Genomic DNA, 113,242 nt, shown 5'->3' with positions numbered 1-113,242 from the left:
CGGGCCGCTTCGCCCTGGTTTCCTCCACCGCGGTCGGCAGCCCGACGGCGGCGGCGGCCAGCTACGTGGCCGTCAAGGCCGCGGCCGAGGCATGGACGCTTGCGGTGGCCGACGGTTTCCGCCGCGACCAGTCGGCGACCGGCGCAATCGGGGCGACCGGCGGGCCGGAAGAGCAGCGCAGTGCCGCGGTCATTTTCGTGGTCAAGGCGCTCGTCGACGCCGGGATGCGGGCGAAGTCGCCCGAGCGCAGCTTCCCCGGTTTCACGGATGTCGATGAGCTGGCCGCCGCCGCCGTCGGGCTCTTCGCCACCCCCGCCGCCGAGCTGAACGGCCGGCGGCTGCTGCTGAGCCGCTGAACTTAGCGTTCCGGCCCTACGTCCCTAGACTGAAAGTGTGAGCAAACCGATGACAAGCACAGTTGAAACCGCCCCCGCCAGCACCGCGGCGCGGCTCCACGACCCGTCCGTCCGCGGCTTCGCCTCGGACAACTACTCGGGCGTCCATCCCGAGGTGCTGGCCGCGCTGGCCGCCGCCAACGAGGGCCATCAGGTCTCCTACGGAGAGGACGACTACACCGCCCGACTCCAGCAGCTGATAGAAGAGCATTTCGGTGAGGGAATCGACTGCTTCCCGGTCTTCAACGGCACTGGCGCCAACGTACTGTCCCTACAGTCCCTGCTCCCCCGCTGGGGAGCCGTTATCTGCGCCTCCACTGCACACATCAACATGGATGAGAACGGAGCCCCGGAGCGGATCGGCGGCATCAAGCTGCTCCAGGTCCACACCTCCGACGGCAAACTCACCCCCGAATTGATCGACAAGGAGGCCTGGGGTTGGGGCGACGAGCACCGCGCGCAGCCCCTGGCCGTGTCCATCACCCAGACCACGGAACTGGGCACCTGCTACACGCCGGAGGAGGTCCGGGCCATCGCTGAGCATGTCCATTCCAAGGGGATGAAACTGCACATGGACGGCGCCCGGCTGGCAAATGCCGCCGCTCACCTGAACGTGCCGCTGCGGGCGTTCACCCGCGACGCCGGCGTGGACATCCTCTCCTTCGGCGGCACCAAGAACGGCCTGCTCTTCGGCGAGGTCGTCGTGGCGCTGAACCCGGAGGCCGCCCACGGCCTGGTCTACCTTCGCAAGATGAACATGCAGCTGGCCTCCAAGATGCGCTTCATGTCCGCACAGTTCATCGCGCTGCTCGAGGGAGACCTGTGGCTGCGCTCGGCGTCCCATGCCAACGCCATGGCGGCCCGGCTGCGTGCCGGCGTCGAATCGATCCCCGGAGTCCAGCTGAGCCAGAAGACCGAATCCAACGGCGTCTTCGCGGTGCTGCCCGCCGGCGTCGCGGACCGGCTGCGCACCTCCTTCCGTTTCTACGACTGGAACGAGGCAGCCCGCGAGGTCCGCTGGATGTGTTCCTTTGATACCACCGAGGAAGATGTTGACACCTTCATCGCGGCCATCAAGCGCGAGCTCGCGGCCCTCTGACACCGGCTCCCGCCGGCCCTGCCTCCGCCGGGCACGCCGCTGCCCCGCCGGGCCGTCCCCGGCCGGGCGGCGGCGGGGCCTGCCCGTTCGGGCGGCGAGCCTGCCGGGCTTCCCGTCCCGCGTTGCATAATCTTCCATTGTGAACGCACTCGACCAGGTTCCGGCAGATTTCCTCTTTGCCCTGGGAACCCTTCGACAAGCACGGTGCCGCAGTGAACTGCGCCTGGAGGAGATTCCGGCGCCCTCCAGGCTGGCACCCTTCGCCGTGGCCCTCGGCGCCGAAGTCCTCGTCCCGGGAGACGCGGAAGGTGCCGGAGCCGTCCATGGTCCCGCCGCAGCCGCCCTCGCGCCCGCTGCGGGGAGCGACGACGTCGAACTGGCCACCGGCCGCTTCATCCTGCTGCACGATCCAGACGGTTCCGCCGTCTGGGACGGGCAATTCAGGATCGTCACCTACATCCGGGCCCAGCTGGAGCCCGAGATGGGCAATGACGAGATGCTCGGCTCGGTCGCCTGGACCTGGCTTGTGGAAGCCCTGGACAACCATGCCGCGCCCTACCGTTCGGCCGGCGGCACTGCAACGAGGGTCTTGTCCGAAAGCTTCGGCACTCTCTCCGACCGGCCGAATTCGATCGACATCGAACTGCGCGCCTCCTGGACCCCTGCCAGCGCGGACATCACCTCGCATCTGGAGGCGTGGTCGGACATGGTGTGCACATTCGCGGGGCTTCCGCCGCTGCCCGAGGGCGTCTCCCCGCTTCCCCGCCGCCGGCGCGATCAGCCTTGATCCGGCTCCGGATCGGCCCTGTTTTGCCCGACGCTGAGTCTCCCGCGCCGGGTTGTCGGTAAACTGGAGTCATCATGACCCCTCAAATACCGGAAATCACCACGGCCGGCGCCCTTCAAAATACGACCGCGGCCGCTGAGACCCCAGCCCATATCACCGTGGAGGGCTTCGACAGCCTGGTCCCCGAGGTAATCGACCTCGATGCACCCCGCGACGGCGTGCCGCTGGTGATCGAAACCCAATCCGGCCTGGAACGTTGCGCCGCGGCCCTTGCCGCAGGCCATGGACCCGCCGGAGTGGACGCCGAACGGGCTTCCGGCTTCCGTTACGGCCAGCGCGCCTTCCTGGTCCAGATCCGCCGTGAAGGATCCGGCACTTGGCTGATCGATCCTGAAGCCTTCGGCGACCTGCGGATCGTCAATGAAGCCCTAAGCGGCGTGGAATGGATCCTGCACGCGGCCAGCCAGGACCTGCCCTGCCTGTCCGAGCTCGGCATGTGGCCGGACAAGCTCTTCGACACCGAGCTCGCAGCCCGGCTGGCCGGCCTGCCACGGGTGGGCCTCGCAGCCGTCATCGAACAGCTCCTGGGCTTCGGCCTGGCGAAGGAACACTCTGCCGCCGACTGGTCCACCCGTCCGCTCCCGGAACCCTGGCTGCGCTACGCGGCCCTCGACGTCGAGGTCCTCACCGAGCTGCGCGAGGAACTCATTGAGCTCCTTGTGGCGGACGGCAAGCTCGACTTCGCCGAGCAGGAGTTCGCTGCCATCCTCGAGGCCGGCCAGGCCCCGCCCCGCGTCGACCCCTGGCGCAAGACGTCCGGACTCCACCAGATCCGCGACCGCCGCCAGCTCGCCGCCGTCCGGGAACTCTGGCTGGAACGTGACTCACTGGCCCAGAAGCGCGACGTTGCGCCGGGCCGGCTCATTCCGGACTCGGCCCTCGTGTCCGCGGCCAAGGCCATGCCCAGCACGGTCCCACAGCTGCTGGGGACCAAGGGCTTCCACGGCCGCGCCGCCCAGCGCGAGGCGCCGCGCTGGCTGCGCTGCATCAGCACGGCCCGGACCCTCGAGGAGCTGCCGCCGCTTCACCTGCCCACCAATGCTCCGCCGCCACCGCGCGTCTGGGCGGACCGGGATCCCGAGGCCGCCGCGCGGCTTGCCACCGCCCGGCCCAAGCTGCAGGCCAAGGCGGAGGAACTCAACCTGCCGGTGGAAAACCTGCTGACCCCCGACTACCTGCGACGGGTGGCCTGGCGTCCGCCGGCGGAACTCAGCGAGGACGGCGTGGCCGAGGAACTGCAGAACCTTGGTGCGAGGCAGTGGCAGATAGAACTCGCCGCCCCGCTGATCGCCGAAGCCTTCCTCAGCCCCGGCCCGCTGCCGGAAAAGGCGCCCAAGGCCGCGGCGCCGGCAGCCGCGGGCGCGGCCGCAACCGCGCCCGAGTCCACCGGGTAGCGCCGTCCCCCCGGACCGTCGGTTGTGCCGGTCCAAGGTTTCTCCACCCTCCCCTGCCTAGCCTCGAGTGTGTCTTAGCGGTCAGGACCCGGGGAGGGAGGAACAGGTGGATGTTCGCGGCCCACTGCGCCTCCTCCGGGCGGTCCTCGTGACGGGTGCGGCCACCGCCCTGGCCGCCGCAGGGCACGTCCTCGCCGGCGGAGCACTTCCCGAACCGCAGATCCTTGCTATTGTGGCCGCGCTCCTGCTGGGCCCCGTGGTTTGGCTTGCCCGCCGGCAGCTGTCTTTTCCCACCCTGCTGGGAGTCCTTGGAACCGGACAGCTGATCCTGCATGAAGCGTTTCTGGTGCTTTCCTCCCCGGTCCCGTGCCCGACGTCGGGCGAGCCCATGCCGCACCACGGAGCGGGCCAGGTCCTGGACTGCTCCGCGTCCGTCGCAGACGCCCTGACCGTCCCCACCGGCTCCGGCGCCGATTCACCGACCATGCTGGCCGCCGATCTGCTTGCCCTCCTAGCCACGGCCTGGCTGCTGCGTGGAGGCGAGATAGCCCTGTGGCAACTCCTCGCCTGGCTTCGCCCGCTCGTGCACCTGCCACGATCCTCATGGAGCGTCACCCTGCCGTCGCCACTGATCGGCAGCACCGGAAAGGCCCCGTCATGCATACTTCAACCCCCCGCGCCCTGAAAACCGTTACCGTCCTCGCCACCGCGGCCGGCCTCATGGCCTTGGGCGTCGGCGCCGCCGCTGCCCATGTGAGGGTGGACCCGGCGTCGACATCCGCCGGCGGCTTCTCGCAGTTGACCTTCAGGGTCCCCAATGAGTCCGCAACGGCCAAAACCACCGGACTCACCGTCACCTTGCCCACAGGTACGCCGTTCACCTCCGTTTCGGTCAAACCAATGGACGGCTGGACGGCCACGATTACGGAAGCAAATCTTCCCGCGCCGGTCACCGTCGAAGGAGCCACCATCACCAAGGCTGCGGCCTCCGTCACCTGGACCGCGGACGCCGCCCACCAACTCGGGCCGCATGAATACCAGACGTTCTCGATCTCCGTCGGCCGGCTCCCGGCCTCCGGCACCACCGTGTCGTTGCCGGCAGCACAGACCTACTCCGACGGCAACGTCGTGAACTGGAGCGACCCGGTCACCCAGGGCCAGCCGGAACCCGGCCATCCCGTTCCCTCGTTCGTCACCACCGCAGCCGCCGATGAACGCGCCCAGGCGGCACCGGCCGCCGACACCACCCCGGCGTCCTCGACCACGCCCGCCACGGCGGCTCCGGACAACAGCTTCGGCATCCTCGGGCTCGGTGCGGGAGTACTCGGCCTGGCCGCCGGGTCCGCGGCCCTGGTCCGGACCCGTGCACCCCGCAAAAGCTGACCGCACACGATCCCCTGCCGGCGGCAGCGAAACGGTCGCCGCCGGCGGCGGAGGCCTGCGCCGGCCGCCTGCGGCCGTCGGCCGTCGGCGGGCCCAACGTGGACACCTTGCCAGCTATGTTACTCGCGAGTAACATAAGGAGTGATGTCGCCTGGATCATCCGCCGTTGGCTCCCGCTGCCACCGCCCCGGTCCGGCACCCATGTCTCAATGAGGAGTAACACGTGAGCCAACCCCGCACCGTCCGCGACGTCGTCTTCGTCGACGGCGTCCGCACCCCCTTCGGCCGCGCGGGCGAGAAAGGCATCTACGCAGGAACGCGCGCCGACGACCTTGTGGTCAAATGCATCCGTGAACTGATGCGCCGCAACCCCTCCCTGCCCGCAGACCGCATCGACGAGGTCGCCATCGCGGCCACGACGCAGACCGGCGACCAGGGCCTGACCATCGGACGCACCGCCGCCCTGCTGGCCGGCCTCCCCCGCACGGTCCCCGGCTTCGCGATCGACCGGATGTGCGCCGGCGCGATGACGGCCGTGACCACGACGGCGAGCGGCATTGGCTTCGGCGCCTACGACGTCGTGATCGCCGGCGGCGTGGAGCACATGGGCAACCATCCGATGGGTGCCGGCGCCGAGCCCAACCCGCGCTTTATGTCCGAACGGATCGTGGATCCGGCCGCCCTGAACATGGGCAACACAGCCGAGAACCTGCACGACCGTTTCCCGGCCATCACCAAGAACCGTGCCGACGCCTACGCCGTTGCGTCCCAGGACAAGCTGGCCGCCGCCTACGCCAACGGCCAAATCCAGCCGGACCTTGTGCCCGTCGCCACGATGAAGCCCGGCCAGGGCTGGACCGTGAACACTGTGGACGAGCCGCCGCGGCCGGGAACGACGCTGGATGACCTCGCCGCGCTCAAGACCCCGTTCCGGGCCCATGGCCGGGTCACGGCCGGCAACGCCGCCGGTCTCAATGACGGCGCGACGGCGGCCCTGCTGGCTTCCGCTGAGACCGCAGAGGAGCTGGGCCTTCCGGTCCGCATGCGCCTGGTCAGCTACGCCTTCGCGGGAGTGGAACCCGAAGTCATGGGCATCGGCCCGGTCCCGGCTACCGAGAAGGCGCTCAAGAGCGCCGGTCTGGGCATCGCGGACATCGGCCTTTTCGAAATCAACGAGGCCTTCGCCGTGCAGGTGCTCAGTTTCCTGGACCACTTCGGCATCGCCGACGACGATCCCCGGGTCAACCGCTACGGCGGCGCCATTGCCGTCGGGCACCCGCTGGCGTCCTCGGGCGTGCGGCTGATGAACCAGCTGGCCCGCCAGTTCGAGGAGGATCCCTCAGTGCGCTTCGGCATGACCACGATGTGCATCGGGCTGGGCATGGGAGCCACCGTAATCTGGGAGAACCCGCACCACGCCGGCTACGGCACCGCCGCCGAAGCCACCGCCACCCCCACCACCACCACCGAGACTGGAGCCGCAGCATGAGCGCCGCCGAATTCCGCCAGCTGGGCGAACTCTTCCCGAACGAGACGGTCACCCACTCCTACGTCCAGGACATCGAGCTGCCCCCCGTCAACGGCACAAGCCCTGGCACGTTCGCCCTGGTCACACTGGACAACGGCCTGGACCACTCCAAGCCGACCACGCTGGGCCCGAACACCCTGATCGAGCTCGGCACCGTCCTGACCGGACTGAAGGAGCGTGCCGCCCGCGGCGAGATCGTCGGCGTCGGCGTCACCGGCAAACCCTACTTCCTGGTCGCCGGGGCGGACCTGTCCACGGTGAAGTCCCTCGGAGGCCGCGAACAAGGCCTCTGGATGGCCCAGCTGGGCCACGATGTCTATGCCACCCTGGCCAACCTCGGTGTCCCCAGCTTCGCCTTCATCAACGGGCTCGCCCTCGGCGGCGGCCTGGAAATCGCGCTGCAGTCCACCTACCGCACGGTTTCGACCGGCGCCGGCGCGCTGGCCCTCCCCGAGGCCTTCATCGGCCTGATCCCGGGCTGGGGCGGCGTGTACATCCTGCCGCGGCTGATTGGACCCGAGAACGCCCTCAAGGTGATGATCGAGAACCCGTTGAGCAACAACCGCACCCTCACCGGGCCGCAGGCCTTCGAGCTCGGCATCGCGGACGCAATCTTCGAGCCCGCCGACTTCGTGGAGCAGTCCCTCGCATGGGCCGCGCAGGTCATCGCGGGCACCGCGACGCCGGAACGCGCCAACGCCGTCGATCCCTCCAGTCCGGAGGTTGCCGAACGCTGGGCAGGGGCCATCGCCGCCGGCCGGGCCTTCGTGGAAGCCAAGACCTCCAACGCCCCGCCCGCACCGGGAAAGGTCCTGGACGTGATGGAAGCGAACCGGACACTGACCCAGGCCGAGTCTGCTGCGCTCGAATGCGAAACCCTGGCGGACCTCATGCAGACCGACGAGTTCCGCTCCACCGTCTACGCCTTCCTGGACCTGGTGCAGCGGCGCTCCAAGCGCCCGGCCGGCGCCCCGGACCCCAAGCTCGCGCGCCCGGTGACCAAGATCGGCGTCGTGGGCGCAGGCCTGATGGCCGGCCAGCTCGCACTGCATTTCGCCCGCCAGCTCAAGGTGCCGGTCGTGTTGACGGACATCGACCAGGCCCGGGTGGACAAGGGTGTGGGCTATGTCCACGCCGAAGTGGACAAGCTGCTCGCCAAGAAGCGGATCAGTCCCGACGCCGCCAACCGGACGCGCGCCCTCGTGACCGGGTCGGTGTCCAAGGACGTCTTTGCCGACGCCGACTTCGTGATCGAAGCAGTGTTCGAGGAACTCTCCATCAAGAAGCAGGTCTTCGGGGAACTTGAGGCGATCGTCTCACCGGAGTGCATCCTCGCCACCAACACCTCCTCGTTGTCGGTCACGGCGATGGCCGAGGACCTCCGGCACCCCGAACGGCTGGTGGGCTTCCACTTCTTCAACCCGGTGGCCGTGATGCCGCTGCTGGAAATCGTCCGCGCGCCCCGGACCGACGACGCCGTGCTGGCCACCGCCTTCGACCTCGCCAAGGGACTCAAGAAAACCGCCGTGCGGGTCATGGATGCCCCGGCCTTCGTAGTCAACCGCATCCTGCTGCGCCTGATGGGCGAAGTGACCGCCGCGTTCGACGAGGGCACTCCCGCTGAGGTGGCGGACAACGCCCTGCGCCCGATGGGCCTGCCGATGACGCCGTTCACGCTCGGCGCCATGGTGGGGCTGCCGGTGGCGCAGCATGTCCAGGAATCCCTGCACGCTGCCTTCGGGGACCGCTTCCCGGTCTCGCAGAACCTGCAGAAGCTCATCGACAATGGCGTCAAGTCCATCTGGGCACCGGAGAACGGCCCGGACGGCAGGCCGTTCATTCCGGCCGAGACGCTGGCGCTGATGTCCTTCGGCAGCACGCCGTCGACCGGCGAGGACGTGCTGCACCGGACGCAGGATGCGCTGGCCGAGGAAATCGGCCTGATGCTGGATGAGGGCGTCGTGGCGGGCCCGGAAGACATCGATCTATGCATGATCCTCGGGGCGGGCTGGCCGATGTTCCTCGGCGGGATCACCCCCTACCTGGACCGGGTGGGCGCCTCCGAGCGGGTCACCGGCCGGAAGTTCCAGGCGCCCGGCGTCGCGTCCGAACCGGCCTAAAGCCGGCCAAATTCCGGCGGAGTTCCGGACGGACGCCGGCACCAATCCACTGCAATTTGTGGCGCCGCCACCTGGACTTTGGTCCGGGCGGCGGCGCCGCTCTCCTTGTCGCCCCGGCTCCAATCATTTTCCGGGCGCCAGTGCCGCCTCGAGAAGGACCCGCTGCAGCCAGGCGAGGTAGCGCTGCCCCGTCCACCCGGCCTGCACTACCAGGTGTTCATGCTGGTAAGGGGACGTGAGGAGCCAGAGCGTCAGCGCCACCTCCTCCACCGGAAGGTCGGTCCGCAACCCCCCGCGCTGCTGCAGCAAGCGGGCCACGATCAGGAAGTCCGCACGGATACGCTCCTGCAGACCGGCGTGCGCGGAAGCGATGTCCGGGTCACCCTGCGCAGCCGCCGCCATCGCCTGCCACAACCGCCCGATCCTGCCATTGAGCTCCGCCGCGAAGGAAGCCAGGCCCAGCAGTGCGTCCCTCGCATTCTCCTGGGCCAACACGGCGCGCGCCTCGGGCACCTCGAGGATGGAGCGCCCGCCGTCCACGCCGGCCGACGCCGCTTCCAGGGCGGCCAGCAGCAGCCGCGTCTTCGGACCGTGGGCCTGGACTGTCTCCACGGAGACCCCCGCATCGGCCGCAATGGCGCCGAGGGTCGTGGCCGGGAACCCTTTCGCCGCAAAGCAGCGGCCGGCCGATTCCAGCACGCGCCGTCGTGTGGCCGAGGCCTGCTCGTCCCGCAGGGTGGAACGGTAGCGCCTCGGACGGGAAGTTTCTGTTGCCATATTGACTACTGTGCCACAGTAATGAAAACTGAGCCAACATATCCACTTAAAGGAGACACCATGGCATCGGTCCTCGTCTGTTCCAGCCCCTTGGTCGGCCACGTCACGCCGATGCTTGCGGTCGCCAATGCTCTGGTCGAACACGGACACGATGTCCGCTTCCTGACCGGCCGCCGCTTCGAGGACCAGGTGGCCCGGACCGGCGCCTCCTTCCTCCCGCTGCCGCCGGAGGCCGATTTCGACGACAGCACCCTCGACGAGTCCTTTCCCGGGCGGGTCGGCCTGAAGGGGCCGAAAGGGATCCGCTTCGACATCCAGGAGATTTTCATGCGCCCCGGCAAAGCGCAGTACGAGGCCATCCTCGCCGCCTCCGCGGTGCGCCCGGTAGACGCTGTCCTGGCCGAATCACTTTTCATGGGCGCGGCGTTGCTGCTGGCCGGAGCAGGGCCCGACCGCCCCGCGGTCATCAACTGCGGCATCGTTCCGTTGAGCCTCGCCAGCCGGGACACGGCTCCCTACGGGCCGGGTATTGCCCCGCTGCCGGGATTGCTGGGGCGGGTCCGGAACCGCGCCTTGCAGGCGCTGACCGAGAAGGTGGTCTTCGGCCCGGTGCAGAAGTACGCGGATCAGGTGTCCCGGGACGTCACCGGCGCGCCGTTCCCGACGTTCTTCATGGATTGGCCCCGCGCCGCCGACCGTATCGCCCAGTTCACCGTTCCCGGCTTCGAATACCCTCGGTCCGATCTCCCCGCGACGGTCCACTTCGTCGGTCCGGTGTCCCAGGGCGGCAAGGGTACGTCCGCCGGGACCGGCACCCCCGGGACCGGCGCGGCTCCGTTGCCCCTCTGGTGGGACGAGCTCGACGCCGGCCACCCCGTGGTCCACGTCACCCAGGGAACTGTCGCCAACCGGGCCGGGATTTCGACGATCTGGTCCGTCCCACCATCGAGGGCCTGGCTCAGGACGACCTCCTCGTGGTGGTCAGCACCGGCGGCCGTCCCGTGGACACGCTCACAGGTCCGCTGCCGGACAACGTCCGGGTCGCCTCCTACCTGCCCTACGACGAACTGCTCCCCAAGACCGACGTCCTGGTCACCAACGGAGGCTACGGCGGTGTGCAGTTCGCGTTGCGGCATGGCGTGCCGCTGGTCGTGGCGGGCCAGACCGAGGAAAAGCCCGAAGTATGCGCCCGGGTGGCCTGGTCGGGCACCGGAATCAACCTGCGGACCAACCGCCCCAAGCCCGAAGCGGTCGCTGAAGCCGTCCGCGCCGTCCTGGCCGACAGCTCCTACCGGGAAGCGGGCAGCCGGATCGGCAGCGCGATCCGGGCCTCGCGCGGCGTGGACGGGCTGGCTGATCTGGTGGCAGAGGTCTGCAGCGGCCGCCCGGCGGAACGCCAGTAAGGGACAGGGACCGCCGCGGGAATCAGGCGTCCCTCAGCCTGCCGTCCCTGAGCTCCAGGACCCGGTGTGCTGTCCGCCGCGCGTAAACGAGGTCGTGCGTGACCAGGACGACGGCGGCACCCCGCGCCGCCGCCGCCCCGGCGGCCGCCTGCAGCGCCTCGAGGCCGTGCCGGTCCAGCCCGATGGTGGGTTCGTCCAGCGCCAGCACGGCTGGCTCCCGGGCCAGCACTGTGGCCAGCGCGAGCAGCCGCTGCTGCGAGGAGGGCAGCTCGGCGGGGTGGGCGCCGGCGGCCCCGGTGAGCCCGACGGCGGCCAGCGCTTCGATTGCCTTAACCGCGGCACGCTCGCGGCCCCACAGCTTCCCGAGTCCGAAGCTCACCTCCCGCAGGACGGTCCGTTCAAAGAGCTGGTCACGCGGGTGCTGGAACAGCAGGCCGACCTCCGCGGCGAGGGTTCCGGCCGGGACGCGGGCGATGTTGCCCCCGCGGATCCGTATCTCTCCGGAAGTCGGCCGCAGCAGGCCGTTGAGGGTACGCAACAGGGTCGATTTTCCCGCACCGTTCGGTCCGGTGATGGCCACGGTCTCCCCCGCCCGGACTACCAGGTCAAGCCCGGCCAGGAGCGGCGCGGGGTCCGGGGCACCGGGAGCGGGGTAGCTGAAGGCCAGGTTGCGAATGTCCAGCAGCGGAGCGGGGTCGCCGGCCGCAACCGACGGCAAGGCTGGCCGGGCGGGCAGTGCGCGCCCGGGGGGCGCCGCCACGACGACCCCCGTAGCCGCCAGCCCCGGCGAGGCTGCGACGACGCCGGGCGGTCCGGTGGCCGTTACCGTGCCGGCGTCGAGCACCAGCCAGTGATCGGCCGACCGGGCCAGATCGTCGGCGCTTTGACTGAGGAGCACGACGGCGGTCCCGGCGGCCGTCAGCCCGCGGACCAGCGTCCGGAGCCGCGCCTCGCCGCCGGCGTCCAGGGACGCCATGGGCTCGTCGAGGATCAGCACGCCAGGACGCATGATGAGGGCGCATCCCAGCGCCAGCCGGCGCTGTTCGCCGCCGGAGAGCGTCGCCGGGTCGCGGTCCAACAGCGGGGTGAGGCCCAGGAGTTCAGCGCTTTGGCTGACTTCCCGGAGCATCTCCGGGCGGGGTGTTCCGCGGTTTTCCAGCCCGAAGGCCAGTTCTTCGGCGACGGTGGCGCTTACGCTGGAGAGCATCGATGCCGGGTCCTGCGGTACGTAGGCCACGAGCGGGGACCAGGCGGCGGGGTCGATCCGCGGATCGGCGGATCCGCCCCGGAACTCCAGGAGGCTCCCGGCAAGGGTCAGGCGGCCGCGCAGGTGGCCGGCTTCCCCGGGCCGGAGCCACCCGCCGAGGAGTTTGCCCAGGGTGGATTTGCCGCTTCCGGAACCGCCCAGGACGGCGGTCAGGGTTCCGCGTGCCACGCTGATCCGGAGCCGATGCAGCGCCGGGACGTCGTCGCCGTGGAAGGTAAAGCCGGTGATGTCGGCGCTCAGCAGTTGGTTCATGGTCTTCCCAATCCCGGCCATGCAGCGGCCAAGCGGAGCAGGACCGCCGTTGCGGCAAGGAGCAGGGCGGCAGCACGGAGCCCGCGCTGCGCCGTCGGGTCCGTCAACGTCCGGTAGCTTGTCCGCGGTCCCGGCCGGGCAAAGCCGCGCGCGTCCAGCGCCTGCGAGCGGCTGCCGGCATCCTCGATCAGCCCCAGTACCAGCGGCACCATCTGCAGCCGGACGGCCACGAGCCGGGACAGCAGTCCGCCGCCGAGCACCAGGCCGCGGGCTTGCTGCGCTTGCTGGATGCTGTCGAGCCGGCGGGCAATGGCGGGCATCAGGGTCAGGGTGGAGGCCAGGACATAGCTGAACTGCCGGGGCACCCGGCGTGCGATGAGGGCGGCGATGAGATCCGGGACGTGAACGGTGAAGGAGAACAGCAGCAGCACGAGTACGCAGGCGGCGGTGCGCGTTGCCGCCTCCAGGGCAAAGCCCAGCCCTTCCGCGGTGACCCTCGCCGGTCCCCAGGCGGCGAGGACGGTACGACCCTCCGGGAAGAACAGGCCGTGCAGCATCAGCAGAGACACCCCGAACGGGACCAGGATGACCGCGCCGGCAGCCAGCACCCGGCGTGCCACGCCGGCCCGCCAGGCCAGTAGCCCCGCGCCCAGCGCCACCGCCACCGACAGCGGCCAGCATGCCGCCGCCGTCGTAAGAACCGCGGCGCTGACGGCCAGGGCCAGCGCAGTCAGCGGGTGGAGCCGGGAGCGCGTGCTTCCAGAAGGCACGGCTCAGGCTTCGGGCGTTCCCGGGGCCTTGCCGGCAAGCACCCGGAAGCGCCGGACGAAGGGGAACCGGTAGGTGGTGCGGCGCGGCAGGGCATAGACCAGCAGCGCGGCGATGGCGAAGACAATCGCCTTGTCCATGGGGTCTGAGATCAGGGCCTGCTTGGTGATGGCGGCGAGCAGGGTGTCGCCCATGGCGCGGAAGGCGCCCACGATCGCACCCGTGCCCACGCCGGCCGTGCCGCCGAAGACGAAGGCCGCGATCGGGGCGGAGACGACGCCGGCGAGGATGCCGGTGACGAAGCCGGCGACCGGCGCGAGGTAGAAGCGGCGGAACAGGCCGCCGCGGGCGGCGACGCCGGCCAGGAAGCCGATCAGCGCGGCGCCGGCTGCGAAGGGCAGCACCGTCGGGTTGAAGAAGGACCACACGATGCTGCTGAGCGCGCCCGTGGCGGCTCCCGCGGCAGGGCCGGCCAGGACGGCGACCAGGACGGTGCCGATCGCGTCGAAGTAGAACGGCAGCCCGGTGGCGCCCATGAGCTGGCCCAGGACCACGTTCAACACCAGCGCCACCGGCATCAGGACCAGCGTGGACGTGGGGAGCACGGGGAGCACGGCGGCGATCAGCAGCATGGCGCCGAGCAGGAAGCCGCCCAGCGCCACGAGCGCCGAGAAGCTGGCCGGGCCGTTGGCGATGTCCGCCGGCTGGGTGAGGACGAGGAAGACGTAGGTGGCCGCGATGGCTGCGGCGCCGGCAAGTTCGAGCAGGCGGCGGCGTCGGCCGGCCGCCGTTCCAGATTCGGTGCCGGGGGCAGGAAGGGTCAGGGACGGCTGTGACATGGGGATGGTCCTTCGGCTGGGGTTGCTGCAACATCCGCCTATGTCACCTCGGCGCAGCTACCATCCTAGCGAGCGCCAGGTCCCGCTCCGACCACTGGGACGCGGACCGGGCGCCGCTAGGGGTGCCCGGTCCGGCGGGCCAGCGCGCCCACGGACGTGATCAGCTCATCGAAGCACTGGTCGGGGTCGTTGGAGACAACCACCCTGGCGTTGGGCCGCATCCCCCAGAGCCCGCGGTAGTCGGCCACCGTCGTGCCGATGAGCAGGGGCGATGAGGTTTCGACGTCGACCGTCGCCAGCCGGGCAGCTACGGGCGTGCGGCCGATGGCGGCGCAGGCCGCGAAGGCATCGTGCATGTGTGCGATGTAACCCTGGTCATACTGCCTGTGGAACTCCAGATAGAACCGGACCGCGTCGGACAGGCAGGCGACAAGCCGGTTCGGGGAGGTGCTGCGCTGGCCGGCAGGCTGCTCCGGCAGGACCAGTTCCGGCGGGGCGCCGGCTGATTCGGCGAGGCGTTGCAGGTGCTCCGGCCGGAGTTCGATCAGCTCGGTGGTTTCCAGCGCGCACACCAGCGGCAGTTTGTCCTCGGGCAGTCCACGGTAGGCCGCGAAGACCTCCTTGGCGGCGTGCGGGTCAACGGAGACGTTCCACTCCGCCGTGGGGGTGGTGTTGCCCTGGTAGTTGAAGCTCCCGCCCATGATCACGAGGCCCTTGAGCAGGAGCGGCAGCTCCGGTTCCCGGCGCAGGGCGAGGGCGAAGTTGGTCAGCGGGCCGGTGATGAGGCCGGTCAGCTCCCCCGGGTGCGCACGGGCCTCCTCCACCCAGACGTCGACGGCGTGCCGCGCCGAGATCCCCTGCGCCGGGGCAGGCAGTTCGGCGTAGCCGATCCCCTGCGGCCCGTGCGTTTCCTCGGTGGTGATCAGCGGAATTTCCAGCGGCACTTCGGCCCCGATGGCAACCTCGATTCCCGGCCTGCCGCAGAGCTCCAGCAGGGCCAGGTTGTTCAGGGCAACCTGCCGGGCGCCAACGTTTCCGGCGGTGCAGGTGATCGCCTGGATCCGCACTTCGGGCCGGGAGAGCAGGTACACGAGGGCCAGGGCGTCGTCGATTCCGGTATCGACATCCATCAGCACGTAGTGCGTGGGCGCAGTGTGCGTGGGCGCAGAGTGCGTGGGCTCAGTGTGCGTGGGCGCAGAGTGCGTGCGCGCAGAGTGCGTGGGCACGGTTTTCCCTGGACTCGGCACGGCGTCCCCTAGAACAGCGCCACCTTGGGCGTGCGCGGGAAGAGGTCGTCCAGTTCGGCGAGTTCCGCGGCGCTGGGGATCCAGGCCACGGCGGCGGCGTTCTGCCGGACCTGTTCGGGCCGGGTGGCGCCGGCAATGACACTGCTCACGGACGGCTGCGCCGCCAGCCAGGAGAAGGCGACCTGGATCTCGTTCAGGCCCCGGGCGGCGGCGAAGGCGCTGAACGCCTCCAGCTGCTCCCAGTCGGCGTCGTTCACCAGGTTGGTCCGGGTGTGGCTGAGCCGGGAACCCTCGGGAGCGCTGCCCTTGGCATATTTGCCGGTCAGCAGCCCATTGGCGAGCGGGAAGTAGGGCAGCACGCCCAGCCCGAAGGCTTCGGCGGCGGGGGTCACCTCAAGCTCGGCACGGCGGTCCAGCAGGTTGTAGTGGTTCTGGCTGGAGATAAAGCGCGATCCGCCCCGGGCCCGTGCCACGTATTCGGCTTCGGCGATCTGCCAGCCGGCCCGGTTCGAGTGGCCGATGTAGCGGACCTTCCCGCTCGTCACGAGCTCGTCGAGGGCCGCGAGGGTCTCCTCGATGGGCGTCAGCGGGTCGGGGGTGTGGAACTGGTAGAGGTCGATCCAGTCGGTACCCAGCCGGCGCAGCGAGGCCTCGGCGGCCCGGATGATATAGCGGCGGGATCCGCGCGCACCGAAATCGTTGCCGTTGGCGCCCCGGACGTCCATGCCGAACTTGGTGCCGATCACCGCGTCGTCCCGCCGGCCGGCGAGGGCCTTGCCCAGCATCGTTTCACTGAGGCCCGGTTGCCGGCCGTAGTTGTCCGCGACGTCGAAGAAGGTGATGCCGGCGTCGAGGGCCGCGTGCACGACGGCGTCGGTCCCCTCCTGCGACTCGGTCGCCGTATTAGACCGGCCAAGGTTGTTACAGCCCAGGCCCACGACGGAGACGGTCAGTCCGGAATTTCCCACACGGCGGTATTCAGTCATGGGGTTCAGCCTATAACGGCCCCGGCGAGGCCCTCGCGTCAGCCGGCCGAGAGCTCCAGCCCGTGGTCGTCCAGGGCGTCCCGGAGCTGCGCCATGGTGCGCGGGCAAACTCCCGCCATCCCGGCGAGTTTCCGTTCGCCCAGCTGCACCAGCTGTTCCAAAGTTTCCACCCCGGCATGCGCCAGGGACCTCCGGGCCGGAGCGGCAATCCCCCGCGGAAGCGGTGTGCGGCCTGGTTCAAGGGATTTCGGCGTCATTGCGGTGTGCCTTCCAGTTTGATTGCCCCCAAAGCTGATGTGAACTAGCAGTACGGACTACGGAGGGAACTACAGACTGAAGCTGTTGGCCGGCTTCGGTGAATGCTTGAGCTTGAATTCGGTGTCGCCGAACGGTGCCGCGCCGATGCTGAGCTTGGTGAAGTCGAGGTCCTCGCCGCGGATGCAAACCTTGATCGCGTTCACGGTCTTGTTGACGTCCGGGGTGAGGCAGAAGATGTTCAGTTTTGAGTCGCCGAATTCCGAGCGCTCCACTGTTCCCAGTCCGCGCCAGGCCAGATGGCTGATCAACGCGTCCTTGGCTTTCTCCTCCAGGTAGCGGTCCCGGTTGGTGCCGTCCTTCGTCTTGAGCGCGTACTGGGCCACAACCCAGAACTGGTCCTTTTCGGGGACCTCCGCGTAGCCGTCCTCGGCGCACTGCACGGCGAAGGCATCCATCAGTCCCTCAGCGGCGGCGGCGTCGGCGACGTCGGTCTCCTCGGTTTTGCTCTGGTGCCCGACCACCCCGTGGTTCATCACAAACTGGCTGTAGTCCTCATCAAACCAGGCTTCCCTGAACTCCAGGACCCCTTCTTCGTTCCGTTTGTAAACCCGGATAATTCCGCTCATATGCCAGTTCCTTCCTGGACCGTCGAACGCGGCACCACGCGTTGGCGCCGGACGGTATTGCTTCTTGGATTCGCTGTTCAGACGTGCTGGCTATAGCAGCGGCAGGCTGCCGGTGCTGGGGTGTTCCTGCCCGGGCAGGGGCCGGGCGAACGGCACCTTGGTCCCGAGGACCTGGGCGACGACGTCGTGCGTGATCTTCCTGGCGGTCAATCCGACGCGCTCCAGGACCTGGCTGCGGCTTCCGTGGTCCAGGAATTCGACCGGGAGCCCCACCTCGTTCAGTGCGGTGTCCACTCCGGCGGCCCGCATTTCCTGCCGGATCCGCGAGCCGACACCGCCGGCGCGCACCCCGTCTTCGATGCAGACGACGAGGCGGTGGTGCGAGGCGAGGGCGATGATGGACTTCCGGACGGGCAACAGCCAGCGGGGGTCCACGACGGTGGAACTGATGCCCTGGGCTCCGAGCCGGTTCGAGACGTCCAGCGCGAGTTCGGACATGGCGCCGACGCTGACGATCAGGACGTCGTTTTCGGTCGAGCCGGCGGGGCGCCGCGCGAGCACGTCCACGCCGTCGCTGAGCCGCTCGACGGCGTCCACCTCGGCGCCGACGGTGCCCTTGGAGTAGCGGATCACGCTCGGCGCGTCCTCGATCGCGACGGCCTCGCGGAGTTCCTCGCGCAGCCTGCTGGCGTCGCGCGGGGCGGCCAGGTGCAGTCCCGGAACGATCTGGACCATGGCCATGTCCCACATGCCGTGGTGGCTGGCGCCGTCGGGCCCCGTGACCCCGGCGCGGTCCAGGACCACGGTGACTCCGGCCTTGTGCAGGGCGACGTCCATCAGCAGCTGGTCGAAAGCGCGGTTGAGGAACGTTGCGTAGACGGCGACGACCGGGTGCAGCCCGCCGAAGGCCATGCCGGCCGCGGAGGTGAGCGCGTGCTGTTCGGCGATGCCGACGTCGAACACCCGCTCGGGGTGCCGGGCGGCGAACTTGTGCAGCCCGACCGGGATGAGCATGGCGCCGGTGATGCCGACGATGTCCTTGCGTTCGTCTGCGATGTCGGCAATTTCGTCGGCGAAGACGGACGTCCAGGACTTGGCGCCGCCCGCCTCGGTGGGCTCGCCCGTTTCCGGGTCGATGATGCCGACGGCGTGGAACTGGTCCGCCTCATGGGCGCGGGCCGGCGCGTAGCCGTGGCCCTTCTCCGTCATGGCGTGGACAATGACGGGTCCGGCATAGTTCTTGGCCGTGGAGAGGGCGTGCTCCATGGCCTGCAGGTTGTGGCCGTCCACCGGGCCGATGTACTTCATGCCGAGGTCCTCGAACATGCCCTGCGGCGCCCACCAGTCCTTGATGCCCTTTTTCATGGCGTGGAGGCTGCGGTAGGTCAACTGCCCGAAGGTGCCGCCGTTCTGCAGCTTCCGGCGCCACCAGTCCAGCGTGCCCTCGTAGGCGGGTGCGGCGCGGAAGGAATCGATGGTGGGCCGCAACGAGGCCAGATAGTCGGCGAAGCCGCCGACGGTCGGGGCGTAGGAGCGCCCGTTGTCGTTGACGACGATGACGACGCGGCGCTTCTTGTCCGCGGCGATGTTGTTCAGGGCCTCCCAGGCCATGCCGCCGGTCAGGGCGCCGTCGCCCACGACGGCGATGACGTACCGGTCTCCGTCCCCGGTCAGCTGCCGGGCGCGGGAGATCCCGTCGGCCCAGGACAGCGAGGAGGACGCGTGCGAGCTTTCCACGATGTCGTGGTCTGACTCGGCGCGGTCCGGGTAACCGGAGAGTCCGCCCTGCTGGCGGAGCGTGCTGAAGTCCTGGCGGCCGGTGAGGAGTTTGTGGACGTACGACTGGTGGCCGGTATCGAAGACGATGCTGTCGCGGGGCGAATCGAAGATCCGGTGCACGGCGACGGTGAGTTCCACGACGCCGAGGTTCGGGCCGAGGTGGCCTCCGGTCTGGGAGACGTTGCCGATCAGGAATTCCCTGACCTCGGCTGCCAGCTGATCCAGCTGCGCCTCGGACAACTTGCTCAGGTCCTGCGGATTCCGGACGGTCTCCAAGATTCCCAACGGCCCCTCCTTCGAGTGGTAGACATGCCGTTTAACTCTAACGCCTCCGGAACGGCCCGGGTGCCGGAACGCGAAGGCCCCGGCCGGTCATTGACCGGCCGGGGCCTTCCTGCGTGCAGTTCCTTCCGCGCTGGAAGGGATCCTCCGCTAGCTGGCGGAGATCTGGCGCAGCACGTACTGCAGGATGCCGCCGTTGCGGTAGTAGTCCGCCTCGCCCGGAGTATCGATGCGCAGGACCGCATCGAAGGACGTGGTGGAACCGTCGTCGGCAGTTGCGGTGACCTTGAGGGTCTTCGGCGTGGTGCCTTCGTTGAGCGCGGTGACCCCCTCAACGGCGAAGGTTTCCGTACCGGCCAGGCCCAGGCTGGCAGCGTTCTGGCCGGCCGGGTACTGCAGCGGCAGGACGCCCATGCCGATCAGGTTGGAGCGGTGGATGCGCTCGTAGCTTTCGGCCACGACAGCCTTGACGCCCAGGAGCGCCGTACCCTTGGCCGCCCAGTCACGGGACGAACCGGAGCCGTACTCCTTGCCGGCCAGGACCACCAGCGGGGTGCCGGCTGCCTGGTAGTTCTGCGCTGCGTCGTAGACGTACGCCTGCGGGCCTTCCGGCTGCGTGAAGTCGCGGGTGAAGCCACCCTCGACGCCGTCGAGCAGCTGGTTCTTGATCCGGATGTTCGCGAAGGTGCCGCGGATCATGACCTCGTGGTTGCCACGGCGTGAGCCGTAGGAGTTGAAGTCCTTGCGCTCCACACCGTTGGCCAGCAGGTACTGTCCGGCCGGGGTGTCCGACTTGAACGAACCGGCCGGGGAGATGTGGTCGGTGGTGACCGAATCGCCGAGCTTCAGCAGGACACGGGCACCGGTGATGTCGGTAACCGGCTCCGGCTTCGCCTTCATGCCCTCGAAGTACGGGGGCTTCCGCACGTAGGTGGAGTTCGGATCCCAGGCGAAGGTGTCGCCGGCCGGCGTGTCGAGTGCCTTCCAGCGGGCGTCGCCGTCGAAGACGCCTTCGTAGCCGCGCGCGAACATTTCCTTGTCGATGGAGGAATCGATGACCTGCTGGACCTCCACCGGGTTCGGCCAGATGTCCCTGAGGAAGACGTCGTTGCCGGCGTCGTCCTTGCCAAGGGCGTCTGACTCGAAGTCGAAGTCCATGGTTCCGGCCAGGGCGTAGGCGATGACCAGCGGCGGGGACGCCAGGTAGTTCATCTTCACGTCCGGGTTGATCCGGCCTTCGAAGTTGCGGTTACCGGAGAGCACGGCGGTGACTGACAGGTCGTTGGCCTGGACGGCTTCAGAAATCTCAGGATCCAGCGGGCCGGAGTTGCCGATGCAGGTGGCGCAGCCGTAGCCGACGATGTAGAAGCCAAGCTTCTCCAGGTACGGGGTCAGGCCCGACTTCTCGTAGTAGTCGGTGACCACCTTGGAGCCCGGGGCCACGGAGGTCTTGACCCACGGCTTGGACGTCAGGCCCTTGTCCACGGCGTTGCGGGCCAGCAGAGCGGCGGCCAGCATCACGGACGGGTTGGACGTGTTGGTGCAGGACGTGATCGAGGCGATGGCCACGGCCCCGTGGTCCAGCTCGAACTCGCGGCCGTCTTCCGTGGTCACCTTGACGGCGTTGGAAACCCGGCCGGCCGCACCGTGTGCTGCCGAATAGACCGGCGGCTCGCGGTCCGTGTCCGTCACGTGCGTATCAGACTGGGTGAAGGAGGGCGGGTCCGAGGCCGGGAAGCTCTCCTCCAGGGACTCGTCCAGCGTGCCGGCGTCGGCGTCGTGCTTGACGTAGTTGAGCAGGTCGTGGCGGAACTCGTCCTTGGCCTCGGTGAGAACGATGCGGTCCTGGGGACGCTTCGGGCCGGAGATCGAGGGAACCACCGTGGACAGGTCCAGCTCGAGGTACTCGGAGAACTTGATCTCGTGGGACGGATCGTGCCAGAGGCCCTGTTCCTTGGCGTAGGCCTCCACGAGGGCGACGTTCTCGTCGGACCGGCCGGTGAGGCGCAGGTACTCGATGGTGACATCGTCGATGGGGAACATTGCGGCCGTGGAGCCGAACTCCGGGCTCATGTTGCCGATGGTGGCGCGGTTGGCCAGCGGCACGGCCGCGACGCCCTCGCCGTAGAACTCGACGAACTTGCCCACGACGCCGTGCTTGCGCAGCTGTTCGGTGATGGTGAGGACGACGTCGGTGGCGGTGGCGCCGGCCGGGATGGAACCGGTCAGCTTGAAGCCCACGACGCGCGGGATCAGCATGGAAACGGGCTGGCCGAGCATGGCAGCCTCGGCTTCGATGCCGCCGACGCCCCAGCCCAGCACGCCCAGGCCGTTGACCATGGTGGTGTGCGAGTCGGTGCCGACGCAGGTGTCCGGGTAGGCCCGGACAACGCCGTCGATTTCGCGGGTCATGACGGTGCGGGCCAGGTACTCAATGTTGACCTGGTGCACGATGCCGGTTCCGGGCGGGACAACCTTGAAGTCGTCAAACGCGGTCTGGCCCCAACGCAGGAACTGGTACCGCTCGCCGTTGCGCTGGTATTCGATCTCCATGTTGCGCTCCAGTGCGCCGGAGTTGCCGAAGGCGTCGATCTGCACGGAGTGGTCGATCACCATTTCCGCCGGCGCCAGCGGGTTGACCCGCTTGGGGTCGCCGCCGAGTTCCTTGACGGCCTCACGCATGGTGGCGAGGTCGACGACGCAGGGAACGCCGGTGAAGTCCTGCATGATCACGCGCGCCGGCGTGAACTGGATTTCAGTGTCGGGCTGGGCGCTGGGGTCCCAGCCGGCCAGTGCTCGGACGTGGTCGGCCGTGATATTGGCGCCGTCCTCGGTCCTCAACAGGTTTTCAAGCAATACCTTGAGGCTGAACGGAAGGTTTTCTGCACCTTCAACGGAGTTCAACCGGAAAATTTCGTATTCGGTACCGGCTACATTAAGTTTGCCTTTTGAACCGAAGCTGTCCACAATGCTCATCGCAGGGCTCCTCTCGCAACAGTTTCATCTTTGTCGCGCCGCAGACCCCTTGCTAGTTAGGACTCCCTAACTAGCACCATGCCTCGTCAGGACGAGATTCAGTGGATATTGCATGAGGTCAGCCGTGATTACGGAGCGCGACGTCGGACTACTCCGCCCATCCTAGTAGGATCAGCGCCGCGGAGTCAGTAGCGCCACAGTCTCCATGTGATGGGTGTGCGGATACAGGTCGAAGGCCCGCAACCCAGAGAGTTCCCAGCCGCCCTGCTGGAAGTAGCCCAGATCGCGGGCGAACGACGCCGGATCGCAGGAGACGTAGGCAACGGCCCGCGGGCCCGTGCCGATCAGCTGGTCCACGACAGCTTTGCCCGCTCCTGCCCGGGGCGGGTCCAGGAGGACGGCGTCGAAGTTCCGCGGCTTCTGGCGCAGCACCCGTTCCACCCTGCCCTGGACTATTTCCACCTGCGGCGCCCCGTGCAGGTTCTTGCGGGCATCCCGGCTGGCGCCGGGCGAACCTTCCACGGACAGCACGGATCCGGTCACGCCCACGGCGTCCGCGAGGGGTGCCGTGAAGAGGCCGGCGCCGGCGTACAGGTCCGCCACCACCGCGCCCGAGTCCAGGAATCCGCCGTCGTGCAGGAAACCGGTCAGGGCCCCCACGAGGGCGCCAGGCGCGTCGCGGTGGATTTGCCAGAACCCGTCGCCCGTGACCCGGTACTCATGGCCGGCCGCGGACTCCTGGACATAGGTGCGCCCGCGCAACTGCAGGGCCTCCCCCTTGACCGGATCAAAGCTGGCGACCGAGACGTTGTCCGGCAGCTGCGAGAGGATGGCGCTCAGCCGCTTGGCGCGGGTGCCCGCGGCCGGCACCAGGAGAACGAGCGGGCGGGAGCCGTTGGCCGGGGCCGCGACCTCCACGCGCTCGATGCCCTGCAGGTCGATCTCCCACAGCCGGAGCGCGTTGATGCCGTCCACCGCCAGCGGCATCTCCCGGACCGGCAGGACCGTGTCGGAGCGGTGGGCGTGCATGCCGAGTTTCCCGCCGGGGGTCACGGCGAAGCCGGCCCGGGTCCGCCAGGCCAGGCCATCCCGTGCCGCCTGGTCTCCCACAGCTTCGACCTCGGTGACGCGGTCGACGCCGGCGAGGCGCTGCAGCTGCTCGGCCAGGACCTCCGCCTTGAGGCTGCGCTGGCGTTCCAGCGAGATGTGGCCGAGCTCCGCGCCGCCGAGCGGCGGGTGGCGGTGGGACCAGGACCGTGCGGAATCGGCAAGATCCCAGAAGTGATCCACCCGGTCCGGGGATGCCGCGAGGACCTCCACAACGTCCCCGCGCCAGAACTTCGCGTCCGGGCCGGCGTCAGTGAGGCGGACCCGCACTTTTTCGCCCGGGATGGCGTGGCGGACGAACACCACCCGTCCCTCGTGCCGGGCGACGCAGTGGCCGCCGTGGGCCACCGGCCCGACGTCGACGACGAGGTCGGTAGGGACTTGCGTGGCGGTGTCGGGGCTCATTGGATATCCTGCAGTTTCTTGGCTTCTTCGGACGATTTCAGCTGCCACGGGACGCTGGCAACCATGACTCCCGGCTCGAAATGCAGCCGGGTCTTGATCCGCAGCGCGGTCTGGTTGTGGACCAGCTGCTCCCACCATTTACCCACCACGTACTCGGGGATGTAGACCACGATCAGGTCGCGGGGGGAATCGCGCCGCATGTTCTTGACGTACTCCATGATGGGCGTCACGGTCTCCCGGAACGGGCTGGCGAGCACCGTCAATGGTACCGGGATTTCCAGTTTCTCCCAGTCGGCCACGGTCTGCTCGGTCTCTTCGGAGCTGATGTCCACGGTGATGGCGTCCAGCCGGGAGGGGCGGGAGGCCCGGGCATAGGCCAGGGCGCGCAGTACCGGCTTTCGGACGTGCGAGACCAGCAGCACGGCATGCACCCGGGTGGGGAGGGCCCGCGGCGAGGAGTCCTCATCCACGGCGAGTTCCTTGGCCACGTTGTCGTAATGCGCCCGGATGCTCCACATGATGAGGAACAGGACGAACATGGCAAGCAGCGCGATCCAGGCGCCCTGCTGGAACTTGGTGATCAGCACGATCACCAGGACCGTTGCCGTCATGCCGAAGCCGACCATGTTGATGGTGCGGGACTTGAGCATCCGCCGCTTCGCCGCGGGGTCCTTCGCGACCTTCAGCGCCCGGCCCCAGTGCCGGACCATGCCGAGCTGGCTGATTGTGAACGAAATGAACACGCCCACGATGTAGAGCTGGATGAGCTTGGTGACGTCTGCGTTGAAGGCGATGATCAGCACGAGCGCACCGGCGGCCAGCGCCAGGACGCCGTTGCTGAAGGCCAGCCGGTCCCCGCGGGTGCGCAGCTGCCGCGGCAGGTAGCCATCCTGGGCCAGGATCGAGCCCAGGACCGGGAAACCGTTGAAGGCGGTGTTGGATGCGAACACCAGGATCACGCCGGTCGCGGCGACCACGATGTAGAAGAAGATGGACCCGGTCCCGAAGATGGTCTGGGCGATCTGGCTGATGGCCGGATTCTGGATGTAGCCCTCGGGCAGCGGGTTGCCGTCCAGCAGGAATTCCGTGGCCGGGTCCAGCACGATATGCACCTTGGTGGCGTTCGCCAGGTAGATGATTCCGGCCAGCATGGAAGAAGCGATCACGCCGAGCAGCAGCAGCGTGGTGGCCGCATTCTTGCTCTTGGGTTTCTGGAAGTTCGGCACGCCATTGCTGATGGCCTCGATGCCGGTCAACGCGGCGGCACCCGAGGAAAAGGCCCGGAGGAGCAGGAACGCGCCGGCGAGGCCGACGAGGCCTTCGTCGAAGCCTTCGGCCGGCACGATCGTGAACGCCGCAGACGGTGCCTCGCCGAGCTGGCCGGTGGCCGCCTGGAAGACGCCGACCGCCGTCATGCCCAGGATGGACGCCATGAAGATGTAGGTGGGGACGGCGAAGACGCTGCCGGCTTCCTTGATGCCGCGCAGGTTCACCAGAGCCAGGATGACGACGCCGATGGTCGCGATGGCGGCCTGCTGGCCGTGCAGCGAGGGCACCGCCGTGGTCAGGTAGGTCGCGGCCGAGGACATCGACACCGCGACCGTCAGCACGTAGTCCACCAGCAGCGCGGAGGCGACCGTGAGCCCGGCATACTTGCCGAGGTTCTCGTTGGCGATCTCGTAATCGCCGCCGCCGGAGGGGTAGGCGTGGACGTTCTGGCGGTAGGAGGCAACGACGGTCAGCAGCACCACCATGACGGCCAGCCCCACCCAAGGCGAGAACGCCACGGCGCTGACCCCGGCGAGGGCCAGGGTCAGCAGGATTTCATCCGGTGCGTACGCCACGGAGGACAGCGCATCCGAGGCGAAAATAGGGAGGGCAATCCGCTTCGGCAGCAGGGTGTGGGCCAGCCGGTCGTTACGGAAAGGCCGGCCCACCATCACCCGCTTTACGGCATTGAAAATTGTCAGCACCACACAAAGCTAGTCTCATTCGCAGGCGATGTCATGACGGCTGCGCACGCGGCCGTTGGCGGCCTACCCCCGCTGACTGCGGCGCGCCGCGTGGCCGGTAGAGTTTTACGCAGCAGCAGACAGCGAAGCATCTAGGAGGCACGTGTGGCGCACTTCGTCATCATGGGTTGTGGCCGGGTGGGGGCAACCCTGGCGCACACGCTCGAGGACGCCGGTCATTCGGTGGCCATTATCGACCAGGACGACCGTGCCTTCCGGCGCCTCCGCACTGGCTTCACCGGCCGGAAGGTCACCGGAGTCGGCTTTGACCGGGAAACCATGAAGCAGGCCGGCGTCGAGGATGCCTATGCGTTCGCGGCCGTTTCCAGCGGCGACAATTCCAACATCCTGGCCACCCGCGTGGCCCGCGAGACCTTTCACGTCCCGCACGTCGTGGCCAGGATCTACGATCCGGGCCGCGCGGAGATCTACCAGCGGCTTGGCATCCCCACGGTTGCGGCCGTGCGCTGGAGCGCGGACCAGGTGCTCCGCCGGATCCTCCCGGAGCAGCACCTCGCCGGTGACTTCCGGGACCCCTCCGGCCGGCTGGTGCTCGCCGAAATCGACCTCCACGCCGGCTGGGTGGGGCATCCCGTGACCGCGATCGAGAGAGCCGCAGGCATCCGGGTGGCCTACCTGACCCGGTTCGGCGAGGGCATCCTGCCCGGTACCGGCACCTCCTACCAGGACGGCGATACGGTCCACGCGATGCTCGATGTGAACCGCACCACCGAAGTTGCCCATATTCTTGCCAAGTCCCCCGCCAAGGAGTCCTGAGTGAAAGTCGTCATCGTTGGCGCGGGAAGTGTCGGCTCGTCGATCGCCCGCGAACTCCTGTCCCACAAACATGAAATCCTGCTGATCGACCTCAAGCCCGAGGTGATCGGCCGGAGCGGCCTGCGGGGCGCCCACTGGCTCGTGGGCGACGCCTGCGAACTCAGCACGCTCAAGGACGCAAAACTGGAGGACGCCGACGTCGTGGTGTCCGCCACCGGTGACGACAAAGTCAACCTTGTGGTCTCGCTGCTGGCAAAGACGGAATTCGGGGTGGGCCGGACGGTCGGCCGGGTCAACAACCCCAAGAACGACTGGATGTTCGACGATTCCTGGGGGGTCGACGTCGCGGTCAACACCCCGCAACTCATGACCGCACTCGTTGAGGAGGCGGTGGAGATCGGCGACCTTGTCCGGCTCCTGACCCTTCAGACGGGGGTGTCCTCGCTGGTCGAGTTCACGGTCCCGCACGACTCGCACGTGATCGGCCTGACCGTCGGAGCCATCGACTGGCCTGAGGACTCGACCCTGGTGGCCATCCTGCGGGACCAGGCGCCCATCACCCCGAGCCGTGATGACGTGCTGGACGGCGGCGATGAACTGTTCTTCGTCACCACGATTGCCGCCGAGGACCAACTGCGTGCCCTGCTCGCCCCGGATTCGCTGCTCGAGGACCACTCCCCGGCCGGCCCCGGCCGGCAGGATACCGACAACCAGCAGCCCGAGGACGACGGCTTCGCCGGCTGATCCGCGGTTGCCTCAGCCGTCGGGCTGTTAGCTGCGGTCGGTCCCGTTGTCGGCGGGAGCGGGCGCGGGACGGGTCAGGAGCCAGGCCACCCAGACGCCGAGGATGTAGAGCGGCGCCCCCATCAGGAGCCGCGTCGTGGCCAGGGCGGCCAGGCCCGGCTCGCCCATGAGGTACAGCGGGACCTGGACCACGAGCCGCAGGACCAGCACCGCAATGATGACCCAGGTCCCGATCTGGTAGGCCTTCATCCGGGCGGGGTGCTTGCGCCACTCCAGGCCTTCGTTCCGGATGAACCCGAAGATCAGGCCGGCGAAGGGCCAGCGGAAAACGACTGAGAGGGTCATCGCCAGGATGTAGGCGATGTTGGTGAAGAAGCCCAGGACGTAGAAGTCCTCGGCCTTCCCGGTGGTGTTGGCGATCCACGCCGACAGCGCGACGCCGACGACCCCGGCCAGCGCCTGGGTCAGCGGACGGCGCTGGATGAGCCGGGCGACGGTGAAGGCCGCGGCGGCTGTGAGCGAGCCGATCAGGGCTGTCGGCAGTTCCCGGGTAATGGTGAAGACCACCAGGAAGACCAGCCCGGGCAGGATGCTCTCGGCGATGCCCTGCACGCCGCCCGCGCTTTTCAGCACGTCAATGTTTCCATTGCTGGAACGGTGCAGTCCGGCCTGGCTGGCGTATCCCTCGGCGAGCTGCGCCATGGTGGGCTGCTCTGCCGGGCCTTGTTCGGCTCCGGGCTCGGACTTCTCGGGCAATGTCATTGCTCCTCCAGGCGGGAGAGTATCTCGTAGCGGGGGTTGAACATAGTGGGAAGCCCGGTCCGCACGGTGACCATGCCCTCGAGCTTCAGCTCTGTGCCGGCGGCGATGCCGGGGATGCGCCGCCGCCCGAGCCAGACGACCCGTAAGCGGCCCGCGGCGCCGTTTTCCGCGGGCCTTGCCCTGACCGGCGCGTTTTCGTGATCCACCACGATGGCCGTGAAGGTGGCCACCTGGCTTGCCGGTGCGTAGGTTACCGCCTCGATGTAGCCGCGGCACAGCACCCGGCCGCGCTTCGGCAGTTCCCTGATCGAGAGCGGAACGGCGGATCCCTTGCCGACGGCATCAGCCAATCTGGGTGATCTCCGGTCCACGTTCGGGTTTCTCGAGGTCCGGAGCGGCCTTGGGGGCCGGGGCCGCGGCGTCCTTCGGGAGGCGCAGCTGCAACAGGTCCCGCGGCGGCATCGGGTTCTCTCCCCGGACGACGACGATCTGGCGGAACAGCCCTTCCAGCCCGGCGGCGGCGTCGCGGTCGACGGCGGCCTCGCCGCCGAGGACGCCCCGCAGGAACCAGCGCGGGCCGTCAACGCCGATGAACCGGGCCACCCGGTAACCGTGGCTGCCGTCCGAGCCGCTGGCGGGTAGCTTGGCGAGGAGTTCGGTGCCGAAACTGCCCTGGATCTCCTCGACCTGGCCGCCCTGGCTTCCGACGGACTGTCCGATCTGTTCGCGGATCTCGTCCCAGAGACCTTCGGAACGGGGCGCAGCAAACGCCTGCAGCTGGAGGCTCGAGCCGTTCAGGTCCATGGTCACGGCGACGACGCGTTGCGTTGCCTCCTCCACCTCAAGCCTGAGCTGCAGGCCTTCCTGGGGAGCGATCAGCAACGCGCCGAGGTCCACGTACCCGTCCTGGTTCTCGATCTCCGACAGGTCGAAGGGACCGGTGGAGCCACGGCCCGTACCGTCGGCGGCATCCGCAGCGGAGCCCTCAGCAGCCGCCTCCGGGGTTTCCCCGGAATCGGTCAGCTGTTCCTGCTTGGCTTTCCTGCCACGCCCAAAAACCATCGGGTGTCTCCTTAGTTGTGTTGTGCCGCCGCAGCGCTGTGCGTCCGCGTGGCGGCAGCCCGTCCCGTGGGCAACCGCCGGCTTGAAGTCCCTGCTTAATTCTGACTACCCGCGGCTGCGGCTATCCTGCTCCGGCTCAGGTTGCAGTGGGGCCGAAGCCGCCGGTGGACCCGAAGCCGCCGCCGCCGCGGACCGAGTCGCTGAGTTCCTCGACGGCGAGGAACCTCGCGTACTCGACACGCTGGATAACCATTTGTGCAATTCTATCGCCGCGCTTGAGTTCAATCGCCTCGTGCCGGTCCGTATTCAGCAGAGTCACGGCGATCTCTCCGCGGTAACCCGCGTCAACGGTTCCGGGTGCGTTGACCACCGTCAGTCCGTGCTTGGTGGCCAGGCCGGAGCGCGGATGGATCAAGGCAACGAAGCCGTCCGGCAGGGCAATGGACACCCCTGTCGGTACCAGCCGGCGTTGCCCGGGCTCCAGCAGGACGTCCTCGCGGGCTCGCAGGTCCGCGCCGGCGTCGCCCGGGTGCGCGTACGACGGCGGTTCCAACCCGCCGTCGAGCATCTTCAGCTGCACGGTGAGGGTGGGGGTTCCGTACTCCACGGTGCCGGGTTCGGTCGGCTCGTCGGGGAGGGTGGTCACGCCGGAGTTTTCTTCAGTCACAGTCCCTCACTCTATCGCCAGCCTCCGGTTCGGCCTAGCCACGGCGGCCGGAGCGCGGGCCGGTGTGCGGGTGCACATGGCGCGAGGCGGCCGAGATGAAATAGCCCGGGAAAAGTGAAAAGCTGGGCTCATGCCCGAATCCAGTGCAGCTGTGCCTGCCTCCAACACCCCCAGTGACACCGCCGTGCTCTACTCCGAGAAGCTCTGGCCCAATGTCTGGGTCTGGCTGGTGGCGGCGGGGCTGTCCGGCGCGGGGATCCTCGTCTTCGCCCCGATCAGCACGGCCGCGGGCATTACGGCCGCCGTCGTGCTCTTCACCATCATCGCGGTGCTGCTGGTCCTGTCGACGCCCCCGATTGTCGTAACGGGGTCAACGCTGCGCGTCGGCCGGGCAACGATCGAACGCCGCTTCCTCGGTTCCGCGGTGGCCTTTCGCGGCAAGGAGGCGACGGCGGAGCGCGGCCCCCGGCTCAACGGCCTTGCCTTCATGTGCTTCCGCGGCTGGGTGGATCCGGTGGTCCGCATCGAGATCACGGACCCCTCGGACCGGACCCCGTACTGGTTGACGTCCACCCGGCACCCGGAGCAGCTCCTCGCCGCCCTAAAGTCCCGGAACTGACGGTCATTCACCGTTCTTCTTAGCCCCCCGGCTAGCCCTCGCAGTCCTTGCAGTACTTAAGCCCATCCTTTTCCCGGGCGATCTGTGAACGGTGGCGGACGAGGAAGCAGGAGGCGCAGGTGAATTCATCCGCCTGGGCTGGCATGACCCGTACCAGGAGTTCTTCCCCGGACAGGTCTGCCCCGGGGAGTTCGTAGCCTTCGGCCAGTTCGGTTTCATCTTCATCCACCACCGCGGAAGGCTTTTCCGTACGCCGTGTCTTCAGCTCCTCGATCGAGTCCTCGTTGAGGTCCTCTTCGGACTTGCGTGGCGCATCGTAGTCTGTCGCCATTAGTTGTTGCTCACACTCCGCTGGTTCGATTGGTTCGCCGTGCCCCGAATGGTCCGCCGGGCTGGTGGCCCGCGACCGTCCGGGTCCGGTTCTCCGTTGTCAACACCGGACACGCGGTTTTTGTGCCCGATGTCGGGTCATTTTGGCTTAAGCGTCTGGTGAAAGCCATAGGCGGCCGGTCTGCGGCCCGGCCTATACCCCCTGGGGGCAAGAAATGCGCCGAAATGACGCGGAATTTCGCGGCGCGCCCTCCGTCCTCACCGGAAACTGGCCTTGCGGGTGGCAGAGTTTCGATTGTTAGTAATGCCAGGGTGGAGGATTTGTATGCAGGGTCTACGGCTTGTAGGCGTCCACGACGACGGGGAGCATCTCCTGTTGAGCGGCGCCGGCGGCGAGATGTTCCAGCTGCCAATCGATGAAGCACTTCGGGCGGCAGCCAGCCGGACGTCGGCTAAAGCGGCCACCGCGGCGGCGCCTATTGCGATGTCCCCGCGCGATATCCAGACACGGATCCGCAACGGCTCGACGGCGGCGGAGGTTGCGGAGCTTTCGGGCATTCCGCTGGCCAAAGTCCAACGGTACGAAGGCCCCGTGCTGGCCGAGCGCGAGTACATCGCCCAACAGGCCCGCAAGGTGGAGGTTGCCTCCCCGGCCCCGGGCCAGGACGTGTACCGCTCGGTGTTCGGCGACAACCCGGCATCCCTGAGCGACATGGTGGCGCACCGCCTGTCGGCGCACGGTATTGACACCTCGACGCTTGAGTGGGACTCCTGGCGCCGCCCGGACGGCAGCTGGACCGTGGTGGCCCGCTTTGAACAAAAGCCGGGCCAAGCCGAAATCGGCGAAGAGCCTCCGGCGATGTGGACCTTCAATCCCGCCCGTAAATCGCTGCAGAACGCCAACCGCTGGGCGCAGCAGCTCAGCGAACTGGAGCCACTCGACGGTCCGGTGCCCGCGCGCCGGCTCTCGGCGGTTTCGGACCGCCCCTTCGACTTTGAAACCGACGCCGACGCCGCGGCCCGGACGGCCACGGCGCAGCTCAACGTCATCCAGCAACTCCAGCTGCAGCAGAACCAGGAAGCGGACGGGCTGCTCGACATGCTGCGCTCCCGGCGGGGCCAGCGCCTGGGCCTGGACGAAGATGCCGACGACGCCCTCGCCCTGCTCCTGACCAACGGGGTCCCGGCAGCCCACCCACGGCCGTCCGAGGTGACGGCGGATGCGCCCGCCGAGGAACCGACCGATGCCGCTGCCGAGCCGGAATCGCCTTCAGCCGGGGAACCGGTCGCGGCCCCGGAAGCGGAACGCCCGGAGGCACCGGCGGAAGCGGACGTGCAGCCCGGCTCGGACAGCTGGGGACGCCGCCGCGACGGCCGGCCCTCCATCATGTCCCGGCTCACCCTGGCCCCCGCACATGAGGACACGGAAGACGACGCCCTCAAACTGCACGACGGCGTGAGCACGGAGACCCGGGAGATCATCCTTGCGGCGTCCCAGCTCCGTCCGGCCGGCCAGCAGGGTCCCACCCCGAGCAAAGGCCTGGACGAACTCCTCGGCGGCGGAAGCCCGCGCCGCCAGCAGCGTGACGCCGCTGCCGGGGCCCGCACGGACCGCGAAACAGAGCAGCCGGAGCGTCAGCCCGCCAAACCCAAGCGGTCCAGCATCCCCAGCTGGGACGACATCGTCTTCGGAACCCGCGGGGACTAGCCGAGCCAGCTGCCGGGCCTTCCCCCCGGCGGCCGCGACTCCCTGGCGTTGACGCCGCTGGCTTCCAGCGGACCGAACTCAGCGGCGCGGCGGGGCCTTGGACCCGTCGGCCTGAAAACACAGCAGCGGAACTTCGCGTTCGGCCTTGGTCAGGGAGCCGTGCTGGCCCACCACCTCCATGGCCGTCGACCGCACCCGCCGGGTGTCGTAGAGGGCCAGCGCGTCCCGCGCGGCGATCAAGACGTCGCCGATCCGCGGCCCGACGTCGGCCCGGACCTCGCCAAAGAGCCCGGCGGTGATTGCTTCCTCACGGGTAAACGCCCAAATCCTGTCACCGAAGCGGGCACGCCAGGCTGCCACCAACCCGGCGCGTCCGGCGAGGTCTCCGCTGTCCTCCAGGTAAAGGTGGACCATGCGCGGCTCCCCCGCCGTGTGCCGGACGCCCGCGATGAGTGCGGGATCCGCGGAATAGTCGATCCGCTGGGATTCCGCCACATCAAGCATGCCGTGGTCCGCGGTGAGCAGCACCGTGGTGCCTGCCGGAAGCGTGGCGCCCAGCCTCCGGACCGTGGCGTCCAGTTCCTCCAGCTGGTGCTCCCACTGGGGTGACTGGCAGCCGTGCCGGTGCCCGGCCTTGTCCAGCTCATTGACGTAGAAATACATCAGCGAGCCTCCGGCGCCGGCCATGGCTTCGGCGGCCGCGGCGGTCCTGGCGTGCGAGGTGGTCGCCGTGATGTACCGGCCGCCCCGAAGCGCTGCCTGGGTCATGGGAGAGTTGCTGAACTGCGGCAGGCTCACGGTGGTAACGTCCACGTGCTCCGCGGCGCGCTCGAAGACGGTCGGAAACGGCTGCCATAGCTGGGGATCCACACCGGCGTCCCAGTTGCCGAGCATGTTCACCACCCGGTCCTGGTCCGGATCGAGCACGTCGTAACCCACCATGCCGTGCTGCCCCGGGGCAAGTCCCGTGCCGAAGCTGGCCAGCGAGGCCGCCGTTGTGGAAGGAAACGCGGAATCCAACCACACCGGCACCTGCCCCTGGCCCGCCTGCATCACGGAGCGCAGGAACGGGGTGTGGGCCGACTTCTGCTTCAGCAGGGTCCGGCCCAGCCCGTCGGCCAGCACGACGCAGATGCGTTTGCCGGTGGGCAGGCCCAGCCGGTTTTCAAATCCCGGGACGCCGATGCTCGCCGCGGCGCTGCTCAGCACCTCTGCGACGGAACGGTGGCCGAACGCCGGCGCGGCGGGCAGCAACGCGGGCAAAGTGCCGGGGTCGGCGGGTGCCGACGTCACCGGGAAGGGCTCAGGAGCGCGGACGGTCGCCATCTCAGCGCTGGTGGCCGCGGCTGAGGCGGTTTCCGAAGACGCCCATGCGGGCGCGCGGCGGCAGGCCGGGTCCGGTGTGGGGCGTGGGGGCGGAGGATCCGGTATTGACCGCGCGCAGGGCGCGGGCGAAAAGCTTGGCGTCCTGGACGGCCTGCAGCCCGTCGGCTTCGGCACTGATCCGCAGCACGATGTCCTCCTGGGCAATGGTTCCGCTGTAGCCGTGGTCCGCTTCGCATTGCGGATCGCCGCAGCTGGCCGGACCCATGTCGAGGCGTTGCCCGCCGGACCAGGCGATGGAGAGGGTCAGCTCGCGGACCGGGTCCGAGGACTTGTAGTCCTGCGGCTGGGCGTAGACGTAGCTGAGTACCACAGAACGGATCTGCGTCACCGGGACGGACTCCGTGGAGACCTGGGCAACGGTCTGTTCGCCGGCCTCGTCGAGTTGCTGGTCGTCCACGTGGGTGATGACCAGCATGTCCTCGGTCAGCACCAGCACGCTGATGTGGCGCCGGACCTCGGCCCGGTCGAAGTGTGTTTCGAGGTGGACGAGGTGGGCCACGCAGTCGCGGCCGTCCAGGGCGTCGGCGACCACGTCTGCCACGAGCCGCGGGTAGAAACCGGCCTGCTGGAGGGCGCCCTCCAGGCTTTGACCCTGCGCACTGTGGTCGTGCAGGCCGTGGTGCTGCGGACCCTGACGTCCGGAGACGGGCGCCGGGGAATGGGGTGTCGGAGGCTGGGAGCTCATGGTCTCCATTTTCACAGATCGGCTGGGGACATGCTAACCGCACCCTCCCCGCCGGCGTAAAGGGCGGACCGTCCGGGAGTGGTCAGCTGCGCATCGCCCGGCGCGCACTGTCGGTGCGCTGTGCCGCGTTGGCGATCCGGACGTCGGCGGAGAGGATCGAGGCGCCGTCGGGTCCGGCCAGGACCGGATTGAACTCCACCAGGGCGATCTCCGGATGGTTGTCCTTGAGCCGGGTGAGCCGTGCCGCCAGTTCCTCGAGGGCGGGGACGTCCACGGGCGGCAGCCCCTGGTAGCCGAAGAGTTTCCGCGAGGCACGCGGAGCCCGGATGAAATCGTGGAGGTCGGAGCCTGACAGCGGCGGGACGCGGTGTGCCCAGTCGTCGAGCAAGTTGACGGCATCCCCGGCCAGGCCGAAGGAAACCACCGGGCCGAGCAGCGGGTCCTCAATGGCGCGGAAGGTGCAGGCCTGCCCGACCGGCACCATCGATTGCACTTCCAGAGACGGGGAGCCGTAGCGCTCCAGCGACCTTCGCATCTGCTGCACGTTCAGCCGCAGGGACGCGGCGTCCTGGATGTCCAGGCGCACCCCGCCGAGGTCCAGCCGGTGCCGGAGGGCCGGGTCCGTGGTCTTCAGGGCCACGGGCCAGCCGAGTCTGTCCGCCGCGGCGACTGCCTCCTCCGGTGTATCGAAGCCTTCGGAGGGCACCACGCGGATGCCGTAGTGGCCCAGCAGCCGGGCGGTTGTCGCCTGGTCCAGTGAGCGCAACTGCTCACCGCCCACGCCGCGGAGCAGCTCCTCCAGCTCCGCGCGGGTCCCCTCCGGGTCGCAGCCATCGGGCTCCACGAAGAGTCCCTGGTCACGGTCCAGCCACTGGGCGTAGCGGACGACGGCGCCGAGGGCCGCGACGGCGGCGCCGGGGTTGGAGTAGCAGGGCACGCCGGCCCCGGCCGACACCCCAGCTCCGGCCCCGGCCGGCTCCCCCGCACCGGCACCGACCATGCCCTCCACGTAAACGGAGGGATCAAGGATGCCGCTGAAGGCGGCGACCACCGGCTTCCCCGCGGCCACCGAACATTCAGCCAGGACCCCGGCGATTTTCTCCACGGTCAGGCCGCGCGCCGGCAGCAGCGCCACGACGACGGCATGGACGGTCTGGACCATGAGCGTTTCCTGGAGGCTCTGGCGCAGCGCCGGCAGCGCCACGGACATGCCGGCGTCGAGGTCGACGTCGGTGACGATGCGTTCCACCCCGAGGCCCTGGACGGCCGCACTGTCCGCCACAACCTTCCCCAGGGCGCGGGAGTTACTGAAAACTGCAAGGCCGGACCCTCTGGGCAGCGGCTGGCTCGCGACGATCTGGGCGACATCCAGAAGCTGCTCGATGGTCTCCACGCGGATCACGCCGGCCTGGCGCATCATCGCGTCGACCGCCTCGGAGGGCGCCTGCGTGGTCCGCACGGCATGGCCGGGGGGCAGGTCCAGTCCCACTGCGTCGGACTTGGCCACGATCACCGGCTTGATCCGCGCGAGCCGCCGGGCCAGCCGGGAAAACTTGCGCGGGTTGCCGATTGATTCGAGGTAGAGGCCAACCGCTGTGGTGTCGGCGTCGTCCTCCCAGAACTGCATCATGTCGTTACCGGAGACGTCGGCCCGGTTGCCGGCCGAGAGGAAAGTCGAGATGCCCACCCGGCGGCGGCTGGAGGCGGCGTAGAGCGCGACGCCGATGGCGGCCGACTGGCTGAAGAGCCCCAGGCCGCCGCGGCGGGCCAGCGAGGGGGCCATCGAGGCGTTGAGCGAGACGGCCGGGTTGGTGTTGACGATTCCCAGCGAGGCCGGGCCGATCACGCGCATTCCGTTGGCGCGGGCCTGGCGGACCAGCTCGCGTTGCCGGGCCAGGCCGCGTTCGCCGTCGTCCGCGAAGCCGGCGGTGGCCACCACGATCCCCTTCACCCCGGCGGCGCCGCATTCCTCGACCACCTTGGGCACCTCGTCGTAGGGAACAGCGACGATTGCGAGGTTGACGGGGCCCGGAACTTCGGAAAGCCTGGCGAAGGACAACATCCCGGCGAGTTCCAGGGCCTCGGGATTGATGGCGTAGACCGGGCCGGTGAATCCGCCTTCGACGATGTGTTCGAGCAGCTGGTAGCCCACGGCGCCCCACTTGCGGCTCGCCCCGATCACCGCCACGGAGGACGGAGCGAGCAGTTCCTGGATGCTGCGCGCCTCGGCCCGGTGCTCACGGGATTCCATGACGGCGCGGGACTTGTCGGTGGGGTCGATGTTGAACTCGAGGCTGACCACGCCGTCGTCGAAATGGCGCTTGACGTCGTAGCCGGCGTCCGAGAACACCATCAGCATTTTGCGGTTTTCCGGGAGCACTTCGGCGCTGAACCTGCGGATGCCGTTTTCGCGGGCGGCGGCGGCGAGGTGTTCCAGCAGGATGGACCCGATGCCGCGGCCCTGATGCGCGTCGGCGATGTTGAAGGCCACCTCGGCCTCCGCCGGGTCGTCCAGCCGGTCGTAGCGGCCGATGCCCATGATCTCCCCGCCGATCGTGATCACGAGCGCCACGCGGTCCCGGTAATCCACCTCGGTGAACCGCTTCAGTTCCTTGCTGGACAGCCTGGACTTGAACGCGAAGAAGCGCATGTAGATGGACTTCTGCGATTGGCCCACGTGGAACGCCTGCACGGCATCGGCGTCGGCGGCGTGGATCGGCCGGAGATGGGCGGTTCCGCCGTCGCGCAGGACAACATCGGCTTCCCAATATTCCGGATATACGCCGCCCGCGGGCTGATCCACCATAGGCTTAGCCTAGTCATAAACTTACGCAGCACACGCTCAGTACCCCTCAGAAGGACCCACCAGCCTCATGGCACGCCGCCAAACAACGCCCCCGGCAGGGGAAGCCAGCCCCGATTCCGCAGGAACATTCACCGAGAACATCGTCGACATCGACGTCACTTCCGAGATGGAAGGGTCGTTCCTGGAGTACGCCTATTCGGTCATCTACTCCAGGGCGTTGCCCGATGCCCGCGATGGCCTGAAACCGGTGCAACGGCGCATCCTGTACATGATGAGCGACATGGGCCTGCGCCCGGACCGCGGCCACGTCAAGAGCGCCCGCGTCGTCGGGGAGGTCATGGGCAAACTGCATCCGCACGGCGACACCGCGATCTACGATGCGCTGGTCCGCATGGCGCAGGACTTCTCGCTGCGGTTGCCGCTGATTGACGGACACGGCAACTTCGGTTCGCTCGACGACGGCCCGGCCGCCCCGCGCTACACCGAGGCCCGGCTCGCGGCGGCGGCGCTGACGCTCACGGACCACCTCGATGAAGACGTGGTGGACTTCGTCCCGAACTACGACAACCAGCTCACCCAGCCGGATGTGCTGCCGGCCGCGTTCCCCAACCTGCTGGTCAATGGCGCCACCGGGATCGCCGTCGGCATGGCCACCAACATGGCCCCGCACAACCTGGTGGAGGTCATTGCCGCCGCCCGGCACCTGATCGACAACCCGGATGCCACCCTCGAGGACATCATGAAATTCGTCCCCGGCCCGGACCTGCCCACGGGCGGCCGGATCGTCGGCCTGGACGGCATCCGCGACGCCTACGCCACCGGCCGCGGCTCGTTCAAGACCCGGGCCAAGGTGGAGGTCGAGCAGCTCTCGGCCCGCCGCACCGGCCTCGTGGTGACGGAACTGCCGTACATGGTGGGTCCGGAAAAGGTCATTGAAAAGATCAAGGACGCCGTCAACGGCAAGAAGCTCACCGGCATCAGCGACATAGTTGACCTCACGGACCGCAAGCACGGCCTGCGGCTGGTGATCGAGCTGAAGAACGGCTTCAACCCGAACGCCGTGCTGCAGCAGCTCTACCGCTACACGCCGATGGAGGATTCCTTCGGCATCAACAACGTCACGCTGGTCGATGGCCAGCCGCAGACCCTGGGCTTGCTGCAGCTGCTGTCGGTCTACGTGGACCACCGCATCAATGTAGTGCGCCGCCGGACGGCCTTCCGCCTCGGCAGGAAGAAGGACCGACTCCACCTGGTGGAAGGCCTCCTCATCGCGATCGTGGACATCGACGAGGTCATCCAGATCATCCGGTCCTCGGACGAGGCGGCCGCGGCCAGGACCCGGCTGATGTCCATCTACGACCTCACCGAGATCCAGGCCAACTACATCCTGGAACTGCGGTTGCGCCAGCTGACCAAGTACTCGCGCATCGAGCTGGAAAAAGAGCAGGACGAGCTGCGCCGGGAGATCGCCGAGCTGGAAGCCATCCTGGGCTCCAGTGAGCTGCTCCGCGCCCTGGTGTCCTCCGAGCTGGCCGAGATAGCCACCAAGTACGGCACCCCGCGCCGCACCGTGCTGCTTGAGTCCGAGGCCGTCTCCCCCACCGTCGCGGCGGCGCTGGCCGCGCCCGGCGCAAAGGGCAAGGTTGCCCCGCTGGCGCTGGAAATCGCGGACGACCCCTGCTGGGCCATCCTCACCGCCTCCGGCCAGATTGCCCGCACCGCCAACCAGGACAGCCTGGCCGAGGCCGGTCCGCGGACCCGGCACGATGTCTTCACGTCCGTGGTCAAGACCTCCGCGCGCGGCGAAATCGCGGCCGTCACCTCCCAGGGCCGCATGCTGCGGCTCCAGGTGATGGACATGCCCGCGCTGCCGCCGACCTCGGGCACGCCCAACCTGGCCGGCGGCGTCCCGGCCAAGGACTTCATCACCCTGCTTAAGGGCGAATCGCTCGTGGCATTTGCGCCGCTGGACGAAGTGCTCGCCATCGGCACCGCGCAGGGCGTGATTAAGCGGGTCCAGCCCGACTACCCCCTGAACCGCGAGGACTGGGAAGTCATCGCCCTCAAGGACAAGGACACCGTGGTGGGCGTTGCGCCCGCCGGGTCCGACGACGTCGACCTCGTCTTCCTGACGCAGCAGGCGCAGCTGCTGCGCTTCGGCGCCGCCGCCGTCCGTCCGCAGGGACGGACCGCCGGCGGCATGGCCGGGATCAAGCTGGCCGCCGGGGATAAGGTGCTGTTCTTCGGCGCCGCCGCGCCGGAGGACTCCGCCGCCGTCGTCGTGACCATCGCCGGAACCAACGGCGCCCTGCCGGGCACGGCACCGGGCGCCGCCAAGGTCACCGCGCTGGCCGAGTATCCGGCCAAGGGCCGCGCGACCGCCGGGGTCCGGGCGCACCGTTTCCTGAAGGGCGAGGACACCTTGCTGCTTGCCTGGGCCGGGCACGGCCCGGCGAAGGCGTCGTCGCTGGCCGGCGTGGCGCGTTCCCTGCCCGGCGAGCACGGCCGCCGGGACGGTTCCGGCATCCCGCTTTCGCAGGCTGTCGACGCAATCGGTCCGAGCATGGCCTGGGCCGATGTAGACGCTATCGAGGCTGCGGGCTAGGGGCGCGCCCGGGCCGAGGCTGCCGGCGCCGGCGCCTGCCGGGTTATAGGGCTTCAGGGCGGCACGGGTCGCGGGCTGCATCGCGGGCTTCAGGCCACCCGTTTGCCGCAAAAGGCCGCACCTTGCGCCCGCCATTGGACACAAATGGCCGCAAAGAGGACCGCCATTGCGGCCATTTGTGGCGAATGGCGGTCGCAGCTCCCCCGGAGGCCCGCTGTTACCCGCCATCACGACGGCGGACCCACGGCGGGACTTGTGACTTCGACTTCGACTTCGAGGTGAGGTGCCATTGTCGGCATGGGCTGCAAAAGTGGGCCTGAGTGGGCGACTTTCGTCCCCGCGTCGAGAGCGCTCTTTGCACTGCCTGAAGGGCGATTTTGGCAGACCCGAGTGTTTGTTAGGGGATTTTCGAGCAAACGGACATTTTTTGGTCCTGAATTGCAGCGACCTCGGCGCGCCCTATGTCACGCCCAACTCGAGGGTGCACACCTCTATCGATGCTTGGCCCATGGTTGGAATCGAAGGCTCATACCCTTCGGGCGCCACTTGCCGGAAGCCTAACCGGGCGGCAGGTTATGCGCCAGGCACGTGCGTGGACTGGACCTGGGGCGACGCCGCCCGGGCCGCCAGCCTCAGGTCACGGTCGCCAGCCTCGGGTCACGGGCCGCCCATTTGTCACAAACGGCCGCAACGAGGCCAGCCATTCGCCACAAACGGCCGCACCCGGGCCGCCAATCCGGCCATCTGTGGCAATAGGTGGGCGCCTGCTCCCCGGAACGTCCGACACTTGGCCGGCGCCTAGGGCATGTAGTTGAGGCTCAAGATGTTGCCCTCAGTGTCCAGGAACCACGCGGCCGCGGAGCCGTCCGGCATCGTGGCTATGCCGTCTTCCGTCTTCAGACCCGGGAAATCGTAGTCCTCGAAGACGACGTCCCTGGCCCGGAGCTCGGCGATGGCCGCCGGGAGGTCATCGACCAGCCAGCCGATCTGCGTATTCTTGGCTGTCCCGGCGTTGGGCGTCTGGTACACGAAGAAACTCGTGCCCGAGCCGCATCGGTACACCAGGTTGTCGTCGGCGTCCGGGTTCTCGGGTTCGAGCCCCAGCTTGTCGCGGTAAAAATCACGCGCACGGGCGATGTCTGCCGCCGGCAGGATGGCGCCGACCCGCTGATCTTTGAGCATGGCTGTCCTCTTTCCAGGCCCGCCCCCCGGTAGGAATCTTACTCCTTCGGGAGCGCACGAACCCGGGTAACCATGCCCGGTTTCCTGCCCGCTTTCGTGCCCGCTGCCGGCAGCGGGCCAGCCTGCTTCAGCGGAGCGGGAAAAATGCCTCTAGACTGCGTGAATGCCTATCAATCCCGATACCAAGGACTGGACCTGGGTGCTGCAGCGCCCCTGCCCGGAGTGCGGATTTAACGCCTCCGCGGCGACCCCTGCGACCGCCCCCGGGGTAGTGACCGGCATGCTCCCACGGTGGCGGACGGCCCTGCAGCGTCCGGACGTCGCTGCACGCCCGGATGACGACACCTGGTCCGTGCTGGAGTACGCGTGCCACGTCCGCGACGTGTTCACCTTGTTCGACCAGCGGCTGACCCTCATGCTGACCGACGATGACGCGCGCTTCGACAACTGGGACCAGGACCAGGCGGCCGTCGAAAAAAATTACGCCAGCGCCGACCCTGCCGCGGTGGGCGCCGAACTTACCGCCGCGGGCGAGCGGATCGCGGCGTCCTTCGCCGGCGTTCCGGAGACGCACTGGGGCCGCAAAGGGACCCGCAGCAACGGCTCGGAATTCACCGTGCTGACCTTCGCGCAGTACTTCCTGCACGACGTCGTCCACCATCTCCACGATGTGGAGGGGTAGCGCATGCAGAGCGGCTACAGTTCCTTGTCCCAGGCCATGCTCCGGTTGACGGCCACGTAGCCCATCTTGGTGTAGAGCGCCAGGGCTCCGGTGGGGTTCTCTGAGTCGACGTCGAGCGAGGCCTTGTCCAGGCCGGCCGCGGCGAAACGGCGCATCGCGTCAGCCAGCAGAGCCTGCGCGATTCCCCGGCCGCGGAATTCCCGGCGCACGCCGAGCAGATCCGTGTAGCCCTCGCTGAAACCGCGAGACACCGCGCCTTCGGCGTCGTGGCTGGCCAGCTGGTAGCCGGCGACCCGGCCGCTTGAGCGCTCCAGGACCACCGCGCTCAGGTCCGGCCGGGCCAGGGGGTCGTGCACCACGAAGCCCCAGCCCTCCTCGTCCCGCGGCTCGCTGCCCCAATTGCCCCGGAACACGTCGTTATGTGCCAGCCGGACCGCTTCATGCAACTGCGGGCCGAACGTCACAAGCTCCAGCTCGTCGTCCAGCTCGACCTCGGGGAATCCGATGTCCAGGGGCCGGTGCATCTCGTTGTAGTAGCGGACAACCTGGTAGCCCGAGCCCGCAAAGAGCGCCGCCTGATGGTCGTGTTGCTGTTCCGTATGGAGTCGCAACCTGGGTGGCCGGTCGGCACTGGCCGAGCCTGCCCTGGCATCCTCGGCGAAGCGTTCGCGGGTCCGCTGTTCCATCCAGCCCAGGAGGCCGGTCCCGATCCCCCGGCGCTGCCACCCGGGGTCGACGCATCCGAAGCCCACCGCTTTGTCCCCGTCCGGGTTTTTGGTGATCCGTCCGTAGGCGCGCGGAACGCCCTGCCGGTCCCGGCCCAGGACGGTGTTCGCGGCGGCCGGATTCACCTTTGATGCCAGGATCTGCGCGAGGTCGTCGCGGCGTTCGAACCAGACGGGCAGTTCGACGGCGGCGGTCCGGGCAATCAGCGCGGCCCAGTCCGGAAGGTCCGTAGTTCCGGCGGGGTGCCAGCTCAGCCCGGCGGCCAGGCTGGCGCGGGCGTCGGCGGTGCGGCCGTGTCCATCCATGGGCTACAGGCTAGCCTCCCGCTTATCGTGGCGCCAGCAAGGCCCCTGCCGTGGCCGCGGCCGTGCCCTCTCCGGCCCGGTCCCGCTCCAGGCGGTTTAGGTTCCGGCCAGCGTCCCGGCCAGCGTCCAGGTCCAGGCGGCTGTCGGCGGCGGCGATGTCCTCGGGGTTGTGCGTCACAAGAACCACGGTGCGGCCCTGGAGGCCATGCCGGAGTTCGGCCAGCAGGGCCCGGCCGGACTCCGCGTCCAGGTGGGCGGTGGGTTCGTCGAGCAGGATCACGTCGGCGCCGGTCAGCAGCGTCCGGGCGACGGCCAGCCGCTGCCGCTCCCCGCCGCTCAGGTAGGCGCCGCCCGGGCCGATCCGGGCGTCCAGGGCGCTGCCGGCTCCGCTGCCCGCAGCGCTGTCCAGCCGGGCGAGAAGGGGGCCGAGGCCCACCGCGGCGAGGGCGTCCTGCAACCGCTGCTCCAGCGGCGGGTGCCGGTCGTCCTCCGCTTGCGGCGGAAGTCCGAGCATCAGATTGCCGCGGATCGTGGAGTCGAAGAGGTGCGCCTCCTGCGGGCACCAGGCAACCCGGCCGGTGACGGCCAGCTCCCCGCTCCGGACCGGCAGGAAGCCCAGGAAGGTGGCCAGCAAGGTTGATTTTCCGGAGCCCGAAGCCCCGGTCACGGCGAGCCACTGTCCCGGTGCCGCCGTCGCGGTAAGCCCGCCGAAGACCTCCGGACCACCGGGCCAGCCGGCGGACAGCGCCCGCAGCCGGATCCCCGGTTGGCCGCCCGGCCGGGCCGGCACAGGCACGAGGCCTCCGGCCGCCAGGCCCTCAGGTTCCCGGCCTCCGGCCGCCAGGCCCTCAGGTTCCCGGCCGTCGCGGTCCTGGCCGTCGCGGTCCTGGCCGGGCGCGTCCAGCACGCCGGCTGCGCTGATGCGCCGCAGTACGGTCCGGAGCGCGGGGTACTGGCGGACCGCCGTCGTGATCGCGGCGTACGGTTCCACGAGTGCGAGCTGCAACAGCACGACGACGGCAACGATCGCGGGCTCCACCGCTCCGCCGAGGGCCAGGGGCGCGGCCAGCACGGCGCTGGCCATGGCGGCTGCCCCGCAGGCCAGCACCGTGAGGCCCTGGCCGAGCCCCTCGGCCCAAGCGGACCGTTGGGAGGCTACCGTTGCGGAGCGGTCTGCCGTGGTGATCGCCGCGAGCACGGGGGCGGAGATTCCGTTGGCGTGGAGTTCGGCGCGGGCGTCGAGGGCGGCCGCGACTCTGCGGAGCACCCCGGCACGGAGCCGCTGTTCCGTGTGGACGGACATCCGGTCCGCTGCGAGGGCCAGCGCAGGAGCACCGACCAGGCTCAGCAGGGCGGCGGCGATCATGGCGGGCAGGGCCACGGGCAGCAGCAGCCCGGTCCCGGTGAGGGCCGCCGCCGCGACGGCCACGGCGGTCAGCGGCGGCAGGACCACCCTCGGCAGCAATTCCCGGACCGTGTCCACGTCGTCGACCACGGCGCCCAGGACGTTGCCGCCCTGCAGGAGTCGGCGCAGCGAGAGGGCGCGGCGGCTCAGCGATTCCCAGAGCCGGCCGCGGAGCCGGGTCAGGGCGGCAAAGACGGCGTCGTGCAGCAGCAGCCGCTCGGCGTAGCGCAGCGCGGCCCGGCCGACGCCGAAGAAGCGCACCCCCACGATCGCGGTGAGCAGGTAGAGGATGGGAGGCTGTTCGCTCGCCCGGATGATCAGCCAGCCGGACAGGCCGGCGAGGGCAACGGCAAAGAGTGCCGCCAGCGTGCCGACAGCTCCGGCCGCAGCGAACCTGGTCGAAACAGGTGCCAGCAACCGGCGGAGCTGGGCCGCCGGCGAAGCGCTTGGAACGCTACAGGCGGGGTCTTCGGGTTGCCGTTCCGGCGATGGTGCCGGCACCGGCTGGGACGATGGGAGCGGCGCCGGCTCCGGCAGCGCCGCGGGCAGTGCTGCAGGCAGTGCTGCAGGCAGCAACGCCCGCATCGGTGCCTGAAGCGATGCCGATCCGACCTCCCCGACCGTTGGCCGGGCAGGGGACGCGGCCGCCGATCCGGGGGTGACGGGCACGAGGTCATCCGCCAGCTCGCGGGTCTGCCGGTCGTGGGCCACGAGCAGTACCGTGACCGTTCCGCGCAGCGCGTCGATGGCACCGCTGACGACGTTGGCGGATTCCCGGTCCAGGTGGGCGGTGGGTTCGTCGAGCAGCAGCACGGTGGCCCCGGCCTCGATCCGGGCCAGGCCGCGGGCCAGCGCCACACGGCGCAGCTCCCCCGGGCTGAGTTCGGCGGGGTGCGTCGTGGCGAGGTGCCCCGCGGCGCACGCCGCCAGGCAGCGGCGGGCAGCCTCGTCCGTCTCCGCCGCGGGCCGGTCCGCGGAATCGTCCGCGGGCCGGCCCAGGTACAGCCGCAGCTCGTCCAGCACCGTCGGGGCGACCATCACCGGGTGTTGCGGCACCCAGGCGAGCTCTGCCCGCCTGAATCCGCCAAGCCGACCGGTGACGGTGGTCCCGCCGCCCGCGCCGATGGTCCCGGCGAGCACGCCGAGGACCGTGCTCTTCCCGGCCCCGCTGGCCCCGGTGAGCGCGGTGATCTTGCCGGGGGCAGCGGTGAAGCTGAGCGGCCCGACGGCGGGCCGGATTCGCCCGCCGTAGCTGACGGCCAGCCCGGTCACGGAGACGGCCGGCGGCCCCGCGGGATTCGCCCGGCTGGAAGCCCCGGGTCCTGGGGCAGCGGCGGACGCAACGCCCGCGGGCCGCAGCGGCTCGGCTTCCGGCGCGCGGAGCACGGCGGCGGTTTCCGCGAGCGCAGCGCGGCCCTCGTCGCTGGCGTGGTGGGCGGTCCCCAGTTCCCGGAGCGGGAGGTAACAATCCGGGGCCAGGATCAGCGCCAGCAGCCCCGCTTCCAGGCCCATGTCCCCGTTGACCAGCCGGACGCCGATGAACACGGCCACCACGGCCACGGAGATGGTCGCTATGAGTTCCAGCGCCAGTGCCGAGAGGAACGCGGTGCGCAAAGTTCCCATGGTGCGGGAACGGTATTCCTCCGAGATCTCCTCCAGGGCCTTGCGCTGGGCGGCAGCCCGGCCAAGTCCGACCAGTACCGGGAGGCCCTTGGCGAGCTCGAGCATGTGGCCGGAGAGCCGGGCCAGCGCCGACTGGGCCTCCCGGACCCGGTCCTCGGTATAGCGCCCGATCAGCACCATGAACAACGGCACGAGCGGCACGGTCAGCACGATCACCGCGGCACTGATCCAGTCGGCGAACAGGATCCGGGCCCCGAGCAGGAGCGGGATCGCCGCGCAGTTCACCAGGGCCGGCAGGAACTGGGTGTAGTAGCTGTCCAGGGCGTCCAGTCCGCGCGTGGCCAGGATGGCGAGCCCGCCGTCAGACGGGCCCGCGGCGCGGATGCCGTTACGCAGCGCCCGTTCCAGCAGTTCCGAGCGCAGCTCCTCCTTCACTCCCAGAGCGGCCCGCCTCGCGGCGACCGCCTGGGCCCAGACCGTCACGGAGCGCAGGACCACCCCGGCGAGCCCCCAGACCAGCTGCTCGTTCCAGGCGGAGTTGTGGGCCATCAGTCCCGCGAGCATGGCGGCAACCGCCTGTCCCATCAGCACGAGGGACAGTGCCTTGAGGGCTGCGAGCACACCCAGCAGGTAGAGCGCGGAGCGCGTCGCAGGCCCGGACGGGAAGGGCGGTCTCATTGGCAGTCAGTCCTTGGGGGCCAGCGCTTTGGCGGCGATCGCGGGGAGGAAGCTGTGGGCTTCGGGGATGTGGGCGGCACTCACCCGGCGCCGGAACACCCAGTAGGTCCAGGCCTGGTACGCCAGGACCAGCGGCAGCCCGACACAGGCCACGATACTCATCAGCCCCAGCGTGTAGTCCGAGGAGGAGGCGTTGAAGATCGTCAGGTCGAACTCCGGGTTGAGCGAGGAGGGAAGCACCACGGGGAACGCGGCGCCGAAGATCGAGGCGCTGCCGAGCAGCAGGAACGCGCCGAGGGCCAGGAACGCCCTGCCCTCCGCACCGTGCCGGGCGAAGAACCAGGAAAGGACCGCAGCGGCCACCGCAGCAGCCACCGCTATTGCCGTCCAGGCCTCGCCGCTGAGCAGCTGCAGGCTCACCGCCCAGCCGGCGAGCGGCAGCAGCAGCACCGGCAGCAGCCGGACGAACCACCGCCCTGCGCGGACGCGGACGTCGCCGTCGGTCTTCAACGCCAGGAAGGCGAGGCCGTGCAGGAGCGAAAACCCGACCACGGCGAGCCCGCCGAGAACGGCGTAGGCGTTGAACCAGGCAAACGGGCCGCCCTCCCGGTCGCCGTTGGCGTTCAGCGGGAGGCCCGTGGTGGTGAGCGCCAACAGGGCGCCGACGCCGAAAGCTGCGGTAAGCGAACCGGCGGAGATGGCCCAGTCCCAGCGTGCCCGCCACTGCGGGGTGTCCACCTTGCCCCGGTATTCAAAGGCGACGGCGCGGAAGATCAGCGCAACGAGGACCACCAGCAGCGGCAGGTAGAGCGCGGAGAACAGGGAGGCGTACCAGAGCGGGAACGCGGCAAAGGTGGCGCCGGCCGCGGTCAGCAGCCAGACCTCGTTGCCATCCCAGACGGGGCCGATCGTGTTGAGCAGGACGCGGCGTTCGGTATTGTCCCGGGCGAAGCCTTTCATCAGCATGCCGACACCGAGATCGAAGCCCTCCAGAAAGAGATAGCCCGTCCACAGCAACGCGATGGCAATGAACCAGATGGTGGGAAGCAGTTCCATGCTGAGTATCCTCTGCGTTTCTTTGGTGGCGGGTGCTTAGTAGGCGAAGGCCAGGACGTCGTCGTCCGGTTTGCCGGAGCCCTGCGGGCCTTTCCCCGGCGTCTGGTCTTCGTTCTCATCGGCCGGGGCGTGGGCGAGTTCCGGCATGGCCGAGACCACGCCGCCGCGGATGTACTTGACCAGGAGCTTGACCTCCACCACCAGCAGCGCCGCGTAGACGGCGGTCAGCACCACCAGCGAGGCCATGATCTCGCCGGCGGAGACGCCCGGCGAGACGGCCGCCGCGGTGAACATGAAGACCTGGTCGATCCCGCTGGGGTCCGGGTTCGGCGCGACGACGAAGGGCTGGCGTCCCATTTCGGTGAAGATCCAGCCGGCGGCGTTGGCCCCGAACGGAGCGAGGATGCCGAATACTGCCAGGCGCATGAGCCCGCGGGAGGCCGGCACGGTTCCCTTGCGCGTGACCCACAACGCCACGAGCGCCGCGAGGGCCGCGACGCCGCCGAAGCCGATCATCATCCGGAATCCCCAGTACGTCACCTCCATGACGGGCACGTACTGGATTTCCTGGCCGGCGCGGTCCCCGTAGATGGGGTTGTCCGGCAGGTGCGTGCCGTAGTCGGCCTTGTACTGCTCGAGCAGGCTGTTGACGCCCTTGACCTCGGTGGTGAAGTCGCCCTTGGCCAGGAAGGACAGGATGCCGGGGACCTCGATCACGGCCACGATGTCGTCGCAGTTTTTGGTGCCGAGGTTGCCGACGCTGAGCACGGAGAAGCCCGTGCCGTCGTGGCAGGCGGCCTCGGCGGCGGCCATCTTCATGGGCTGCTGTTCAAACATGAGCTTGCCCTGCAGGTCGCCGGTCAGGGCGGTGCCGGCGAAGGAGATCATGGCGACGACGGCGCCGATCCGGAGCGAGCGGATCCAGACGGCGTGGTCGGCCCGGTCCCGTCCGGGAACCGTCGATTCGCCGGGGACCACCTTCCCGTCCGCACCCACCGTGTCAATCCCGTCATGGCGGCGGCGCCACAGGTGGTACCAGGCGATGCCGAGCAGGAAGGCACCGGCGACGGCGAGGCAGCCGAAAAGGGTGTGCGGTACGGCGACGAGCGCGGTGTTGTTGGTAAAGACCGCCCAGGCGTCCGTCATGACCGGCCGGCCGTCGATCATCTCGACGCCGACGGGGTGCTGCATCCAGCTGTTGGCCACGATGATGAAGTAGGCGGAGAAGGCCGAAGCGACGACGACGATCCAGAGGCAGGCGAGGTGAACGGCGGGCTTGAGCTGTTTCCACCCGAAGATCCAGAGGCCCAGGAAGGTGGATTCCACGAAGAAGGCCAGGAGTGCTTCCATGGCGAGCGGCGCCCCGAACACATCCCCGACGAAGCGGCTGTATTCACTCCAGGCCATGCCGAACTGGAACTCCTGCACGATGCCGGTGGCAACGCCCATGATGAAGTTGATCAGGAAGAGCTTGCCCCAGAACTTGGTCATCCGGAGGTACTCCGGCCGGCCGGTGCGGTACCAGAGCGTCTGGATGACGGCGACCACCAGGCCCAGGCCGATGGTGAGCGGCACCATCATGAAGTGGTAGACCGTGGTGATTCCGAATTGCCAGCGTGCGATTTCCAAGGCGTCCAAGGCAGTCCCTACTTTTGGCTAGGTCCAAGACTTCTACGTGGCGTAGAAATACTTCTTCTACAGAGTGTAGAACAAATCGGCACGTTTCCGCATCCGCGGAACCCGGCGGCGCGGCACGGCCCCGGCTGGATCGCCTGCCCGCCCCTGCGACGGCGCCTCATGCTCAGATGATAGGTCCGCGTGGCTCGCGGTGCCTATGGCCGGCCCGGTCCAGGCTGTTTGACCTGCGCGCACCGCCGCAGCCGTGTCCGCCTCCTTTGTTGCAGGTCATTACCCGGCCCGAGCGCGACAAATCGGTGCTCAGTCGCCAGTACACCTTGAGGACAGTCCAGACGTTCACGGCCGGATCTCCACCCACGACACACTGGGTCTTTCGTTTTGGTGTCAGCTACTCTCGCCTCATGGAATCGACTGACATCAGCTTCCGCACCCGAAAATGGGTCCGGCCCGAAGACCTGAATGCCAACGGCACACTGTTCGGTGGCAGCCTGCTGAAGTGGATTGATGAGGAAGCGGCGATCTACGCCATCATCCAGCTTGGTAACGGCCGGGCCGTCACCAAATACATATCTGAAATCAACTTTGTTAGCTCCGCGGTCAAGGGCGATTTGATTGAGATGGGGCTGACAGCCACCAACTTTGGCCGGACGTCCCTGACCATGCGCGCCGAGGTCCGGAACATGATCACCCGTCAAAGCATCCTCACCATCGAGGAGCTCGTTTTTGTGAACCTCGGCGTCGAGGGCAAGCCGGAACCTCACGGCTACGACAAGATCACGTACGACCGGGACAGGATCCCCACGCATCACCTTCGGGAACTGCCGTAAAGCCCGCAAGTATGCGCGGTGCGGCGGCGCGCCGGACAGGTTGTTCTACCGGATGTAGAAAGAATGCGCAAAACGCGGTAAATTTGAGGTTGAAGTGTTAGCAAACCACCCGGAAGGCAGTTCAGCCGACCCCGGGGGCCGTCAAGAAGGACGTACCAATGGCAAGTCTCGGTGAACTGGAACGGGCAGTGATGGATCTGCTCTGGGCAGGCCAAGAGGCTGCAACGGCCAATACGCTGCGGGATCTGCTGGCGCAGAGCACCCGCGCGGAGGGCGGTGCCGCGGGGCATGAGGGCAAGGATCTGGCCGTCACCACGGTCCTGACGGTCCTGTCGCGCCTTGAGCGCAAAGGGCTGGTGGAACGCGAGCGCGGCACACGGCCGCACCGCTACCAGGCCGTGTCCAGCCGGGCTGACCACACGGCCGAGCTGATGCACGAGGTCTTGGGTTCCGCGCCGGACCGGGAAGCCGTTCTGGCGCGTTTTATTGGTTCGGTCTCCGACACGGAAGCGGAAACGCTGCGCAAACTGCTGGGCCGCAGCTAGCGCACGATGTTCTGGACCTCATGGTTTCTGGCGGTCCTGGCGATAGTCCTGGCGTGGCCGGTGCCTATCCTGCTCTCGCGTGCCCAGTGGCCCGCGCGGTCCCCGTTTACGGCCATGCTCCTATGGCAGGCGATTGCCCTTGCTGGCGGTCTGTCGATGATCGGCGCCATGCTGGTCTACGGGCTGGAGCCCGCCGGGGAGAACCTGCTTGCGGGGCTGACGTCCCTGGCGGGGATGGTCCTGCACAACGCGCCCACCACGGTACTTGGCTTCTGGCACATCTTTGCGCTCTCGGCGGCGGCGCTGCTGACGGCGCACCTCGTCTTCACCCTGCTGCTGACCTATTACAAGATCCAACGGCAGCGTCGCCGGCACCGTGAACTCCTCGCCCTGCTGGCCTCGCCTTCCGCGGACGGTCCGAAGACCATGGTGCTCAACCTCGACTCCCCGGTGGCCTACTGCCTGCCGGGCGGCGCACGCTCCGTCACGGTCCTCTCCGACGGGTTGATGGCGGCCCTGGAACCCGCCGAGCTCCGGGCGGTCCTGATCCACGAGAATGCCCACCTCAGCCAGCGCCACCATCTCCTGCTCTGGGCCTTCGCCGCCTGGCGCCAGGCACTGCCGTGGCTGCCCACCACGCGGCTCGCGCAGGAAGCGGTCAACTCGCTGATCGAGATGCTCGCCGATGATGTGGCGCTGAAGACGGAGAGCAAGGCAACACTGATCAGGGCCATCGCAATCGTGGCCAGCGGCTCCCCCGGCGCACCGGGAACTCCGCTGGCGTTGGGTGAACCGGACCTGGCCGACGTCGAACCCGACCAGCCCGGCGCCATCGGCGGGACCGGTTCGGCGCGCACCACCGCCTCACGGGTCAGCCGGCTGCTGTCCCCCCAGCCGCCGCTGCCCGAGCCGCTGCGCGCCGCTGTGCTCGCAGCCTGCCTGCTGCTGCTGGCCGTGCCCACGGCGCTGCTGATCGTCCCGGGCTTCCTCGGCTGAAGTGGGCGGGGGCGCTACCTCAGTCTGCTGTGTCCCTTACCGCAGTCTGCTGTGCCCCTTGAATTTGAGTTCTGTGAGGCTCTTACCCGTGGCCGTGCCGCTTACCGCCGATTTGGTCTGAGCGAAGGTCAGCGTCGCGTGTGCGATCGCGTCGGCCATCTGGTCGAGCACCGTGGTGTTGACGTTCGCGATGGTATCGCAGGCCGCGTGGTAGCAGGGGTCGTGCGGCGCGCCCGCCGTACCGCCGAAGACAGCTGCCTCCTCCGGTGTCTTCAGGTCCTCCGCGCCGGTAAACAGGCCACCGGCCGGAATCCCGTTCTCGATGAAGCCAAAGTAGTCCGAGCGCCCGTCGAAGGCCGTCGGCGCGGCCGGCAGTCCTTGGGACGCGAAGTAGTCCAGAAAGACCTTTTCAACGACGCCGGATCCAGCGGGGCCAGCCGCTCCGTAGGACGAACCGTCGCCGTCGTATACGTATCGGACGTAGTTCGGCGAGCCGACCATGTCGAAATTCAGGTTGACGGCGTGGTCCTTGATCTGACGGTCGGAGAGCTGGGAGACGTAGTAGTCGGAGCCGATCAGACCGTCCTCTTCGCCGCCCCAGAATGCGAACCGCACCCTGTTCCTGGCTTTTTCGTGGGTCTCCTTGAACTGGATTGCGGTTTCCAGGATGGCGCCCAGTCCGGTGCCGTTGTCGTTGATTCCGGGTCCCTCGCCGACGGAGTCCAGATGCGCGCCGACCACCACCTTCCGGTCGGCACGTCCTCCCGTATCGGCCAGGATGTTGAACGACTTGATGCGGGTGACGGTGGCATCAACGGCCAGGCGCAGAGTCGCAGCGCCGAGGCCGGCAAGCTCGGCGCCGTTGTCAAAGGTCGTGCTGACGACGGGGACCTTGGCCTGGGGAGCCTCAAGGGTTCCGCCGAACAGGCCCATGCGGTCATCTCCCGGAACCACATCGCCCTGATTGAAGACGATGACGCCGGCCGCCCCGGCTGCCACGGCGTTGTCCACCTTGTCCCGGAATCCGCAGGTGCCGCGCTGGATGAGGGCGATGTGGCCGGACCGGAAGCCCCGGAAATCAGCTTTCTCGCAGCCGCTCGTCGAACCGCGTGCGCCGGCAAGGTTGATATCCACGGCACTGACTTGGGCAGTCACCTCGCCGGCTCCGGAATAGTACATGTCCAAAAACCCGTCCGCGGCGCCGTAGCCGTAAGTTCTCGGCAGCGGGGAGATGCGCTCCAGCGCCGCAGCCACGAACCCGTACCGGCTGTACGTGAACCGCTGGCGGACCGGTTCGTAGCCGGCGTCCTTGAGTCGATCCTCGATGTAACGGGCCGATTTCTCGTAGCCCCGTGTTCCGGCAGCGCGGTTCCCGCCGTTGGCATCCGCGACTGCCTGCAGCGCCTTGAGGTGGGACAGAATGTTTTCTGCGGACACGGCAGCCCTCAGCGCCCCGGAGTCCGTTCCTGCGTCGGCGGCAGCGGGCGGTGCGAAACCGACCGCCAGCCCCATAGTGGCGGCGATGGCCGCAGCTCTGATATTCCGGTGCCTCATGGGAACTCCTGGATTTGCGGAATCCGGGTCCGAGCGTCCGTGTCCGGATCGGTGACAGAAACACTATCCGAAGGTGGAACGGCGCGTAAGGGGCAGACGTCCCGCCTGCGCAGCGTGGACCCGGAGTCAGGCGTCGATCCGCTCCCGGTCCAGGCTGGCCGCGCCGGCAATGATGAAATCCTTGCGGGGTGCGACGTCGGAACCCATCAGCAGGTCGAAGGTTTCCTCGGCCTGCTTCGCGTTTTCGATTCCCACCTTGCGCAAGGTGCGGTGGCGCGGGTCCATCGTGGTCTCGGCCAGCTGCTCCGCGTCCATTTCGCCGAGCCCCTTGTAGCGCTGGATCGGCTCCTTGTACCGCTTGCCTTCCTTGGCGAGACGGGCCAGCAGCACGTGCAGCTCCGCCTCAGAATAGGTGTAGATCATCTCGTTGGCCTTCTGGCCGGCGTTGACCACCTCCACCCGGTGCAGCGGCGGGACCGCGGCGAAGACGCGGCCTGAATCGATCATCGGACGCATATAACGGAAGAACAGGGTCAGCAGGAGGGTCCGGATGTGGGCGCCGTCGACGTCGGCGTCCGTCATGAGAATGACCTTGCCGTAACGGGCGGCATCGATGTCGAAGCTCCGGCCGGAACCAGCCCCGACAACCTGGATCAGCGCGGCGCATTCGGCGTTGGAGAGCATGTCCCCCACCGAGGCCTTCTGCACGTTGAGGATCTTGCCGCGGATGGGCAGGAGCGCCTGGAAGTCGGAGGAACGTGCCAGCTTCGCCGTTCCCAAGGCGGAGTCACCCTCCACGATGAACAGTTCGGAGCGCGCAACCTCGTCCGTGCGGCAATCCGCCAGTTTCGTGGGCATGGAGGAGGTTTCCAGGGCGTTCTTGCGGCGCTGGGTTTCCTTGTGCACGCGGGCCGAGATGCGGGACTTCATCTCGCTGACGACCTTTTCCAGCAGCAATGCGGACTGGGCCTTGTCGTTGCGGTTGGCGGAGTTCAGCTTGGCGTTGATCTCCTGCTCCACCACCTTCGCCACGATGGCGCGGACGGCGGAGGTGCCCAGGATCTCCTTGGTCTGGCCCTCAAACTGCGGTTCCGCCAGGCGTACGGTCAGGACCGCGGTGAGGCCCGCGAAAATGTCGTCCTTTTCGATCTTGTCGTTGCCCGCTTTGAGCTTGCGGGCGTTGCTTTCCACGGCCTTGCGGAAGGTCTTGAGCAGGGCTTGCTCAAAGCCGGACTGATGGGTGCCGCCCTTGGGCGTGGAGATGATGTTCACGAAGCTGCGCACGGTGCTGTCGTAGCCGATGCCCCAGCGGAGGGCGACGTCCACTTCGCAGTCCCGTTCCACTTCGGCCAGCTGGCTGTGGCCCTTCTCGTCCAGGACGGGGACGGTTTCCTTGAACTTGCCTGCCCCGTGCAGCCGCCAGATGTCCGTCACCGCGGGGTCCCCGGCAAGGAACTCCACGAACTCGGAGATGCCGCCGTCGTGGTGGAAGACTTCCTCATGCGGGCCGGACTCCCCCGGGGTCCCGGCAACCTTGCGCTCGTCCCGCACGGTCAGTTTCAGGCCGGGGACCAGGAAGGAGGTCTGCCGGGCGCGGGCGGCGAGTTCGTCGTAGGAGAACTTGGCGTCCGGGGTGAAGATCTGACGGTCCGCCCAGTACCGGATCCGGGTGCCGGTGACTCCGCGTTTGGCCTTTCCGACGATGTCCAGCACCGAACCATCAATGAACGGTTCAAAGACGGTCGCCGGGTCCGGTTTGGTGCCGGGGTCCTTGAACCGGCCGGGCTCGCCCCGGCGGAAGGACATTTTGTAGGTCTTGCCGCCGCGGTCCACTTCTACGTCCAGCCGGGAGGACAGCGCGTTCACGACGGAGGCGCCCACGCCGTGCAGGCCGCCCGAGGCTGTGTAGGAACCGCCGCCGAACTTACCGCCTGCGTGCAGTTTGGTGAAGACCACCTCGACGCCGGAGAGCCCGGTTTTCGGTTCGATGTCCACCGGGACGCCGCGGCCGTCATCGTGGATCTCAACTGAGTTGTCCGCGTGCAGGATGATCTTGATGTCATGGCCGAAGCCGGCGAGGGCCTCGTCGACGGAGTTGTCGATGATCTCCCAGAGGCAGTGCATGAGGCCGCGGGAGTCCGTGGAGCCGATGTACATGCCCGGGCGCTTGCGGACGGCCTCGAGGCCTTCCAGTACGGAGAGATGCCGGGCGGTGTAATCAGAACTTGGTGCCACGGGGCGGAAACTCCTTGAGGGACGGAACAGTCAGCACATTTTGAACGCTCCTACTAGGGTAGTCGGAGTGCCGCCCTGCTATGGGTTGCCACTCCCTTCCGCGGCCCGGTGCCGCTTCTCCCGTTATCGAGACGTGATACGCGCACAGCGAAAGTGGGCCATCCTTGCGATGCTTTGGCTGCGAATGCTGGTTATATAGGTATACCGAACTACCAAGGAGGCCGAACATGACAACAGCAGTTGCGGACCGCACACTCACCACCGTTGACCGGTGCGATCGTTGCGGTGCACAGGCGTATGTCCGGGTTGTTCTCGGTGCCTCCGGCGGTGAGCTTCTCTTCTGCGGCCACCACGCACGGGCCGTAGAACCGACACTCAGGCCGCTCAGCTCTGACTGGCACGACGAGACCGGACGCCTGCACGAGAAGGCGCCGCTTCCGGTCGACTAGACCACATGCAGTCAGCTCAACGCCTGGCCGGCCAGATGCCGAAGAGCCGGGCCGTGACCTGAGACGCAGCAGACGAGGGCCCCTCCGTTCGGAGGGGCCCTTTTTGTCGGCCGGAACAGGCTGGGTTGGCCGGGGAGAGCGAGGGCCCCCGGCGAAGGCCCCCGGACGGCGAAGGCCCCCGCCGGATCCTGATCCGGCGGGTGCCTTTGCGGTGTTGAAGCTGGAGCCTAGTCCAGGTAGTCCCGCAGGACCTGGGAGCGCGAGGGGTGGCGCAGCTTGGACATCGTCTTGGATTCGATCTGGCGGATCCGTTCCCGCGTGACACCGTAGACCTTGCCGATTTCGTCTAAAGTCTTCGGCTGTCCGTCGGTCAGGCCGAAGCGCATCGCCACGACGCCGGCTTCGCGCTCGGAGAGCGTGTCCAGCACCGAGTGCAGCTGTTCCTGCAGCAGGGTGAAGCTCACGGCATCGGCCGGAACAACGGCTTCGGAGTCCTCGATCAGGTCACCGAATTCGGAGTCGCCGTCCTCGCCCAGCGGGGTGTGCAGGGAGATCGGTTCGCGGCCGTACTTCTGGACTTCGACGACCTTTTCCGGAGTCATGTCCAGCTCGAGTGCCAGCTCCTCGGGCGTGGGTTCGCGGCCGAGATCCTGCAGCATCTGGCGCTGCACGCGGGCGAGCTTGTTGATGACTTCGACCATGTGCACCGGGATACGGATCGTGCGGGCCTGGTCGGCCATGGCGCGGGTGATCGCCTGGCGGATCCACCAGGTGGCGTAGGTGGAGAACTTGAAGCCCTTGGTGTAGTCGAACTTCTCGACGGCACGGATCAGGCCCAGGTTGCCCTCCTGGATCAAGTCAAGGAACAGCATGCCGCGGCCGGTGTAGCGCTTGGCCAGCGACACCACAAGGCGGAGGTTGGCCTCCAGGAGGTGGTTCTTGGCCCGCTTGCCATCGTGGATCACGAATTCAAGCTCGCGCTTGAGCTTCGGGTCCATGGATCCGTCGTCAGCGTTGATCTTTTCTTCGGCGAACAGGCCGGCCTCGATGCGCAGGGCCAGGTCCACTTCCTGCTCCGCGTTAAGCAGGGCGACCTTGCCGATCTGCTTCAGGTAGTCCTTGACGGGGTCGGCGGTGGCGCCGGCCGACATGACCTGCTGCACGGGGGCGTCGTCATCGTCGGCGTCGGAGTAGACAAAACCGGAGCCGGTAGTGGCAGCAGCGGCCTTGCCGGGCATCTCTTCGCCGTCGTCGCCGAGCTCGACGGCGTCAGCCGGGACGTCGTCGAGGTCCACCTCAACTTCGGCGTCTTCGTCGTCGTCACCGCGGGCGGCCTTGCCGGCGGCCTCAGCCGCGGCTTTGGCGCCGGGCTTGGGCCCGCGCTTCTTGGGTTCTGGCTTGGCGAGTGCCGATGCGGTGTCGTCGCCTTCGGCAGAGGCCGCGTCTTTGACAGCCTTGTTTGCAGCGCGCGTCGCGGCGCGCTTGGCGTTCGTCGCCGCCTTCTTGTCCTCGGGGGACAAAACGTCGGCGGGTTCCTTCTTCGCGGAAGACGGGGTCACAGAAAACCTTTCTAGCGGCGGTCTGTGGAATCACCATACGGGCAACACCACTATGACCCTGTCAAGTCCGCGGTTTCCATCAAGAGCCACCACGGCCAACAGAGCCACTTAGTAGAACTGCTGGGGCGGCCGTAATGTTCCCCGTTTCCGGGTTAACTACAAGCTCTTGATCCACGGACCCAACCGGGTCTCGGCAACCATTGTCTCACGATTTTCAGTTTGGGTTCCGATCCGGGGCGGGGGTTGCGCAATTCGGCGCGGATCAGCGTTCGATCCCGGTCACGCCGCTCCCGGCTCGAACTTCTGCCATGCGGCCTCCCTCCTTGCCGCCCACCCGCACAACGTGCCACGGCTCACGAGCTCCGCCAGGAGGACGGCCAGCCGGTAGCCCGGGTGTTGCGCGTCCGCCCGGCTGAACAGGGCATCGGCGAAGGAGCCCTTGCCCCGGCACCATTCGATCCAGCCGCGTCCGGTGAACGCGGCAGCCGCGGCCTCCCCGCCGCCGGCCTCGCCCAGTTGCACGAGGATCCGCTCCAGGCTTGCCATCCGCTGCCAGTCCGGCACGGAAGGCGCCAGCCCGAGCAACACCTCGCCATACCCCGGAACCGCCGGAGCGCCGTCCGATCCACCACTGGCAACCCCGGCACGCGGCAGGACCGGCGGGAGCGGCCCGAAACCGTCCAGCGGCGGCAGCGGCACCGGAGCCAGCGGAGTCAGCGGGCCGGAGGAGTCGAACATCCCGAAGTCCGCCGCGCCCTGCTCGGCGGCCTCCGGACCGGCGGCCGCCATCACCAGTACGGCATCACGCCAGGCCGGGACGCGTAGCGCGGCCCGCAGGTAGCCGGCGAGCTCTAGGGGCAGCCGCCTTCCGGCGGGTGACTGCAGGACCACAGCCCAGACGTCCAGTACCTGGGAATACTGCGACTGGTCCCGGGTGTGTCCGGTGAAGAGCCGGTACCAGTTCCGCTCCGATTCGAGCACCGCCGTGTCCTCGGGCATAGGGAACGGGCGGGCTGCCTCGGCGCCGGGCGCGGGCCCGACGGTGCTGCCGCGGAAGACCATCTCCGCATTGAGCTTGCTGTTCCTGATCTCGTCGATGGGCCGGCCGGGCGGGGCGCAGCAGGCAGGATCGGTGCAATAGGCGTTGCGCCAGTGCTCGGCGCCGATCAGCCAGGCGTCCCGCACCGGCATGCCGCTTTCCGCCAGTGCGTGCTCCAGCTCCTCGAGCAGTTCGGCCCAGGCCGCTCCCGCCCCGCCGGTGACCGTAACGTCACTGCCGGTGAAGAAGGCGAGCAGGACCCCGTCCGCGTGGTCGTCTGCCTCCAGGTAACCGGCCACTGTACGGGCGAACCCCGCGAAACCGCCCGGACTGCCGTCCCCCGGAAGGTCGACCCGCAGGGTTGCCCCGAGCCGCTTGCCCTGCATGGTCATGGCCACGAGGCTGCGCGACGGCCAGTAGCCGAGCGAATGCGGGATGTACCCGAGGACGTCTTCGGGGCCGGTAATTTTCAGGTGATCGGGAGCTGTCATAGCGCCAGCTTGGCCGTCCCGTGGCCCGGCGTCAGCCCCGGGGCAGCCGTATGTGGACAACCACTCCGCCGGGACCGTTCTCCAAGGTCAGCGCTGCTGGCGCCGTTCCGCGCTGAGCCGGCGGTTCCGGGCGAGCGCCGCGCGCAGCGGAGGTACGACGACGCCTTGGGCGGCCATCTGCCGGCGCACCTTGCGCCGGGTGATGAGAATGGCCCCGGCTCCCGCCGCGAGCAGGAGGAACTGGATGCTCAGGGCAATCCGGAACGGTGCGAGCCCGTACAACTCCCCCCGGGAGAAGCCCGTGGTGTGCAATACGTCCAGTACCAGGCCGATCAGAAAAATGGACACGAGCGCGGCGATGAACCCGCCGACGTTGACAATTCCCGTGGCGGTTCCGATCCGATGGGCAGGATTGAACGTCCGGGCAAAGTCGAAGCCGATCATGGAGCCGGGACCGCCGACGGCCAGCACCACCACGAGTCCGGCCAGCAGCCACAGCGGGGACCGGCCCGGGAAGAGCAGCACCGCCGCCCAGGCCACGGCCGTGGCGGCAGAGATCAGCAGGACCATGGTGGAGCGGCGCAACGGGTGCCGGGCAACGAAGGTGCCCATCAGGGGCCCGGCGGCAATGGCGGCCGCCACGTACAGGGTCATGAGGGCGGACACGGTGACGGTATCCAGGCCCTGGGCGGAGATCAGGAACGGATAACCCCACGTCATGGCAAACACCGTGCCGCTGAATTGGATGGTGAAGTGGCTCCACAACCCGAGCCTCGTGCCGGGTTGCCGCCAGGCATGGGACAGCGAGATTCCCGTGGCGCGCAGCCCCTGCGAGGGCGCGGGTGCGGGATGTCCCGGGGGCAGGTCCTGCAGCAGAACCAGCACGAGCACGACGGCGAGGGCGGACATGGCGGCCAGCGTCAGAAACGCGGGGGTCCAGCCTGCCGAGTGCAGGATCATGGCGAACGGCACCACGCTGAAGAGCTGGCCGAGCTGGCCGGACATGCCGGTCAGCTGCGTGAGCAGCGGAACACGCACCGGCGCGAACCACAGCGGGATCAGGCGGATGACGGCGATGAAGGTCATGGCGTCGCCGGCGCCGACCAGCACGCGGCCCAGGACTCCGCCGGGGATGCTGTCCGCGAAGGCCAATTCCAGCTGTCCGAGCCCCATCAGCAATGCGCCCGCGGCGATCATGGCCCGGGAACCAAGGCGGTCCACGAGCACGCCCACCGGGATCTGCAGGCCCGCGTAGACGAGGAGCTGCAGCACCGTGAAGAACGAAATTTCGGCCGCGCTAGCAGAGAAGCGCTCCGTGGCTTCCAGCCCGACGACGCCGAACGACGTGCGCTGGCTGACCGCCACCAGATAGGCGAAGACCCCGACGATCCAAATCAGCCAGGCTCGGGGTGCGGTCACCCCTCCATTATGCCCGCTCCCGGAAGAAATAGTATTTATTCGCCCGGCTCTTTACGGGCCAGGTAGGCCTCCACGGCCGCGCCCAGGGCGTCGGCGTTCGGAAGCTGGTCGTTCTCATCGGCCAGCAGGGACCGCCGGACGGTCCCCTCAGCCTTCTCGTCATAGCGCGTCTCGAGCCGGGAAACGACCTGCTGGACTTCCTCCGAGGCGGCGATCTGTTCGGCGATCTGCCGGCCCACTTCGCGGCCCGCCTCGCGCAGGCGGTCGGCGGGCAGCATGAGCGAGGTGGCTGCGCCCAGGTATTCCAGCCCGGCCACGGCAGCCGTGGGGTATTCCGCCTCTGCAAGGTAGTGCGGGACGTGGATCACGTAGCCGGCGACGTTGCGGCCAGCCGCGACGAGCCGCAACTCAAGGACATGCCCCACGGCAGCCGGCACCTCGACCGTCGGCTTCCACGCCGAGATCCCCTCGATAAGGTCCGGGCGGTTGCCGTGGACCGTTACGCCCACCGGCCGCGTGTGCGGCACCGGCATGGGGATGGAGTGGATCCAGGTGACCAGGTTGACGTCGAGGGTCTCGACGATGCCGACGACGGCCCGGGCGAACCGCTCCCACTGCAGGTCCGGTTCAAACCCGGCGAGCAGGAGGAAAGGGTTCCCCAGGCCGTCAGCGAGCCGATACAGCGCAAGGCTCGGAGCCTGGTAGTCCTGCAGGTGGTCTTCGACGAAGCTGACCTGCGGGCGCCGGGTCCGGTAGTCGAGCAGCTGGTCGGCGTCGAACTCGGCAATCATTTCCCCGTCCAGCGCGTCCAGCATTTCGGCGGTGATCTGGCTGACGACGTGACCGGCGTCGGCGAAGCCGGTGAAACCCATGACGAGGTTCAGTCCGCGCAGCTCCGGGCTGTGGAACAGCCTGTCATCACGCAGGTAGAGCGATTCGGGGTCCAGCAGGGAGCCGGAAATCCGTTCAATCACGGCATGTTCCTTTCGCAATAGCGGCGGTGGGAGGAGCGGGACCAGACCCGCGCGGCGGAGGTTTCCGGACACAACGGCCCGACTGGCGGTGGTTCCGGTACCTTGAACAACGCCCGGGGCCGCGCCGGCATTCCTGCCGCCGGTGTGCTCCAGCTCTCATTCAATTGAACAGCCGCCCGGCGGAGAGACTACGATCGGAACTGGCCCCAATGACGGCCGTGAAGTCACCGAAGTCACGTCTCAAGCCGACTGTGGCACCGGTTCCAGGGCAGGGCGCCGAACATGCAGTTCCTGCCGAATATCAGAGAGAATTGAGGACTGTCCTCGTGGTCAAGAATACCGAAGTGAAACTTAGTGCAATCGCCGGGGATCTGAGGAAGTACCCCAGCGACGCCCTCGTCATCGGAGTGGGACAGGGCACGGACGGTCCTATCCTGCTCAGCAACCCCCTGTCGGCGGAGGCCGCCGAGGCGCTGGCGGACTCACTGAGCATTCTTGGCGTCACCGGGGCGGTCGACCAGGCCCACCGCCTGCCGGGCCTGCCGGAAGCCGGGGCGGCCGTGCTGGTACTCGCCGGCGTCGGCAAGCTTGCCCCGAACCATCCCCTGACGGAGGAAGCGCTGCGCCGCGCCGCCGGCTCGGCGGTCCGCCAGCTGGCCGGCGCTGCCACCGTCACCCTGGCTCTCCCGACGGCGTCCCTGGCTGAGGTCGCAGCCGTCGCCGAGGGTGCCGCGATGGGCGCCTACTCGTTCACCGAATACCGCACCTCCAAGGATGGCCTGAAGGATCCGGTAAAGAACGTCGCCATTGTCACCGACCTCGCCACTGACCGGGGCCTGCAGCAGACGCTGACCCGTGCGGCCCTGATCGGCAAGGCAGTGAACGCGACCCGCTCGCTGGTCAACCAGCCGCCCAGCCACCTCTTCCCCGAGTCCTTCGCGGACGCCGCGAAGGAACTCTCCAAGGGCCTGCCCGTCAAGGTCACGGTCTGGGACGAGAAGCGCCTGGACAAGGAAGGTTTCGGCGGCATCCTGGGCGTCGGAAAGGGCTCCACCCGGCAGCCCCGCCTGGTCAAGGTCGAGTACGCCCCGGCCAAGGCGACCGCCAAGATCGCCCTCGTTGGCAAGGGCATCACCTTCGACACCGGCGGCATCTCCATCAAGCCGGCGCTGGGCATGGGCGACATGAAGAGCGACATGGCCGGCGCCGCCGTCGTGCTTAATACCGTGCTGGCCATCGCCGGCCTGGGCCTGCCCGTCAAGGTGACCGCCTGGCTCTGCATTGCGGAAAACATGCCCTCCGGCGCTGCCCAGCGCCCGGCCGACGTCCTGACCATGTTCGGTGGCAAGACCGTGGAGGTCCTGAACACCGACGCCGAAGGCCGCCTGGTCATGGCGGACGGGATCGTCGCGGCTAGCCAGGAATACCCGGACGCCATCATCGACGTCGCCACCCTCACCGGCGCCCAGCTGATTGCCCTCGGCGACCGCACCGCGGGCGTCATGGGCGCGGACACCGTCACAGGCCCGATCAAGGCCGCCGCGGACCGCGCCGGCGAGCTGGTCTGGCCGATGCCGCTGCCGGAGGAACTCCGCGCCAGCCTCGATTCGCAGGTCGCGGACATCGCCAACATCGGCGAACGCCACGGCGGAATGATGACGGCGGCGGTGTTCCTGCGGGAATTCGTCGGCAAGGGCAAGGATGGCGAGCAGATCCCCTGGGCGCACATCGACATCGCCGGCCCGTCCTTCAATAACGGCAGCCCGTACGGCTACAACCACAAACAGGGCACCGGCTGCACCGTGCGGACCCTGGTGGCCTACGCCGAGGACATCCTGGCCAAGGCCGTCTGAGCGGACGCGGGGCTTTGTGGCCGGGCTGACTCCCTGGCCACAAAGCCGCGTGACACTCGACACAAGCGCTCCACAAAAGCCACGGCAAGGTGGAGCATGTATTAGTGGTTCGCTAAGGTGAACTTCGGTAGTTCCAAATGAAAGGGAACCGGCCCGCTGGCATCATCTCGGCGGGAAGTTCCAAGACCAGATGATGCGTACTCTCGTGTCATCGTTCACGCGAGGGAGCGTTTTAGTGGCCGATCAGGCAACTGCGCAAGAATTCGACATCCTGGTACTCGGCGGCGGCAGCGGCGGCTACGCAACTGCCCTGCGTGCTGTTCAGCTTGGCCTTACCGTTGGCCTGATCGAAAAGGCCAAGCTCGGCGGCACCTGCCTGCACAACGGCTGTATCCCCACGAAGGCCCTGCTGCACTCCGCGGAGCTGGCCGACCACGCCCGTGACTCGGCGAAGTACGGCGTCAACGTCACCCTCGACAGCATCGACATCACCGCTGTCAACGCCTACAAGGACGGCATCATTGCCGGCAAGTTCAAGGGCCTGCAGGGCCTGATCAAGGGCAAAAAGGGCATCACCGTCATTGAGGGCGAAGGCAAGCTCCAGGGCACCGACACCATCGTCGTGAACGGCACCGCTTACAAGGGCAAGAACATCGTCCTCGCGACCGGGTCCTACTCCCGCACCCTGCCGGGCCTGGAGATCGGCGGCAAGGTCATCACCTCCGACGAAGCCCTCACCATGGACTTCATCCCGAAGAGCGCGATCATCCTGGGCGGCGGCGTGATCGGCGTCGAGTTCGCTTCGGTCTGGAAGTCCTTCGGCGTTGACGTCACCATCGTCGAAGGCCTGCCCTCGCTGGTCCCGAATGAGGACGCGACGATCGTCAAGGCCTTTGAGCGCGCCTTCAAGAAGCGCGGCATCAAGTTCTCCACCGGCGTCTTCTTCCAGGGCGTCGAGCAGAACGACGACGGCGTCAAGGTCACCCTCGTCGACGGCAAGACCTTCGAAGCCGACCTGCTGCTCGTCGCGGTCGGCCGCGGCCCTGTCACGGCGAACCTCGGCTACGAGGAGGCCGGCGTCACCGTCGACCGCGGCTTCGTCATCACCAACGAGCGCCTGCACACCGGCGTGGGTAACATCTTCGCCATCGGCGACATCGTCCCCGGCGTGCAGCTGGCGCACCGCGGCTACCAGCAGGGCATCTTCGTCGCCGAAGAGATCGCCGGCCTCAAGCCCGTCATCGTCGAAGACGTCAACATCCCCAAGGTCACCTACTCCGAGCCCGAAATCGCCACCGTCGGCTACAGCGAGAAGGCCGCCAAGGAAAAGTTCGGCGAGGACCAGATCCAGACCCAGGAGTACAACCTGGCCGGCAACGGCAAGAGCTCCATCCTGGGCACCAGCGGCCTGGTCAAGCTGGTCCGCCAGAAGGACGGCCCCGTGGTGGGCGTGCACATGATCGGCGCCCGCATGGGCGAGCAGATCGGCGAAGCACAGCTGATCGTGAACTGGGAAGCCTACCCGGAAGACGTGGCCGCGCTGGTCCACGCCCACCCGACCCAGAACGAGTCGCTGGGCGAGGCGCATCTGGCCCTGGCCGGCAAGCCCCTCCACGGCTAGCAGTTCCGCTCGCACCACCGCAAGAACACCGTGCGTAGTGCACCCGGCCCGAAAAGCCGGGTGCACTAAGCTCGACCAAGGCAGCAATCATCCGCACTAAAGATCAATAAGGAGAACGGGGACGACATGTCTGAATCCGTTAACTTGCCCGCCCTCGGTGAGAGTGTCACCGAAGGAACCGTCACCCGCTGGCTAAAGCAGGTAGGTGACCGGGTAGAGGTGGACGAGCCGCTGCTCGAAGTTTCCACCGACAAAGTAGACACCGAGATCCCCTCTCCGATCGCCGGCGTGATCGAGGAAATCCTCGTCGCCGAAGACGAGACCGCTGAAGTCGGAGCACCGCTGGTCCGTATCGGCGACGGCTCCGGTTCCGCGGCCGCTGCGGCGCCGGCCGAGGCAGCTCCGGCCGCAGGCGAGAGCGAAGCAGCACCGGCCGAGTCGCCGGCCGCTGCCGAAGCACCGGCACCGGAAGCTGAAGCTCCCGCCGCCGAGGCGCCTGCTGCCGAAGCCCCCGCTGCAGCTCCCGCCGGCCAGGGACACGAAGTCACGCTCCCCGCCCTGGGTGAGAGCGTCACCGAAGGTACCGTCACCCGCTGGCTGAAGAGCGTCGGCGACACCGTCGAGGTGGACGAGCCCCTGCTCGAGGTCTCCACGGACAAGGTCGACACCGAGATCCCGTCTCCGGTCGCCGGCACGCTGCAGGAAATCCGCGTCAACGAGGATGAGACGGCCGAGGTCGGTTCCGTCCTCGCCGTGATCGGCTCCGGCGCCGCCGCACCGGCAGCGGCCCCCGCCCCCGAGGCCCCCAAGGCCGAAGCGCCGAAGGCTGAGGCGCCGGCCGCTCCGGCTCCGGCCGAGGCACCCAAGGCCGAAGCGCCGAAGGCTGAGGCGCCGGCCGCTCCGGCTCCGGCCGAGGCACCCAAGGCCGAAGCTCCCGCCGCCGCGGCACCCGCCGCCGCCCCGGCCGAGGCTCCCAAGCAGGAGGCCCCGGCCGCTGCGGCTCCCGCGTCGGCCGCTTCCGCCGCTTCCGCCGAGTCCGGCTACGTCACTCCCCTGGTCCGCAAGCTCGCCAACCAGCAGGGCGTGGACATCTCCTCGCTGAGCGGAACCGGCGTCGGCGGCCGCATCCGCAAGCAGGATGTGCTCGCCGCCGCGGAAGCAAAGGCCGCTCCCGCCCCTGCAGCCGCGCCGGCCGCGTCCGCTGCCCCCGCCCGGTCGGCAGTTCCGGCAGCCGAGCTGTCCGCGCTGCGCGGCACCGTGCAGAAGGCACCCCGGATCCGCCAGGTCATTGCCCGCCGGATGCGCGAGTCCCTCGACATCTCCACGCAGCTGACCCAGGTGCACGAGGTGGACATGACCAAGGTCGCCAAGCTGCGCGCCAGGGCCAAGAACTCCTTCCAGGCCCAGAACGGCTCCAAGCTGACCTTCCTGCCCTTCATCGCCAAGGCTGTCGCCGAGGCCCTGAAGCAGCACCCGAAGGTCAACGCCTCCTACGACGAGGACAAGCAGGAGATCACCTACCACAACGCCGAGCACCTGGCGATTGCGGTCGACACCGACAAGGGCCTGCTGGTTCCGGTCATCTCGGACGCCGGCAACCTGAACCTCGCCGGCCTGGCCGGCAAGATTGCCGACGTCGCCGACCGTACCCGCAACGGCAAGATCGGCCCGGACGAGCTGTCCGGCGGAACCTTCAGCATCACCAACATCGGTTCCGTGGGCGCCCTGTTCGACACCCCGATCATCAACCAGCCGCAGGTCGCCATCTTGGGCACCGGCGCGATCGTCAAGCGTGCCGTGGTGGTTTCCGACGAGAACGGCGATGATTCGCTGGCCATCCGGTCGATGATGTACCTCTCCCTGACGTACGATCACCGCCTGGTGGACGGCGCCGACGCGGGACGGTTCCTGCAGACGCTGAAGGCACGCCTTGAGGAAGGCGCCTTCGAAGCGGACCTCGGACTCTAGAGTCTAAAAGCAAACCGACGGCGACGGCGGTGCGGGCGCCGGTGGGAACCACCGGATGGCCCGTACCGCCGTCGCCGTTTCCCGTGTCCGGTCCATCGCGTGGGCAGATCCTGAACCGTCAGCGGGTCCTACTACATTGCGTAGAACACTCTGGCTACACTGATGCCATGAACATCGTCTATAACGTCATGGTCTTCCTGCACATCATCGGCGCCGCCATGATCGTCGGCATCTGGATCGGCCAGATGAAGAAGCCCACCGTCCACCCCCGCCAGTTCGACGGCGCCGCCCTGCAGATCCTTACGGGCGTCGTGATGATGGGGCTCATTCCCGCGCTGGACATGGATGCCAACTACTTCAAGCTCGGGATCAAGTTCGCCATCGCCCTGGCCGTTGCTGTCCTGGCGTTCATCGGCCGCCGCAAGTACAAGAAGGACGAGCCGATCAGCAAGGGCCTCGCGCACAGCGTCGGCGGTCTGGCCCTGCTGAACGTGGCCATCGCGACGCTCTGGCAGTAGCCGCTTCCTCTAGCCAACGACGACGGCGACGCACCCTTGCGATGCGTCGCCGTCGCTGTTAAACGCTCCATCGGTAGCTTGTCCATTGGGGAGTCGTGGACAGTCAGTCGCCGGCGATGCAGAATTCGTTACCCTCGGGATCCTGCATCACGTCCCAGTGGAAATCGCCGATGTCGTTGCCTTCCACGAACTGGGCGCCGAGGGATTCGGCGAGTGCGCGCAGGGCCCCGGGATCTGGGCCGTGGATGTCCAGGTGCAGGCGGCGCCTGCCTTCCGTGGGCTCCGCGACCTGCTGGAAGGCCAACTGCGGGGCGCCCGGGCCGGCGGGCCGGAGCCAGACGAACTGTTCGAAGCGCGACGAGACCGAGGTGCCCAGCAGAGCGGCCCAGAACCCGGCCAGGCGCTCAGCGTCCGCGGCATTGACCATGATGGTGGCGATACGTGCCGAGGGCGCTGCACCCGGTTCGGGGATTTCCATGACGACACTGTACGCGGTCACAATCCTCTAAGAGCGGACACCGGTGCGCTGGCTGGGTGGAATCCCTAGGATTGGACACGACACGAACCGGCGCCTCGCCGGCTCGCTGATTCACAACGACGAGGAGTGGACATGGCAGCAACACGCACCGCACACACTGTATGGAATGGCGACCTGGCGACCGGCGCCGGTAACACGACGCTGGACAGTTCCGGGCTGGGCAACTTCGATGTCACGTGGAAGGCGCGCACCGAGGCGTCCGAGGGCAAGACCAGCCCCGAAGAGCTGATCGCCGCCGCCCACTCAGCCTGCTTCTCGATGGCCTTCAGCCACGCCCTGGCGCAGGCCGGCCACACACCGGAGGAGGTCAACACCAAGGCCGACGTGACCTTCGTCCCCGGCACCGGCATCACGGACAGCCACCTCACGATGAGCGCGCGCATCCCGGGGATCACCGAAGACGAGTTCCAGCGCATCGCTGAGGAAGCCAAAACCGGCTGCCCTGTCTCGGCTGCCCTGACCGGCATCAAGATCACCCTGGACGCCTCGCTGGCGTCCTAGTACGCCGCCGGCCCCACGCGGAAGGCCCCCGTTCCTGGATCTCCGGGAACGGGGGCCTTCGGCGTGAAGCCCTGGTGCCGGGATTGCCGGCCCGGTTACTTGCCGGGCTGGCTACTTGCCCGGCTGGCGCGCCGGCAGCGGTGCGGGCCGCACCTGGCGGTAGCCTTCCCGCAGCGGGGGCCGATCGGTGGGCAGTTCCTGGATCATTTCCTTCAGCGCGCCGATCCCGTATTCCAGCTGCGGATCTGTCCCTGCGGCGTAGGCGTGCGGCGGGAAGGTCACTTCGATGTCCGGAGTGACACCGAAGTTTTCGACGCCCCAGCCCACCCCGCCGGAGAACCAGGTGGCGTAGCGCGGCTGCGTGACGCCGGTCCCGTCCGCAAGGGCGAAGCGGTTGTCAATGCCGACGACGCCGCCCCAGGTCCGCGTGCCGATGACGGGACCGATCCCCCGCAGTTTGGAGACCTGGGTGATGATGTCGCCGTCGGAGCCGGCGAATTCGTCGGTGAGGATGACAACGGGGCCGCGCGGTGCGTGGTGCGGATACGTGCGGGGCTTCTCCCCCCGGGGCATGCTCCATCCGGTGACCTTGCGCCCGATGAGTTCCGCCACCAGCTGGGAGGTGTGGCCGCCGCGGTTGCGGCGGACGTCCACGATCAGCCCGTCGAGCGCCGTCTCGGTGTCGAGGTCGCGGTGCAGCTGGGCCCACCCGTTGGCCATCATGTCCGGGATGTGCAGGTAACCGAAGGTGCCCTGGGAGGCTTCGCGGACGGTCCGGCGGTTGGCGGTGACCCACTCCTGGTAGCGCAGCCGCTCCTCATCCTTGACCGGGACCACGGCCACCCGGCGGTGACTACCGGCCTGGTCCCCGTGCCCGGAGCCATTGCGAAGGGTGAGTTCCACGGCCCGGCCGGCGGCGCCGACCAGTTGCATGGCGGGCGTCCTGGTTTCGGTGAGTTCCACGCCGTCGATGGCCAGCAGCACGTCGCCGGGTTTGGCGTCCGCGCCCGGCCGGGTCAGCGGCGACGTGGCCAGCGGGTCAGAGGATTCGCCGGCCAGGATCCGGGTGATCTCCCAGCCCGCACCGGTGAAGGCGAGGTCGGCGCCGAGGCGGCCCTGGCCATTGCTGCCGTTCTCGGTGACGGCGGCGGGACGGACGTAGGCGTGGGAGGTGCCCAGCTCGCCGTGGAGCTCCCACAGAAGGTCCACGAGGTCGTCGTGGGAGCCGAGCCGGTCCACGATCGGCCGGTACCGGGCGTGTACCGAGTTCCAGTCCTGGCCGGCCATGTCCTCGGTCCAGAAGAAGTCCCGCTGGAGGCGCCAGGTCTCGTCAAAGGCCTGGCCCCAGACGCTCAACGGGTCAAGCTGCACGCGGATGCGGGTGAGGTCCACCTTGACCAGCTGGCCGGATTCCTCGTCGGCTTTGGCGCCGGCCGGGGTGACCCGGATCTGCTTGTCCTGCACGAAAACCACCTTGTCCCCGTCGCCGGAGACGCGGTAGCTGTCCAGCGCCTCGACGATGGTGGTGGTCCGCCGCTTGGCGAGGTCAAAACGGACCAGCGACGGCGCGGCATTCTTGTCCTCCAGGCTAGCGCGGCCTTCGCCGGTCACACCGGAGAGTTCGTTGTCCAGCCAGAGCAGGGCGCCGGACGTAGCCGTGAGCGCCGAGTAGTTGCCCTGCGGCACGGGAACGGAAATCACGCGGTGGGCCAGGCCCTCGGCGTCGACCCGGACGGCGGGGGCCTCGCCCTTCGCGTCATTTTCGGCGGCGTCGGCACCCCGGTCGGCGTCGACTCCGTCCTGCAGATCGACGGTGGGGCCGAATGGAGAGGGAGTGTCAGCCGCGAGGGCCACCAGGTACGGCTTGATCGGGCTCGGGAAGGACAGGTCGAAGGAGTGTCCGTCGTAGACCGGGTCAAAGCTGCGGTTGGAGAGGAAGGCCAGGTACTTGCCGTCCGGCGTGAACGACGGAGATTCGTCGCGGAAGCGTCCGTCGGTGACGTCGACGAGGACGCGCTTCCCGTCCCTTGCCAACGGGGCGGCGTCTACCTTGGTGATGCGCAGCCGGCTGCGGGAGCCGAACGAGGTGACCGGCTCGGACCAGCCCAGCCAGGCCGAATCCGGGGACCAGCTGAAGCCGTCGATGCTGCCTTCGCCGATGCTGCTGATGAGTGTCAGGTTGCCGGCGCGGGTGTCCGCCAGGTAAATGTCGCCGAAGGCGGTGCCCACGGCGAGCCAGTTCCCGTCCGGGCTGGCCTCCATGGCGCTGGCGCGGCTCGGCTTGGGGAAGTCGATCTTCGTCGACTGACCGGAGACCACGCTTCCCTGCAGGGCCGGGACGGCGTCCGCGGCATCGGCGCCGGCACCGGCCGTGTCGGCAGCGTCGGCGGCGGCAGCGTCGGACGCGGGACCGGGCCCAGCGGCGGGGGCAGCCACTGAAACCGAGGCGGCCGGCCGGGTCAGCGAGGCGGCCGAGACCGGCTGCGGCAGCGGCGTGCCGGCGTCGGAGTTCTCCCCCGGCGTCGCCGGATTGGAGGCGGCGGCCGGTGCCGTGGGGCCGACGCGCTCAGGCCCACCAGCCGGCGTGGCGGCGATGGCTTTGAGGTACAGCGCCTCGACGCCGTCGTGGTCGGCAACATACGCGATCTTGCCGTTGCCGAAGGGCCGTGGCAGCCGTGCCCGGACGCCCGGCGTGGCTTCCAGAACGCGGGACGGGCCGTCCTTGTGCCGCAGCCAGTGGAGAGTGCCATGGGCTTCCACAGCGCTGGATCCCCCGGAGCGGTCCGGAATGACATCGCCGAGGTGGCGGGAGGGCAACAGCTGGGCGGCGCGCCGCGCCTGCGAGGCGGAGCCGAGCGAGATCTCGAGTTTGACGGCGTCCGAGCCGAGGTTCGGCAGGAGCCAGAGTTCGCCGGCGGATTCAAAGACCACCCGCTGGCCGTCGGTGGCGGCGTGCCGGACGTAGAAATCTTCGTGATCCGTGTGCCGGCGGAGATCCGTGCCGCTGGGAAGGACGGAGTAGAGGTTGCCGTAGCCCTCGTGGTCGGACAAGAATGCGATCCGTCCGTCCACCCACATCGGGTCGGTGAGGTTGCCGTCCAGTTCGGGCGCGAGCCGTTCGAATTCGCCGTTTCCGTCCCCGTCTATCCAGAGCTTGCCCGCTGTCCCGCCGCGGTAGCGCTTCCACCAGGCCGGTTCACGGGAGAGCACGCTGGCGAGGACCACGGGGCGCTCGTCGCCCACGACCGGGCCGAATGCGACCGACTCGACAGGGCCGAACGGGAGTTCCGCCGCCCAGCCGCCGGTCACGGGCAGGCTGTACGCGTGGGTGTGGCGGCTGTCGGCCTGGCGGAAGGCGCTGGTGACGACGACGTCCCCGGCGGGAGTGAAGCCTTTGACCCGGGTGGAGCTGTGGCCGAAGTAAGTCAGCTGCCGGTAGCCGCCACCGTCGACCTCCGCCGTGACGACTTCCGGGGCCGTTCCCTGCACCACGGTCCATACGAGGCGCTTGCCGTCCGGGGTGAAGCGGGGGCTGCGGGCGGGCAACTGCAGGGAGGAGACCCGCCAGGCGCGGCCTCCTCCGAGGGGCGCAATCCACACGTCGTCCTCGGCCACAAAGGTGACCAGATCGCCGTGCAGATGCGGGAAGCGGAAGTAACTCGAAGAGGTCATCGTTCGATCATAGTCAAGAGCACCCCTGCTCCCCGGGAGGTTTCCCGGCCGTGCCGGGCATGGTGAGATGGATCATGCGAATCATTGTCGCCGGAGCCTCCGGGCTGATCGGAACCGCCCTTTCCCGTGCCCTGCGCAACGCCGGGCACGACGTCTGTGCCCTTGTCCGGCGGCCGCCCGCCTCCCCGGCCGAGTTTCATTGGAACCCGGCCGAGGGCCGCATCGATGAGACTGCCCTCCGCGGAGCAGATGCGGTGGTCAACCTCTCCGGTGCCGGAATCGGCGACCGGCCCTGGACCCGGGCACGCATCAACGAACTCAGCAGCTCACGGCTGGGCCCGACACGGACCCTGGCGGCGGCAATGGCCCGGCAGGAGAAGCCGCCCGCCGTGTTCCTCAGCCAGTCCGGCTCCAGCTATTACGACGACGCAGGCCCGGTGGTGCTCCGGGAAAACGCGCCCGCCGGCGGTGGCATTCTGGCAAGGCTCTGTGTGGACTGGGAGGCTGCTGCGCACGAGGCACCCTCCGGCGTCCGCGTGGTCACGCCCCGCACCGGCGTCGTACTGAGCCGCTCCGGCGGGGCGCTGGGCCGGCTGTTGCCGCTGTTGCGCCTCGGCGTCGGCGGGCCTCTCGGCAACGGCCGGCAGTACTGGCCCTGGATTACGCTGCCCGATGTGACCGGCGCGTTCGAATTCCTGCTCAGGACGCCGCTGTCCGGCCCGGTGAATGTATGCGCGCCGGAAAGCGCGGACGTGAACTCTTTAATCGCGCAACTTGCCGGGGCGCTGCACCGGCCGGCGGTGCTGCGGGTACCGGCGCCGGTTCTGCGGCTGGTGATGGGCAAGCTCGCGGAGGAACTCCTGCTGGCGAGCCAGCGGCTTGAGCCGGCAATACTCAGCGAAGCCGGTTTTGAGTGGCAGCACCCGTCCCTGGCCCAGGCAGCCGCGTGGGTGGCAGGCAGCGGCCCGGAGGCCTGACCTCTGTCTGGCCTGCCGGCGTGCCTGGCCCGCCTGGCTGCTTCCGTCGCGAGCCGCCCGCTAGCCCGGTGCCGGGCGTCCGCTAACCCGGTGCCGGCCCCCGCTAACCCGGTGCCGGGCGTCCGCTAACCCGGTGCCAGGCCCCCGCTAGCCCGGTGACGGGCGTCCGGGGAGGATCTCGTGGATCCGCCACCGGCCGTTGACCGGGACGAGTACCAGCCGGAGCCGCTGCTCGTCGGCGGCGCCGGCCTCGGCCACGATGGCACCCCGCGCGTCCCGCTCCTGGTACGCGGACTGCGCGACCCTGACAGCCAGAACAGTCCGCAACGGGCCGCTGTCCGTGGCGCGTTCCACAGCGCCCAGCACGCTGGAGAAGCCTGTCAGCACATGGCCGGATTGCCGCAGCCGGGCGCCGATCCTGCCGTCCGCGTCCGCAGCCGGGGACTCCGGTGCATTGACCTCGTCCAGCAGGTGCAGGTCCCCGGAGTTGAGGGCCAGCGAGCGGAGCCGGGCCAAGCCGCGGACCGCCTCGGCTGGATCCTCTGAACGGAGCAGGGCCTGGATGTCCTGCGGGATCGCGGCGGGCGCCGCGGCCTCCGGGGCCGCAGCGCCGGGCAGCGCTGGTGAGGAACGCCCCTCCGCGGCCTGCTCCGGACCGGGGGTGGGGGCCGCAGGGAACGGCCAGGGCAGCCGGGCGCCGGCCAGCAGCGAGGCGCCGGCGAGGACCATCACCAGCGCGAGCACCGCGGATATAAGCCGGAGCACGACGCGGCCGGCACGCGCACTCCCCGACCTGCCGTGGCCGTCCGGATTCCGGCCGGCCGCGTGCCTTGCCGCTGGGCGGGGCGGCGCGGCCGCCCGGACCGGAACCGCTGCCGGGTTCCGCCGGATCCTGCGGGTGATGTGGCGGGACCAGCCGTGGAGTCTTTGCGCCCGGAGTTCCCGCGGAGTGCGGGGCGGGGCATGCCGGGTGAGCAGTTCCGGGATCACCGTCGGGTGGACCGAGCCGGACAGGTCCACGGGCTCCGCCGCGGCGCTGCGGTAGACCGCAGTGGCCAGCTCGGCGGCCGTCGGCCGGAGCCGCCGGTCCTCTCCAAGGCCTGCCTCCAGGGCTGCGGCCAGGGCGGCCGGCACCCCCGGCACCAGCAAGGGCAGCGGTGGACGCCGGTCCCCCGGTTCGGGGGCGCGTCCGGACAGGCAGTACCAGCCGAGGGCGGCAAGGGAATAGACGTCCCGTTCCGGCTGCAGCCCGGCCCGCATGGCGTCCACCGGCGCCGGGTCGCGGAAGCCATCCGTGCCGTGCTCGGCCGTCGTGGCGGCATCCGCCACCATCCGGGCGACCCCCAGATCGGCCAGCAGTGGCTTGCCGTGCGCCGAGAACAGCACATTGCCGGGGGCGAGGTCACCGTGCGTGACGCCGTGCGTGTGCAGGTAGGCCAGGGCCTGCGCGATCGGAGTCAGGACCGTCACCGTCTCCCCGGCATTCAGCCGTCCGCGGGCCGCCACGAGCGCTGCCAACGAGCCGCCGGGGGCATAGTCGAGCACCAGGCCAAGCCCTTTACCCCCGCCGGCGGGGGACTCCTGGGCCCAGTCCAGCCGCACGACCGCGTGCGCCCTGACCAGGTGGTCGTGGTTCAGGGCGGACAGGATCCGGACTTCGCGCCGCAGATCCGCTTCCGGCTCCGTCCCCTCTCCCGTGGCTCCGCCGCCGGGCGCGAAGCATTTGAGCGCAACGTCGCGGCCGGTGGATCTCTCCGTGGCAAGCCAGACGGTGGCGCTTCCGCCGCGGCCCAGGCAGCGGCCGACGTCGTAACCGGGAACGGCGGGCGGCTCAGCACCGGGCCGGGCGAAATCCTCCATACCCAAGGAATAGCCGAATCCGCGGATTCCCGCAGAAGTTATCCACAGGTGTGAGAGCTTAAGCACACAAGCGGGCAGGGCCGCGGGCGAGGACTAAGCTGGATGCCATGACTCTTCAGTTCCTCCAGCTGGGTCTCGCCCCGGAATTCGTTGACTACTCGCGCGGCTGGGATCTCCAGCGCGAACTCCACGAAAAAGTCGTCGCCGGGACCGCGCCCAGCACCGTCCTGCTGCTCGAACACTCCGCCGTTTATACGGCCGGTAAACGCACCGAGGACCACGAACGCCCCTTTGACGGAACGCCGGTGGTTCCCGTGGACCGCGGCGGCAAACTCACGTGGCACGGGCCCGGACAGCTGGTGGGCTACCCCATCATCAAGCTCAGGAACCGGGCAGGCATCCGCGACTACGTGGAGCGCCTGGAGTCCGTCATCATCGCCGTGCTCGCCGACTACGGCATCGACGCCGTACGGATGAAGGGCCGCGCGGGCGTGTGGATCGAACAGGATGAGAAGGGCCCCGCCCGGAAGATCGCGGCCATCGGCATCCGGGTCCACGACGGCGTGACCATGCACGGTTTCGCGATCAACTGCAACAACGACCTTGCGCCCTATGGCCAGATCATTGCCTGCGGAATCACCGACGCCGGTGTCACCACGATCGAGCAGGAGATCGGCAGGGACGTTCCCCCGGTCGACCTCGTGTCGCGGATCATCGAAGAACTGCGCAACAATGAAGAAGCCCTAGTTGCAACCCATGAAGGAGCTCTACTGTGACACTGGCACCAGAAGGCCGGAAGATGCTGCGTATCGAGCAGCGAAATGCGGCCACACCGGTGGAACGTAAGCCGGAATGGATCAAGGCCAAGGTCCAGATGGGCCCGGAGTTCGTGCAGCTCAAGAACCTGGTCAAGAAGGAGGGCCTCCACACTGTCTGTGAAGAGGCCGGCTGCCCCAACATCTTCGAGTGCTGGGAAGACAAGGAAGCGACCTTCCTGATCGGCGGGTCCGAATGCACCCGCCGCTGCGACTTCTGCCAGATCGATACCGGCAAGCCCTCCCCGGTGGACATGTTCGAACCCACCAAGGTGGCCCGCTCCGTCCAAGCCATGCAGCTGCGCTACGCCACGGTCACCGGAGTGGCCCGCGACGACCTCGCCGACGAGGGCGTCTGGCTCTACGCCGAAACGGTCCGCAAGATCCACGAGCTCAACCCGGGCACCGGCGTCGAACTCCTGATCCCGGACTTCTCCGGCAAACCGGAGCACATCGCGGCGATCTGCGACTCCAAGCCCGAGGTGTTCGCCCACAACGTCGAGACCGTCCCGCGGATCTTCAAGCGCATCCGGCCGGCGTTCCGCTACGACCGCTCCCTGGACGTGATCACGCAGGGCCGCAAGCTGGGCATGGTGACCAAGTCCAACCTGATCCTGGGCATGGGCGAAACGCGTGAGGAAATCTCCGAGGCGCTGCGGGACCTGCACGAGGCCGGCTGCGACCTGATCACCATCACCCAGTACCTGCGCCCGAGCGAGCGGCACCTGCCGGTGGACCGCTGGGTCAAGCCGCAGGAATTCGTTGACCTCCAGCACGAAGCCAACGAGATCGGCTTCCTCGGCGTCATGAGCGGTCCGCTGGTGCGGTCCTCCTACCGCGCCGGCCGGCTCTGGGCCACCGCGATGCGCAAGAAGGGCTGGGAAATCCCCGCCGAGCTCGCGCACATCGAAAGCTCCGGCAGCACCCGCCAGGAAGCCAGCTCACTGCTCGCGGCACACTCCTGACCGCAACCGTTAGAACTGTTACAGAGGGCCGGCACCGGAGCACTCCGGCGTCCGGCCCTTTGCCTTCAATCGCGTAGAATTAATGCACTATGGCGAATTCCTCTGATTCCAGCACGTCCACTCCGGCTGCCGACGCTCCGAAGCGCGGCCTCTTCTCCCGTAAGCCCAAGGTAGCGAAGGTCAAGAAGCCGAGCCGGCTGAAGCAGATCGGCGAGGTCTTCCAGATGACCCGGCGCCACGATCCGATGGTGCCGTGGCTCATGCTGCTGGCCTTCCTGGGTGTCGTGGCTGTCAGCCTTCTGGTCGGCTTCCTGCTGGAAAACTGGATCACCGGCCTGATCATCGGCATCGCCCTCGGTGTCCTTGCCGCCACCCTGATCCTGTCCCGCCGGGCGGAGCGCGCCGCCTTCGCGCAGATTGAAAACCAGCCCGGTGCCTCCGGTGCGGCCTTGGGCACGCTCAAGCGGGGTTGGATCGTCGAAGAGCAGCCGGTCGCCGTGAACCCGCGGACCCAGGATGCCGTCTTCCGCGCCATCGGCCGGCCTGGCGTCGTGCTGGTCAGCGAAGGCCCCACTGCCCGGGTGAAGCCGCTGGTCGACGCCGAACGCAAGCGACTCGCGCGGATCCTGCCCAATGTCACCATCCACGTGATTGAAACCGGCCGCGGCGAAGGCCAGGTGCCGATCAGCCAGGTCGCCAAGAAGATGAACAAGCTGAAAAACGAACTGACCAAGATCGAGGTCAACGCCGTGTCCAAGCGCATTTCATCGCTCGGAAGCCGCCTGCCGATCCCGAAGGGCATCGATCCCTACAAGGCCCGCCCGGACCGCAAGGCCTCCCGCGGACGCTAGCCTGCGCAGCACCAGGCACACAACTTCAGGAGTCGCCCCGGTTACCGCCTTCCAGGCTGAACCGGGGCGATTCCGTTATCACACGAGCCCAAGCCTTTCCCGGCGCAAAGCAAGACGCCGACCCAACCCCCTGCCCGTCCTGCGGGCCAGAATCCGGAGACTTCCATGAAACTGCCCTCCACGCCGGCCGCGATCCGCGTCTTCCGCGTCCTCGCCGTCGCCGAGGCCTGCAGCTGGGCCGCCCTGCTGGTCGGCATGTTCTTTAAATGGGTCACCCGGACCACGGAGCTGGGCGTGGAAATTGCCGGGCCAGTCCACGGGGCGTTCTTTCTCGCCTACGGCGTTACCGCCCTGGTCCTCTGGCGGCTGCAGCGCTGGCCGTTCCGGGTGGCGCTGTTCGCCGGGTTCTCCGCCGTCGTTCCGTTTGCCACCGTGTGGTTTGAACGCTGGGCAGGCCGACGCGGATTCCTCACGCCGGCAGCAGCGGCCGGGCAGCCAGTCGAGGAAACCGTGGGCGTTTAGCGGCCCGCAGCGGGTGTGCAACCCAACCAACCGCCCGCCCGCCCGCCACGCCCGCGTGACGAATATGGCCGCTTGACGAATATGGCCGCTATGCAGGTGTGCATAGCGGCCACATTTGGCAAATGGCGGACTCCTCCCGGCCATTACTGGCAAATCGCAGGAGCTTGAGGCACGTCGGCAATGCCTTGCTAAGACAGAGGGCAACCCTCCGCCGTCGAAAGCCACATTCCGGGAGCGCAGCCCAGCGCATTGCTCCGCCGTTAACGCCCAGTTGACGCAAATGGCCGCAATGCAGGTGTGCATAGCGGCCATATTGGGCAAATGGTGGAATCGCCGAACACTCGCGCGGGGCTCGCGGAAGCTTCCAGTGCCGGGGAGTGAGACCAACGGGGGGCCCGGCCGCCGTCGAAAAGTTACATCCGGACCAGCACCGTGTTCATGGCCTTGTCGTGCAGGCCGCGCTGGTCCGGGTCGAAAATGACGGCGGGGACCACGAGGCACAGGAGCAGGCTGCGGACCAGGGCAGGCAGTGGACCTGCGGGGCCGCCGCCGATCCGGACCACGTGGATCCCCAGGATGCGGTGCCCGATGCTGTAGCCGAGCGTGCCGATCAGCAGCGCCTGCTCTGCGGCGAACACCGCCAGCGTGGCCCACGGGTTCCCGGCGAAGGCGTAGTTGCTGATGAGCAGGGCAATGCCCCAGTCGATGCAGATGGCAAGGATACGGCGGCCGGCGCGGGCGATCGAGCCGGGGCCGGCCTCGGGCAGGCCCAGCCGCTCCCCCGGGTACTTCGAGATGCCGGACGTGTCCGGCCCGCTGAGCCATGAGCCTATGTCTTTGCGATCAACCACCCTCCAAGACTATCGGGGAAAGCAGGCCTCTCCTCGCTGTTCACGGAGTGGACTTTGAATGGCCACACTGTGGAACCGGATTGGTCACACTGTGGACGCCGACTACCGTTTACATGTCCGGGTATTCTGTAACGTGCCCGAAACAAAGCGGACACCGGAGTGAAATCCCATGTCCTTAGGGTGGTAACAGTTGCTGGCGGCATAGGAGCGGGGCGGACTTTTCGTTCTCCCCGCTGTCGGACTGCGCTGGACCACATGGCCCTGACGGCCAGATCTTTCATATGCGTAAGGAGCATAGATGTTCAAGACTGCGGACGAAGTCCTCAAGTTCATCAAAGACGAAGACGTACGATTCGTCGATATCCGCTTCACCGACCTCCCCGGCGTTCAGCAGCACTTCAATGTGCCCGCCAAGAGTGTTGACGCGGACTTCTTCGTCAACGGCCAGCTTTTCGACGGATCCTCCATCCGCGGCTTCCAGGGCATCGCCGAGTCGGACATGCAGCTCATCCCGGACGTCACCACGGCCTTCCTCGACACGTTCCGCCTGGAGAAGACCCTTGCGCTGAACTTCTCGATCGTGAACCCGCGGACCGGCGACCCCTACCACCGCGATCCCCGCGGCGTGGCCGAGAAGGCAGAGGCCTACCTCGCGTCCACGGGCATCGCTGACACCGCGTTCTTTGCGCCGGAGGCCGAGTTCTTCGTCTTCGACAACGTGCAGTACCAGTCGTCCCCGCAGGGCAGCTTCTACAAGATCGATTCCGAGGAAGCCCACTGGAACACGGGCCGCGAAGAAGAAGGCGGAAACCTCGGCTACAAGACCCCCATCAAGGGCGGTTACTTCCCGGTCTCCCCCACCGACAAGCAGGCCGACCTCCGCGATGCCATGTGCATCGCCCTGGACGAGGCCGGCCTTGAGGTTGAGCGCAGCCACCACGAGGTGGGCTCCGCCGGCCAGGCCGAGATCAACTACAAGTTCACCACGCTGACGCACGCGGCAGATGACCTGCAGAAGTTCAAGTACGTCATCAAGAACACCGCCGACGCCTGGGGCAAGTCCGTCACGTTCATGCCGAAGCCGGTCTTCGGTGACAACGGCTCGGGCATGCACTGCCACCAGTCGCTGTGGAATGGCGGCGAGCCGCTGTTCTACGACGAGAAGGGTTACGCCGGCCTGTCCGACATGGCCCGCTGGTACATCGGGGGCCTGCTGAAGCACTCCTCGGCCGTGCTTGCGTTCACCAACCCGACGGTGAACTCCTACCGCCGCCTGGTCAAGGGCTTCGAAGCTCCGGTCAACATGGTTTACTCGCAGGGCAACCGCTCGGCCGGTATCCGCATCCCGATCACGGGTTCCAACCCGAAGGCCAAGCGCATCGAATTCCGCGCTCCGGACCCCTCGTCCAACCCGTACCTGGCCTTCGCTGCCCAGCTGATGGCCGGCATCGACGGCATCCGCAACCGCATCGAGCCGCCCGCTCCGATCGACAAGGACCTCTACGAGCTCCCCGCCGAGGAAGCCAAGGACATCCCGAAGGCTCCGGGCACGCTCGAGGAGGCCCTGGATGCCCTCGCCGAGGACAACGAGTTCCTGCAGGCCGGCGGCGTCTTCACCCAGGACCTGATCGACACCTGGATCGAGTACAAGTACGAGAACGAGATCCGTCCGCTCTCGCTGCGCCCGAACCCGTACGAGTTCGAGCTGTACTACGGCGTCTAGCCACTACGGCCTCCAGCCACATCTCCGGGCCACGCCCGGTTGAGTGCAGAAGAGTCCGCACGAGCTGCCAGCCTTCGGGCAACGGCAGCGCGTGCGGACTCTTTTTGCGCCCGGCCACCTGTGGCCGGCGCCAGCCACCTACTCCGAATCGGGCTTCTGTTGCCGCTCGCGAATGTTCTTCGCGATTTCGTCGATCTTTTCCTTTACGATCTTCCCGGCCTCCGACAGGCTCTTTTCCGCGCTGGTCAGCGGATCTGGCTGCAAGTAGACCACCTGATCAACGGGCAGATCGTACTCATCCTTCAGGTGCGTGCCACCCGCGACCCCAAGGAGAGCCAAATAAACCCGCGCCTCCGTCTTGGCAATGCCGGCGATAGTGCCGAACACCACGGTGAAATCATTGGACTGAAAGCTAAGCGTCTGGCCTACATGACGCCGATCAAGCTCACCCGCCGGCACGGCCTTCTCAGACTGGCTTCCGCTGTAGTTCATTGACTGCTCCTAATCGTCGAGGGACACGTACCGCAGCAGTCTACAAGCCCGGGTTCATCGCTTGCCGTACTTCTTATGCACCGCCTGCTTGCTCACGCCAAGGCAGGTTGCGATGGCCTCCCACGACAGTCCGGCCTGCCGTGCGCGCAACACGACTTCCGTCTCGGTGCGGGCCAATTCCTTGTGGAGCTCCGCAACCGCGTACAGAGCCTCCGCGGGGCCCTTGCCGTCCATCGAACCGATCAATGTCTTCACCGGACACCTCCTGGCGTCAACTTTAGTTGACCTCACCGGCAGGGTCAACAAGAGTTGACGAGCTGTGACGCACTCGGTGCCTTATTCAAGGCGCTTGAGGGTCAGAAGGCCCGGTACATGGTCCGCTGCGGGCCGGAGTCGCCGCCAAGGTACTGGCCCCGGTCCTCGAACCCGGCCTTTCGGTAGGCGGCCCGGCCGGCCGGATTGACTTCGTTGACGGAAAGCACGACGCCGGTCTGGTCCCCGCCGAGGGCAGCCGTCAGTTTGGCGGCGGCCCGGACGGCGGCATCCGCGGCGCTGGTCCCAAGGCCCTTGCCCTGGTGCCTCCGGTCAATCAGGAAGCCGCGGAGCAGCCATACCGAGTCATCGTCCGGCCACCCGGCGAGGCTGGCGGCACCGGCCTGCAGCGTCAGCACGCCCACGGCCGCCCCGTCGGAGTCCACCGCAAACGGATGGCGGGATTCCTCTTCCAGCGCGATCAGCATCATCCGCAGCGGATCCCCGACGAAGCGGCCCTGGTCCTCCGCCACTTCCAGCTCCGCGATCTCCCCCAGCTTGATGGCGCGGGCGTCGTCGTCGAGGTCCTTCAGCGGCAGCAGCCACACGTTTTCAGCCATAACAGAATCGTACCCAGTCCGCCGCCAGAGGACCGGGCCGCCGGACTACAGGGCCGCATCCTTGGGCGGTCCGGCCGGGTCCATCCAGAAGACTTCCCACTGGTGGCCGTCAGGGTCCTGAAAGCTGTGCGTGTACATGAAGCCGTAGTCCTGGGCCTCCTGGGACGGGGTCCCGCCGGAGGACAGGGCCTTGCGGACCATTTCGTCCACCGCCTCGCGGCTCTCCAGCGAGAAGGACAGAATGGCCTCGGTGGTGCTGCCCGCGTCGGCGATCGACTTCGAGGTGAAGGTTCGGAAGTACTCCTCCACCAGCAGCATCACAAAAGCGCCGTCGTTGACGATCATGCAGGTGGCATTTTCATCGGTAAAGTCAGGGTTGAAGGAAAACCCCAGCGCGGTGAAAAATTCCACCGTCTTGTCGAGGTTCTTGACGGGAAGATTCAGGAACATTTGCTTGGCCATGGGCCCCAAGGTAGCACCGGGGCCGTGGCGTGTCAGCCGTTACGGCCCGAACGCCGGTTTGGGCGGCCGGGGGCGGGGCAGCGTCACTGACCGTAGAAAACCCGTTCGAACACGCCCCGGGCGCGCCGGCTGAGGCGCAGGTAGTCCTCCTCGAGCTCCGCCGCGTTGCCCTGTCCATAGCCGCACCAGCGCGCCACCGCCTCGAGATCGCGGCGCGAGGACGGCAGCAGATCCGAGGCCCGGCCGGTCCAGATCACGTTGGCCGACCGGATCCGGCTCGCCAGCCGCCAGGAGCGGAGCAGGACTTCGACGTCCGGTTCCTCCAGCAGGCCCAGACGGGCCGCCGCCTCCAGCGCTTCCACCGTGGTGGTGGTCCGCAGTTCCGGATGCTTGCCCGCGTGCTGGAGCTGGATCAGCTGGGCCAGCCATTCGACGTCGCTCAGGCCGCCGCGGCCGAGCTTGAGGTGGCGGGCAGGGTCCGCCCCGCGCGGCAGCCGTTCGGCCTCGACCCGGGCCTTGACGCGCCGGACTTCGCGTTCGTCGCTCCCGGAGAGCTCCTCCGGGTAGCGGATGGGGTCGATGAGGGCCACGAAGTCGCGGGCCAGCTCGTCGTCACCGGCCATCGGGCGGGCACGCAAGAGGGCCTGGGCTTCCCAGATGAGCGACCACCGGCGGTAGTACTCGGCGTAGGACTCCAGGGAGCGCACCATCGGGCCGCTCTTGCCCTCGGGCCGCAGGTCGGCGTCGACCATCAGCACGCGTTCGGCCAGGATGGCCGGTTTCAGCGGCTGGGTCAGAAGGGTGGAGAGCCGGCCGACAATCTGGGCGGCCTGGTTCTGGGCCTCCTCATCGGGCACCCCCGGCAGGCCCCGGTGGACGTACATGACGTCGGCGTCCGAACCGTAGCCGATCTCGCGCCCGCCTTGCCGGCCCATGGCGACAACCAACACGTGCGTCTTGAGCGGCTCCCCGGCCGTGACCATGGTTTCCGCCACCCGCAGAGCCCCCAGCACCGCCGCGCGGTCGGTGTCGGCGAGGGCCGCGCCGACCTGGTCCTGGTCCAGCAGCCCCGCGCTGTCGGCGATGGCGGTCCGCAGGATCTCCCGGCGGCGGATAAGCCGGATCAGGCGCATCGCGCTTTCCGGCTCCGCGTGCCGGGACATCTTCGAAGCGATCTCCTGCCACTGCGCCTCAAAGCTCAGGGGCACGAGCTCCTTGTCCGAGCCGAGCCAGGCCACGGATTCCGGCGACACCTCGAGGAGATCGGCAATCAGCCGGGAGTTGGCCAGGACGTGGCAGAGCCGCTCAGCGGCCGCGGTCGAGTCCCGGAGCAGGCCGAGGTACCAGTGCGTGGTGCCTAGCGCCTCGCTGACGCGGCGGAAGGCGAGCAGGCCACCGTCGGGATCGACGCCGTCGGCCAGCCATCCCAGCAGGATCGGCAGCAGTTGCCGCTGGAGTGCCGCGCGGCGGCTGACTCCGGCCGTGAGGGCCTCGATGTGCCGCATGGCGCCCTGCGGGTCGAGGTAACCGAGCGCGGCGAGCCGCCCTTGGGCGGCCTCCGGGGTCAGCCGGGCCTCCTCGCTGCTGAGCGTCGCGGCGGTGTTCAGCAGCGGGCGGTAGAAGATGCGGTCGTGCAGCTCCCGGACCGAGCGCTTGGTCTTGCGCCATGCGGCCATCAGGGCATCAGGCTGGGGCCGCTCACTGGAGAAGGGACCCAAGACTGCTTTCGCCAGGGCGCGCAGTGCGGCCTCCTGGACCGGCATCAGGTGGGTGCGGCGCAGCTGGAACAGCTGGATCCGGTGCTCGAGCAGCCGCAGGTAGCGGTAGTCCCGGTCGAACTCGGCGGCGTCCGAGCGGCCGATGTACCCGCCGGCGGACAGCGCGGCGATAGCGGACGTGGTGTCGCGGTGGCGCAGCGATTCATCCGATTTTCCATGCACCAGCTGCAACAGCTGGACGGTGAACTCCACGTCGCGCAGTCCGCCGCGGCCCAGCTTGATCTGGCGCCGCTCCTCCTCGGCGGGAATGTGCTCGGTAACCCGGCGGCGCATGGAGCGGACCGACTCCACAAATCCCTCGCGGCCGGCCGAGGACCAGATGAGCGGCGCGACGGCGGCCTCGTAGCGCGCCCCAAGCGCGGAATCTCCGGCGATGGTCCGCGCCTTCAGCAGGGCCTGGAACTCCCAGCTCTCGGCCCAGCGGGCGTAGTAGCTCTCGTGCGAGGCCAGGGTCCGGACCAGCGGCCCGGACTTTCCTTCCGGCCGCAGGTTCGCATCGACTTCCCACAGCCCCGGTTCGCGGCCGATGGACATGATCGCCCGGGAGATCCCGGTGGCGAGGGCGGTGCCGATGGTGTTGGCGCGGGAATCTTCGAGCTCACCGGAGTCGATCACGTAGATGACGTCGACGTCGGAAATGTAGTTCAGCTCGCGGGCGCCGCACTTGCCCATGCCGATCACGGCCAGTCCGACGTCGGCCACTTCGGCGGCGCTGAATTGCCCGGCGGCCTCGGCCCGGGACACGGCGAGGGCGGCCTCGATGGCGGCGCCGGCGAGGTCGGCCAGCTCGGCTCCGGCGGCGGGGAGGAAGTCCAGCGGGTCGGCAGCGCAGAGGTCCTTCACCGCCAGTTCCACCAGGCCGCGCCGGTAGGCCGTGCGGAGGGCTTCGTACCCCTCCTGTCCGGCCAGGCCGGCGACCGGCCGGGCGGATTTCGGATCGGCCCGCACGGACTGCAGCAGACGGGCACGGAGCACCGCGGCGTCCGCTGCCCGGGGCTCCGGGCTGGCCGTCACCTCGAAGGCGTCAAGGTGCTCTGGGTGGCGGATCAGGAACTCGCCCAGCGCCTCGGAGGCGCCGAGCACGCGGTACAGCGGTTCACTCGTCTCCAGGTCCGCCGCCGCCAGCTTCCGGAGGGCAGGGTGCTTCTCGATCAGCCGGACCAGCGACTGCAGGGCGGTATCCGGGTTCGCGGCGAGCTGCAGCCCGGCAAACAGGACGTCCTGGTCGAGCCCCTCCAGCTCCGGGGCGGCCAGGAACCGTTCGCCTTTCTCCAGATCACTGAAGCCGGCGGCTATGAGGCGTCGTGCCAGGCTCACCGGGGGCTCCTAGAGGATGCCGAGGTTGCGCTGCAGTTCGTAGGGCGTCACCTGGAGACGGTAGTCCTGCCATTCGGCCCGCTTGTTGCGCAGGAAGTGCTCGAACACCTGCTCGCCGAGGATCTGCGGCATGAGTTCGGACTCTTCCATTGACCGGATGGCGTCGTGCAGGCTGGCCGGAAGCGGGTCGTGGCCCATGGCACGGCGCTCGGCCGAGCTCAGCGACCAGATGTCGTCCTCGGCCGCGGCGGGCAGCTGGTAGCCCTCCTCGATGCCCTTGAGCCCGGCGCCGAGCAGCACCGCGTACGCGAGGTAAGGGTTGGCCGCGGAGTCGATGCCGCGGTACTCGATCCGTGCTGACTGGCCCTTGCCCGGCTTGTACAGCGGCACCCGGACCAGGGCGGAGCGGTTGTTGTGTCCCCAGCTCAGGTAGCTCGGAGCCTCTCCCCCGCCCCACAGGCGCTTGTAGGAGTTCACGAACTGGTTAGTCACCGCGGTGAACTCGGGGGCGTGCTTGAGGATGCCGGCGATGAACTGCCGGGCGGTCTCGGAGAGCTGGAACTCGGCCCCGGCCTCATAGAAAGCGTTGGTGTCGCCCTCGAAGAGCGAGAAGTGGGTGTGCATGCCGGAGCCCGGGTGGGCCGTGAACGGCTTCGGCATGAAGGTGGCGTAGGTTCCCTGCTGCAGCGCCACTTCCTTGATCACGGTCCGGAACGTCATGATGTTGTCCGCCGTCTGCAGGGCATCCGCGTAGCGCAGGTCGATCTCGTTCTGCCCGGGCCCGGCCTCATGGTGGCTGAACTCCACGGAGATGCCCACCGATTCGAGCATCGTCACGGCCGTGCGGCGGAAGTCCTGGGCCACGCCGCCCGGGACGTGGTCGAAGTAGCCGCCCTCGTCGACCGGTACCGGCGCACCGTCGGGCCCCGGCGCCTGGGACTTCAACAGGTAGAACTCGATCTCGGGATGCGTGTAGCAGGTGAAGCCCATATCCGCGGCCTTGGCCAGGTTGCGCTTGAGCACGTTGCGCGGATCCGCCGCGGAGGGTTCGCCGTCGGGCGTCAGGATGTCGCAGAACATCCGCGACGTCGCCTCTGTCTCGCCACGCCAGGGCAGGATCTGGAAGGTGGCCGGGTCCGGCTGGGCCAGCATGTCGGATTCGAAGACGCGGGCCAGTCCCTCGATGGAGGAGCCGTCAAAGCCGAGGCCTTCCTCGAACGCGCCTTCCACCTCGGCCGGGGCCAGCGCCACCGACTTCAGCGATCCCACGACGTCGGTGAACCACAGACGCACGAACCGCACGTCGCGCTCTTCGATCGTCCGCAGGACAAACTCTTGCTGGCGGTCCATAGTGGCCTCTTTCCGGTTCATTCGTCCGTGCCCCAGGCCCTTCGTGCATGGGTCCCGCAGCTGCTCTCCGTTCACTTTACTAATCATTGGCACCGATTGCTGGCGCAGCTGCCCCGCGTAACACAGCGTTAACATAAGCGGCCCGAGCCGGGCGGTCCGCCTCGCACACCGGCGGCACCGCCGCCGCCAGTGTGACGCGATTCACCGGATCCGGGCATGGACCCCGGTAGCTAGTCCGCGCCGTATCGCACTACGCTCATGCCATGGCCACAAGCATCAGCCCCGATCCCAGCACGCCCGCCGAAGTTGCGGCCCCCTACGGCAACGGACCGGCTGCCAGCTCTCCCGGGACAGCCGCCAGCGCGGGCACTGCACCTTGGGACTCCGCGCGGAAACCGCTGGCCAAGATCCGCACCCACCACCTCCACCAGGCCAAGCTCAACGGCGAACGCTTCGCCATGCTCACCGCTTACGACCAGTACACGGCGGAAATCTTCGACCAGGCCGGCATTGAGGTCCTCCTGGTGGGCGACTCGGCCTCCAACAACGTCTTCGGCAACGAGACAAGCCTCCCGGTGACCGTGGACGAGCTGATCCCACTATGCCGCGCCGTGACCCGATCGGCCCGGCGCGCCCTGGTGGTGGCGGACCTGCCCTTCGGCAGTTACGAGGTGTCCGCCCAGCAGGCGGTGGCGACCGGCGTGCGCTTCCTCAAGGAGGGCCTCGCCCACGCGGTCAAGATTGAGGGGGGCAAGTTTTACGCCGAGACCGTCCGGGCCATGGTCCAGGCCGGCATTCCCGTCATGGCGCATATCGGCTTCACCCCGCAGAGCGAGCACGCCCTCGGCGGCTACCGCGTCCAGGGCCGCGGCGACGACGCCCAGCGCCTGATCGACGACGCCGTCGCGCTGGCCGACGCCGGTGCGTTCAGCGTACTGATGGAAATGGTTCCGGCAGAGACGGCGGCCGCGGTTGATGCCGCGGTGGCGGTCCCCACGATCGGGATCGGCGCAGGCAACGCAACCACGGGCCAGGTGCTGGTGTGGCAGGACATGGCAGGCCTGCGTGGCGGCAAGATGGCGAAGTTCGTCAAGCAGTACGCGGACCTGCGCACCTCGCTGAGCGATGCCGCCACGGCCTACGGCGAGGACGTCCGCTCGGGCCAGTTCCCCGGCCCCGAGCACTCCTTCTAGGATTCCGGGCCCCGGCGTAGCTGCCGATGCTGCCGGTGGCACCGACGATCAGGACAGTGAAGCGTCGATGGCTCATTTATTCTCCTTGACCGCGGCCTTTGTCGTTTCACGCTGGGTGGCGGCCCAACTGGCGAGGACTTTCAGTGCGTCCTCCGAGGGTGTCTCGGGATCTGCTGTGTACACGTTGATGCGCAGTCCCGGGTCTGCGGGGAGTTCCAACGCCTCAAAGCTCAAGTCCAAGTCGCCAACGATCGGGTGGTGGAGCCGTTTTCGGCCGGTGCGGTGGTACTTCACGTCGTGCCGGGCCCACCGGGTGCGGAACTCCTCGCTTCTGGTGGAGAGTTCACCGATCAGGTCCGTGAGGTCCTTGTCGTACGGGTTTTTACCGGCCGTGGAGCGCAGCACCGCGACGACGTCGTCCGCCGCGCGTTCCCAATCGGCGAAGAACTCCCGTGCCTTCGGATTCAGGAAGGTGAAGCGTGCGCTGTTCGGCGGGGTGGTCTGTTCGGCCATCAAATCCAGATAGAGGGCACGGCCCAACTCGTTGGCGGCGAGGACATCCCCGCGGTCGTTGCGGACCCAGGCCGGCGCCGTCGTGATCGCATCAATGACGCGTTGGACGCTCGGCCGCACCGACTGCGGGCTGCGCTTGCGCCGCACACGGGGAGCGGCGGTAGCGGCGCGGGCCAGGTCAAATAGGTGGGCCGTTTCGGCCTCGTCGAGCTTCAGGGCACGCCCGAGGGCTTCAAGGACGCTGTCCGAGGCGCCGGAGAGGTTTCCCCGCTCCAGGCGTATGTAGTAATCGATGCTCATCCCGGCGAGCATCGCGACTTCCTCGCGGCGCAGGCCACTAACGCGCCGGTTGCCACCGTAAACGGGCAGCCCGGCCTCATCCGGCGTGATCCTTGCGCGCCGGGAGGTCAGGAATTTCCGCACGTCGTCACTGTGTGTCATGGCTTCCACGCTACGCCGCTGCCCCAGAACGAGGGAGGCACTGGCGTTACCCGGAACGATCGTGACTCCCGGCCCGTAAGGAATCACGGTTGCATTGAAAGCATGAAACCTGAACCTACAACCGCTTCCCACCCGGCTGCGATCCTGGCGATCATCCTCGTCAGCTACTTCATGATCCTGCTGGACAACTCGGTTATCTTCACTGCCCTGCCCAGCCTGCAGGCAGATCTACAGCTGAGCACCGGTGAGCTCACCTGGGTTCAGGATGCCTACACGCTGGTCTTCGGCGGCCTGCTGCTCCTCGGAGCCCGGGCAGGAGACCTCCTCGGACGCCGGCGGGTCTTCGTGTTCGGGCTGGTGGTGTTCTCGATTGCGTCGCTGCTGATCGGACTGGCACCGGCAGGCTGGTGGGCGATCGCCGGCCGCGCCGTGCAGGGTATCGGGGCTGCGATCGTCGCGCCCGCCTCGCTGTCCCTGCTCACGGCGAGCTTCCCAGAAGGCCGCGAGCGCACCCGGGCCGTCGCTTTGTACGGTGCTACCGCAGGGATCGGTGCCAGCCTGGGCCTGGTCATCGGCGGGGCGCTGGCCCACTGGATCTCCTGGCGTGCCGGGTTCTTCGTCAACGTACCCATCGGTGCCGCGATGATCGCACTCGCACCGCGATTCCTCCCCGAGACCGGACGCGCCAGCGGACGCTTCGACGTGTCCGGGGCGCTCAGCGCCACCCTCGGTGTCGGCGCTCTCGTGTTCGGCATCATCAACACAGCTGTTGCGGGCTGGGACTCGCCGGTCACGCTCACAACCGTCAGCGCCGGCGTCGTACTCCTGATCATGTTCGTGCTGATCGAACGCAGGGCCGCCCAGCCCATCATGCCGTTGCGGCTGTTCAGGAGCCGCCGCCGAACCGGTGCCTATGTCGCCCGCTTTCTGTATCTGGGCGCGATGATCGCATTCTTCTTTTTCACCACCCAGTTCATGCAGGAAGTGCTGGGCTTCGACCCGCTGCAGGCCGGCATCGGATTCCTCCCGATGACGGCGGTCAACTTCGCCGTTGCAATGAGCATCCCGCGGCTGGCAGGCCGGATGCCGGGTTCCATTCCACTCACGGCAGGCATCCTGGTCACCCTTGCCGGTATGTTCTGGCTCAGTCGGGTCGGTGTCGACTCCGCATACCTGACCGGGGTGGCCCTGCCGATGGTCCTCATAGGCGCAGGCCAGGGACTCGCGTTTGCGCCACTGACCTCATTCGGCATCATTGGCGCCCCCGCGGCAGACGCCGGAGCGGCATCGGGCCTGGTAAACACCTTCCACCAGGTGGGCACCTGCCTTGGGCTTGGCATCGCGGTGGCGGCGGCAGCGACCGTCCCGACTACGGATTCTGCCGTAGCGCACCTGGCCTCGGAGGTCAGCGTTGCACTCACGACAGGCAGCATTCTCCTGCTCCTTGCCCTGGCCGTCGCCGCCCGCCGCACCAGGGCACCCCGGATGGCCGTGCCCGTACCGCAGGTCCAAGAGGTCCGTTGAACCAGCAAAGCCATCCACCTCAAGGGGGTAATGACGTGCACTCCCAAAATTCCGTACGTCTCAATACCGTGAAAGGCATGAACATGGAACTGATCCTCAACAACGGTGTCACAATGCCAGCCCTGGGCCTGGGCGTCTTCCAAAGCGCCCCGGAGCAGACCACTGCCGCCGTCGAGGCCGCGCTGGCAACCGGCTACCGGCACATCGACACCGCCGCAGCCTACGGCAACGAGCGGGAAGTCGGGCAGGGCATCCGCGCCTCCGGCCTTGACCGCCCGGAGGTGTTCATCGAAACCAAGGTCTGGGTCAGCGACTACGGCTATGACCAGACCTTGCATGCCTGGGACAAAGCCGCGGGCAAGCTCGGTGTCGACTACCTGGACCTGTTCATCCTGCACCAGCCCGCCCCCGACCGGTTCGACAAAACCATCGCCGCGTATAGGGCGCTGGAGACCCTGCTTGCTGACGGGCGCGTGCGGGCGATCGGCGTCAGCAACTTCATGCCGCACCACTTGAAGCAACTGCTCGACTCGACCGACGTCGTCCCGGCCGTGAACCAGGTCGAGCTTCACCCCTACTTCACCCAGCCGGGCGTACAGGCAGCTGATGCCCAGCACGGGATCCTTACCCAGGCATGGTCACCGATCGGCGGGATCACCTTCTACCCTGGGTGGGGCGAGGACCGCCGGAACGTAATGGAAGACCCGACGGTCGCCGCCATCGGCCAGACGCACGGCAAGACCCCAGCGCAGGTCATGCTCCGGTGGCACCTGCAGCACGGCCGCTCAGCCATCCCGAAATCGACGAACCCGGCACGCATCGCCGAAAACTTCGACATCTTCGACTTCGAACTCAGTACCGAGGAACTCGCCGCCATCGACTCGCTCGACACCGGCAACCGCAGCGGTCCGGACCCGGACGAAGCCCGCGAGGAACGCTTCGCCATGGTCATACCCGAAGCCTAAGGCCCCCGAAACCTAAGACAGAGAGAAGGAACCACCATGGAATACCGCCCCTTGGGCCGCACCGGTGTACAGGTCAGCCCCTTATGTCTCGGTGCGATGATGTTCGGCTCCTGGGGCAACAATGACACCGCGGACTCCATCCGCATCATCCACCGCGCCCTCGACGCAGGCATCAACTTCATCGACACCGCCGACGTCTACTCGGGCGGGGCATCCGAGGACATCGTGGGACAAGCACTCGACGGGCGCCGGGACGAGGTGTTCCTCGCCACCAAGTTCTTCATGCCCATGAGCGAGGACCCCAACCAGCGCGGCGGATCCCGCCGCTGGATCATGCAAGCAGTCGAAAACTCCCTCCGCCGGCTCAACACCGACTACATCGACCTCTACCAGGTCCACCGGCCCAGCCCCGATACCGACGTCGAAGAAACCCTCGGCGCGCTCACCGACCTTGTCCGCCAGGGCAAAGTCCGTTATATCGGTTCGTCTTCGTACTCCGGATCCCAGATCGTCGAAGCCCAGTGGGCATCCCGGGAACGCAACCTGGAACGGTTCGTCACCGAACAGCCGCCCTACTCGATCCTGGTCCGCGGCATCGAAGAAGACGTTCTCCCTACGGTCCAAGGCCACGGCATGGGCACGCTTACCTACAGCCCGCTCAGCGGCGGGTGGCTTTCAGGGCGCTGGCGAAAAGACTCAGCGTCCGCACCCACCTCCTCCGCACGCCCGAACGCCCGCTTCGACATGAGCCGCCCAGCCAACCGGCGAAAACTCGACATCGTCGAAGAACTTGCCCAGCTCGCCGAACAAAACGGCCTGACCCTCATCGAACTGGCCATCGCTTTCGTGATAAACCACCCGGGCGTCACGGCAGCCATCGTCGGACCGCGCACCATGGAACAACTCGAGTCGTACCTGCCCGCCGCGGATATCACGCTGAGGACCGATGTGCTGGACCGCATCGACCAACTCGTCGCGCCCGGAGTGACCGTCAACCCCGACGACAACAGCTACGGTACCCACGAACTGACGACAGTGGCACGGCGCCGGTGACAGACGTGACCGCAGGGGCGCTGAGAGCGCTCCATGATGCCCTCTGCGAGGCGATAATCGCCGGGGACGCGGCAGAGCTGGCCAGCATCCTGACCGATGAATTCACCCTTACGCACATGACCGGATACGTGCAGTCAAAGTCCGAATGGCTCGATGCGATCGAAACCGGGCAGATGCAGTACCACCGGATGGACACAGTCGAGGCCACCCTCAGCGCGGAAGGGACCACGCCCGGTTTGACCGCCCGCACCCTCACCGACGCCACGATCTGGGGATCCAGGTCCACGTGGCGACTGACGTTGCGTTCCTGGTTCGAACCCCATGGAGACGATTGGGTCATAGCACGCACCGTCGCATCCACCTGGTAAATCCCACGCAACCGAAAGAAGGATCATCATGACTGACCAACCCAAGCAGCTCGGAGGCGGTCGAAAAATGTTCGGTGACTTTGCCCCGAAGCTTGCCGAGCTCACCGACGACATGCTCTTCGAGGACGTCTGGAACCGGCCCGAACTAAGCGCCCGCGATCGCAGCCTCATCACGGTAGCCGTGCTTACCGCTGGAGGAAACACCGAGCAGTTAGGTTTCCATCTCAGCCGCGCCGTCGAAAACGGTGTGGCCCAGGAGGAGCTCATCGAAGCCATCACCCATGTCACGCTCTACGCTGGCTGGCCAAAGGGCATGTCTGCGATGGGCGTCGCCAAGCAACTTTTCACAGACAACAAGTAAGGAAATTATGAACATCGAACCCAACGTGCCGACAACCAAAAACCCGCCGGCCCAATTCGCTGGCGACGTGTGGCTGGATCCAATCGCTCTTCCCCACGAGAGCGACCAGACGATGGTGGTCGCGACCGTCCGCTTCGCACCCGGAGCACGTACCGCCTGGCACTCACACCGGCACGGCCAGTACCTCCGCGTCACCCAAGGTGTAGGCCGTTTCGGCACCCGGGACGGAAAGATCATCGAAGTCCACCCCGGCCAGACGATCTACACCCCACCCGGTGAGGAGCATTGGCACGCCGCCGCCCCCGGCTGCTTCATGGAACACATTGCCATGCTCCAAAACGGTGAAGACCCGTCCAAGACCACGACCTGGGGCGAACACATCACCGACGACGAGTACGGCGGCATCTAAAACAGCGGCAGACAGAGAGGCGGCCACCCCGTTGTCGGAGTGGCCGTCAGTCTCAGTGCGCTATTGGTGTTAGTGCTCCGCTTCTGCGGCAGCCTTCCTGGCGCTCTTCTCGGCGTCCTTCTCGGCGCGCAGAGCCTCCGTCTCGTGCTGTTCCTCTGCTTTTTCCTGGCGGATGACCGCTGCGAAGAGCTTCTCCATCTCCTTGGCCACGCCGGCGGCTGAGGCCGGGTTCTGGCCGGTCACCAGCCGGTCGTCGACCACGACCTTTTCCTCAAAGACACCAGCGGAGACGTGGGTGGCACCCTGTTCCTCAAGTCGGTCTGCCAAATAGAACGGGATGACCTTGTCCTTCCCTGCGGCAACCTCCTCGTCGTTGGTGAAGGCGGCCACCTTCCGGCCCTCGACGAGGCGAAGCCCGTTCTCCAATTCCACGTTCAGCAGGCCGGCCGGTCCGTGGCAGACCGCGCCCACCAAGCCGCCGGCGTTGTAGACGCTGGCCACCAGATTCTGCAAGCCTTCGCTGTCCGGGAAGTCCCACATGGTGCCGTGGCCGCCCACGAGGTAGACGGCGTCGTACTGTTCGGGATCAACGACGTCGACGCGGGCAGTGTTGTAGAGTCCGGCGCGCGTTGTCTCGTCCTCAGTGAAGGCGACCTGGATGGGATCGTCTGAGTCCACCTCGTCGCGCGGGGGCTGGCCGCCCTGGATGGACGCGAAGTCCACGAAATGCCCGGAGTCCTTGAAGACCTTCCAGGGATGTGCAGCCTCGGCCACGTTGTAGCCGGTCTTCTCGCCCGTATCGCCGATCTCGGAAACGCTGGTCAGTACCATGAGAATTTTCTTCATGTGGTGCTCCTTTCGTCTAGCTTCACCCTACGCCCAGCCCAATTCCGGCCCTCCCGCCCCGGTCGAAATGGCGGGGCGGGGCCTCGCAATTCGGCGGGGTGATGCCGGTTGACGTCAGCCCTGCGAAGTCTCGCTGGGTGGACGCGCATCTTTGCCTGTGGGCTTCTGCATCCCGAGGATGAGGAGCGTGATGCCCATAGTGAGAAACGCAATCCAAGCCGTGGTGCCCAGAAATATCATGGCGATCGCAACGGCAAGGAAAACGACCCCGATCGGCAGGAATGCCGTGCTCCCGTTTCTCTTCGCTCGGCCGTTCGACTCCGACATGGGCTTTCTTTCACCGTTCATCTGGCCGAGGCTACCGTCGGCGAACGGAAACCCGCAAACGCTCCCGCGACTCAGCGCTGCTGCCGAATGGATGGGCAGAAACTGTGTCCAATTTGCCGTGTGTCACTACCTTGGAGCTGAACGCCGGGAGCGCCGGGATGGTCAGTCAGGCGGCGTCTCATGGACGTTCATGGGGTATTGCCCAGCGGACAGCTGGCGTCGGCTACTTAACCAGCTCGTCCGTGCACAGTGCACTCTGAGTGCAGTATGATGCACTTATGAATGAGAGTACATCTGCCCTCGCGGCAGCAATTGGCGGCCGGGTGCGGCAGGAGCGGCAGTCGCGGGGCTGGACGCTTGATCAGTTGGCCGAAGTTGCCGGAGTGAGCCGCCGGATGGTGGTCAACGTCGAGCAGGGCGTTGCGAATCCCAGCGTCGGGACCCTTTTGAGGATCAGCGACGCGCTCGGGGTCGGACTGCCGGCGCTGGTTGAACTCCCCCGCCCCAGGCCGGTGACGGTCACTCGCCGCGGTGAGGGTGCCGCGTTGTGGAGTTCGGATGCCGGTGGCCGCGGCGTGCTGGTGGCGGGGACAGAGTCGCCCGATGTGGTTGAACTCTGGGACTGGACGATGGCCCCTGGGGATACCCACGGGAGTGAAGCGCATTCACCAGGGACCAAGGAGCTGCTGCAGGTCCAGGAGGGATCCATTTCCGTTGTGGTTGCCGGTGAGGCGTTCATCCTCGAGGCCGGAGACGCTGTGTCTTTTCCCGGCGACGTGGAGCACTCTTATGGCGCCGTGGGCAAGGAACCGGCCCGTTTCTCACTGGCGGTCTTTGAACCGGGCGTGGGATCAGGACACCGGCCGGAGGCGACCGATGCGTGATCTGGAAACGCTTCAGGAGTTTCTGAAAGGCGCCGGGGCCGATGCCGCAGTGTTCGCGCTGCGGCCGGACTACCGCGCCGTCCTGCTGGCCGTCGACGGGCTTGTCCCGGGGCCAAGCGATCAGGCCAGTGACACGCTGCTCCAAGCAGCGGAGGCCTCGGCCCGCGAAGCCCTGAGCGCCCGGCCTGTGGAGGATCTGCCGCACGTGGCTGCGTGGCGCGAGGCTTACAAGTCGTTCGGCGCCAAGCCGCAGCGCACCCGCAACAGCCTGGAGGCCTTGTTGCGCCGCGCGGCGTCCGGTCTGCCCCGGGTGAACCGGCTTACCGACCTCTACAACGCCGTCTCGGTGCTGCATCAGGTGCCGCTGGGTGGCGAGGACCTGACCGGCTATGCCGGTGCGCCCCGGCTTCTCCGGGCCGCCGGCACGGAGGCGTTTGACACCGCCGCGGGGGGCATTGAGATGATCGAGCACCCGGATCCGGGCGAGGTGGTGTGGTGCGATGACGCCGGCGTTACCTGCCGGCGCTGGAACTGGCGCCAGGGCCGGAGAACCCAACTCCGCGAAGACACCACAACAGCACTGTTCATCCTCGACGCCCTCCAACCCATGACCAATGAGGCACTCGGTGCCGCCGCCGACGACTTGGCCGACCGGCTGGCGGGGCTTGGTCCGGACGTCAGGATCGCCCGCCGTCGGATAGCCGCGGCCCCTACAGCCTATGAAGGGAACTGACATGGGCCTGCGAAACGCTTTGAACGTCCCGGTCCCGCCGTGGGGGCTGGCCGTGACGGCGATCCTGTCAGTTCAGTTGGGGTCTGCCCTGTCGGTGGATCTGATTGACGCCGTGGGCCCGGCCGGAACAGCCTGGCTCAGGCTCAGCATGGGAGCGATTATCCTCGTGGCGATTGCCCGCCCGCCGCTGCGCTCCGTCCGCCGAGGCGACGTGCTGCCGCTGCTCGGTTTGGGCATTACCACGGGGCTGGTGACTATCGGGTTCCTCGCCGCGATCGAGCACATTCCGCTGGGCACCGCCGTCGCGATCGAGTTCCTGGGACCGCTGACGGTGGCCGCGGTGCGCAGCCACAACAGGAAGGCGCTCATCTGGCCGGCTGTGGCACTGCTCGGCGTCGTTCTGCTCACCGAACCGTGGCAGGGCGACTTCAACCTGACCGGCGTCACCTTCGCCGCGCTGGCAGCGATCGGGTGGGCCGCCTACATCCTGCTCACCCAACGGATCGGGGACCGTTTCACCGGAATCGGCGCGCTCTCAATGACGGTGCCGATCGCTGCGTCCACCGCAGCCGTCGTCGGCATTCCGCAGGCCGCCAGCCACCTCACCTTCGGGATCCTGGCCGTTGCGGCCGGGCTCGCTATCCTGTTGCCCGTGCTGCCGTTCGCGCTGGAAATGCTCGCCCTGCGCAGGATGACGCCCACAGCGTTCGGCACCCTGATGGCCCTCGAGCCAGCCCTCGGGGTCCTCCTCGGACTGCTCATCCTGCACCAGCAACCCTCGGCCATCCAGGTCCTGGGCATCTTGCTCGTCGTCCTCGCCGGCGCCGCGGCGCAGCGGGGCGGACGACGGCGTCCGGCATACCCGGAGCAGAACCCCAGTCCTGCGGATCTCGACTTCGTCGGCTAACGGCCCGCAGCGCAACTTGCGTCCTCGGACCGACGTGCCGGTTCCGGAACCCGCCGGAGCGTGCTCACAAAGGGCGTGGCGACCTCCGCCCACACACGGCTTTCATTCGGAATCTAATAAGGGAGTTAGAACGATGTTCACTGGCTTGAGCGCTTTCCCCATCACCCCGCTAGCACACGACGCGGTAGACGAGGCTTCGTTTGCCCGCTTGGTACAAAGGCTCAGCGAGGCCAAGGTCGACTCCATCACGGCGCTCGGCTCCACTGGTTCGTACGCCTACCTGAGCAGTGATGAGCGAAGCCGTATTGCGCACCTGGCTGTCGAGAACGCTGGCGAAACACCAGTGTTTATCGGGATCGGGGCACTGCGGACCTCACATGTCCTGACGAACGCCGAAAACGCCGAGCGGGCCGGAGCGTCGGCGCTGCTGCTGGCGCCGATGACCTATCAGCCCCTCACTGAGGATGATGTGTTCGGACTCTTCCGGACGGTCACAGCGCACTCGTCACTGCCCGTCGTCGTCTATGACAATCCCGGCACCACGCACTTCGCCTTCAGCACCGAGCTTTACGGACGCATCGCGGAGCTGCCCCGTATCGCGTCCATCAAAATCCCCGGTGTACCGGCCGATCCGGAGCAAGCGGAGGCGCGGGTTCAGGAAATCCGGGCGGTTGTTCCCAAACACGTGACCATCGGGGTATCCGGAGACGCCCAGGCCGCCGCCGGTCTGGCTGCCGGCTGCGATGCCTGGTACTCGGTCATCGGCGGCACCCTGCCCGCACTTGCATTGCGGATCACCCGGGCCGCTTTGGAAGGGCGGGTCTCCGACGCGTCCGCCGAGTCCGAACGGCTTGCACCGTTGTGGCAGTTGTTTGCCGAGTTTGGCGGGAGTATCCGGGTTGTTGCGGCAATTGCGGAACAGCTGGGATTGGCATCACCATCGTGCCTGCCGCTTCCCCTCCAGGGATTGACCGAGAAGCAGCGTGCCCGCGTTGGCACGATTGTCGATGAGCTCGGGCTCAACCCGTAGCGCCAACCTCGGCGTTCCACGCGGGAAGGACCGCCGGGCCGGGGCGCTGGCGCGCTACGTCTTCGCCGCGACACTCGTTCGCAGCGCAGACGGCGGCGCAGTGGTCGCCATCGTGCTGCTCGCGCACGCCTGCGGGATGCCGGGCTGGTTGGCCGGACTCCTGGGAGCATCAATCACCGCACCCCACCTGCTCGGCCCGTTCATCGCACGACACCTCGATACAGCCCGTGACGGGCGCAAGGTGATTGCATTCTCTGCCGTCCTCCACGGGGTGCTGCTCGGTGCTGCTGCGCTGCTCCTGCCGGTCACAGTGGCGATCTGGCCAGCCATGCTGCTCTTTGTCTCCGGCATCTTCGGGCCGATGCTTACCGGCGGGGTCAGTAGCCGCCTGCCCTCCATCGCCGGCCCTGAGCAGCGCAGCCAACGGAGAGCACAAGGCTGGGATGTCGCAAGCTACGGGCTGAGCGGCACCCTCGGCCCCGCAGCCGTGGCGTGGATCGCGGCAGCATCTGACGCACTTACCGCGACACTGGTTCTGGCCGGAGCCGCCGTGATCGGGGCGGGAGCCGTCCTCGCACTCCCCAGGCAAGAGCCACCCGACAAGGCAGTTGACGTGCCATCGCCCGGGCGAACACTGAGCCTGATATGGGCCGACGGCCCGCTACGGCGCACACTCGGCCTCACCGTGACCGTCGCCTTCTCCGTCGCCGCGTTACCGATCTACGCCGTTGCAACAGCTCCCGCGTTCGGCGGGGCCTCAGCCGCCGGAACCCTGGTCGCGGCTTACGGGATAGGGAATCTTCTCGGATCAGCAGGGCTTATGCTTCGGCCGCTTCGCCGCGATGCAGACCCCCTCACGAGCTCCCTCGCTGCGCTCGTCGCAGCAACGCTGATACTGGTGATGCTTACTCCGACACTCCCCACATCCCTCATTGCCTTCTGCCTGGCAGGGGTCGCTAATGCGATGTTCTTCGCGGCGACACTCGCCGCGCGAAGTGAATACGCACCCATTGAGGCTCGCGGCCAAGTCTTCATCTGGGTAGGCGCGCTCAAGATCGCGGCAGGATCAGCCGGGACAGCCGTCGCGGGGGCAACCATCGCACAAACGGTTTGGGCGCCGCTTCTGCTGGCTACAGCACTCACAGCAGCTGCTGCGACCGCCAGCATCATCGAGCGATCCCGTCCACGCTGGTCCAAGCATTAGCACGCCTGCGCTCTCAAGGAGACCTCTTGTGGGCTCTCTTGTTGCATTGCTAAGGGCCCGAAGACGGCCGTTGAGGGCCAGGTTGCCTCGTCGGGCCGAGGCTTAGGTCAGCTAGTCCGCTCAGCCAACGCCACAATAGTTCCCTCCGGACCGCGCCCGTAGGCCATCCGCCAGGCATCCTCGTACCGGCCAATGCCGCCGACCAGCCCGTATCCCTCCACGGGCCGGGACGTTTCCCTCCTGCAGCACCCCTCCCAAGGCCAGCTGCCCAACGTTCCAGGCCCACTCAGCCCGGCTGCCCGGGCTTAGTCGTCGTCGTCTTTTTCCCACGTCTCATTGCGCGCCTTGACCTTTTCCAGGGCGTGCTCGGCTTCTTCCCGCGTCTTGTAGGGGCCGATCAGCTGGCTCCAGTCGGAGAGGGCGTCCTCTTCAACCTCGTGCGTGTTGACGTTGTACCAGTACTCGGGCATTGCTGCTCCTCTTGTTCCGACGTACATTCCGGAGTTGTTTTCCGGCCGTTTCCAGCGGCTGTATTTTCCAGCTGCATTTAACGGCCTTCGGCCGGGGCCTTATATGATCAATCTATGCCTTCACTTGCCTCGACTGCACCCATCGGCACCTTGGCCCCGGGAACAGTCAGCCCGCAGCTTTCCGTACCGGCGTCCATCCCCCGCCCCGAGTACGTGGGAAAGCCCGCACCGGCAAAGTTCACCGGGTCGGAGGTCAAGACGGCAGAGACCATCGAGAAGATCCGGATCGCGTCCCGGATTGCCGCCCAGGCGATCGTGGAGGTCGGAAAGCACATCCGGCCCGGCGTCACCACCGACCAGCTGGACCGCGTGGGCCACGAGTTCCTGTTGGACCACAAGGCGTACCCGTCCACGCTCGGCTACCGTGGCTTCCCCAAATCACTGTGCTCCTCGCTAAATGAAGTGATCTGCCACGGCATCCCGGACAGCACGGTCGTCCAGGACGGCGACATCCTCAATATCGACATCACCGCGTTCATCGGTGGCGTGCACGGCGACACCAACTTCACCTTCCTGGTCGGCGACGTCGACGAGGAATCCCGCTCGCTCGTCGAGCGCACCCAGGAATCGTTGAACCGCGCCATCCGCGCGGTGGCGCCGGGACGCGAAATCAACGTGATCGGCCGGACCATCGAGTCCTACGCCAAGCGCTTCGGCTACGGCGTGGTCCGCGACTTCACCGGGCACGGCGTGGGCGAGGCCTTCCACACGGGCCTGATCATCCCGCACTACGATGCTGCCCCGGCCTACAACACGGTGATAGAGGCAGGTATGGTCTTTACGATTGAACCCATGCTCACGCTCGGCACCGTCGACTGGGATATGTGGGCCGACGATTGGACAGTGGTTACCCGGGACCGCAAGCGCACTGCCCAGTTTGAACACACGCTGCTGGTGACCGAGTCCGGCGCCGAGGTCCTCACCCTCCCCTGAATCCCTGCAGCATCCCTGAAGATCCCGGTCTTCGCCGCCGGCCCTGGCCGCACCTTTTCCTAGCCCGCCCCCTGCCACGAACGGAATGACATTGGCCAAGAAGGACGAGAAGTCGAAGAAGAACTCCCTGCTGATCGGCATTGACATCGGCGGCACCGGGATAAAGGGCGGGATCGTGGATCTGAAGAAGGGCAAGCTGGTGGGCGACCGGCTCCGCGTCCCCACCCCGCAGCCGTCCACTCCGGAAGCTGTTGCCGAAGTCGTGGCGCATGTCGTCTCCGAGCTGTCCAAGCGCGCCGACGCCCCGGACACGGACGCACCGGTCGGCGTGACTTTCCCGGGCATCATCCAGCACGGAGTGGTCCACTCGACGGCGAACGTGGACAACGCCTGGCTGGACCTGAATATCGATGCCCTGCTTACCGCCCGTCTGGGCCGTCCCGTCGAGGTCATCAACGACGCCGACGCGGCCGGCCTGGCCGAGGCGCGCTACGGCGCCGGCGAAGGCGTGGCAGGCACCGTGCTGGTCATCACCCTCGGCACCGGGATCGGTTCCGCTTTCATCTTCGACGGCAAGCTCGTTCCCAACGCCGAGCTGGGCCACCTCGAAATTGACGGATTCGACGCGGAGAGCAAAGCTTCGGCGGTGGCCCGTGAGCGGGACGGCCTGAGCTGGGAAGAGTACGCCGTGCTGCTGCAGCGGTACTTCTCCCATGTCGAGTTCCTTTTCTCCCCCGAACTGTTCATCGTCGGCGGCGGCATCTCCAAGCGCTCCGACGAGTACTTGCCGCGGATGAAGCTCCGCACGCCGATTGTCCCGGCGGAGCTGAAGAACGACGCCGGCATCGTCGGTGCCGCCATCGAGGTCGCCCTGACCCACAAACTGGCCAAGTAGCGCCATGGGCGTCTCCGGCCCGGATGTCGTCATCGTTACCGGCGGCAGCCGCGGCATAGGCGCGGCGATTGCCCTGCGGGCCGCCCGCGCCGGTTACGCCGTCGTCGTCAACTATTCCGCCGACGCCGACGGTGCCGCCGCGGTGGTCGGCGCCATCGTCACCGGCGGCGGTTCGGCGCTGGCCGTTGAGGCGGACGTGGGCGACCCCGACGCCGTGGCGGCCTTGTTCGACGCCGCGCAAGTGCTGGGTCCGCTGGCCGCCGTCGTCAACAATGCCGGGATCACCGGAAACCTGATCGGGCCCCTCGTGGAGGTGCCCGCGGCCACGGTCCGGCGGGTCCTCGAGGTGAACGCGGCCGGACTGATCTTTGTCTGCCAGGAGGCCGTGCGGCGGCTCAGCCGGGACCGGGGCGGCCCCGGCGGCTCCATCATCAATATCTCCTCCACCGCGACGAAGGCCGGCTCACCCGGAACGTGGGTGCATTACGCGGCGTCGAAGGGCGCGGTTGACGTGCTGACAGTGGGCCTGGCGGCGGAGGTGGCGGCGCAGGGCATCCGGGTGAACTGCGTGGCCCCCGGGAGCACCAAAACCGGGTTGCATGCGGCCGCGGGGATGCCGGACCGGGTGGAGCGGCTGAACTCCACCATTCCGATGGGCCGTGGGGCGGAGCCGGACGAGGTCGCGGCCGCCGTGCTGTGGCTGCTGTCTGCCGAAGCCGGGTACATCACCGGCGCTGTGCTGCCGGTGTCCGGCGGCAGATAGCTGACTACGTGGTGCCGGTGGTGGCCGCGGCTTCCCCTCCGTTGCCACCACCGGAGTCTGTTGGTCCGGCTCCCGGGATCGGGGCCTAGAGCGGGCTCTTCTGGGAGCTTTTGCCCTCCAGGCCCTTGGCGCCGGCCTCGTGGCGCAGCAGCGAGATGGCTGCTTCAAAGTCCTCGAGGGATTCAAAGGCCTGGTACACACTTGCAAACCGCAGGTAGGCCACCTCGTCCAGCTTCTGCAGCGGGTTCAGGATGGCGAGACCAACCTCGTGGGCCTCGATTTCCGCCGCGCCTGAGGCGCGGATGGCCTCTTCGACTTCCTGCGCCAGCAGGGCGAGGTCGTCTTCGGTCACGGGGCGGCCCTGGCAGGCTTTCCGGACGCCATTGATGACCTTGCTGCGGCTGAACGGCTCACCGACGCCGGAGCGCTTGATCACCGTGAGGCTGGTGGTCTCCACTGTGGTAAACCGCCGGCCGCACTCGGGGCACTGCCGACGGCGCCGGATGGCTGAGCCGTCGTCGGCGATCCGGCTGTCCACCACGCGGGAGTCAGGGTTACGGCAAAACGGGCAATACACGTCTTTTCCTCCCCTGTCGCAAAAAAGGTCGCCGGCCGCCGGCTGGCACCATCAGTTTACGACTAGATGTAGCTGAATAACAAGCCTGTAATTACTACATGTAGTGGTCAGGCGCCGTTTCCGAACCGCGCCGTGACCGCCTCGCCGTGGGCTGGCAGGTCTTCGGCCCCCGCCAGGCTCACGATGTGGGCGCTGACCTGCTCCAGCGCCGCGCGGCTGTAGTTGATCACCTGAATGGCACGCAGGAAAGTCGTGACGTTTAGTCCGGAGGAGAAGGCTGCGGTGCCGCTGGTCGGCAGCACGTGGTTGGACCCCGCACAGTAGTCGCCCAAGCTGACGGGGCTGTAGTCGCCGACGAAAATAGCCCCGGCGTTCCGGATCCGCGCGGCCACGCCGGCGGCGTCCGCCGTCATGATTTCCAGGTGCTCCGCGGCGTAGGCGTCACAGGCGGCGATCCCCTGTTCCAGGTCGTCCACCAGGACAACGCCGGACTGCGGGCCGGAGAGGGCCTCGCGGACCCGGGCGCCGTGCTTGGTCCCGGCTGCCTGGCGCTCCAGCTCCTCGCGGACGGCTGCCGCGAGCTCCTCGGAATCGGTGATGAGCACGGAGGCTGCCTTGGGATCGTGCTCGGCCTGGCTGATCAGGTCCGCGGCGACGAGGTCCGCCCGGGCGGTGGCATCGGCCAGGATGGCGATTTCGGTGGTGCCGGCTTCGGAATCGATCCCCACGACGCCCTTCACAAGGCGTTTGGCCGTGGCGACGAAGATGTTGCCCGGACCGGTGACCACATCCACGGGGTCCAGTCCGGCATCGGGCTCCGAATCCGCCCCGGAGGCCGGGATGCCGTAGGCGAACGCGGCAATGGCCTGGGCGCCGCCAATCGCGTAGACCTCCTCGATGCCGAGCAGGCATGCGGCCGCCAGGATGGTGGGGTGCGGGAGGCCGCCGAAGTCTTTTTGCGGCGGTGATGCCAGCGCAATGGACTCGACGCCGGCCGCCAGTGCCGGTACTACGTTCATGATCACCGAGGACGGGTACACCGCCAGCCCACCGGGCACGTAGAGACCCACCCGGCCCACCGGGACCCAGTTCTGGCTGACTACTGCGCCGTCGCCGAGTTCGACGTCGGTGCCCGCCGGACGCTGGGCGTCTGCGAAACGGCGTGCCCGCCGGATGGACTCTTCCAGTGCTGCCCGCACCGCGGGATCGAGGCCGGCCAACGCTGCCTGCAAGGCCTCGGCCGGGACCCGCGGATGCACCTGCTCGACGCCGTCGAACGTCAGCGCCAGTTCACGGAGGGCTTCGAGGCCGCGGCTGCGGACCGCCGCGATGATGCTGAGGACCTTCTCTTCGGCGTCGGCCATGGTGCCGGTCTGCGCCCGCGGCACCGCGGCGCGGAGCCCGGCAAGGGACAGCCGCCGGCCACGCAGGTCGACGGTGCGGAAAGTGAGGTCGGCTGCGGCTGCGGGAACAGGGCTCTCAGGTGTAAAGGTCACCCGTCCATTTTACGCGCCGGCCCGCGTCCGCCGGTCGCTGTTACGCCGCGGGTTCCCCGGACGACGGCTTCCGCGGGGCGGCGAAGAGCCTGCCGGCGAAGATGGACACAGCGATGGCCGCGGGCCAGATCGCCAGGACGGCATAGGAACGCAGTGAAAACGCGATGCTGGCGTTGGTGGAGGCGTCCTCCGTGCCCCACCAGAGGCCGCACAGCACGCCGGTTCCCCAGGCAAGGAGCGCTCCCGCCGCCCCGGCAGCGACCGCCAGGACGACGTCCCTGGACGACGGCTCCTGATGCTTCGTGCCGGACGCCAGCGCTCCGGCGATGCAGCCGGCAAGCAGGAACAGCCCGGCCAGCACCAGGTCCCGTGGGAGCCACGTCTCCAGATTGCTGCCGTTGCGAAGCGCAGGGTCGCCCGAGAGGGCGTTCAGCCCGGAGGGCGCCAGCACCCACCAGAGCAATCCCACCGGCACTCCGACAGCGGCGATGGCTGTTGCCCTGCGCAGGCCTGACCCGCCGGCCCCATGCTCCCGGTCCTGTGGCGCGGGACCATCCCCGCCGTCGTTCGACCGCTGGACCGGGACGGGTACTGCTGGCTGTGTCATGCAACAAACCTTAACAAGCTTTGGGCCGGCCGCGCGCGTGGCGCCGCCCGGCCCCGGATGACGGTCCATGACGGCGGCGGGTAAACAAGTACCGCGGCCTGTCCGGGGAGCCATACGCTGGCAGGGTAGACATTTTCCGCACGTGCAGCAGGGAGTTGGATCGCAGTGGCCTCAGATGACGGAGCCTTCGAAGGAACGTTCAAGGAAATGTTCCGCCGGCATGCGGCAGGGGTGGCGATCATCACCGCCAACTACAACGGCGTGCCCTTCGGTTTCACCGCGACCTCGGTGGCCTCGCTGTCGGCCAAGCCCCCTCGGTTCACCTTCAACATGGCGCGCACGTCCAGTTCCTGGCCGGCGGTGGCCAATACCACCTACATCGGCGTGCATATGCTCGGGCTGGAGAACCAGGACCTGGCCGACCGTTTCGCCAGGACCCGGAACCGGTTCGAAGGCGACCACTGGGAGCTGGGGCCCCACGAGGTCCCCGTGTTAAAGGACGTCGCTGGCTGGCTGATCGGCAAGGTCCAGATGCGGCTCTCCTTCGAGAACAACGCGGTGGTGGTGGTCGAGGTGGTGGAAGGCGAGGTCGGCGACGACGGCGCTCCCCTGCTCTACCACTCCGGCGCCTACAGCCAGCCCGTCCCGCTGGACTACGAGATCTGACCCTCACCAGACACAGGCGTCAGCTGTCCAGGCAGGTCGGGCCGAGGAGCACCTTCAAGTCGCCGAACAGGGAGGGGCTCGGGTTGACGCGCAGGTGCACGGGCAGGCCCATGACCTCCACCCGGGAGTCGCCCTGCAGGTGCAGGCGGACCTCGGACTTGCCGCGGTGCGTCCTGAGCACGTCGCCCAGTTCGGTCACCACGGCTTCGGTTGCCTTGTGCGTCTGCATGGTGATCACCAGGGGCCCGTTCAGGCCCTCGCTGAGGTCGGGGACGGAGAGTTCCATGCAGTTCAGCGCGACGGCGCCGTCGTCGCGGCGCTGCAGCCGGCCCTTGACCACCACGATCAGGTCCTCGGCCAGCACCGAGGCGATGGGCCCGTAGACCTGGCCGAAGAACATGACTTCCACGGAACCGCCGAGGTCCTCGATCTCCGCGCGGGCGTAGGCGTTGCCGCTGGCTTTCGCGATCCGGCGGCTCAGCGAGGTGATCATGCCCGCGATGGTGACAATGGCGCCGTCGTGCGGTCCGTCCTCGGCGATGAGCGAGGTGATGGACTGGTCCGCGTGCTGGCTCAGGAGCCCTTCGAGCCCCTGCAGCGGGTGGTCCGAGACGTACAGGCCGAGCATGTCGCGTTCGAACGAGAGCTTGTCCTTCTTCTCCCATTCGGGCAGGTCGGGGATCTCGATGCTCAGGGACGCCTCTGATTCGGCTTCGTCGAAACCGGCGAAGAGGTCGAACTGCCCGATCGCCTCATTGCGCTTGAGCGTGATGACCGAGTCGATCGCTTCTTCGTGGACCATGGCCAGGGCGCGCCGGTGATGCCCGAGGGAATCGAAGGCGCCCGCCTTGATCAGGGATTCAATGGTGCGCTTGTTGCACACCACCGCGGGGACCTTCATGAGGTAATCCTTGAAGGACGTGTAGGCGCCTTCCTTCTCCCGCGCCGCCACCATTGCCTCGACGACGTTGACGCCGACGTTGCGGATGGCGCCCATGCCGAAGCGGATGTCGGTGCCGACCGGCGTGAAGTTGAGCGCCGACTCGTTGACGTCCGGCGGGAGCACGGTGATGCCCATGCGCCGGCATTCGTTGAGGTAGATCGCCGACTTGTCCTTGTCGTCTCCGACGCTGGTAAGCAGGGCCGCCATGTATTCCGGCGCGTAGTGCGCCTTCAGGTACGCGGTCCAGTAGGAGATCACGCCGTAGGCGGCCGAGTGCGCCTTGTTGAAGGCGTAGTCCGAGAACGGCAGCAGGATGTCCCAGAGGGTCTTGACCGCGGCCATCGAGTAGCCGTTGTCCTGCATGCCCTGGGAGAAGCCGGCGAACTGCTTGTCCAGCTCGGATTTCTTCTTCTTGCCCATGGCGCGGCGCAGGATATCGGCCTGGCCGAGGGTGTAGCCGGCGAGCTTCTGCGCCACGGCCATGACCTGCTCCTGGTACACGATCAGCCCGTAGGTCCCGCCCAGGATTTCCGCGAGCGGTTCCTCCAGCTCCGGGTGGATCGGGATGACGTCCTGGATCTTGTTCTTGCGCAGGGCGTAGTCGGTGTGGGCGTTGGCGCCCATGGGGCCCGGCCGGTAGAGGGCCAGCACGGCGGAGATGTCTTCGAAGTTGTCAGGCTTCATGAGCTTGAGCAGGGAGCGCATCGGCCCGCCGTCGAGCTGGAACACACCCAGGGTGTCGCCGCGGGCCAGCAGTTCGTAGGACGGGGCGTCGTCGAGGGCCAGGGATTCGAGGTCCAGGTCCACGCCACGGTTCATCTTGATGTTTTCCAGGGCGTCGGAAATGATCGTGAGGTTTCGAAGGCCGAGGAAGTCCATCTTGATCAGGCCGAGGCCCTCGGACGTCGGATAGTCGAACTGGGTGATGACCTGGCCGTCCTGGAAGCGGCGCATGACGGGGATGACGTCGATGATCGGGTCCGAGGACATGATCACGCCTGCCGCGTGGACACCCCACTGGCGTTTCAGCCCCTCGATGCCGAGCGCCGTTTCGAAGACCTTGGCGGCTTCCGGGTCGGTGGCGATCAGCTGCCGGAAGTCACCGGCCTCGCTGTACCGCTTGGAGTCCTTGTTCTGGATGTCCGCGAGCGGAATGTCCTTGGCCATCACGGCCGGCGGCAACGCCTTGGTGAGCGTCTCGCCCATGCTGAACGGGTAGCCCAGCACGCGCGAGGAGTCCTTGAGCGCCTGCTTGGTCTTGATGGTTCCGTAGGTGACAATCATCGCGACACGTTCGTCGCCGTACTTGCGCGTGACGTAGTCGATCACCTCGGAGCGGCGGCGGTCATCGAAGTCGACGTCGAAGTCGGGCATGGAGACGCGGTCCGGGTTGAGGAAGCGCTCGAAGATCAGGCCGTGGTGCAGCGGATCGAGGTCGGTGATGCGCATGGCATAGGCCACCATGGACCCGGCCCCCGAGCCACGTCCGGGACCCACCCGGATGCCGTTGTTCTTGGCCCAGTTGATGAAGTCGGCCACCACGAGGAAGTAGCCCGGGAAACCCATGGAGTTGATGACGCCGAGTTCGTAGTCGGCCTGGGTGCGCACCTTGTCCGGGATGCCCTGGGGATAGCGGTAGCGGAGCCCCTTGTCGACTTCCTTGACCAGCCAGGACGTCTCATCCTCCCCCTCCGGGCAGGGGAACCGGGGCATGTAGTTGGCGCCGGTATTGAACGAGACTTCACAACGCTCGGCGATCAGGAGCGTGTTGTCGCACGCCTCCGGGTGGTCCCGGAACAGCTCCCGCATTTCCTGCGGTGACTTCAGGTAGTACCCGCTGCCCGAGAAGGCGAACCGCGAGCCGCCGTTGTCGTATGTCGGCTCCAGCAGGGTGGACCCCGACTGGATGGCCAGCAGGGCCTCGTGCGCCTTCGCGTCGTGCTCGTGCGTGTAGTGGAGGTCGTTGGTGGCAACCAGCGGGATGTTCAGTTCCTTGGCCAGGCGCAGCAGGTCACCCGTGACGCGCCGCTCGATGTCCAGGCCATGGTCCATGAGTTCGCAGAAGTAGTTCTCGGCACCGAAAATGTCCCGGAACTCGGCGGCCGCCTCGACGGCTTCCCGGTACTGCCCCAGCCGGAGCCTCGTCTGGACCTCACCGGACGGGCAACCGGTGGTGGCGATCAAACCCTCGGAGTACGTGTTCAGCAGCTCACGGTCCAGCCGGGGCCATTTGCCGAAGACTGAGTCCAAGGAGGCGATCGAAGAGGCACGGAAGAGGTTCCGCATGCCCTTGTTGTTGTAGCTGAGCAGCGTCATGTGCGTGTAGGAGCCGCCGCCGGAGATGTCGTCCTTCCGCTGGTTCTCCTCGCCCCAGCGGACCCGGCTCTTGTCGGTGCGCGCGGTTCCCGGCGTCACATACGCCTCGACGCCGATAATCGGCTTGATGCCCTTGTCGGTGGCCCTCTTCCAGAAGTCGAAAGCGCCGAAGAGGTAGCCGTGGTCCGTCGTGGCCAGTGCGGGCATGCCCAGCCGCTCGGTTTCATCGAACAACTCGCCGAGCCGGGCGGCGCCGTCCAGCATCGAGTACTCGGTGTGGTTGTGGAGATGGACAAACGAGTCGTTGCTGGAAGTCACCGGACTATTCTAGTGCCGTCGCTGGCCCCGTGCTGCCAGGCACGCACGGTCAGGCCTGTCCGGATTCGAGGACTTCCAGGGCATAGCGCAGGTCCTGCGGGTACTCACTGGTGACCGAGACGCGCTCCCCCGTCCGGGGGTGGTCGAAGGACAGCGCGCGGGCGTGCAGCCACTGCCGTGTCAGTCCCAGGGTCGCGGCGAGCCGCGGATCGGCACCGTAGGTCAGGTCTCCGGCGCAGGGGTGCCGGAGGGCAGAAAAGTGCACCCGGATCTGGTGGGTACGTCCCGTTTCCAGGTGCACCTCCACGAGTGAGGCCTTGCCGAATGCTTCGAGGACCTCGTAGTGGGTGATGGAATCGCGGCCGTCCTCGATCACGGCGAACCGCCAGTCGTGGCCCGGGTGCCGGCCGATCGGCGCGTCGATGGTGCCCGCCAGCGGGTCCGGGAGGCCCTGGACGACGGCGTGGTACACCTTGTCCACGGTGCGTTCCTTGAACGCGCGCTTCAGGGCGGTGTAGGCGTTTTCGGTCTTGGCGACCACCATGACCCCGGAGGTACCGACGTCGAGCCGGTGGACGATACCGGCCCGCTCGGGCGACCCGGAGGTCGAGATCCGGTAGCCCGCGCCGGCGAGCCCGCCGACGACGGTCGGGCCCACCCAGCCCGGTGAGGGGTGTGCCGCAACGCCCACCGGTTTGTCGAGAACGACGAACTCGTCATCGTCCAACAGGATCAACAGGTCTTCCACTACTTCCTCCACGACTTCCAGGGGGTCCCGCCGTTCCGGGACGACGGCGTCGAGGACCGCGCCGGCGCTGAGCTTGAGGGATTTGCCGACGGGCTTGCCGTTGCACGTCACATTGCCTTCGGCGATGAGCGTGGCGGCCTGGGAACGGGAAATGTCCATCAGCTTCGCCAGGCCGGCGTCCACCCGGGTGCCGGCAAGGTCGTCCGGCACCACGAAGTGCCGGGGTGCCGCGGAGTCGATCACTATGTCATCAGTCATTCTGCTGTACCGGTACCTTCTGGTGGTGCGAGCCGTCGAGGGCGATGCCCCTCAGGGTGAGCAGGCAGATGATCACAACGGAGGACACGACGGCGGAATCGGCAATGTTGAAGATCGCGAAATTGGGGAGCTGGATGAAGTCCACCACGTGGCCCATGGCGAAGGAAGGCTCCCGGAACAGCCGGTCGGTGAGGTTTCCCAGGGCGCCGCCCAGCAGCAGGCCAAGCGCCAGTGCCCACCAGACCGAGCCCAGCTTCCGCAGCTGGAGCAGGATGGCCACTGACACGGCGGCCATGATGATGGTGAAGACCCATGTGATGTTTTCGCCGATGGAAAAGGCCGCCCCGGAATTGCGGATGTAGTACCAGTGCAGCAACGGGGGCAGCACCGGGATCCGCTCGCCCTCGACCATGGTGCTGGTGACCCAGAGCTTGGTCAGCTGGTCGAATGCGTACGCGAACACTGCAAGTCCGGAGAACACCGAGAGCAGCAGCGCCCGGCGGGGCTTGGGGTGCGCTGCCTGCGCAGGCGACGTGGCATCAGGGGTTGGGGCGTCAGTCATAGGGCTTTCGTTCGGGAGCCAGTGCTGGGACTGGGGGCGTACTGCCGGGGCGGGCAGGCCACGGATTGTGGCGGTTAATGCCAAAAGCCGGCGGCCGAGGAATCCTCAGCCACCGGCTTTCAGAATACTTGCTTAATAGCTAGCTGGTAGCTTCGACCTCGGGGGCCGCCACCGAACCACGGGCATCCAGGTCGCGCAGCTGGCCTTCGATGTAGGCCTTCAGGCGGGAGCGGTAGTCGCGCTCGAAGCCGCGGAGCTGTTCGACCTTGCGCTCCAGCACGGAGCGCTGCTGCTCGAGGGCGCCCAGGATCTTGCGGGACTTTTCCTGGGCATCGTTGACAAGGCTGCTGGCCTCAATCTGGGCCTCAGCGATAATTTTGTCGCGCTGCTGCTCGCCGTCAGCGATGTGCTTGTCGTGCATCTGCTGCGCCATTGCGAGCAGGCCGGCTGCGGACTCCGAGGCCGGAGTGGCGGCCGGTGCCGGGGCGGCGGCCTGGGCTGCCTTGGCAGCCTGCTCGGCTTCCTTCTTCTTGGCAGCTTCTGCGGCCGCCTTTGCCTTGGCCTCGGCTTCTGCCTTGGCGCGGTCTTCTTTATCCTTGTCGGCCTTGACGGGAGCCGGCACCTTTTCAACCACGGGAGCCGCGGCGGTGGAGCTGGCAGGCGTGCCGGCGCTGAGTTCGGCGAGCTTCTTGCGCAGCTCGTCGTTCTCCTGGTTCAGGCGTCGCAGTTCGACGACGATCTCGTCCAGGAAGTCATCAACTTCATCCTGGTCGTAGCCTTCGCGGAACTTGGTCGGCTGAAAGCGCTTGTTGACAACGTCTTCTGGCGTCAAAGCCATCTGGTCACCTCGTTGGTCTAGTTAGTCAGTAGGCCTTTCGGCCGTCAAACTACGGTACCTAAATATGGTCTGGTTACTCTAATTCAACACCGCGGTGTCAAACCGGAGTTTTCTATCAGTTTGGTCGCGGACTGGATCCGCCGCCCCGTTAGGCGGTTATGGGCTGGGCGTAGACGAGGCTCTTGGCGACAGCCATGGCCACCGACACGGCAATGAACAGCAGCAGGAAGCCGAGGTCCAGGGAGATTCCACCCAGCCGCAGCGGCGGGATGAGGCGCCGGAGCAGTTTGAGGGGCCTGTCTGTGATGGAATACACAGCGTGCGCGGCCACCAGGGCCACTCCGCGCGGCCGCCAGCTCCGCGCGAACATCTGGACCCAGTCAAAAACCAGCCGGACAATCAGGGCCACGAAGAAGAACAGCAGCGCGAGATAGACAAGTCCGAAAACGATTCCCATGAGTTAACTCATATCTCCATGTTCATTCCGGATACCGCAGTGTCCTTGGGATGGTTACGCCTCTATTTCAACACGGATAATTCAGCACGGATGCCAGACAGGTGTCCCTGCCTGGCATCAATGAAGAAATCCTGTACTAGCTCTGGTTGAAGAAGCTGGCCTGGGTCTCGCTGATCTTCTTGTCATCGCCGATGACTTCAACGTACGACGGCGACAGCAGGAACACCTTGTTCGTGACGCGTTCGATGCTGCCCCGCAAGCCGAAAACCAGTCCTGCGGAGAAGTCGACGAGCCGCTTGGCGTCCGCTTCTCCCATGTCTGTGACGTTCATGATGACGGGGATGCCGTCGCGGAAGCTTTCACCGATGAGCTTGGCATCGTTGTAGGAGCGCGGGTGGATCGTGGTGATCTGCCGCAGTCCGGTGTGTTCTTCGCGGCTCGAGGCCGCTCGCTTAATGGGTGTCACAGGTGCGCGATATTCCTCTTCAGCGGCGTGGGGCTCTTCCCTGGGGACCTCGCGGACAGGCGCCGGCGCACGGCGCTCCTCGCGGTCGTGCTCCATGGAATCGTCCTCGTCCTTGTGCGGTTTGGGGTGCTCAGACTCGTAGTGTTCCTCGCCATCGGCGAGCCCAAGATAGATCATTGTCTTGCGCAGAGCGCCAGCCATGGTCGACTCCTAATCGTGTCCGTAAGCGGGCCGCTCAAAATGACCTGACAGCCTTGGAATTCCCGCCATTACCTTCCAATACGTTGAACCTACCGCAACGCCGGACGCGGACCGAGAATA

The 113,242-nt window shown here is 67.6% G+C and carries 101 protein-coding genes and 1 pseudogene (2 of these 102 only partly in view); 47 read left to right on the top strand and 55 right to left on the bottom strand.

The features are described from left to right. From OM977_RS08040 to OM977_RS08005, 8 genes are all read left to right on the top strand, one after another. Positions 1 to 356 carry the 3' portion of an SDR family oxidoreductase gene (locus OM977_RS08040; protein ID WP_264356965.1) on the top strand. 394 nt of this gene lie to the left of the window's left edge, so 356 of the gene's 750 nt are visible here — the last part of the coding sequence; its start codon lies beyond the left edge, outside the window; its stop codon occupies positions 354 to 356. Between the two features lie 49 nt (positions 357 to 405). Continuing rightward, a complete protein-coding gene (locus OM977_RS08035; protein WP_264357353.1) occupies positions 406 to 1,494 on the top strand; it encodes a threonine aldolase family protein in 1,089 nt (362 codons plus the stop codon). Positions 1,495 to 1,630: 136 nt separating this feature from the next. Beyond that, positions 1,631 to 2,281, top strand: a complete 651-nt coding sequence (locus OM977_RS08030) for a DUF3000 domain-containing protein (RefSeq protein WP_264357352.1) — start codon at positions 1,631 to 1,633, stop codon at positions 2,279 to 2,281. A 74-nt stretch (positions 2,282 to 2,355) separates the two neighbouring features. Further along, entirely contained in the window at positions 2,356 to 3,735 is a 1,380-nt protein-coding gene (locus OM977_RS08025; RefSeq protein ID WP_264356964.1) for an HRDC domain-containing protein, read from the top strand. A 106-nt stretch (positions 3,736 to 3,841) separates the two neighbouring features. Continuing rightward, positions 3,842 to 4,420 carry a hypothetical protein gene (locus OM977_RS08020; protein ID WP_264356963.1) on the top strand — a complete coding sequence of 193 codons (579 nt, stop codon included), beginning with the start codon at positions 3,842 to 3,844 and terminating at the stop codon, positions 4,418 to 4,420. Continuing rightward, positions 4,393 to 5,118, top strand: coding sequence for a YcnI family copper-binding membrane protein (locus tag OM977_RS08015; RefSeq protein ID WP_264356962.1), 726 nt, complete (start codon positions 4,393 to 4,395; stop codon positions 5,116 to 5,118). Before OM977_RS08020 ends, OM977_RS08015 begins: the two co-directional genes overlap by 28 nt. 223 nt (positions 5,119 to 5,341) lie before the next feature. Beyond that, positions 5,342 to 6,607, top strand: coding sequence for a thiolase family protein (locus OM977_RS08010; protein WP_264356961.1), 1,266 nt, complete (start codon positions 5,342 to 5,344; stop codon positions 6,605 to 6,607). Continuing rightward, the gene (locus OM977_RS08005) at positions 6,604 to 8,766 is read left to right on the top strand and encodes a 3-hydroxyacyl-CoA dehydrogenase NAD-binding domain-containing protein (RefSeq protein ID WP_264356960.1); all 2,163 of its coding nucleotides are present in this window, start codon (positions 6,604 to 6,606) and stop codon (positions 8,764 to 8,766) included. Before OM977_RS08010 ends, OM977_RS08005 begins: the two co-directional genes overlap by 4 nt. Before the next feature lie 123 nt (positions 8,767 to 8,889). On the opposite strand, the gene OM977_RS08000 is transcribed toward OM977_RS08005, so the two are convergent. Further along, complete coding sequence (locus tag OM977_RS08000) at positions 8,890 to 9,543, bottom strand: TetR/AcrR family transcriptional regulator (RefSeq protein WP_264356959.1); 654 nt, start codon at positions 9,541 to 9,543, stop codon at positions 8,890 to 8,892. A 21-nt stretch (positions 9,544 to 9,564) separates the two neighbouring features. Between OM977_RS08000 and OM977_RS07995 the strand changes: the two are divergent. Together OM977_RS07995 and OM977_RS07990 are read left to right on the top strand one after the other, a co-directional pair. Next, positions 9,565 to 9,900: pseudogene (locus OM977_RS07995) on the top strand (glycosyltransferase); the annotation flags it as partial. A gap of 617 nt (positions 9,901 to 10,517) precedes the next feature. After that, positions 10,518 to 10,946 carry a glycosyltransferase gene (locus tag OM977_RS07990; RefSeq protein ID WP_264356958.1) on the top strand — a complete coding sequence of 143 codons (429 nt, stop codon included), beginning with the start codon at positions 10,518 to 10,520 and terminating at the stop codon, positions 10,944 to 10,946. A 22-nt stretch (positions 10,947 to 10,968) separates the two neighbouring features. Here the strand turns inward: OM977_RS07990 and OM977_RS07985 are convergent, their stop codons facing one another. From OM977_RS07985 to OM977_RS07935, 11 genes are all read right to left on the bottom strand, one after another. Then, positions 10,969 to 12,465: an ABC transporter ATP-binding protein gene (locus OM977_RS07985; protein ID WP_264356957.1), complete on the bottom strand. Its 1,497-nt coding sequence runs from the start codon at positions 12,463 to 12,465 to the stop codon at positions 10,969 to 10,971. Further along, positions 12,462 to 13,235 carry an energy-coupling factor transporter transmembrane component T gene (locus tag OM977_RS07980; protein ID WP_264356956.1) on the bottom strand — a complete coding sequence of 258 codons (774 nt, stop codon included), beginning with the start codon at positions 13,233 to 13,235 and terminating at the stop codon, positions 12,462 to 12,464. Before OM977_RS07980 ends, OM977_RS07985 begins: the two co-directional genes overlap by 4 nt. Positions 13,236 to 13,238: 3 nt before the next feature. Then, a complete protein-coding gene (locus OM977_RS07975) occupies positions 13,239 to 14,072 on the bottom strand; it encodes an ECF transporter S component (protein ID WP_264356955.1) in 834 nt (277 codons plus the stop codon). Positions 14,073 to 14,188: 116 nt separating this feature from the next. After that, positions 14,189 to 15,202: a nucleoside hydrolase gene (locus OM977_RS07970; protein WP_264357351.1), complete on the bottom strand. Its 1,014-nt coding sequence runs from the start codon at positions 15,200 to 15,202 to the stop codon at positions 14,189 to 14,191. Between the two features lie 125 nt (positions 15,203 to 15,327). Further along, the gene (locus OM977_RS07965; RefSeq protein WP_264356953.1) at positions 15,328 to 16,305 is read right to left on the bottom strand and encodes an aldo/keto reductase; all 978 of its coding nucleotides are present in this window, start codon (positions 16,303 to 16,305) and stop codon (positions 15,328 to 15,330) included. A 38-nt stretch (positions 16,306 to 16,343) separates the two neighbouring features. Then, positions 16,344 to 16,562 carry a hypothetical protein gene (locus tag OM977_RS07960; RefSeq protein ID WP_264356952.1) on the bottom strand — a complete coding sequence of 73 codons (219 nt, stop codon included), beginning with the start codon at positions 16,560 to 16,562 and terminating at the stop codon, positions 16,344 to 16,346. A 69-nt stretch (positions 16,563 to 16,631) separates the two neighbouring features. Continuing rightward, the gene (locus OM977_RS07955) at positions 16,632 to 17,189 is read right to left on the bottom strand and encodes a hypothetical protein (RefSeq protein WP_264356951.1); all 558 of its coding nucleotides are present in this window, start codon (positions 17,187 to 17,189) and stop codon (positions 16,632 to 16,634) included. A 90-nt stretch (positions 17,190 to 17,279) separates the two neighbouring features. Further along, entirely contained in the window at positions 17,280 to 19,253 is a 1,974-nt protein-coding gene (gene dxs, locus OM977_RS07950; RefSeq protein WP_264356949.1) for a 1-deoxy-D-xylulose-5-phosphate synthase, read from the bottom strand. Between the two features lie 147 nt (positions 19,254 to 19,400). Next, on the bottom strand, positions 19,401 to 22,226 hold the full coding sequence (locus OM977_RS07945; RefSeq protein ID WP_264356948.1) for an aconitate hydratase: 2,826 nt from the start codon (positions 22,224 to 22,226) through the stop codon (positions 19,401 to 19,403). Positions 22,227 to 22,397: 171 nt separating this feature from the next. Then, entirely contained in the window at positions 22,398 to 23,738 is a 1,341-nt protein-coding gene (locus OM977_RS07940; protein WP_264356946.1) for a class I SAM-dependent RNA methyltransferase, read from the bottom strand. Further along, positions 23,735 to 25,678 (bottom strand): APC family permease, encoded by a 1,944-nt coding sequence (locus tag OM977_RS07935; protein WP_264357350.1) that lies wholly within the window; start codon positions 25,676 to 25,678, stop codon positions 23,735 to 23,737. Before OM977_RS07935 ends, OM977_RS07940 begins: the two co-directional genes overlap by 4 nt. A gap of 177 nt (positions 25,679 to 25,855) precedes the next feature. Between OM977_RS07935 and OM977_RS07930 the strand changes: the two genes are divergently transcribed. Together OM977_RS07930 and OM977_RS07925 are read left to right on the top strand one after the other, a co-directional pair. Beyond that, positions 25,856 to 26,527 carry a potassium channel family protein gene (locus tag OM977_RS07930; protein WP_264356944.1) on the top strand — a complete coding sequence of 224 codons (672 nt, stop codon included), beginning with the start codon at positions 25,856 to 25,858 and terminating at the stop codon, positions 26,525 to 26,527. Then, positions 26,528 to 27,271: a potassium channel family protein gene (locus OM977_RS07925; RefSeq protein ID WP_264356943.1), complete on the top strand. Its 744-nt coding sequence runs from the start codon at positions 26,528 to 26,530 to the stop codon at positions 27,269 to 27,271. It begins immediately after the preceding gene. Between the two features lie 27 nt (positions 27,272 to 27,298). On the opposite strand, the gene OM977_RS07920 is transcribed toward OM977_RS07925, so the two are convergent. From OM977_RS07920 to dut, 4 genes are all read right to left on the bottom strand, one after another. Beyond that, the gene (locus tag OM977_RS07920; RefSeq protein WP_264356942.1) at positions 27,299 to 28,033 is read right to left on the bottom strand and encodes a DUF3159 domain-containing protein; all 735 of its coding nucleotides are present in this window, start codon (positions 28,031 to 28,033) and stop codon (positions 27,299 to 27,301) included. Further along, positions 28,030 to 28,383, bottom strand: coding sequence for a hypothetical protein (locus OM977_RS07915; protein WP_264356941.1), 354 nt, complete (start codon positions 28,381 to 28,383; stop codon positions 28,030 to 28,032). The genes OM977_RS07920 and OM977_RS07915 overlap by 4 nt, the downstream gene beginning before the upstream one ends. Further along, positions 28,376 to 29,095, bottom strand: coding sequence for a DUF3710 domain-containing protein (locus OM977_RS07910; RefSeq protein ID WP_264356940.1), 720 nt, complete (start codon positions 29,093 to 29,095; stop codon positions 28,376 to 28,378). Before OM977_RS07910 ends, OM977_RS07915 begins: the two co-directional genes overlap by 8 nt. A 136-nt stretch (positions 29,096 to 29,231) precedes the next feature. Then, entirely contained in the window at positions 29,232 to 29,741 is a 510-nt protein-coding gene (dut, locus tag OM977_RS07905; RefSeq protein WP_264357349.1) for a dUTP diphosphatase, read from the bottom strand. Between the two features lie 151 nt (positions 29,742 to 29,892). Between dut and OM977_RS07900 the strand changes: the two genes are divergently transcribed. Then, on the top strand, positions 29,893 to 30,381 hold the full coding sequence (locus OM977_RS07900) for a DUF3093 domain-containing protein (protein WP_264356939.1): 489 nt from the start codon (positions 29,893 to 29,895) through the stop codon (positions 30,379 to 30,381). 31 nt (positions 30,382 to 30,412) lie between these two features. Here OM977_RS07900 and OM977_RS07895 read toward each other — a convergent pair whose 3' ends face one another. After that, the gene (locus OM977_RS07895) at positions 30,413 to 30,712 is read right to left on the bottom strand and encodes a DUF4193 domain-containing protein (RefSeq protein ID WP_264356938.1); all 300 of its coding nucleotides are present in this window, start codon (positions 30,710 to 30,712) and stop codon (positions 30,413 to 30,415) included. 324 nt (positions 30,713 to 31,036) lie between these two features. On the opposite strand from OM977_RS07895, the gene sepH reads away from it, so the two are divergent. Then, complete coding sequence (gene sepH, locus OM977_RS07890; RefSeq protein ID WP_264356937.1) at positions 31,037 to 32,419, top strand: septation protein SepH; 1,383 nt, start codon at positions 31,037 to 31,039, stop codon at positions 32,417 to 32,419. A 78-nt stretch (positions 32,420 to 32,497) separates the two neighbouring features. On the opposite strand, the gene OM977_RS07885 is transcribed toward sepH, so the two are convergent. From OM977_RS07885 to OM977_RS07875, 3 genes are all read right to left on the bottom strand, one after another. Beyond that, positions 32,498 to 33,745 (bottom strand): alkaline phosphatase family protein, encoded by a 1,248-nt coding sequence (locus OM977_RS07885; protein WP_264356936.1) that lies wholly within the window; start codon positions 33,743 to 33,745, stop codon positions 32,498 to 32,500. Between the two features lies 1 nt (position 33,746). After that, positions 33,747 to 34,490: a DUF5998 family protein gene (locus OM977_RS07880; RefSeq protein WP_264356935.1), complete on the bottom strand. Its 744-nt coding sequence runs from the start codon at positions 34,488 to 34,490 to the stop codon at positions 33,747 to 33,749. An 82-nt stretch (positions 34,491 to 34,572) separates the two neighbouring features. Then, positions 34,573 to 37,296, bottom strand: a complete 2,724-nt coding sequence (locus OM977_RS07875; RefSeq protein ID WP_264356934.1) for a bifunctional acetate--CoA ligase family protein/GNAT family N-acetyltransferase — start codon at positions 37,294 to 37,296, stop codon at positions 34,573 to 34,575. Between the two features lie 67 nt (positions 37,297 to 37,363). Between OM977_RS07875 and OM977_RS07870 the strand changes: the two genes are divergently transcribed. Next, a complete protein-coding gene (locus OM977_RS07870) occupies positions 37,364 to 39,901 on the top strand; it encodes a DNA gyrase/topoisomerase IV subunit A (protein WP_264356933.1) in 2,538 nt (845 codons plus the stop codon). Positions 39,902 to 40,699: 798 nt separating this feature from the next. Here the strand turns inward: OM977_RS07870 and OM977_RS07865 are convergent. Then, a complete protein-coding gene (locus tag OM977_RS07865) occupies positions 40,700 to 41,083 on the bottom strand; it encodes a VOC family protein (RefSeq protein ID WP_264356932.1) in 384 nt (127 codons plus the stop codon). Between the two features lie 163 nt (positions 41,084 to 41,246). Between OM977_RS07865 and OM977_RS07860 the strand changes: the two genes are divergently transcribed. Beyond that, on the top strand, positions 41,247 to 41,765 hold the full coding sequence (locus tag OM977_RS07860) for a DinB family protein (RefSeq protein ID WP_264356931.1): 519 nt from the start codon (positions 41,247 to 41,249) through the stop codon (positions 41,763 to 41,765). A 14-nt stretch (positions 41,766 to 41,779) separates the two neighbouring features. Here the strand turns inward: OM977_RS07860 and OM977_RS07855 are convergent, their stop codons facing one another. The 4 genes from OM977_RS07855 to OM977_RS07840 are packed head-to-tail and all read right to left on the bottom strand — an operon-like array spanning position 41,780 to position 49,196. After that, positions 41,780 to 42,796 carry a GNAT family N-acetyltransferase gene (locus OM977_RS07855; protein WP_264356930.1) on the bottom strand — a complete coding sequence of 339 codons (1,017 nt, stop codon included), beginning with the start codon at positions 42,794 to 42,796 and terminating at the stop codon, positions 41,780 to 41,782. A 22-nt stretch (positions 42,797 to 42,818) separates the two neighbouring features. Next, positions 42,819 to 46,502, bottom strand: a complete 3,684-nt coding sequence (cydD, locus tag OM977_RS07850) for a thiol reductant ABC exporter subunit CydD (RefSeq protein WP_264356929.1) — start codon at positions 46,500 to 46,502, stop codon at positions 42,819 to 42,821. A 6-nt stretch (positions 46,503 to 46,508) separates the two neighbouring features. Then, positions 46,509 to 47,558, bottom strand: coding sequence for a cytochrome d ubiquinol oxidase subunit II (cydB, locus tag OM977_RS07845; protein ID WP_264356928.1), 1,050 nt, complete (start codon positions 47,556 to 47,558; stop codon positions 46,509 to 46,511). A 36-nt stretch (positions 47,559 to 47,594) separates the two neighbouring features. Beyond that, positions 47,595 to 49,196 carry a cytochrome ubiquinol oxidase subunit I gene (locus OM977_RS07840; protein WP_264356927.1) on the bottom strand — a complete coding sequence of 534 codons (1,602 nt, stop codon included), beginning with the start codon at positions 49,194 to 49,196 and terminating at the stop codon, positions 47,595 to 47,597. A gap of 401 nt (positions 49,197 to 49,597) precedes the next feature. Between OM977_RS07840 and OM977_RS07835 the strand changes: the two genes are divergently transcribed. The 3 genes from OM977_RS07835 to OM977_RS07825 all read left to right on the top strand — a co-directional run bounded on the left by OM977_RS07835 (position 49,598) and on the right by OM977_RS07825 (position 51,564). Further along, positions 49,598 to 50,023 carry an acyl-CoA thioesterase gene (locus OM977_RS07835; protein WP_264356926.1) on the top strand — a complete coding sequence of 142 codons (426 nt, stop codon included), beginning with the start codon at positions 49,598 to 49,600 and terminating at the stop codon, positions 50,021 to 50,023. 158 nt (positions 50,024 to 50,181) lie between these two features. Next, entirely contained in the window at positions 50,182 to 50,568 is a 387-nt protein-coding gene (locus OM977_RS07830; RefSeq protein WP_264356925.1) for a BlaI/MecI/CopY family transcriptional regulator, read from the top strand. A gap of 6 nt (positions 50,569 to 50,574) precedes the next feature. Then, entirely contained in the window at positions 50,575 to 51,564 is a 990-nt protein-coding gene (locus OM977_RS07825) for a M56 family metallopeptidase (RefSeq protein ID WP_264356924.1), read from the top strand. A gap of 36 nt (positions 51,565 to 51,600) precedes the next feature. On the opposite strand, the gene OM977_RS19625 is transcribed toward OM977_RS07825, so the two are convergent. Both OM977_RS19625 and OM977_RS07810 read right to left on the bottom strand, forming a co-directional pair. Beyond that, complete coding sequence (locus OM977_RS19625) at positions 51,601 to 53,118, bottom strand: M20/M25/M40 family metallo-hydrolase (RefSeq protein WP_270103243.1); 1,518 nt, start codon at positions 53,116 to 53,118, stop codon at positions 51,601 to 51,603. 126 nt (positions 53,119 to 53,244) lie between these two features. Beyond that, positions 53,245 to 55,353, bottom strand: coding sequence for a DNA gyrase/topoisomerase IV subunit B (locus tag OM977_RS07810; protein WP_264356923.1), 2,109 nt, complete (start codon positions 55,351 to 55,353; stop codon positions 53,245 to 53,247). 227 nt (positions 55,354 to 55,580) lie between these two features. Here OM977_RS07810 and OM977_RS07805 point away from each other — a divergent pair, with 227 nt between their 5' ends. Then, on the top strand, positions 55,581 to 55,802 hold the full coding sequence (locus tag OM977_RS07805; RefSeq protein WP_264356922.1) for a DUF7455 domain-containing protein: 222 nt from the start codon (positions 55,581 to 55,583) through the stop codon (positions 55,800 to 55,802). A 227-nt stretch (positions 55,803 to 56,029) separates the two neighbouring features. Here the strand turns inward: OM977_RS07805 and OM977_RS07800 are convergent, their stop codons facing one another. The 4 genes from OM977_RS07800 to OM977_RS07785 form a co-directional block, all read right to left on the bottom strand. Further along, positions 56,030 to 57,361 carry an RNA polymerase sigma factor gene (locus tag OM977_RS07800; protein ID WP_264356921.1) on the bottom strand — a complete coding sequence of 444 codons (1,332 nt, stop codon included), beginning with the start codon at positions 57,359 to 57,361 and terminating at the stop codon, positions 56,030 to 56,032. 279 nt (positions 57,362 to 57,640) lie between these two features. Next, positions 57,641 to 58,891, bottom strand: coding sequence for a DUF4192 domain-containing protein (locus OM977_RS07795; RefSeq protein ID WP_264356920.1), 1,251 nt, complete (start codon positions 58,889 to 58,891; stop codon positions 57,641 to 57,643). A gap of 87 nt (positions 58,892 to 58,978) precedes the next feature. Next, complete coding sequence (locus OM977_RS07790; protein WP_264356919.1) at positions 58,979 to 60,310, bottom strand: MFS transporter; 1,332 nt, start codon at positions 60,308 to 60,310, stop codon at positions 58,979 to 58,981. A gap of 35 nt (positions 60,311 to 60,345) precedes the next feature. Then, the gene (locus OM977_RS07785; protein ID WP_264356918.1) at positions 60,346 to 61,284 is read right to left on the bottom strand and encodes a proteasome assembly chaperone family protein; all 939 of its coding nucleotides are present in this window, start codon (positions 61,282 to 61,284) and stop codon (positions 60,346 to 60,348) included. A gap of 326 nt (positions 61,285 to 61,610) precedes the next feature. Between OM977_RS07785 and OM977_RS07780 the strand changes: the two genes are divergently transcribed. From OM977_RS07780 to OM977_RS07765, 4 genes are all read left to right on the top strand, one after another. Then, positions 61,611 to 63,137 carry a leucyl aminopeptidase gene (locus tag OM977_RS07780; RefSeq protein ID WP_264356917.1) on the top strand — a complete coding sequence of 509 codons (1,527 nt, stop codon included), beginning with the start codon at positions 61,611 to 61,613 and terminating at the stop codon, positions 63,135 to 63,137. A 235-nt stretch (positions 63,138 to 63,372) separates the two neighbouring features. Beyond that, the gene (gene lpdA / locus OM977_RS07775) at positions 63,373 to 64,758 is read left to right on the top strand and encodes a dihydrolipoyl dehydrogenase (RefSeq protein ID WP_264356916.1); all 1,386 of its coding nucleotides are present in this window, start codon (positions 63,373 to 63,375) and stop codon (positions 64,756 to 64,758) included. A 126-nt stretch (positions 64,759 to 64,884) separates the two neighbouring features. Beyond that, on the top strand, positions 64,885 to 66,726 hold the full coding sequence (gene sucB / locus OM977_RS07770) for a 2-oxoglutarate dehydrogenase, E2 component, dihydrolipoamide succinyltransferase (RefSeq protein ID WP_264356915.1): 1,842 nt from the start codon (positions 64,885 to 64,887) through the stop codon (positions 66,724 to 66,726). Positions 66,727 to 66,893: 167 nt separating this feature from the next. Further along, positions 66,894 to 67,244 carry a hypothetical protein gene (locus tag OM977_RS07765; protein ID WP_264356914.1) on the top strand — a complete coding sequence of 117 codons (351 nt, stop codon included), beginning with the start codon at positions 66,894 to 66,896 and terminating at the stop codon, positions 67,242 to 67,244. Between the two features lie 103 nt (positions 67,245 to 67,347). On the opposite strand, the gene OM977_RS07760 is transcribed toward OM977_RS07765, so the two are convergent. Then, positions 67,348 to 67,722, bottom strand: a complete 375-nt coding sequence (locus OM977_RS07760; RefSeq protein WP_264356913.1) for a VOC family protein — start codon at positions 67,720 to 67,722, stop codon at positions 67,348 to 67,350. A 132-nt stretch (positions 67,723 to 67,854) separates the two neighbouring features. Between OM977_RS07760 and OM977_RS07755 the strand changes: the two genes are divergently transcribed. Beyond that, positions 67,855 to 68,283, top strand: coding sequence for an OsmC family protein (locus OM977_RS07755; protein WP_264356912.1), 429 nt, complete (start codon positions 67,855 to 67,857; stop codon positions 68,281 to 68,283). A gap of 111 nt (positions 68,284 to 68,394) precedes the next feature. On the opposite strand, the gene OM977_RS07750 is transcribed toward OM977_RS07755, so the two are convergent. Next, complete coding sequence (locus OM977_RS07750) at positions 68,395 to 71,955, bottom strand: S41 family peptidase (protein WP_264356911.1); 3,561 nt, start codon at positions 71,953 to 71,955, stop codon at positions 68,395 to 68,397. 74 nt (positions 71,956 to 72,029) lie between these two features. Here OM977_RS07750 and OM977_RS07745 point away from each other — a divergent pair, with 74 nt between their 5' ends. Beyond that, on the top strand, positions 72,030 to 72,932 hold the full coding sequence (locus OM977_RS07745) for a TIGR01777 family oxidoreductase (RefSeq protein ID WP_264356910.1): 903 nt from the start codon (positions 72,030 to 72,032) through the stop codon (positions 72,930 to 72,932). Between the two features lie 147 nt (positions 72,933 to 73,079). On the opposite strand, the gene OM977_RS07740 is transcribed toward OM977_RS07745, so the two are convergent. Continuing rightward, the gene (locus OM977_RS07740) at positions 73,080 to 74,792 is read right to left on the bottom strand and encodes a serine/threonine-protein kinase (protein ID WP_264356909.1); all 1,713 of its coding nucleotides are present in this window, start codon (positions 74,790 to 74,792) and stop codon (positions 73,080 to 73,082) included. Between the two features lie 107 nt (positions 74,793 to 74,899). On the opposite strand from OM977_RS07740, the gene lipB reads away from it, so the two are divergent. From lipB to OM977_RS07720, 4 genes are all read left to right on the top strand, one after another. Further along, positions 74,900 to 75,568, top strand: a complete 669-nt coding sequence (gene lipB, locus OM977_RS07735; RefSeq protein WP_264356908.1) for a lipoyl(octanoyl) transferase LipB — start codon at positions 74,900 to 74,902, stop codon at positions 75,566 to 75,568. Next, positions 75,565 to 76,572 (top strand): lipoyl synthase, encoded by a 1,008-nt coding sequence (gene lipA / locus OM977_RS07730; protein WP_264356907.1) that lies wholly within the window; start codon positions 75,565 to 75,567, stop codon positions 76,570 to 76,572. The genes lipB and lipA overlap by 4 nt, the downstream gene beginning before the upstream one ends. A gap of 89 nt (positions 76,573 to 76,661) precedes the next feature. Then, the gene (locus OM977_RS07725; RefSeq protein WP_264356906.1) at positions 76,662 to 77,423 is read left to right on the top strand and encodes a DUF4191 domain-containing protein; all 762 of its coding nucleotides are present in this window, start codon (positions 76,662 to 76,664) and stop codon (positions 77,421 to 77,423) included. Positions 77,424 to 77,588: 165 nt separating this feature from the next. Continuing rightward, a complete protein-coding gene (locus OM977_RS07720) occupies positions 77,589 to 77,945 on the top strand; it encodes a DUF3817 domain-containing protein (protein WP_264356905.1) in 357 nt (118 codons plus the stop codon). A 413-nt stretch (positions 77,946 to 78,358) separates the two neighbouring features. On the opposite strand, the gene OM977_RS07715 is transcribed toward OM977_RS07720, so the two are convergent. Then, complete coding sequence (locus OM977_RS07715; RefSeq protein WP_264356904.1) at positions 78,359 to 78,796, bottom strand: RDD family protein; 438 nt, start codon at positions 78,794 to 78,796, stop codon at positions 78,359 to 78,361. Between the two features lie 298 nt (positions 78,797 to 79,094). Between OM977_RS07715 and glnA (OM977_RS07710) the strand changes: the two genes are divergently transcribed. After that, positions 79,095 to 80,519 carry a type I glutamate--ammonia ligase gene (gene glnA, locus OM977_RS07710; protein ID WP_264356903.1) on the top strand — a complete coding sequence of 475 codons (1,425 nt, stop codon included), beginning with the start codon at positions 79,095 to 79,097 and terminating at the stop codon, positions 80,517 to 80,519. Between the two features lie 138 nt (positions 80,520 to 80,657). On the opposite strand, the gene OM977_RS07705 is transcribed toward glnA (OM977_RS07710), so the two are convergent. The 6 genes from OM977_RS07705 to glnA (OM977_RS07680) form a co-directional block, all read right to left on the bottom strand. Further along, positions 80,658 to 81,011 (bottom strand): hypothetical protein, encoded by a 354-nt coding sequence (locus OM977_RS07705; protein ID WP_264356900.1) that lies wholly within the window; start codon positions 81,009 to 81,011, stop codon positions 80,658 to 80,660. 54 nt (positions 81,012 to 81,065) lie between these two features. Beyond that, positions 81,066 to 81,266, bottom strand: a complete 201-nt coding sequence (locus OM977_RS07700; protein WP_442960707.1) for an AsnC family protein — start codon at positions 81,264 to 81,266, stop codon at positions 81,066 to 81,068. Positions 81,267 to 81,367: 101 nt separating this feature from the next. Next, on the bottom strand, positions 81,368 to 81,883 hold the full coding sequence (locus OM977_RS07695) for a GNAT family N-acetyltransferase (RefSeq protein WP_264356899.1): 516 nt from the start codon (positions 81,881 to 81,883) through the stop codon (positions 81,368 to 81,370). Between the two features lie 45 nt (positions 81,884 to 81,928). Next, positions 81,929 to 82,345 (bottom strand): VOC family protein, encoded by a 417-nt coding sequence (locus tag OM977_RS07690; RefSeq protein WP_264356898.1) that lies wholly within the window; start codon positions 82,343 to 82,345, stop codon positions 81,929 to 81,931. Between the two features lie 83 nt (positions 82,346 to 82,428). Continuing rightward, positions 82,429 to 85,440 (bottom strand): bifunctional [glutamine synthetase] adenylyltransferase/[glutamine synthetase]-adenylyl-L-tyrosine phosphorylase, encoded by a 3,012-nt coding sequence (locus tag OM977_RS07685; protein ID WP_264356897.1) that lies wholly within the window; start codon positions 85,438 to 85,440, stop codon positions 82,429 to 82,431. 9 nt (positions 85,441 to 85,449) lie between these two features. Then, a complete protein-coding gene (glnA, locus tag OM977_RS07680; protein ID WP_264356896.1) occupies positions 85,450 to 86,790 on the bottom strand; it encodes a type I glutamate--ammonia ligase in 1,341 nt (446 codons plus the stop codon). Positions 86,791 to 87,053: 263 nt separating this feature from the next. On the opposite strand from glnA (OM977_RS07680), the gene panB reads away from it, so the two are divergent. Further along, on the top strand, positions 87,054 to 87,983 hold the full coding sequence (gene panB, locus OM977_RS07675) for a 3-methyl-2-oxobutanoate hydroxymethyltransferase (protein ID WP_264356895.1): 930 nt from the start codon (positions 87,054 to 87,056) through the stop codon (positions 87,981 to 87,983). A 72-nt stretch (positions 87,984 to 88,055) separates the two neighbouring features. Here the strand turns inward: panB and OM977_RS07670 are convergent, their stop codons facing one another. Next, a complete protein-coding gene (locus tag OM977_RS07670; protein ID WP_264356894.1) occupies positions 88,056 to 88,937 on the bottom strand; it encodes a helix-turn-helix transcriptional regulator in 882 nt (293 codons plus the stop codon). Between the two features lie 102 nt (positions 88,938 to 89,039). Here OM977_RS07670 and OM977_RS07665 point away from each other — a divergent pair, with 102 nt between their 5' ends. The 6 genes from OM977_RS07665 to OM977_RS07640 all read left to right on the top strand — a co-directional run bounded on the left by OM977_RS07665 (position 89,040) and on the right by OM977_RS07640 (position 93,617). Then, a complete protein-coding gene (locus OM977_RS07665; protein ID WP_264356893.1) occupies positions 89,040 to 90,461 on the top strand; it encodes an MFS transporter in 1,422 nt (473 codons plus the stop codon). An 83-nt stretch (positions 90,462 to 90,544) separates the two neighbouring features. Continuing rightward, on the top strand, positions 90,545 to 91,426 hold the full coding sequence (locus tag OM977_RS07660; protein ID WP_264357346.1) for an aldo/keto reductase: 882 nt from the start codon (positions 90,545 to 90,547) through the stop codon (positions 91,424 to 91,426). 36 nt (positions 91,427 to 91,462) lie between these two features. Further along, positions 91,463 to 92,479 carry an aldo/keto reductase gene (locus tag OM977_RS07655; protein WP_264356892.1) on the top strand — a complete coding sequence of 339 codons (1,017 nt, stop codon included), beginning with the start codon at positions 91,463 to 91,465 and terminating at the stop codon, positions 92,477 to 92,479. Beyond that, the gene (locus OM977_RS07650; protein ID WP_264356891.1) at positions 92,476 to 92,847 is read left to right on the top strand and encodes a nuclear transport factor 2 family protein; all 372 of its coding nucleotides are present in this window, start codon (positions 92,476 to 92,478) and stop codon (positions 92,845 to 92,847) included. Before OM977_RS07655 ends, OM977_RS07650 begins: the two co-directional genes overlap by 4 nt. A 28-nt stretch (positions 92,848 to 92,875) precedes the next feature. Then, positions 92,876 to 93,208 carry a carboxymuconolactone decarboxylase family protein gene (locus OM977_RS07645; RefSeq protein ID WP_264356890.1) on the top strand — a complete coding sequence of 111 codons (333 nt, stop codon included), beginning with the start codon at positions 92,876 to 92,878 and terminating at the stop codon, positions 93,206 to 93,208. A gap of 7 nt (positions 93,209 to 93,215) precedes the next feature. Continuing rightward, positions 93,216 to 93,617: a (R)-mandelonitrile lyase gene (locus OM977_RS07640; RefSeq protein WP_264356889.1), complete on the top strand. Its 402-nt coding sequence runs from the start codon at positions 93,216 to 93,218 to the stop codon at positions 93,615 to 93,617. 69 nt (positions 93,618 to 93,686) lie between these two features. On the opposite strand, the gene OM977_RS07635 is transcribed toward OM977_RS07640, so the two are convergent. Together OM977_RS07635 and OM977_RS07630 are read right to left on the bottom strand one after the other, a co-directional pair. Further along, entirely contained in the window at positions 93,687 to 94,463 is a 777-nt protein-coding gene (locus OM977_RS07635) for a type 1 glutamine amidotransferase domain-containing protein (protein ID WP_264356888.1), read from the bottom strand. A gap of 114 nt (positions 94,464 to 94,577) precedes the next feature. Then, on the bottom strand, positions 94,578 to 94,790 hold the full coding sequence (locus tag OM977_RS07630; protein ID WP_264356887.1) for a hypothetical protein: 213 nt from the start codon (positions 94,788 to 94,790) through the stop codon (positions 94,578 to 94,580). A 278-nt stretch (positions 94,791 to 95,068) separates the two neighbouring features. Here OM977_RS07630 and OM977_RS07625 point away from each other — a divergent pair, with 278 nt between their 5' ends. The 5 genes from OM977_RS07625 to OM977_RS07605 all read left to right on the top strand — a co-directional run bounded on the left by OM977_RS07625 (position 95,069) and on the right by OM977_RS07605 (position 99,548). Then, positions 95,069 to 95,674, top strand: a complete 606-nt coding sequence (locus OM977_RS07625; RefSeq protein ID WP_264356886.1) for a helix-turn-helix domain-containing protein — start codon at positions 95,069 to 95,071, stop codon at positions 95,672 to 95,674. Beyond that, positions 95,667 to 96,407 (top strand): B3/B4 domain-containing protein, encoded by a 741-nt coding sequence (locus OM977_RS07620; RefSeq protein ID WP_264356885.1) that lies wholly within the window; start codon positions 95,667 to 95,669, stop codon positions 96,405 to 96,407. Before OM977_RS07625 ends, OM977_RS07620 begins: the two co-directional genes overlap by 8 nt. Position 96,408: 1 nt before the next feature. Beyond that, positions 96,409 to 97,314 (top strand): EamA family transporter, encoded by a 906-nt coding sequence (locus OM977_RS07615; protein WP_264356884.1) that lies wholly within the window; start codon positions 96,409 to 96,411, stop codon positions 97,312 to 97,314. A gap of 133 nt (positions 97,315 to 97,447) precedes the next feature. Then, positions 97,448 to 98,344, top strand: coding sequence for a dihydrodipicolinate synthase family protein (locus OM977_RS07610; protein WP_264356883.1), 897 nt, complete (start codon positions 97,448 to 97,450; stop codon positions 98,342 to 98,344). Beyond that, complete coding sequence (locus OM977_RS07605; RefSeq protein ID WP_264356882.1) at positions 98,322 to 99,548, top strand: MFS transporter; 1,227 nt, start codon at positions 98,322 to 98,324, stop codon at positions 99,546 to 99,548. The genes OM977_RS07610 and OM977_RS07605 overlap by 23 nt, the downstream gene beginning before the upstream one ends. Before the next feature lie 305 nt (positions 99,549 to 99,853). Here OM977_RS07605 and OM977_RS07595 read toward each other — a convergent pair whose 3' ends face one another. Beyond that, positions 99,854 to 100,018, bottom strand: coding sequence for an SPOR domain-containing protein (locus OM977_RS07595; RefSeq protein ID WP_264356881.1), 165 nt, complete (start codon positions 100,016 to 100,018; stop codon positions 99,854 to 99,856). Between the two features lie 114 nt (positions 100,019 to 100,132). On the opposite strand from OM977_RS07595, the gene map reads away from it, so the two are divergent. The 3 genes from map (at position 100,133) to OM977_RS07580 (ending at position 102,669) form a co-directional block, all read left to right on the top strand. Then, on the top strand, positions 100,133 to 101,011 hold the full coding sequence (gene map / locus OM977_RS07590; RefSeq protein WP_264356880.1) for a type I methionyl aminopeptidase: 879 nt from the start codon (positions 100,133 to 100,135) through the stop codon (positions 101,009 to 101,011). Between the two features lie 91 nt (positions 101,012 to 101,102). Then, positions 101,103 to 101,906 (top strand): polyphosphate--glucose phosphotransferase, encoded by an 804-nt coding sequence (ppgK, locus tag OM977_RS07585; protein ID WP_264356879.1) that lies wholly within the window; start codon positions 101,103 to 101,105, stop codon positions 101,904 to 101,906. Positions 101,907 to 101,910: 4 nt separating this feature from the next. Then, positions 101,911 to 102,669 carry an SDR family oxidoreductase gene (locus OM977_RS07580; RefSeq protein WP_264356878.1) on the top strand — a complete coding sequence of 253 codons (759 nt, stop codon included), beginning with the start codon at positions 101,911 to 101,913 and terminating at the stop codon, positions 102,667 to 102,669. Between the two features lie 85 nt (positions 102,670 to 102,754). Here OM977_RS07580 and nrdR read toward each other — a convergent pair whose 3' ends face one another. From nrdR to OM977_RS07565, 3 genes are all read right to left on the bottom strand, one after another. After that, complete coding sequence (nrdR, locus tag OM977_RS07575; protein WP_264356877.1) at positions 102,755 to 103,246, bottom strand: transcriptional regulator NrdR; 492 nt, start codon at positions 103,244 to 103,246, stop codon at positions 102,755 to 102,757. A 107-nt stretch (positions 103,247 to 103,353) separates the two neighbouring features. Then, positions 103,354 to 104,742, bottom strand: a complete 1,389-nt coding sequence (gene hisD, locus OM977_RS07570) for a histidinol dehydrogenase (RefSeq protein WP_264356876.1) — start codon at positions 104,740 to 104,742, stop codon at positions 103,354 to 103,356. Between the two features lie 40 nt (positions 104,743 to 104,782). After that, positions 104,783 to 105,349 carry a hypothetical protein gene (locus OM977_RS07565; protein WP_264356875.1) on the bottom strand — a complete coding sequence of 189 codons (567 nt, stop codon included), beginning with the start codon at positions 105,347 to 105,349 and terminating at the stop codon, positions 104,783 to 104,785. A gap of 207 nt (positions 105,350 to 105,556) precedes the next feature. Here OM977_RS07565 and OM977_RS07560 point away from each other — a divergent pair, with 207 nt between their 5' ends. Then, on the top strand, positions 105,557 to 106,015 hold the full coding sequence (locus OM977_RS07560) for a flavin reductase family protein (protein ID WP_264357345.1): 459 nt from the start codon (positions 105,557 to 105,559) through the stop codon (positions 106,013 to 106,015). 19 nt (positions 106,016 to 106,034) lie between these two features. Here OM977_RS07560 and dnaE read toward each other — a convergent pair whose 3' ends face one another. The 7 genes from dnaE to OM977_RS07525 form a co-directional block, all read right to left on the bottom strand. Further along, positions 106,035 to 109,592 carry a DNA polymerase III subunit alpha gene (dnaE, locus tag OM977_RS07555; RefSeq protein WP_264356874.1) on the bottom strand — a complete coding sequence of 1,186 codons (3,558 nt, stop codon included), beginning with the start codon at positions 109,590 to 109,592 and terminating at the stop codon, positions 106,035 to 106,037. Positions 109,593 to 109,641: 49 nt separating this feature from the next. Then, positions 109,642 to 110,598 (bottom strand): RluA family pseudouridine synthase, encoded by a 957-nt coding sequence (locus OM977_RS07550; RefSeq protein WP_264356873.1) that lies wholly within the window; start codon positions 110,596 to 110,598, stop codon positions 109,642 to 109,644. Continuing rightward, positions 110,591 to 111,160, bottom strand: coding sequence for a signal peptidase II (gene lspA, locus OM977_RS07545; protein WP_264356872.1), 570 nt, complete (start codon positions 111,158 to 111,160; stop codon positions 110,591 to 110,593). The genes OM977_RS07550 and lspA overlap by 8 nt, the downstream gene beginning before the upstream one ends. Before the next feature lie 139 nt (positions 111,161 to 111,299). Beyond that, positions 111,300 to 111,998 carry a DivIVA domain-containing protein gene (locus OM977_RS07540; protein ID WP_264356871.1) on the bottom strand — a complete coding sequence of 233 codons (699 nt, stop codon included), beginning with the start codon at positions 111,996 to 111,998 and terminating at the stop codon, positions 111,300 to 111,302. 148 nt (positions 111,999 to 112,146) lie between these two features. After that, a complete protein-coding gene (locus OM977_RS07535) occupies positions 112,147 to 112,455 on the bottom strand; it encodes a YggT family protein (protein ID WP_264356870.1) in 309 nt (102 codons plus the stop codon). Positions 112,456 to 112,591: 136 nt separating this feature from the next. Beyond that, complete coding sequence (locus OM977_RS07530) at positions 112,592 to 113,122, bottom strand: cell division protein SepF (protein ID WP_264356869.1); 531 nt, start codon at positions 113,120 to 113,122, stop codon at positions 112,592 to 112,594. An 89-nt stretch (positions 113,123 to 113,211) separates the two neighbouring features. Then, a protein-coding gene (locus OM977_RS07525; RefSeq protein ID WP_264356868.1) for a YggS family pyridoxal phosphate-dependent enzyme crosses the window boundary here: on the bottom strand, positions 113,212 to 113,242 show its 3' end. Its footprint extends 698 nt past the window's final position; 31 of the gene's 729 nt are visible here — the last part of the coding sequence; its start codon lies off the right edge, out of view; the stop codon is at positions 113,212 to 113,214.

It is taken from the genome of Pseudarthrobacter sp. MM222, assembly GCF_947090775.1.
Lineage (GTDB): Bacteria > Actinomycetota > Actinomycetes > Actinomycetales > Micrococcaceae > Arthrobacter.
Note: the sequence above shows the minus strand (reverse complement) of the source record. Positions and strands in the feature narration are given on the sequence as shown.

What these genes read in the sequence shown, in the direction of transcription:
- OM977_RS08035 (WP_264357353.1), top strand. Translation starts at nt 406, where the DNA reads ATGACAAGCACAGTTGAAACCGCCCCCGCCAGCACCGCGGCGCGGCTC.
- OM977_RS08025 (WP_264356964.1), top strand. Translation starts at nt 2,356, where the DNA reads ATGACCCCTCAAATACCGGAAATCACCACGGCCGGCGCCCTTCAAAAT.
- OM977_RS08015 (WP_264356962.1), top strand. Translation starts at nt 4,393, where the DNA reads ATGCATACTTCAACCCCCCGCGCCCTGAAAACCGTTACCGTCCTCGCC.
- OM977_RS08005 (WP_264356960.1), top strand. Translation starts at nt 6,604, where the DNA reads ATGAGCGCCGCCGAATTCCGCCAGCTGGGCGAACTCTTCCCGAACGAG.
- OM977_RS08000 (WP_264356959.1), bottom strand. Translation starts at nt 9,543, where the DNA reads ATGGCAACAGAAACTTCCCGTCCGAGGCGCTACCGTTCCACCCTGCGG.
- OM977_RS07985 (WP_264356957.1), bottom strand. Translation starts at nt 12,465, where the DNA reads ATGAACCAACTGCTGAGCGCCGACATCACCGGCTTTACCTTCCACGGC.
- OM977_RS07975 (WP_264356955.1), bottom strand. Translation starts at nt 14,072, where the DNA reads ATGTCACAGCCGTCCCTGACCCTTCCTGCCCCCGGCACCGAATCTGGA.
- OM977_RS07970 (WP_264357351.1), bottom strand. Translation starts at nt 15,202, where the DNA reads ATGGATGTCGATACCGGAATCGACGACGCCCTGGCCCTCGTGTACCTG.
- OM977_RS07965 (WP_264356953.1), bottom strand. Translation starts at nt 16,305, where the DNA reads ATGACTGAATACCGCCGTGTGGGAAATTCCGGACTGACCGTCTCCGTC.
- OM977_RS07960 (WP_264356952.1), bottom strand. Translation starts at nt 16,562, where the DNA reads ATGACGCCGAAATCCCTTGAACCAGGCCGCACACCGCTTCCGCGGGGG.
- OM977_RS07955 (WP_264356951.1), bottom strand. Translation starts at nt 17,189, where the DNA reads ATGAGCGGAATTATCCGGGTTTACAAACGGAACGAAGAAGGGGTCCTG.
- OM977_RS07945 (WP_264356948.1), bottom strand. Translation starts at nt 22,226, where the DNA reads ATGAGCATTGTGGACAGCTTCGGTTCAAAAGGCAAACTTAATGTAGCC.
- OM977_RS07940 (WP_264356946.1), bottom strand. Translation starts at nt 23,738, where the DNA reads ATGAGCCCCGACACCGCCACGCAAGTCCCTACCGACCTCGTCGTCGAC.
- OM977_RS07935 (WP_264357350.1), bottom strand. Translation starts at nt 25,678, where the DNA reads ATGGTGGGCCGGCCTTTCCGTAACGACCGGCTGGCCCACACCCTGCTG.
- OM977_RS07920 (WP_264356942.1), bottom strand. Translation starts at nt 28,033, where the DNA reads ATGACATTGCCCGAGAAGTCCGAGCCCGGAGCCGAACAAGGCCCGGCA.
- OM977_RS07910 (WP_264356940.1), bottom strand. Translation starts at nt 29,095, where the DNA reads ATGGTTTTTGGGCGTGGCAGGAAAGCCAAGCAGGAACAGCTGACCGAT.
- OM977_RS07900 (WP_264356939.1), top strand. Translation starts at nt 29,893, where the DNA reads ATGCCCGAATCCAGTGCAGCTGTGCCTGCCTCCAACACCCCCAGTGAC.
- OM977_RS07895 (WP_264356938.1), bottom strand. Translation starts at nt 30,712, where the DNA reads ATGGCGACAGACTACGATGCGCCACGCAAGTCCGAAGAGGACCTCAAC.
- sepH (WP_264356937.1), top strand. Translation starts at nt 31,037, where the DNA reads ATGCAGGGTCTACGGCTTGTAGGCGTCCACGACGACGGGGAGCATCTC.
- OM977_RS07885 (WP_264356936.1), bottom strand. Translation starts at nt 33,745, where the DNA reads ATGGCGACCGTCCGCGCTCCTGAGCCCTTCCCGGTGACGTCGGCACCC.
- OM977_RS07880 (WP_264356935.1), bottom strand. Translation starts at nt 34,490, where the DNA reads ATGAGCTCCCAGCCTCCGACACCCCATTCCCCGGCGCCCGTCTCCGGA.
- OM977_RS07875 (WP_264356934.1), bottom strand. Translation starts at nt 37,296, where the DNA reads ATGGTGGATCAGCCCGCGGGCGGCGTATATCCGGAATATTGGGAAGCC.
- OM977_RS07870 (WP_264356933.1), top strand. Translation starts at nt 37,364, where the DNA reads ATGGCACGCCGCCAAACAACGCCCCCGGCAGGGGAAGCCAGCCCCGAT.
- OM977_RS07865 (WP_264356932.1), bottom strand. Translation starts at nt 41,083, where the DNA reads ATGCTCAAAGATCAGCGGGTCGGCGCCATCCTGCCGGCGGCAGACATC.
- OM977_RS07860 (WP_264356931.1), top strand. Translation starts at nt 41,247, where the DNA reads ATGCCTATCAATCCCGATACCAAGGACTGGACCTGGGTGCTGCAGCGC.
- OM977_RS07855 (WP_264356930.1), bottom strand. Translation starts at nt 42,796, where the DNA reads ATGGATGGACACGGCCGCACCGCCGACGCCCGCGCCAGCCTGGCCGCC.
- cydD (WP_264356929.1), bottom strand. Translation starts at nt 46,502, where the DNA reads ATGAGACCGCCCTTCCCGTCCGGGCCTGCGACGCGCTCCGCGCTCTAC.
- cydB (WP_264356928.1), bottom strand. Translation starts at nt 47,558, where the DNA reads ATGGAACTGCTTCCCACCATCTGGTTCATTGCCATCGCGTTGCTGTGG.
- OM977_RS07835 (WP_264356926.1), top strand. Translation starts at nt 49,598, where the DNA reads ATGGAATCGACTGACATCAGCTTCCGCACCCGAAAATGGGTCCGGCCC.
- OM977_RS07830 (WP_264356925.1), top strand. Translation starts at nt 50,182, where the DNA reads ATGGCAAGTCTCGGTGAACTGGAACGGGCAGTGATGGATCTGCTCTGG.
- OM977_RS07825 (WP_264356924.1), top strand. Translation starts at nt 50,575, where the DNA reads ATGTTCTGGACCTCATGGTTTCTGGCGGTCCTGGCGATAGTCCTGGCG.
- OM977_RS19625 (WP_270103243.1), bottom strand. Translation starts at nt 53,118, where the DNA reads ATGAGGCACCGGAATATCAGAGCTGCGGCCATCGCCGCCACTATGGGG.
- OM977_RS07805 (WP_264356922.1), top strand. Translation starts at nt 55,581, where the DNA reads ATGACAACAGCAGTTGCGGACCGCACACTCACCACCGTTGACCGGTGC.
- OM977_RS07795 (WP_264356920.1), bottom strand. Translation starts at nt 58,891, where the DNA reads ATGACAGCTCCCGATCACCTGAAAATTACCGGCCCCGAAGACGTCCTC.
- sucB (WP_264356915.1), top strand. Translation starts at nt 64,885, where the DNA reads ATGTCTGAATCCGTTAACTTGCCCGCCCTCGGTGAGAGTGTCACCGAA.
- OM977_RS07765 (WP_264356914.1), top strand. Translation starts at nt 66,894, where the DNA reads ATGAACATCGTCTATAACGTCATGGTCTTCCTGCACATCATCGGCGCC.
- OM977_RS07760 (WP_264356913.1), bottom strand. Translation starts at nt 67,722, where the DNA reads ATGGAAATCCCCGAACCGGGTGCAGCGCCCTCGGCACGTATCGCCACC.
- OM977_RS07755 (WP_264356912.1), top strand. Translation starts at nt 67,855, where the DNA reads ATGGCAGCAACACGCACCGCACACACTGTATGGAATGGCGACCTGGCG.
- OM977_RS07750 (WP_264356911.1), bottom strand. Translation starts at nt 71,955, where the DNA reads ATGACCTCTTCGAGTTACTTCCGCTTCCCGCATCTGCACGGCGATCTG.
- OM977_RS07745 (WP_264356910.1), top strand. Translation starts at nt 72,030, where the DNA reads ATGCGAATCATTGTCGCCGGAGCCTCCGGGCTGATCGGAACCGCCCTT.
- OM977_RS07740 (WP_264356909.1), bottom strand. Translation starts at nt 74,792, where the DNA reads ATGGAGGATTTCGCCCGGCCCGGTGCTGAGCCGCCCGCCGTTCCCGGT.
- lipB (WP_264356908.1), top strand. Translation starts at nt 74,900, where the DNA reads ATGACTCTTCAGTTCCTCCAGCTGGGTCTCGCCCCGGAATTCGTTGAC.
- OM977_RS07725 (WP_264356906.1), top strand. Translation starts at nt 76,662, where the DNA reads ATGGCGAATTCCTCTGATTCCAGCACGTCCACTCCGGCTGCCGACGCT.
- OM977_RS07720 (WP_264356905.1), top strand. Translation starts at nt 77,589, where the DNA reads ATGAAACTGCCCTCCACGCCGGCCGCGATCCGCGTCTTCCGCGTCCTC.
- glnA (WP_264356903.1), top strand. Translation starts at nt 79,095, where the DNA reads ATGTTCAAGACTGCGGACGAAGTCCTCAAGTTCATCAAAGACGAAGAC.
- OM977_RS07705 (WP_264356900.1), bottom strand. Translation starts at nt 81,011, where the DNA reads ATGAACTACAGCGGAAGCCAGTCTGAGAAGGCCGTGCCGGCGGGTGAG.
- OM977_RS07695 (WP_264356899.1), bottom strand. Translation starts at nt 81,883, where the DNA reads ATGGCTGAAAACGTGTGGCTGCTGCCGCTGAAGGACCTCGACGACGAC.
- OM977_RS07690 (WP_264356898.1), bottom strand. Translation starts at nt 82,345, where the DNA reads ATGGCCAAGCAAATGTTCCTGAATCTTCCCGTCAAGAACCTCGACAAG.
- glnA (WP_264356896.1), bottom strand. Translation starts at nt 86,790, where the DNA reads ATGGACCGCCAGCAAGAGTTTGTCCTGCGGACGATCGAAGAGCGCGAC.
- panB (WP_264356895.1), top strand. Translation starts at nt 87,054, where the DNA reads ATGGCCACAAGCATCAGCCCCGATCCCAGCACGCCCGCCGAAGTTGCG.
- OM977_RS07670 (WP_264356894.1), bottom strand. Translation starts at nt 88,937, where the DNA reads ATGACACACAGTGACGACGTGCGGAAATTCCTGACCTCCCGGCGCGCA.
- OM977_RS07665 (WP_264356893.1), top strand. Translation starts at nt 89,040, where the DNA reads ATGAAACCTGAACCTACAACCGCTTCCCACCCGGCTGCGATCCTGGCG.
- OM977_RS07660 (WP_264357346.1), top strand. Translation starts at nt 90,545, where the DNA reads ATGGAACTGATCCTCAACAACGGTGTCACAATGCCAGCCCTGGGCCTG.
- OM977_RS07655 (WP_264356892.1), top strand. Translation starts at nt 91,463, where the DNA reads ATGGAATACCGCCCCTTGGGCCGCACCGGTGTACAGGTCAGCCCCTTA.
- OM977_RS07645 (WP_264356890.1), top strand. Translation starts at nt 92,876, where the DNA reads ATGACTGACCAACCCAAGCAGCTCGGAGGCGGTCGAAAAATGTTCGGT.
- OM977_RS07640 (WP_264356889.1), top strand. Translation starts at nt 93,216, where the DNA reads ATGAACATCGAACCCAACGTGCCGACAACCAAAAACCCGCCGGCCCAA.
- OM977_RS07635 (WP_264356888.1), bottom strand. Translation starts at nt 94,463, where the DNA reads ATGAAGAAAATTCTCATGGTACTGACCAGCGTTTCCGAGATCGGCGAT.
- OM977_RS07630 (WP_264356887.1), bottom strand. Translation starts at nt 94,790, where the DNA reads ATGTCGGAGTCGAACGGCCGAGCGAAGAGAAACGGGAGCACGGCATTC.
- OM977_RS07625 (WP_264356886.1), top strand. Translation starts at nt 95,069, where the DNA reads ATGAATGAGAGTACATCTGCCCTCGCGGCAGCAATTGGCGGCCGGGTG.
- OM977_RS07620 (WP_264356885.1), top strand. Translation starts at nt 95,667, where the DNA reads ATGCGTGATCTGGAAACGCTTCAGGAGTTTCTGAAAGGCGCCGGGGCC.
- OM977_RS07615 (WP_264356884.1), top strand. Translation starts at nt 96,409, where the DNA reads ATGGGCCTGCGAAACGCTTTGAACGTCCCGGTCCCGCCGTGGGGGCTG.
- OM977_RS07610 (WP_264356883.1), top strand. Translation starts at nt 97,448, where the DNA reads ATGTTCACTGGCTTGAGCGCTTTCCCCATCACCCCGCTAGCACACGAC.
- OM977_RS07605 (WP_264356882.1), top strand. Translation starts at nt 98,322, where the DNA reads ATGAGCTCGGGCTCAACCCGTAGCGCCAACCTCGGCGTTCCACGCGGG.
- OM977_RS07595 (WP_264356881.1), bottom strand. Translation starts at nt 100,018, where the DNA reads ATGCCCGAGTACTGGTACAACGTCAACACGCACGAGGTTGAAGAGGAC.
- map (WP_264356880.1), top strand. Translation starts at nt 100,133, where the DNA reads ATGCCTTCACTTGCCTCGACTGCACCCATCGGCACCTTGGCCCCGGGA.
- OM977_RS07580 (WP_264356878.1), top strand. Translation starts at nt 101,911, where the DNA reads ATGGGCGTCTCCGGCCCGGATGTCGTCATCGTTACCGGCGGCAGCCGC.
- OM977_RS07565 (WP_264356875.1), bottom strand. Translation starts at nt 105,349, where the DNA reads ATGACACAGCCAGCAGTACCCGTCCCGGTCCAGCGGTCGAACGACGGC.
- OM977_RS07560 (WP_264357345.1), top strand. Translation starts at nt 105,557, where the DNA reads ATGTTCCGCCGGCATGCGGCAGGGGTGGCGATCATCACCGCCAACTAC.
- OM977_RS07550 (WP_264356873.1), bottom strand. Translation starts at nt 110,598, where the DNA reads ATGACTGATGACATAGTGATCGACTCCGCGGCACCCCGGCACTTCGTG.
- lspA (WP_264356872.1), bottom strand. Translation starts at nt 111,160, where the DNA reads ATGACTGACGCCCCAACCCCTGATGCCACGTCGCCTGCGCAGGCAGCG.
- OM977_RS07540 (WP_264356871.1), bottom strand. Translation starts at nt 111,998, where the DNA reads ATGGCTTTGACGCCAGAAGACGTTGTCAACAAGCGCTTTCAGCCGACC.
- OM977_RS07535 (WP_264356870.1), bottom strand. Translation starts at nt 112,455, where the DNA reads ATGGGAATCGTTTTCGGACTTGTCTATCTCGCGCTGCTGTTCTTCTTC.
- OM977_RS07530 (WP_264356869.1), bottom strand. Translation starts at nt 113,122, where the DNA reads ATGGCTGGCGCTCTGCGCAAGACAATGATCTATCTTGGGCTCGCCGAT.